116 protein-coding genes, 1 tRNA gene, 1 other RNA gene and 6 pseudogenes (2 of these 124 only partly in view) are annotated in these 109,625 nt (G+C 67.1%); 73 read left to right on the top strand and 51 right to left on the bottom strand.

From position 1 onward, the window contains the following. The 3 genes in view from LRS08_RS09525 to LRS08_RS09515 are tightly spaced (each overlapping or abutting the next) and all read left to right on the top strand, a layout consistent with a single transcriptional unit that may run on beyond the window. Window positions 1–359: the 3' portion of an SCO family protein gene (locus LRS08_RS09525; protein ID WP_308222982.1), read on the top strand. Its footprint begins 205 nt before the window's first position; the window shows 359 of its 564 coding nt (coding positions 206–564); the start codon falls outside the window, past its left edge; the stop codon is at window positions 357–359. After that, on the top strand, window positions 356–784 hold the full coding sequence (locus tag LRS08_RS09520; protein ID WP_374581263.1) for a YcgN family cysteine cluster protein: 429 nt from the start codon (window positions 356–358) through the stop codon (window positions 782–784). The genes LRS08_RS09525 and LRS08_RS09520 overlap by 4 nt, the downstream gene beginning before the upstream one ends. Continuing rightward, the gene (locus LRS08_RS09515) at window positions 781–1,455 is read left to right on the top strand and encodes a M48 family metallopeptidase (protein ID WP_257843896.1); all 675 of its coding nucleotides are present in this window, start codon (window positions 781–783) and stop codon (window positions 1,453–1,455) included. Before LRS08_RS09520 ends, LRS08_RS09515 begins: the two co-directional genes overlap by 4 nt. On the opposite strand, the gene LRS08_RS09510 is transcribed toward LRS08_RS09515, so the two are convergent. The 3 genes from LRS08_RS09510 to LRS08_RS09500 form a co-directional block, all read right to left on the bottom strand. Then, window positions 1,431–3,551, bottom strand: a complete 2,121-nt coding sequence (locus LRS08_RS09510; RefSeq protein WP_257843897.1) for a transglycosylase domain-containing protein — start codon at window positions 3,549–3,551, stop codon at window positions 1,431–1,433. The genes LRS08_RS09515 and LRS08_RS09510 overlap by 25 nt on opposite strands. Window positions 3,552–3,613: 62 nt before the next feature. Beyond that, window positions 3,614–4,024: a peptide-methionine (R)-S-oxide reductase MsrB gene (gene msrB, locus LRS08_RS09505; protein WP_257843898.1), complete on the bottom strand. Its 411-nt coding sequence runs from the start codon at window positions 4,022–4,024 to the stop codon at window positions 3,614–3,616. A gap of 32 nt (window positions 4,025–4,056) precedes the next feature. Beyond that, window positions 4,057–4,680: a class I SAM-dependent methyltransferase gene (locus tag LRS08_RS09500; RefSeq protein WP_257843899.1), complete on the bottom strand. Its 624-nt coding sequence runs from the start codon at window positions 4,678–4,680 to the stop codon at window positions 4,057–4,059. A 132-nt stretch (window positions 4,681–4,812) separates the two neighbouring features. On the opposite strand from LRS08_RS09500, the gene LRS08_RS09495 reads away from it, so the two are divergent. From LRS08_RS09495 to LRS08_RS20290, 3 genes and pseudogenes are all read left to right on the top strand, one after another. Next, window positions 4,813–5,133, top strand: a complete 321-nt coding sequence (locus LRS08_RS09495; RefSeq protein ID WP_260481598.1) for an antibiotic biosynthesis monooxygenase family protein — start codon at window positions 4,813–4,815, stop codon at window positions 5,131–5,133. An 11-nt stretch (window positions 5,134–5,144) separates the two neighbouring features. Then, window positions 5,145–5,975, top strand: a pseudogene (locus LRS08_RS20295) (MFS transporter); the annotation flags it as partial. A 109-nt stretch (window positions 5,976–6,084) separates the two neighbouring features. After that, entirely contained in the window at window positions 6,085–6,447 is a 363-nt protein-coding gene (locus LRS08_RS20290; protein ID WP_409456299.1) for a hypothetical protein, read from the top strand. On the opposite strand, the gene LRS08_RS09485 is transcribed toward LRS08_RS20290, so the two are convergent. Next, window positions 6,398–8,692 (bottom strand): CDC48 family AAA ATPase, encoded by a 2,295-nt coding sequence (locus tag LRS08_RS09485; protein ID WP_260481597.1) that lies wholly within the window; start codon window positions 8,690–8,692, stop codon window positions 6,398–6,400. The two genes, LRS08_RS20290 and LRS08_RS09485, sit on opposite strands and share 50 nt — an antisense overlap. A gap of 338 nt (window positions 8,693–9,030) precedes the next feature. Here LRS08_RS09485 and LRS08_RS09480 point away from each other — a divergent pair, with 338 nt between their 5' ends. Beyond that, entirely contained in the window at window positions 9,031–9,921 is an 891-nt protein-coding gene (locus LRS08_RS09480; RefSeq protein ID WP_257843901.1) for a LysR substrate-binding domain-containing protein, read from the top strand. A 61-nt stretch (window positions 9,922–9,982) separates the two neighbouring features. On the opposite strand, the gene LRS08_RS09475 is transcribed toward LRS08_RS09480, so the two are convergent. Continuing rightward, entirely contained in the window at window positions 9,983–12,283 is a 2,301-nt protein-coding gene (locus tag LRS08_RS09475; protein ID WP_257843902.1) for a DNA translocase FtsK, read from the bottom strand. An 85-nt stretch (window positions 12,284–12,368) separates the two neighbouring features. Here LRS08_RS09475 and LRS08_RS09470 point away from each other — a divergent pair, with 85 nt between their 5' ends. After that, the gene (locus LRS08_RS09470) at window positions 12,369–13,586 is read left to right on the top strand and encodes an FAD-dependent monooxygenase (protein ID WP_260481596.1); all 1,218 of its coding nucleotides are present in this window, start codon (window positions 12,369–12,371) and stop codon (window positions 13,584–13,586) included. 114 nt (window positions 13,587–13,700) lie between these two features. After that, on the top strand, window positions 13,701–14,135 hold the full coding sequence (locus tag LRS08_RS09465; RefSeq protein ID WP_257843903.1) for a hypothetical protein: 435 nt from the start codon (window positions 13,701–13,703) through the stop codon (window positions 14,133–14,135). A 7-nt stretch (window positions 14,136–14,142) separates the two neighbouring features. Here the strand turns inward: LRS08_RS09465 and LRS08_RS09460 are convergent, their stop codons facing one another. Together LRS08_RS09460 and LRS08_RS09455 are read right to left on the bottom strand one after the other, a co-directional pair. After that, complete coding sequence (locus LRS08_RS09460) at window positions 14,143–14,751, bottom strand: LON peptidase substrate-binding domain-containing protein (RefSeq protein WP_257843904.1); 609 nt, start codon at window positions 14,749–14,751, stop codon at window positions 14,143–14,145. Beyond that, complete coding sequence (locus tag LRS08_RS09455; protein WP_257843905.1) at window positions 14,748–15,659, bottom strand: tetratricopeptide repeat protein; 912 nt, start codon at window positions 15,657–15,659, stop codon at window positions 14,748–14,750. The genes LRS08_RS09460 and LRS08_RS09455 overlap by 4 nt, the downstream gene beginning before the upstream one ends. Window positions 15,660–15,848: 189 nt before the next feature. Between LRS08_RS09455 and LRS08_RS09450 the strand changes: the two genes are divergently transcribed. From LRS08_RS09450 to LRS08_RS09440, 3 genes are all read left to right on the top strand, one after another. After that, window positions 15,849–15,923, top strand: a tRNA-Gly gene (locus LRS08_RS09450). Window positions 15,924–16,105: 182 nt separating this feature from the next. Continuing rightward, the gene (locus tag LRS08_RS09445; RefSeq protein ID WP_260481595.1) at window positions 16,106–16,558 is read left to right on the top strand and encodes a DUF2147 domain-containing protein; all 453 of its coding nucleotides are present in this window, start codon (window positions 16,106–16,108) and stop codon (window positions 16,556–16,558) included. 35 nt (window positions 16,559–16,593) lie between these two features. After that, window positions 16,594–17,391 carry a DUF72 domain-containing protein gene (locus LRS08_RS09440; RefSeq protein ID WP_257843906.1) on the top strand — a complete coding sequence of 266 codons (798 nt, stop codon included), beginning with the start codon at window positions 16,594–16,596 and terminating at the stop codon, window positions 17,389–17,391. Here the strand turns inward: LRS08_RS09440 and LRS08_RS09435 are convergent. From LRS08_RS09435 to LRS08_RS09375, 13 genes are all read right to left on the bottom strand, one after another. Continuing rightward, window positions 17,381–18,532 (bottom strand): NAD(P)/FAD-dependent oxidoreductase, encoded by a 1,152-nt coding sequence (locus LRS08_RS09435; RefSeq protein WP_308222983.1) that lies wholly within the window; start codon window positions 18,530–18,532, stop codon window positions 17,381–17,383. The genes LRS08_RS09440 and LRS08_RS09435 overlap by 11 nt on opposite strands. Window positions 18,533–18,554: 22 nt before the next feature. Beyond that, complete coding sequence (locus tag LRS08_RS09430) at window positions 18,555–19,673, bottom strand: CaiB/BaiF CoA transferase family protein (RefSeq protein WP_257843907.1); 1,119 nt, start codon at window positions 19,671–19,673, stop codon at window positions 18,555–18,557. Continuing rightward, window positions 19,670–20,188 carry a GNAT family N-acetyltransferase gene (locus tag LRS08_RS09425; protein WP_257843908.1) on the bottom strand — a complete coding sequence of 173 codons (519 nt, stop codon included), beginning with the start codon at window positions 20,186–20,188 and terminating at the stop codon, window positions 19,670–19,672. The genes LRS08_RS09430 and LRS08_RS09425 overlap by 4 nt, the downstream gene beginning before the upstream one ends. Before the next feature lie 134 nt (window positions 20,189–20,322). Then, the gene (locus LRS08_RS09420) at window positions 20,323–21,507 is read right to left on the bottom strand and encodes an acyl-CoA dehydrogenase (protein WP_257843909.1); all 1,185 of its coding nucleotides are present in this window, start codon (window positions 21,505–21,507) and stop codon (window positions 20,323–20,325) included. After that, window positions 21,450–22,379, bottom strand: a complete 930-nt coding sequence (locus LRS08_RS09415; protein WP_260481594.1) for a hypothetical protein — start codon at window positions 22,377–22,379, stop codon at window positions 21,450–21,452. Before LRS08_RS09415 ends, LRS08_RS09420 begins: the two co-directional genes overlap by 58 nt. 24 nt (window positions 22,380–22,403) lie before the next feature. Then, the gene (locus tag LRS08_RS09410) at window positions 22,404–23,078 is read right to left on the bottom strand and encodes a uroporphyrinogen-III synthase (protein WP_257843912.1); all 675 of its coding nucleotides are present in this window, start codon (window positions 23,076–23,078) and stop codon (window positions 22,404–22,406) included. Continuing rightward, the gene (gene hemC / locus LRS08_RS09405) at window positions 23,075–23,986 is read right to left on the bottom strand and encodes a hydroxymethylbilane synthase (protein ID WP_257843913.1); all 912 of its coding nucleotides are present in this window, start codon (window positions 23,984–23,986) and stop codon (window positions 23,075–23,077) included. The genes LRS08_RS09410 and hemC overlap by 4 nt, the downstream gene beginning before the upstream one ends. 40 nt (window positions 23,987–24,026) lie before the next feature. Then, window positions 24,027–25,223 (bottom strand): acetyl-CoA C-acyltransferase, encoded by a 1,197-nt coding sequence (locus tag LRS08_RS09400; protein ID WP_257843914.1) that lies wholly within the window; start codon window positions 25,221–25,223, stop codon window positions 24,027–24,029. A gap of 67 nt (window positions 25,224–25,290) precedes the next feature. Continuing rightward, window positions 25,291–26,076, bottom strand: coding sequence for a crotonase/enoyl-CoA hydratase family protein (locus tag LRS08_RS09395; protein WP_257843915.1), 786 nt, complete (start codon window positions 26,074–26,076; stop codon window positions 25,291–25,293). A gap of 33 nt (window positions 26,077–26,109) precedes the next feature. Next, window positions 26,110–26,721 carry a winged helix-turn-helix domain-containing protein gene (locus LRS08_RS09390; RefSeq protein WP_257843916.1) on the bottom strand — a complete coding sequence of 204 codons (612 nt, stop codon included), beginning with the start codon at window positions 26,719–26,721 and terminating at the stop codon, window positions 26,110–26,112. Beyond that, window positions 26,687–27,616 carry a transposase gene (locus tag LRS08_RS09385; RefSeq protein WP_257843917.1) on the bottom strand — a complete coding sequence of 310 codons (930 nt, stop codon included), beginning with the start codon at window positions 27,614–27,616 and terminating at the stop codon, window positions 26,687–26,689. The genes LRS08_RS09390 and LRS08_RS09385 overlap by 35 nt, the downstream gene beginning before the upstream one ends. Further along, window positions 27,613–28,476 carry a hypothetical protein gene (locus LRS08_RS09380; protein ID WP_257843918.1) on the bottom strand — a complete coding sequence of 288 codons (864 nt, stop codon included), beginning with the start codon at window positions 28,474–28,476 and terminating at the stop codon, window positions 27,613–27,615. Before LRS08_RS09380 ends, LRS08_RS09385 begins: the two co-directional genes overlap by 4 nt. A gap of 10 nt (window positions 28,477–28,486) precedes the next feature. Then, window positions 28,487–28,627: a hypothetical protein gene (locus LRS08_RS09375; RefSeq protein ID WP_257843919.1), complete on the bottom strand. Its 141-nt coding sequence runs from the start codon at window positions 28,625–28,627 to the stop codon at window positions 28,487–28,489. Between the two features lie 126 nt (window positions 28,628–28,753). Here LRS08_RS09375 and LRS08_RS09370 point away from each other — a divergent pair, with 126 nt between their 5' ends. Continuing rightward, the gene (locus LRS08_RS09370) at window positions 28,754–29,188 is read left to right on the top strand and encodes a PaaI family thioesterase (protein WP_257843921.1); all 435 of its coding nucleotides are present in this window, start codon (window positions 28,754–28,756) and stop codon (window positions 29,186–29,188) included. Further along, the gene (locus LRS08_RS09365; protein WP_257843922.1) at window positions 29,185–29,583 is read left to right on the top strand and encodes a PaaI family thioesterase; all 399 of its coding nucleotides are present in this window, start codon (window positions 29,185–29,187) and stop codon (window positions 29,581–29,583) included. Before LRS08_RS09370 ends, LRS08_RS09365 begins: the two co-directional genes overlap by 4 nt. Here LRS08_RS09365 and LRS08_RS09360 read toward each other — a convergent pair. Together LRS08_RS09360 and LRS08_RS09355 are read right to left on the bottom strand one after the other, a co-directional pair. Then, entirely contained in the window at window positions 29,564–30,766 is a 1,203-nt protein-coding gene (locus LRS08_RS09360) for a PQQ-dependent sugar dehydrogenase (RefSeq protein WP_257843923.1), read from the bottom strand. The two genes, LRS08_RS09365 and LRS08_RS09360, sit on opposite strands and share 20 nt — an antisense overlap. Further along, a complete protein-coding gene (locus LRS08_RS09355; protein WP_257843924.1) occupies window positions 30,763–31,914 on the bottom strand; it encodes a PQQ-dependent sugar dehydrogenase in 1,152 nt (383 codons plus the stop codon). Before LRS08_RS09355 ends, LRS08_RS09360 begins: the two co-directional genes overlap by 4 nt. A gap of 131 nt (window positions 31,915–32,045) precedes the next feature. Between LRS08_RS09355 and LRS08_RS09350 the strand changes: the two genes are divergently transcribed. The 13 genes from LRS08_RS09350 to LRS08_RS09290 all read left to right on the top strand — a co-directional run bounded on the left by LRS08_RS09350 (window position 32,046) and on the right by LRS08_RS09290 (window position 48,218). Further along, a complete protein-coding gene (locus tag LRS08_RS09350) occupies window positions 32,046–33,749 on the top strand; it encodes a sulfatase-like hydrolase/transferase (protein ID WP_257843925.1) in 1,704 nt (567 codons plus the stop codon). A 130-nt stretch (window positions 33,750–33,879) separates the two neighbouring features. Beyond that, entirely contained in the window at window positions 33,880–34,425 is a 546-nt protein-coding gene (gene rimP, locus LRS08_RS09345) for a ribosome maturation protein RimP (RefSeq protein ID WP_257843926.1), read from the top strand. Beyond that, on the top strand, window positions 34,425–36,062 hold the full coding sequence (gene nusA, locus LRS08_RS09340; protein ID WP_257843927.1) for a transcription termination factor NusA: 1,638 nt from the start codon (window positions 34,425–34,427) through the stop codon (window positions 36,060–36,062). The genes rimP and nusA overlap by 1 nt, the downstream gene beginning before the upstream one ends. Continuing rightward, on the top strand, window positions 36,043–36,711 hold the full coding sequence (locus tag LRS08_RS09335) for a DUF448 domain-containing protein (RefSeq protein WP_260481593.1): 669 nt from the start codon (window positions 36,043–36,045) through the stop codon (window positions 36,709–36,711). The genes nusA and LRS08_RS09335 overlap by 20 nt, the downstream gene beginning before the upstream one ends. Window positions 36,712–36,789: 78 nt before the next feature. Beyond that, on the top strand, window positions 36,790–39,462 hold the full coding sequence (gene infB / locus LRS08_RS09330; protein WP_257843928.1) for a translation initiation factor IF-2: 2,673 nt from the start codon (window positions 36,790–36,792) through the stop codon (window positions 39,460–39,462). A gap of 122 nt (window positions 39,463–39,584) precedes the next feature. Next, complete coding sequence (rbfA, locus tag LRS08_RS09325) at window positions 39,585–39,992, top strand: 30S ribosome-binding factor RbfA (RefSeq protein WP_257843929.1); 408 nt, start codon at window positions 39,585–39,587, stop codon at window positions 39,990–39,992. Window positions 39,993–40,026: 34 nt separating this feature from the next. After that, the gene (locus LRS08_RS09320) at window positions 40,027–40,611 is read left to right on the top strand and encodes a thymidine kinase (RefSeq protein ID WP_257843930.1); all 585 of its coding nucleotides are present in this window, start codon (window positions 40,027–40,029) and stop codon (window positions 40,609–40,611) included. 88 nt (window positions 40,612–40,699) lie between these two features. Further along, window positions 40,700–41,395 carry a hypothetical protein gene (locus tag LRS08_RS09315; protein WP_260481592.1) on the top strand — a complete coding sequence of 232 codons (696 nt, stop codon included), beginning with the start codon at window positions 40,700–40,702 and terminating at the stop codon, window positions 41,393–41,395. Between the two features lie 12 nt (window positions 41,396–41,407). Beyond that, window positions 41,408–42,304: a tRNA pseudouridine(55) synthase TruB gene (truB, locus tag LRS08_RS09310; protein ID WP_260481591.1), complete on the top strand. Its 897-nt coding sequence runs from the start codon at window positions 41,408–41,410 to the stop codon at window positions 42,302–42,304. 21 nt (window positions 42,305–42,325) lie between these two features. Continuing rightward, a complete protein-coding gene (gene rpsO, locus LRS08_RS09305) occupies window positions 42,326–42,595 on the top strand; it encodes a 30S ribosomal protein S15 (protein ID WP_224921952.1) in 270 nt (89 codons plus the stop codon). Window positions 42,596–42,772: 177 nt separating this feature from the next. After that, window positions 42,773–45,112 carry a polyribonucleotide nucleotidyltransferase gene (gene pnp, locus LRS08_RS09300; protein WP_257843932.1) on the top strand — a complete coding sequence of 780 codons (2,340 nt, stop codon included), beginning with the start codon at window positions 42,773–42,775 and terminating at the stop codon, window positions 45,110–45,112. Window positions 45,113–45,243: 131 nt separating this feature from the next. Next, on the top strand, window positions 45,244–47,070 hold the full coding sequence (locus LRS08_RS09295) for a DUF885 family protein (RefSeq protein ID WP_257843933.1): 1,827 nt from the start codon (window positions 45,244–45,246) through the stop codon (window positions 47,068–47,070). 5 nt (window positions 47,071–47,075) lie between these two features. After that, window positions 47,076–48,218, top strand: coding sequence for a serine hydrolase domain-containing protein (locus tag LRS08_RS09290; protein ID WP_257843934.1), 1,143 nt, complete (start codon window positions 47,076–47,078; stop codon window positions 48,216–48,218). Here the strand turns inward: LRS08_RS09290 and ssrA are convergent. Then, window positions 48,217–48,601, bottom strand: a transfer-messenger RNA (tmRNA) gene (ssrA, locus tag LRS08_RS09285). The two genes, LRS08_RS09290 and ssrA, sit on opposite strands and share 2 nt — an antisense overlap. Window positions 48,602–48,690: 89 nt before the next feature. Between ssrA and LRS08_RS09280 the strand changes: the two genes are divergently transcribed. Further along, entirely contained in the window at window positions 48,691–49,122 is a 432-nt protein-coding gene (locus LRS08_RS09280; RefSeq protein ID WP_257843935.1) for an RrF2 family transcriptional regulator, read from the top strand. A 31-nt stretch (window positions 49,123–49,153) separates the two neighbouring features. On the opposite strand, the gene mscL is transcribed toward LRS08_RS09280, so the two are convergent. Beyond that, entirely contained in the window at window positions 49,154–49,588 is a 435-nt protein-coding gene (gene mscL, locus LRS08_RS09275; RefSeq protein ID WP_257843937.1) for a large conductance mechanosensitive channel protein MscL, read from the bottom strand. 143 nt (window positions 49,589–49,731) lie between these two features. On the opposite strand from mscL, the gene LRS08_RS09270 reads away from it, so the two are divergent. The 5 genes from LRS08_RS09270 to LRS08_RS09250 all read left to right on the top strand — a co-directional run bounded on the left by LRS08_RS09270 (window position 49,732) and on the right by LRS08_RS09250 (window position 52,835). Then, window positions 49,732–50,316, top strand: a complete 585-nt coding sequence (locus tag LRS08_RS09270; protein ID WP_257843938.1) for a LemA family protein — start codon at window positions 49,732–49,734, stop codon at window positions 50,314–50,316. Window positions 50,317–50,399: 83 nt separating this feature from the next. Next, entirely contained in the window at window positions 50,400–50,822 is a 423-nt protein-coding gene (locus LRS08_RS09265; RefSeq protein ID WP_257843939.1) for a TPM domain-containing protein, read from the top strand. Then, on the top strand, window positions 50,819–51,631 hold the full coding sequence (locus LRS08_RS09260; protein WP_257843941.1) for a YgcG family protein: 813 nt from the start codon (window positions 50,819–50,821) through the stop codon (window positions 51,629–51,631). Before LRS08_RS09265 ends, LRS08_RS09260 begins: the two co-directional genes overlap by 4 nt. Next, window positions 51,625–52,305: a TPM domain-containing protein gene (locus tag LRS08_RS09255; RefSeq protein ID WP_409456284.1), complete on the top strand. Its 681-nt coding sequence runs from the start codon at window positions 51,625–51,627 to the stop codon at window positions 52,303–52,305. Before LRS08_RS09260 ends, LRS08_RS09255 begins: the two co-directional genes overlap by 7 nt. Next, the gene (locus LRS08_RS09250) at window positions 52,302–52,835 is read left to right on the top strand and encodes an NUDIX hydrolase (protein ID WP_257843942.1); all 534 of its coding nucleotides are present in this window, start codon (window positions 52,302–52,304) and stop codon (window positions 52,833–52,835) included. Before LRS08_RS09255 ends, LRS08_RS09250 begins: the two co-directional genes overlap by 4 nt. A gap of 3 nt (window positions 52,836–52,838) precedes the next feature. Here LRS08_RS09250 and LRS08_RS09245 read toward each other — a convergent pair. The 3 genes and pseudogenes from LRS08_RS09245 to LRS08_RS20285 form a co-directional block, all read right to left on the bottom strand. Next, a pseudogene (locus LRS08_RS09245) lies at window positions 52,839–53,121 on the bottom strand (ETC complex I subunit). A gap of 10 nt (window positions 53,122–53,131) precedes the next feature. Then, window positions 53,132–55,447 (bottom strand): ATP-dependent helicase HrpB, encoded by a 2,316-nt coding sequence (gene hrpB, locus LRS08_RS09240; protein WP_409456283.1) that lies wholly within the window; start codon window positions 55,445–55,447, stop codon window positions 53,132–53,134. Next, complete coding sequence (locus tag LRS08_RS20285) at window positions 55,351–55,647, bottom strand: hypothetical protein (protein ID WP_409456282.1); 297 nt, start codon at window positions 55,645–55,647, stop codon at window positions 55,351–55,353. Before LRS08_RS20285 ends, hrpB begins: the two co-directional genes overlap by 97 nt. 94 nt (window positions 55,648–55,741) lie before the next feature. Here LRS08_RS20285 and LRS08_RS09235 point away from each other — a divergent pair, with 94 nt between their 5' ends. After that, entirely contained in the window at window positions 55,742–55,954 is a 213-nt protein-coding gene (locus tag LRS08_RS09235) for a hypothetical protein (protein WP_257843944.1), read from the top strand. A 142-nt stretch (window positions 55,955–56,096) separates the two neighbouring features. On the opposite strand, the gene LRS08_RS09230 is transcribed toward LRS08_RS09235, so the two are convergent. Next, on the bottom strand, window positions 56,097–57,110 hold the full coding sequence (locus LRS08_RS09230; RefSeq protein WP_257843945.1) for a polyprenyl synthetase family protein: 1,014 nt from the start codon (window positions 57,108–57,110) through the stop codon (window positions 56,097–56,099). Between the two features lie 105 nt (window positions 57,111–57,215). Between LRS08_RS09230 and LRS08_RS09225 the strand changes: the two genes are divergently transcribed. The 4 genes from LRS08_RS09225 (at window position 57,216) to LRS08_RS09210 (ending at window position 61,299) form a co-directional block, all read left to right on the top strand. Next, entirely contained in the window at window positions 57,216–57,509 is a 294-nt protein-coding gene (locus LRS08_RS09225) for a chorismate mutase (RefSeq protein WP_257845452.1), read from the top strand. 47 nt (window positions 57,510–57,556) lie between these two features. Next, window positions 57,557–58,672: a glycosidase gene (locus LRS08_RS09220; RefSeq protein WP_257843946.1), complete on the top strand. Its 1,116-nt coding sequence runs from the start codon at window positions 57,557–57,559 to the stop codon at window positions 58,670–58,672. Between the two features lie 96 nt (window positions 58,673–58,768). Continuing rightward, window positions 58,769–61,081 carry a TonB-dependent receptor gene (locus LRS08_RS09215; RefSeq protein ID WP_257843947.1) on the top strand — a complete coding sequence of 771 codons (2,313 nt, stop codon included), beginning with the start codon at window positions 58,769–58,771 and terminating at the stop codon, window positions 61,079–61,081. Then, window positions 61,078–61,299 (top strand): hypothetical protein, encoded by a 222-nt coding sequence (locus LRS08_RS09210; protein WP_257843948.1) that lies wholly within the window; start codon window positions 61,078–61,080, stop codon window positions 61,297–61,299. Before LRS08_RS09215 ends, LRS08_RS09210 begins: the two co-directional genes overlap by 4 nt. 118 nt (window positions 61,300–61,417) lie before the next feature. Here LRS08_RS09210 and LRS08_RS09205 read toward each other — a convergent pair whose 3' ends face one another. The 13 genes from LRS08_RS09205 to LRS08_RS09145 form a co-directional block, all read right to left on the bottom strand. Next, window positions 61,418–62,320 (bottom strand): flagellar motor protein MotB, encoded by a 903-nt coding sequence (locus tag LRS08_RS09205; protein WP_260481589.1) that lies wholly within the window; start codon window positions 62,318–62,320, stop codon window positions 61,418–61,420. Window positions 62,321–62,445: 125 nt separating this feature from the next. Then, the gene (motA, locus tag LRS08_RS09200) at window positions 62,446–63,309 is read right to left on the bottom strand and encodes a flagellar motor stator protein MotA (RefSeq protein WP_257843949.1); all 864 of its coding nucleotides are present in this window, start codon (window positions 63,307–63,309) and stop codon (window positions 62,446–62,448) included. 93 nt (window positions 63,310–63,402) lie between these two features. Next, window positions 63,403–64,311: a flagellin gene (locus tag LRS08_RS09195; RefSeq protein ID WP_257843950.1), complete on the bottom strand. Its 909-nt coding sequence runs from the start codon at window positions 64,309–64,311 to the stop codon at window positions 63,403–63,405. 4 nt (window positions 64,312–64,315) lie between these two features. Then, the gene (gene flgK / locus LRS08_RS09190) at window positions 64,316–65,647 is read right to left on the bottom strand and encodes a flagellar hook-associated protein FlgK (protein WP_257843951.1); all 1,332 of its coding nucleotides are present in this window, start codon (window positions 65,645–65,647) and stop codon (window positions 64,316–64,318) included. After that, window positions 65,644–65,994 (bottom strand): rod-binding protein, encoded by a 351-nt coding sequence (locus LRS08_RS09185; RefSeq protein WP_260481588.1) that lies wholly within the window; start codon window positions 65,992–65,994, stop codon window positions 65,644–65,646. The genes flgK and LRS08_RS09185 overlap by 4 nt, the downstream gene beginning before the upstream one ends. Further along, the gene (locus tag LRS08_RS09180) at window positions 65,991–67,085 is read right to left on the bottom strand and encodes a flagellar basal body P-ring protein FlgI (RefSeq protein ID WP_257843953.1); all 1,095 of its coding nucleotides are present in this window, start codon (window positions 67,083–67,085) and stop codon (window positions 65,991–65,993) included. The genes LRS08_RS09185 and LRS08_RS09180 overlap by 4 nt, the downstream gene beginning before the upstream one ends. 11 nt (window positions 67,086–67,096) lie before the next feature. Further along, window positions 67,097–67,792: a flagellar basal body L-ring protein FlgH gene (locus LRS08_RS09175; protein WP_374580503.1), complete on the bottom strand. Its 696-nt coding sequence runs from the start codon at window positions 67,790–67,792 to the stop codon at window positions 67,097–67,099. After that, complete coding sequence (flgG, locus tag LRS08_RS09170) at window positions 67,785–68,573, bottom strand: flagellar basal-body rod protein FlgG (RefSeq protein ID WP_257843954.1); 789 nt, start codon at window positions 68,571–68,573, stop codon at window positions 67,785–67,787. The genes LRS08_RS09175 and flgG overlap by 8 nt, the downstream gene beginning before the upstream one ends. Before the next feature lie 24 nt (window positions 68,574–68,597). Then, on the bottom strand, window positions 68,598–69,341 hold the full coding sequence (gene flgF / locus LRS08_RS09165; protein WP_260481587.1) for a flagellar basal-body rod protein FlgF: 744 nt from the start codon (window positions 69,339–69,341) through the stop codon (window positions 68,598–68,600). A 26-nt stretch (window positions 69,342–69,367) separates the two neighbouring features. After that, complete coding sequence (locus tag LRS08_RS09160) at window positions 69,368–70,657, bottom strand: flagellar hook protein FlgE (RefSeq protein WP_257843955.1); 1,290 nt, start codon at window positions 70,655–70,657, stop codon at window positions 69,368–69,370. 20 nt (window positions 70,658–70,677) lie between these two features. Continuing rightward, window positions 70,678–71,358 (bottom strand): flagellar hook assembly protein FlgD, encoded by a 681-nt coding sequence (locus tag LRS08_RS09155; RefSeq protein ID WP_257843956.1) that lies wholly within the window; start codon window positions 71,356–71,358, stop codon window positions 70,678–70,680. Beyond that, window positions 71,358–71,771 carry a flagellar basal body rod protein FlgC gene (flgC, locus tag LRS08_RS09150; protein ID WP_257843957.1) on the bottom strand — a complete coding sequence of 138 codons (414 nt, stop codon included), beginning with the start codon at window positions 71,769–71,771 and terminating at the stop codon, window positions 71,358–71,360. Before flgC ends, LRS08_RS09155 begins: the two co-directional genes overlap by 1 nt. A gap of 3 nt (window positions 71,772–71,774) precedes the next feature. Then, the gene (locus tag LRS08_RS09145) at window positions 71,775–72,128 is read right to left on the bottom strand and encodes a flagellar basal body protein (protein ID WP_257845454.1); all 354 of its coding nucleotides are present in this window, start codon (window positions 72,126–72,128) and stop codon (window positions 71,775–71,777) included. A 224-nt stretch (window positions 72,129–72,352) separates the two neighbouring features. Here LRS08_RS09145 and LRS08_RS09140 point away from each other — a divergent pair, with 224 nt between their 5' ends. The 10 genes and pseudogenes from LRS08_RS09140 to LRS08_RS09095 all read left to right on the top strand — a co-directional run bounded on the left by LRS08_RS09140 (window position 72,353) and on the right by LRS08_RS09095 (window position 80,468). Then, window positions 72,353–73,039, top strand: a complete 687-nt coding sequence (locus LRS08_RS09140; protein ID WP_257843959.1) for a motility protein A — start codon at window positions 72,353–72,355, stop codon at window positions 73,037–73,039. After that, the gene (locus LRS08_RS09135) at window positions 73,036–73,578 is read left to right on the top strand and encodes an OmpA family protein (protein ID WP_257843960.1); all 543 of its coding nucleotides are present in this window, start codon (window positions 73,036–73,038) and stop codon (window positions 73,576–73,578) included. Before LRS08_RS09140 ends, LRS08_RS09135 begins: the two co-directional genes overlap by 4 nt. Beyond that, entirely contained in the window at window positions 73,575–74,087 is a 513-nt protein-coding gene (locus tag LRS08_RS09130; RefSeq protein ID WP_257843961.1) for a flagella basal body P-ring formation protein FlgA, read from the top strand. The genes LRS08_RS09135 and LRS08_RS09130 overlap by 4 nt, the downstream gene beginning before the upstream one ends. A 101-nt stretch (window positions 74,088–74,188) precedes the next feature. Beyond that, window positions 74,189–74,473, top strand: coding sequence for a flagellar biosynthesis anti-sigma factor FlgM (flgM, locus tag LRS08_RS09125; RefSeq protein WP_257843962.1), 285 nt, complete (start codon window positions 74,189–74,191; stop codon window positions 74,471–74,473). Then, entirely contained in the window at window positions 74,460–74,774 is a 315-nt protein-coding gene (locus LRS08_RS09120) for a flagellar protein FlgN (RefSeq protein ID WP_257843963.1), read from the top strand. Before flgM ends, LRS08_RS09120 begins: the two co-directional genes overlap by 14 nt. Window positions 74,775–74,914: 140 nt before the next feature. Continuing rightward, the gene (locus tag LRS08_RS09115; protein WP_257843965.1) at window positions 74,915–75,790 is read left to right on the top strand and encodes a lytic transglycosylase domain-containing protein; all 876 of its coding nucleotides are present in this window, start codon (window positions 74,915–74,917) and stop codon (window positions 75,788–75,790) included. Window positions 75,791–75,796: 6 nt separating this feature from the next. Next, window positions 75,797–77,887 carry a flagellar biosynthesis protein FlhA gene (gene flhA / locus LRS08_RS09110; protein WP_260481586.1) on the top strand — a complete coding sequence of 697 codons (2,091 nt, stop codon included), beginning with the start codon at window positions 75,797–75,799 and terminating at the stop codon, window positions 77,885–77,887. Then, a pseudogene (locus LRS08_RS09105) lies at window positions 77,884–78,625 on the top strand (sigma-70 family RNA polymerase sigma factor). The gene flhA and the pseudogene LRS08_RS09105 overlap by 4 nt, the downstream one beginning before the upstream one ends. 46 nt (window positions 78,626–78,671) lie before the next feature. Next, window positions 78,672–79,025, top strand: coding sequence for a YbaN family protein (locus LRS08_RS09100; protein ID WP_257843968.1), 354 nt, complete (start codon window positions 78,672–78,674; stop codon window positions 79,023–79,025). A gap of 57 nt (window positions 79,026–79,082) precedes the next feature. Continuing rightward, window positions 79,083–80,468 (top strand): M28 family metallopeptidase, encoded by a 1,386-nt coding sequence (locus tag LRS08_RS09095; protein ID WP_257843969.1) that lies wholly within the window; start codon window positions 79,083–79,085, stop codon window positions 80,466–80,468. 170 nt (window positions 80,469–80,638) lie between these two features. On the opposite strand, the pseudogene LRS08_RS09090 reads toward LRS08_RS09095, so the two are convergent. Together LRS08_RS09090 and LRS08_RS09085 are read right to left on the bottom strand one after the other, a co-directional pair. Further along, window positions 80,639–80,896: pseudogene (locus LRS08_RS09090) on the bottom strand (flagellin); the annotation flags it as partial. A gap of 741 nt (window positions 80,897–81,637) precedes the next feature. Continuing rightward, window positions 81,638–82,042 (bottom strand): annotated as a pseudogene (locus LRS08_RS09085) (flagellin FliC); the annotation flags it as partial. 249 nt (window positions 82,043–82,291) lie between these two features. Between LRS08_RS09085 and LRS08_RS09080 the strand changes: the two are divergent. The 20 genes from LRS08_RS09080 (at window position 82,292) to fliS (ending at window position 97,637) form a co-directional block, all read left to right on the top strand. Beyond that, the gene (locus tag LRS08_RS09080) at window positions 82,292–83,545 is read left to right on the top strand and encodes a sigma-54 interaction domain-containing protein (protein ID WP_260481585.1); all 1,254 of its coding nucleotides are present in this window, start codon (window positions 82,292–82,294) and stop codon (window positions 83,543–83,545) included. Then, window positions 83,542–83,910 (top strand): flagellar hook-basal body complex protein FliE, encoded by a 369-nt coding sequence (fliE, locus tag LRS08_RS09075; RefSeq protein ID WP_257843972.1) that lies wholly within the window; start codon window positions 83,542–83,544, stop codon window positions 83,908–83,910. The genes LRS08_RS09080 and fliE overlap by 4 nt, the downstream gene beginning before the upstream one ends. Before the next feature lie 2 nt (window positions 83,911–83,912). Continuing rightward, window positions 83,913–85,556 (top strand): flagellar basal-body MS-ring/collar protein FliF, encoded by a 1,644-nt coding sequence (fliF, locus tag LRS08_RS09070; protein ID WP_257843973.1) that lies wholly within the window; start codon window positions 83,913–83,915, stop codon window positions 85,554–85,556. Between the two features lies 1 nt (window position 85,557). Further along, window positions 85,558–86,568 carry a flagellar motor switch protein FliG gene (gene fliG, locus LRS08_RS09065; RefSeq protein WP_257843974.1) on the top strand — a complete coding sequence of 337 codons (1,011 nt, stop codon included), beginning with the start codon at window positions 85,558–85,560 and terminating at the stop codon, window positions 86,566–86,568. After that, a complete protein-coding gene (locus LRS08_RS09060) occupies window positions 86,561–87,280 on the top strand; it encodes a flagellar assembly protein FliH (RefSeq protein ID WP_257843975.1) in 720 nt (239 codons plus the stop codon). Before fliG ends, LRS08_RS09060 begins: the two co-directional genes overlap by 8 nt. Window positions 87,281–87,289: 9 nt before the next feature. Then, window positions 87,290–88,618 carry a FliI/YscN family ATPase gene (locus LRS08_RS09055; protein ID WP_257843976.1) on the top strand — a complete coding sequence of 443 codons (1,329 nt, stop codon included), beginning with the start codon at window positions 87,290–87,292 and terminating at the stop codon, window positions 88,616–88,618. 99 nt (window positions 88,619–88,717) lie between these two features. Continuing rightward, complete coding sequence (locus tag LRS08_RS09050) at window positions 88,718–89,149, top strand: hypothetical protein (protein ID WP_260481584.1); 432 nt, start codon at window positions 88,718–88,720, stop codon at window positions 89,147–89,149. A gap of 27 nt (window positions 89,150–89,176) precedes the next feature. Continuing rightward, window positions 89,177–90,490: a flagellar hook-length control protein FliK gene (locus tag LRS08_RS09045; protein ID WP_260481583.1), complete on the top strand. Its 1,314-nt coding sequence runs from the start codon at window positions 89,177–89,179 to the stop codon at window positions 90,488–90,490. A 22-nt stretch (window positions 90,491–90,512) separates the two neighbouring features. Beyond that, window positions 90,513–91,118, top strand: coding sequence for a flagellar basal body-associated protein FliL (gene fliL, locus LRS08_RS09040; RefSeq protein WP_257843979.1), 606 nt, complete (start codon window positions 90,513–90,515; stop codon window positions 91,116–91,118). Window positions 91,119–91,124: 6 nt separating this feature from the next. Continuing rightward, entirely contained in the window at window positions 91,125–92,087 is a 963-nt protein-coding gene (locus LRS08_RS09035) for a flagellar motor switch protein FliM (protein ID WP_257843980.1), read from the top strand. After that, entirely contained in the window at window positions 92,084–92,374 is a 291-nt protein-coding gene (fliN, locus tag LRS08_RS09030; RefSeq protein WP_257843981.1) for a flagellar motor switch protein FliN, read from the top strand. Before LRS08_RS09035 ends, fliN begins: the two co-directional genes overlap by 4 nt. Before the next feature lie 6 nt (window positions 92,375–92,380). Continuing rightward, a complete protein-coding gene (locus LRS08_RS09025; RefSeq protein WP_260481582.1) occupies window positions 92,381–92,635 on the top strand; it encodes a flagellar biosynthetic protein FliO in 255 nt (84 codons plus the stop codon). Continuing rightward, window positions 92,632–93,438, top strand: a complete 807-nt coding sequence (fliP, locus tag LRS08_RS09020) for a flagellar type III secretion system pore protein FliP (protein ID WP_374580517.1) — start codon at window positions 92,632–92,634, stop codon at window positions 93,436–93,438. The genes LRS08_RS09025 and fliP overlap by 4 nt, the downstream gene beginning before the upstream one ends. 6 nt (window positions 93,439–93,444) lie before the next feature. Beyond that, on the top strand, window positions 93,445–93,714 hold the full coding sequence (fliQ, locus tag LRS08_RS09015) for a flagellar biosynthesis protein FliQ (RefSeq protein ID WP_257843985.1): 270 nt from the start codon (window positions 93,445–93,447) through the stop codon (window positions 93,712–93,714). Next, window positions 93,711–93,839: a hypothetical protein gene (locus tag LRS08_RS09010; RefSeq protein WP_257843986.1), complete on the top strand. Its 129-nt coding sequence runs from the start codon at window positions 93,711–93,713 to the stop codon at window positions 93,837–93,839. Before fliQ ends, LRS08_RS09010 begins: the two co-directional genes overlap by 4 nt. Before the next feature lies 1 nt (window position 93,840). Continuing rightward, a complete protein-coding gene (fliR, locus tag LRS08_RS09005) occupies window positions 93,841–94,623 on the top strand; it encodes a flagellar biosynthetic protein FliR (protein WP_260481581.1) in 783 nt (260 codons plus the stop codon). Then, window positions 94,623–95,366 (top strand): EscU/YscU/HrcU family type III secretion system export apparatus switch protein, encoded by a 744-nt coding sequence (locus tag LRS08_RS20065; protein ID WP_409456280.1) that lies wholly within the window; start codon window positions 94,623–94,625, stop codon window positions 95,364–95,366. Before fliR ends, LRS08_RS20065 begins: the two co-directional genes overlap by 1 nt. Further along, window positions 95,248–95,766 (top strand): flagellar biosynthesis protein FlhB, encoded by a 519-nt coding sequence (locus tag LRS08_RS20060; RefSeq protein ID WP_409456298.1) that lies wholly within the window; start codon window positions 95,248–95,250, stop codon window positions 95,764–95,766. The genes LRS08_RS20065 and LRS08_RS20060 overlap by 119 nt, the downstream gene beginning before the upstream one ends. Before the next feature lie 33 nt (window positions 95,767–95,799). After that, window positions 95,800–97,236, top strand: coding sequence for a flagellar filament capping protein FliD (gene fliD / locus LRS08_RS08995; RefSeq protein ID WP_257843989.1), 1,437 nt, complete (start codon window positions 95,800–95,802; stop codon window positions 97,234–97,236). After that, the gene (fliS, locus tag LRS08_RS08990; protein ID WP_260481580.1) at window positions 97,236–97,637 is read left to right on the top strand and encodes a flagellar export chaperone FliS; all 402 of its coding nucleotides are present in this window, start codon (window positions 97,236–97,238) and stop codon (window positions 97,635–97,637) included. Before fliD ends, fliS begins: the two co-directional genes overlap by 1 nt. Window positions 97,638–97,681: 44 nt before the next feature. Here the strand turns inward: fliS and LRS08_RS08985 are convergent, their stop codons facing one another. Further along, on the bottom strand, window positions 97,682–98,752 hold the full coding sequence (locus LRS08_RS08985; RefSeq protein WP_257843991.1) for a CaiB/BaiF CoA-transferase family protein: 1,071 nt from the start codon (window positions 98,750–98,752) through the stop codon (window positions 97,682–97,684). 70 nt (window positions 98,753–98,822) lie between these two features. Between LRS08_RS08985 and LRS08_RS08980 the strand changes: the two genes are divergently transcribed. Both LRS08_RS08980 and LRS08_RS08975 read left to right on the top strand, forming a co-directional pair. Continuing rightward, window positions 98,823–99,359, top strand: a complete 537-nt coding sequence (locus tag LRS08_RS08980; RefSeq protein WP_257843992.1) for an NADPH-dependent FMN reductase — start codon at window positions 98,823–98,825, stop codon at window positions 99,357–99,359. Window positions 99,360–99,507: 148 nt separating this feature from the next. Then, window positions 99,508–100,104, top strand: coding sequence for a two-component system response regulator (locus LRS08_RS08975; protein WP_260481579.1), 597 nt, complete (start codon window positions 99,508–99,510; stop codon window positions 100,102–100,104). Here the strand turns inward: LRS08_RS08975 and LRS08_RS08970 are convergent. From LRS08_RS08970 to argH, 5 genes and pseudogenes are all read right to left on the bottom strand, one after another. Next, window positions 100,082–101,032, bottom strand: coding sequence for a CorA family divalent cation transporter (locus LRS08_RS08970; protein WP_257843994.1), 951 nt, complete (start codon window positions 101,030–101,032; stop codon window positions 100,082–100,084). The two genes, LRS08_RS08975 and LRS08_RS08970, sit on opposite strands and share 23 nt — an antisense overlap. Next, window positions 101,029–101,784, bottom strand: a complete 756-nt coding sequence (locus tag LRS08_RS08965) for an NAD(P)-dependent oxidoreductase (protein ID WP_257843995.1) — start codon at window positions 101,782–101,784, stop codon at window positions 101,029–101,031. Before LRS08_RS08965 ends, LRS08_RS08970 begins: the two co-directional genes overlap by 4 nt. After that, window positions 101,781–103,041 (bottom strand): annotated as a pseudogene (gene lysA, locus LRS08_RS08960) (diaminopimelate decarboxylase). The gene LRS08_RS08965 and the pseudogene lysA overlap by 4 nt, the downstream one beginning before the upstream one ends. A gap of 13 nt (window positions 103,042–103,054) precedes the next feature. After that, a complete protein-coding gene (locus LRS08_RS08955; RefSeq protein WP_066682582.1) occupies window positions 103,055–103,288 on the bottom strand; it encodes a lipoprotein in 234 nt (77 codons plus the stop codon). Window positions 103,289–103,290: 2 nt separating this feature from the next. Beyond that, window positions 103,291–104,661 (bottom strand): argininosuccinate lyase, encoded by a 1,371-nt coding sequence (gene argH, locus LRS08_RS08950; protein WP_257843996.1) that lies wholly within the window; start codon window positions 104,659–104,661, stop codon window positions 103,291–103,293. 16 nt (window positions 104,662–104,677) lie between these two features. On the opposite strand from argH, the gene LRS08_RS08945 reads away from it, so the two are divergent. Further along, on the top strand, window positions 104,678–105,265 hold the full coding sequence (locus LRS08_RS08945; protein ID WP_308222986.1) for a TlpA disulfide reductase family protein: 588 nt from the start codon (window positions 104,678–104,680) through the stop codon (window positions 105,263–105,265). 284 nt (window positions 105,266–105,549) lie between these two features. Here LRS08_RS08945 and LRS08_RS08940 read toward each other — a convergent pair whose 3' ends face one another. Together LRS08_RS08940 and LRS08_RS08935 are read right to left on the bottom strand one after the other, a co-directional pair. Continuing rightward, the gene (locus LRS08_RS08940; RefSeq protein ID WP_260481578.1) at window positions 105,550–105,981 is read right to left on the bottom strand and encodes an endonuclease domain-containing protein; all 432 of its coding nucleotides are present in this window, start codon (window positions 105,979–105,981) and stop codon (window positions 105,550–105,552) included. A gap of 66 nt (window positions 105,982–106,047) precedes the next feature. Beyond that, window positions 106,048–106,704, bottom strand: a complete 657-nt coding sequence (locus tag LRS08_RS08935) for a TetR/AcrR family transcriptional regulator (protein WP_260481577.1) — start codon at window positions 106,702–106,704, stop codon at window positions 106,048–106,050. A 107-nt stretch (window positions 106,705–106,811) separates the two neighbouring features. Between LRS08_RS08935 and LRS08_RS08930 the strand changes: the two genes are divergently transcribed. Continuing rightward, window positions 106,812–109,037 carry a TonB-dependent receptor gene (locus LRS08_RS08930; protein WP_257844000.1) on the top strand — a complete coding sequence of 742 codons (2,226 nt, stop codon included), beginning with the start codon at window positions 106,812–106,814 and terminating at the stop codon, window positions 109,035–109,037. 92 nt (window positions 109,038–109,129) lie between these two features. After that, window positions 109,130–109,625, top strand: partial view of an MFS transporter gene (locus tag LRS08_RS08925; protein WP_260481576.1) — the 5' portion only. 785 nt of this gene lie beyond the right edge of the window; 496 of the gene's 1,281 nt are visible here — the first part of the coding sequence; its start codon is at window positions 109,130–109,132; the stop codon falls past the right edge of the window.

Here is a 109,625-nt window from a genome sequence, read left to right as displayed (position 1 = left end):
TCCAGAATATCGGCGGCGCGATGAAGCGGCTCGATCAGCAGAATCCCGAGCTGGCGGCGAAGATCGTGCCGGTCTTCGTGTCGATCGACCCGGCGCGCGACACGCCGGCGGTGGTCAAGGAGTTCACGGCCGCGTTCCACCCGCGCATGGTCGGGCTGACCGGGAGCGCGGCGCAGGTCGATGCGGCAGCCAAGGTCTATCGCGTCCCCTATGCCAAGCGCGAGACGCCGACCGGCTATCTGATGGACCATGGGCGTCAGGCCTATCTGATGGGCCCCAATGGCGAACCGATCGCGCTGCTGCCGCAGGAACAGAGCCCTGACGCGATCGTCGCGGAAATCACGCGGTGGATCGGCTGACCCGCTTCTGGGAAATGCCGCTCGCCCGGCTCGACCGCGCGCAGTGGGAGGCGCTGTGCGACGGGTGCGGCAAATGCTGTCTGCACAAGATCGAGGACGCCGATACCGGTGACCTCTATGCGACCAATGTCGCATGCCGCCTGCTTGATCGCGATCAGGGGCGGTGCAGCGATTATCGCCATCGCCACGCCTATGTCGCCGAATGCGTGCGGCTGAATGCGGGGAATGTCGACGACATTCCGTGGCTGCCGGTGACCTGTGCCTATCGGCTGCGCGCGGCGGGCGAACCGCTGCCCGACTGGCATTATCTGATCTCTGGCAGCCGCGAGAGCGTGCATGAGGCGGGTGAATCGACCCGTGGCTGGACGATTTCGGAGGATGTCGCCGGCGACCTCGAGCATCATATGGTCGACCGTATCCTGTGAGCGTGCCGATCCAGGTCGTGCGCCATCCGCGAGCGCGGACGATGCGGTTGTCGGTCGATCAGGCGACCGGTGCGGTGCGGCTGACGATTCCGCCGCGCGCGCCCGCCGGGCCGGCGCTGCGCTGGGCCGAGGGGCAGGGGGAGTGGATTGCGAAGGCACTCGCCAACCGCGCCGCGCCGACGCCATTCGAACCGGGGGCGACGATCCTGTATCTGGGCGAAGAGGTTGCGCTGGGCTGGGACAGCGGGTTTCCGCGCACCCCGGTGCTCGACGATGGGCAGATCATCGTGGGCGGGCCGCGGGAGGGCTGTGAGCGACGGATCGAACGCTGGTTGCGTAGACAGGCGCTCGACACGCTGAGCGCCGAGACCGCCGAATATGCGACCCTATCCGGGGTTACGGTCAGCAAGGTTGCAATCGGCGATCCCAAGGGGCGCTGGGGCAGCTGCGCGTCGTCGGGGGTGATCCGCTATAACTGGCGGCTGATCCTCGCCCCGCCTGCCGTGCGCCGCGCGACGGTGGCGCATGAGGTGGCACATCGCACGCACATGAACCACAGCCCGGCGTTCCATGACTTGGTCCGCACGCTCTATGGCCGCGACCCTGTGCCGGAACGGGCGTGGCTGCGCAGCAACGCGATGCGGCTTCATTCGTTCGGGCGGTCGTCCTGAGGCGCGCGTAGCGGCTCGCGCGGCGGCTGTTGCTGCTGCTGCGGCGGGCGGTCGGCGGGGTCGCGGCGCGGTGCCGGTTGCGGGTCGCGCGGGGCGTCGCGGCCGGTCATGCGGTCGAGCCAGTCCTGGCTGATGCCGCCCTCATCGCTCGCTGCGGGCTCGCCTTCGATCGCCTCGCCACCCTCGCCGCCGTCGCGCGCGACCGGATTGCCGTCTTCATCGACGAACACGCCATTATCGGCTTCACCCCACGCCTCTTCATCAGGCTCAAGCTGCCATTCGGGCAGCGTCACCTCGGTCTCGAAATTCTCGACCGGGCGATTGGCGACGGCGACGCGCATGAAATTGGCGAAGGCACGTGCGGGCGCGGTGCCGCCCTGAAGCCCGCCGACGCGCTTGGCATCGTCGCGGCCCATCCATACGCCGGTGGTGAGGCCGGAGGAGAAGCCGAGGAACCAGCCATCCTTGTTCGAGGACGTCGTGCCGGTCTTGCCCGCGACGGGGCGGCCGATCTGCGCCGCGCGACCGGTGCCGGTGTTGACCGCGGTCTGGAGCAGATCGGTCATCTGCGCCGCGACATAGGGCGCGACCAGCACGCGCGAGGTATCGACTTCATGCTGGTAGATCACCGCGCCGTTCGCGGTAACGCGGGTGATGGCATAGGGGGTGACCGCCACGCCCTTTTGCCCGACCGATGCGAACGCGCGGGCCATGTCGATCAGGCGGACGTTGGAAGTGCCGAGCACCATCGCCGGCTGAGTATTGATCGGCGTCGTGACGCCAAAGCGCCGCGCCATGTCGGCGACGGTCCCGAAGCCGGTCTCCTGTCCCAGCTTTGCCGCGACGGTGTTGATCGAATAGGCGAAGGCAGAGCGCAGCGTCATCTCGCCGCTGAATCGTCCGCTATTGTTGCGCGGGCTCCAGCCGTTGATCGTCACCGGTTCATCGACCACGCGGTCCTCGACCTTGCGCCCCGATTCCAGCGCGGCGAGATAGACGAACAGCTTGAACGCCGATCCCGGCTGGCGGGTCGCCTGGGTCGCGCGGTTGTAGATCGACGAGACATAGTCGCGCCCGCCGACCATCGCGCGTACCGCCCCGTCACGATCGAGGCTGACCAATGCACCCTGCGCCCCTGCCGGCGTGTTCGCCTGAATCGCCTGGGTCGCGGCATTCTGCATCTTGAGGTCGATCGTCGTCCACACGTCGAGCGGGGCAACGGTCTCGTCGATCAGCACTTCGAGCTGGGGCAGCGCCCAGTCGGTGAAGTAACGGACGCTGTTCTGCTTGGGCGCGGCGGCGAGCTTGACCTTGGCGGGGCTTGCGGTCGCGGCCTCTTCTGCGGTCAGCGCACCGGTTTCGACCATCACGTCGAGCACCACGCTGGCGCGCCCGACCGCTGCCTGCGCATCGGCGGTCGGCGAGTAGCGTGACGGTGCCTTGACCAGACCCGCGATCACCGCCGCTTCCGACAGGGTCAGATTGGTCGCCGGATGGCCGAAAAAGGTGCGCGACGCGGCGTCGATGCCATAGGCACCACCGCCGAAATAGACCTTGTTGAGGTAGAGTTCGAGGATCTGGTCCTTGGTGAACTTGCGCTCCAGGGCGAGCGCCAGGATCATCTCCCGGAACTTGCGCCCGACATCGTATTTGTTCGACAGGAAGATGGTGCGCGCGACCTGTTGCGTGATCGTCGACGCGCCCTGAAGCCGGCGGCCGGTGCCGCGATTGTCGATCGCGAATTTGGTGATGCGCATCAGCGCGACCGGATCGACGCCCCAGTGCGAGCGGAATCGGCGATCCTCGATCGCCACCATCGCGTCGCGCATTGGCTCCGGAATCTTGTCATATTCGATCCACTCGCCATAGCTCGGCCCGAGCGACACGATCACCGTGCCGTCGGCGGCATGAACGCGGATCATCTGGCCGTTGGGCGAGGATTTGAGCTCCTCATAGCTCGGCAGCGACGCCTTGGCCGTATAGACCGCGATCAGCAGCGCGATGAACGCCGCGAGCGCCGTGAGCGCGGCTCCGCCAGCCACCCAGATAAGGATGCGGCGCGCCTTGGGCGAGAGCGTTGGTTTGCGGATGGCCATTGGACGCTGTGTGACGATTTACGAGTGAACCGATGCTGTCACAAGCGTTTCGATCGCGTGAATCATTCGTCCGATAACGCTGCTCGGGCGCGGAACTCCAACGCGACCGAGTTGATGCAGTAGCGCAGGCCGGTGGGCGGCGGGCCGTCGGGGAAGACATGGCCCTGATGTCCGTCGCATCGGGCGCAACGGACCTCGACCCGGGTCATGCCGTGGCTGACATCGCGATGCTCGCTGACATGATCGGTCGCGACCGGTCGGGTGAAGCTGGGCCAGCCCGATCCCGAATCATATTTGTCGTCGCTGTCGAACAGTTCGAGCTGACACCCGGCGCAGCGATAGATGCCGTCGGCCTTGTTGTCCGAATAATGGCCCGAAAAGGCGCGCTCGGTCCCGGCTTCGCGCAGCACATGATATTGTTCGGGAGTAAGGCGCTGGCGCCACTCCGACTCAGGCAGGTTGAGCTGATCCATGCGCGCAGATGTGTGGTGCGCCGTGGCTCCCGTCAATCGGCGGGTGCATCCTTCCACGCCCACCACAGTTGTGCCGGGGGCATGTTCCACCATTCCATCGCATGATCGATGCGCGGGAAATGCGGGGTCAGGAAATTGCGCACGTTCGGATTGAACTGATAGACCAAGAACTGACCGCCAGGGCGCAGGACGCGATGCGTTGCCTCGGCGATTTCCTCGCCCACTCCGGCGGGCAGGGTCGAGAAGGGCAGGCCCGACAGGACATAGTCGGCATGCGTCTCGCCATGGTCGGCGACGATCGCGTTCACGTCAGCCGCCGATCCGTGAATCGCCGAAAAGCGCGGGTCGACGATCGTCGCACGCAGATAGGCGACGAAATCCGGGTTGGTGTCGATGACGATATATTTGGCGTTCGGGCCGAGCCGGTCAAGGATATGGCGGCAGAAGGTGCCGACGCCCGGGCCATATTCGACGAACAGGTTGCACCGGTCCCAATCCACCGGGCCGAGCATCTTGCGGATCAGCTTGCCCGAAGAAGGAATGATCGAACCGACCATCACCGGATGCTTGAAAAATCCCTGGAGAAACAGCGCCTGGGGCGAAAGCGGGCGCGAAGTCTTGCGCTTCGTGCGGGCAATCGTGGTCGAACCGGTCATCAACAATCCTCAAGTCGGTGTCGCGTAGCTGTAGGACAGTTGCAACGGTCCTGTCATCATCGACGTGGCGCATTAACGTTGTTCTCGCCGCGCCGGTTGCGCGGAAGGGAGAAACGTTTCATCCTGAAACGCATGGAGCACCCACGCACAGGCCAGGTCGCGGTGATCTTCGTGTCCGAATCCACCGGCGCGGATGAACCGGGTTACGCCGCCGCCGCAGAGGCGATGGCGATCCTAGTCGCAGAGCAGCCGGGCTTTCGCGGAGTCGACTGGGTCGGCAGCGCCGAGGGGGGCGAGATCACGATCAGCTATTGGGCCGACGATGCCAGCGCCGTCGCCTGGCGCGAACACCCCGAACATGCCCGCATCCAGCACGAGGGGCGCGGCAAATGGCTCCAGCGCTATGACCTGATGGTTGTCGATATCCGGCGCGGGCATCAGTGGGCGCGGTGAGCGCCGCGCGAATGGATCGCACATTTGTGATCCTGTTCGCGGTGATGTTCGTGATCGCGGCGGGCAATACCGCGCTGCAATCGGTGCTGCCCGCGCTGGGGCGGTCGCTGGGCGTCCCCGACAGCGCGGTGGCGGCGGCATTTTCGGTGTCGGCATTGCTGTGGACGCTGGTTGCCCCCTTCTGGGCCAACCGGTCCGACCGGCACGGGCGGCGCAACATGGTGCTGCTGGGGCAGGTTGGGCTGACCGCGTCCTTGTTCTTTTGCGGGCTGTTCCTCGCCGCCGGCATCAATGGCTGGATCGCGCCGGTCACCGCCTTCGCCTTCTTCGTCGCTGCGCGGATGCTCTATGGCGGGTTCGGATCGGCGGCACCGCCCGCGATCCAGGCGATCGTCGCGTCGCGCACCAGCCGGGATGAGCGGACCAAGGCGCTGACCCTGCTCGGTTCGGCATTCGGACTGGGCACGATCCTGGGTCCCGCCATCGCGCCCTATCTGGTGCTCGGCGATCTGTGGCGCGGCGGACCGACGATCGGACTGGCGGGGCCGGCGCTGATCTTCAGCATCGTCGCGCTGGCGATGCTGTTCGCGGTCGCCCGGCTGCTTCCGCGCGATGTCGACGAATCGGTCAGCCATGGTGCGGCGTCGAGCTATCCCTCGATCGGGGGGCAGGCGAGCGGGGCGAGCGTCACCGCGGCGACTGCGGACAAGGTCGAGCCGATCGGCTTTCTCGATCCGCGCGTGCGCGCCTGGATGATCTGTGGCCTGGTGCTCGGCCATGCACAGGCGATGGCGGGGCAGGTGATCGGATTCCTGATCATCGACCGGCTGGGCGTTGCGCCGCTGGAGGCGATCGAGGCGACGGGACTCGTGCTGATGATGGGCGCGGGGTCGGCGCTGCTGGTGCAATGGGGGGATCATTCCGCTGCTGGGGCTCAACCCGCGTCAGTTGATGCTGATCGGGCTGAGTTTGAGTGCGGTCGGGTGCCTGGCGACGGGCACCGCGACGTCGCTCTACGGCATCGCCACGGCTTACGCTCTGACGACGATGGGCTTCGGCTTTTCGCGCCCGGGGTTCACCGCCGGGTCGTCACTGGCGGTGGGGCAGGGGGCGCAGGGATCGGTGGCGGGGAAGGTGACGTCGATCAACGGCGCCGCCTTCATCCTCGGCCCGTCGATCGGCGTCGCGCTCTATGGTGGGTGGCGGCCGCTCCCCTATCTGGTCGCGGCCGCCGCCCTCGCGATCCTCGTCGCCTATGGCTGGTTCAGTCTTCGGACAAGCGAGTCCGGCCCTGAAGCATCCCCGGAGCGATAAAGCCGATCGGGTTGAGCGCCACCGCATCCTGCTTCATCTTGGCGACGATCTGCTCATATTCGCGCTCCATCTCCGGTGTGACGGTGGCGCGCGAATCGGCGAGTGCCGCTTCGAAATGCGCCATCGTCACCTGGCTTGCCGGCGGGCGTTCGCGCAGCGCGGCAAGGCCCGCGCGACGGGTGACGTCCTCCAGGTCCGCGCCGGTGAACCGCTCGGTGCGCGCGGCAACCTCGGCGAGATCGACATCGTCGGCGAGCGGCATCCTTTGCGTCTGGATCTTGAGGATGCGCTCGCGCCCCTCGGCATCGGGGACGCCGACATAAATCAGCTCGTCGAGTCGGCCCGGACGCATCAGCGCGGGGTCGATCAGGTTCGGCCGGTTGGTTGCGCCGATCACGACGACCGACTGAAGCTCCTCCAGCCCGTCCATCTCGGCGAGGATGGTGTTGACCACGCGCTCGGTCACCTGCGGCTCACCCATCCCCGACCCGCGTGCGGGAACAAGGCTGTCGAGCTCGTCGATGAAGATTACGCAGGGCGCGACCTGGCGTGCGCGGGCGAAGAGGCGGGCGATCTGCTGCTCGCTCTCGCCATACCATTTGGACAAGAGGTCGCTCGACTTGGTGGCGATGAAGTTCGCCTCCGCCTCACGCGCCACCGCCTTGGCCAGCAGGGTCTTGCCGGTGCCGGGGGGACCATAGAGCAGAAAGCCCTTGGCCGGGCGGATGCCGAGGCGGCGGAACGCGTCGGGATCGCGCATCGGCAGCTCGACGCCTTCCTTCAGCCGCATCTGGGCGTCATCGAGGCCGCCGACATCCTCCCATTTGATGTTCGGCTTTTGCACCATCACCTCGCGCATCGCGCTCGGCTGCACGCGCTTCAGTGCTTCGACGAAATCCTCGCGCGTGACCGCGAGCGTCTCGAGCACATCGGAAGGGACGGTCTTCTCGCTGAGGTTGAGCCGCGGCATGATTCGCCGCACCGCCTCGATCGCGGCCTCGCGCGCCAGCGCTGCGATGTCTGCACCGACAAAGCCGAAGGTGGTGCGGGCGAGCTCGTCGAGATCGACGCGTTCCTCGATCGGCATGCCGCGGGTGTGGATGCCGAGGATCTCGCGACGACCGCGTTCGTCGGGGACGCCGACGATGATCTCGCGGTCGAAGCGGCCGGGACGGCGCAGGGCTTCGTCGATCGCTTCGGGCCGGTTGGTCGCGGCGATGACGACGATGTTGGCGCGCGCCTCCAACCCGTCCATCAGCGTCAGCAGCTGGGCGACGAGGCGCTTTTCGGCCTCGCCCGACACCTGGCCGCGCTTGGGCGCGATCGAATCGATCTCGTCGATGAACACGATCGAGGGGGCGTTCTTCGCCGCCTCCTCGAACACGTCGCGCAGCCGCTTCTCCGATTCGCCATAGGCCGACCCCATGATCTCGGGACCGTTGATCAGGAAGAATTGCGCGTCGGATTCGTTGGCGACCGCGCGGGCGAGGCGGGTCTTGCCGGTGCCGGGCGGTCCATGGAGCAGCACGCCCTTGGGCGGATCGACGCCGAGCCGCTGGAACAGTTCGGGATAGCGCAACGGCAGCTCGACCATCTCGCGCAGCTGATCGATGGTCGCAGCCATGCCGCCGATGTCGTCATAGGTCACATCGGCGCGGCGCAACTCGCGCGCTTCCTCGAACTCGTTGCGCAGCTCGATCTCGGTCTCCGCGTCGATATGGACGATGCCGCGCGGGACGGCGGAGACGACGGCCAGGCGGATCTCCTGCAGCGCGTAGGCGGGCGCGCGCAGATGCTGGAGCACATTAGGGGGCATGTCCGACACGCGCTGTTGCCCGACGGTGGAGATGGTGTCGCCCTGACACAGCGGGCGGCCGAGGAAGGTGCGGCGGAGAGCGTCGCCCGATCCTTCGAGTCGCAGGTCGCGGCGGGCGGGGGCGAAGACGACGCGGGTCGCAGGTCGCGATTCGGCCTTGCGCACTTCGACGAAATCGCCCGAGCCGACGCCGGCATTGGCGCGCTGAAGCCCGTCGATGCGGAGAATCTCCAGCCCCTCATCCTCGGGATAGGGGAAGACGACGCGCGCGGGCGTGGTGCGTTTGCCGATGATTTCGACCACGTCGCCCTGTTGCAGGCCGAGTGACTCCATCATCGCGCGCGGGAGGTGCGCGAGGCCACGACCGCTATCCTCGGGCCGCGCATTGGCGACCTGAAGCTTGCGCGTGTCTGATTCCGTGTCGGCCATCGGCTCTCCTTCCCTTCGCCCGTCCGGGGGGTGACGCGCCAGATAGGCACGTAGTTCCGGATCAGCTAGGTCAGGGACCGTTTCGCACACGATCCAGGCAAAAAAAATGGGCCGGTCCGAAGACCAGCCCTTTGAAAGGTTTAGGAGAGGATGCCTGAAAGGCACGTCCTATGTGCAGTGCGGCGTGTTTTTGTGCAAGTGCGAAGAACTACCTATGCGATTGCAGATTCTGCAATCTGTAACATTCCCTGATTATAGCCGATGACAGGGGTGTCATCGTGATCGCCTCACCCGGAATGGGTTGCAATATGCTACGCTGCACCACAGAAATGTAACCGATGCGCAGGTTGCCGCCCCTTACCGCCATCGAGGCGTTCGTCCAGGTCGCGCGGCTGGGATCGGTCAAGGCCGCGTCGGAGGAACTGGCGCTGTCGTCGCCCGCGTTGAGTCGGCGGGTCCAGGCGCTGGAACGCTTCATCGGCAAGCAATTGTTCGAGCGGCGGCATCAGGCGATGAAGCTGAATGCGGAGGGCGAGCGGTTGCTGGGCCTGATCGCGCCGGCGCTCGACACGATGAGCGACGCGATCGAGAGCATGAACAGCGGGACCGAGGTGCTGCGGCTACGCCTGGGCACGCCGTCGCTGTTCGCGAGCCAGCGGCTCCTGCCCTATCTTACCGCGTTGCGCGCAGTGCATCCGCAGCTTCACCTGGACATCGATACCGGCGGGCACGGCATGTCGCGGCTGGGCGACGGGCTGGACGCCGCGATCGTGCTGGCGCGCGATATCGAACCAACGCTCTACGGTCGGCGACTCGACCGCAACCGCATCCGCCCGGTGGCGGCGCGGCGGCTGGTCTATGGCCCCGAAGCGATCGGGCGGCCCGAGGAGCTGGCCGGCTACTCGATCCTCGCGCATCGCGACATGGCTGACAGTTTCGAGATCTGGCGTTCGGCGCTGGGTCTGCCCGATCTGGAGCCGGTGTCGATCGATCTGTTCGATTCGGGATCGCTGCTGCTGGAGGCGGCGGCGCAGGGAGTCGGAATCGCGTTCATGCTCGATTCGCACCGCATCGACCCCGACGACCCGCGCATCGGCACGCTGTTCGGGGAGCCGAGCGTCAAGAGCCCGTACAGCTACTGGTTCGTGTGCCGCCCCCGCGCGTTGGAGCAGCGGCCGGTGAAGCTGTTCCACGACTGGCTGATCGGGTTGTTCGATATCGAGGGGTGAGAGGGGCAAGCGATCAGCGGCCGCTGAGCGGCGCGAGATGCTTGCCCGTTCCGGCCCGGATCTAGAGCGGCCGCCCGTCCTGATCCATCAGCACTTCGCGCCGGCCGACATGGTCGGGGCGGGAGACGAGGCCGTCCTTTTCCATCCGTTCGACGAGGCGCGCCGCGCTGTTGTAGCCGACGCGCAGCTGGCGTTGCAGCCATGACGTCGACGCCTTCTGGCTTTCCGCGACAAGCTGCACCGCGCGGCGGTAGAGTTGTTCCTCCGGAGAATCCTCTCCGGTCGGGGCACCGTCGAGTGCGAACTCGCCGCCCTCCGGCTCCTCGGTGACGGCGGAGATATAGTCCGGCGCGCCTTGCGAGCGCCAGTGATCGGCGACCGCCATCACCTCCTCATCCGACACGAACGGGCCGTGGACGCGGGCGATCTGCTTGCCGCCGGGCATGTAGAGCATGTCGCCCTTGCCCAGCAGCTGTTCGGCACCCTGTTCGCCCAGGATCGTGCGCGAATCGATCTTCGACGTGACGTGGAAGCTGATTCGGGTGGGCAAATTCGCCTTGATCACGCCGGTGATGACGTCGACCGAGGGGCGCTGCGTTGCCATGATCAGGTGGATGCCCGCCGCGCGCGCCTTCTGTGCGAGGCGCTGGATCAGGAATTCGACTTCCTTGCCCGCGGTCATCATCAGATCGGCGAGTTCGTCGACGATGATCACGATCTGCGGCAGCGGGGTGAGGTCGAGCGTTTCCTCTTCGTACAGCGGCTTGCGCGTTTCGGGGTCGTAGCCGACCTGGACCTTGCGGCCGAGCTTCTGTCCCTTGGCGAGCGCCTGACGCACCTTGTCGTTGAAGCTGCCGAGGCTGCGGACGTTGACCGACGCCATCATGCGATAGCGTTCCTCCATCTGCTCCACCGCCCATTTGAGCGCGCGCACCGCCTTGGGCGGATCGGTGACCACATCCGCCAGCAGATGGGGGATGTCCTTGTACATGCTGAGTTCCAGCATCTTGGGATCGATCATGATCATGCGGCACTGGTCCGGGGTCAGCCGGTAGAGCAGCGACAGGATCATGCAGTTGAGCCCGACCGACTTGCCCGAGCCGGTGGTGCCCGCGACGAGCAGATGCGGCATCGGCGCGAGATCGGCGATGACCGGATCGCCCGCGATATTCTTGCCCAGAACGATCGGGAGCTGTGCGCCCATATCCTCGAACGTCGCGCTGCCGATCAGTTCGTGGAGCGACACCGTCTCGCGCTTCACATTGGGCAGTTCGATGCCGATCACGCTGCGTCCGGGGATGGTCGCGACGCGGGCCGAGACGGCGGACATGTTGCGCGCGATATCGTCGGCGAGCTGGACCACGCGGCTCGCCTTGATGCCCGAGGCGGGTTCCAGCTCGTACATCGTCACCACCGGGCCGGGGCGGACTTCGACGATCTGGCCCTTCACATGGAAGTCGTCGAGGACGGATTCGAGCAGCCGGGCGTTGCGCTCCAGTGCCGCCTTGTCGATCGCCGTGCTGCCGCTCTTCGCCGGTTCCTTGAGCAGTTTGAGCGGGGGAAGCTGGTAGGTCCCCTTGAAGTCGAGGGTCGCCTGGACCGGCTTGGCCTTGGGCGGCTGGGGCGCGGGGGTGCGGTCGGCGATGACCGGGCCGGGACGGGCATCGGGCAGCGCCACCTTGCGCGGGCGCGGCGCGGCGGGGGTGAACACCTCGTCGGCGTCGTCGACATCGAACGGAAGCGCCGCGGCCGCGTCGCGCTGGGGCATCTTCGGAAGGCGGAGATGCTGGCGGAAATCGAACTGCACGCTGCGCGCCCACAGGATCACGCCGCCGATTCCGACGATCAGGCCGAGCACGCGGGTGCCCCACAGCGTCACCATCGGGTCGCCGATCAGGCCGAGCAGTCCGCGTATCGCCCCAGCGACGGCGAGACCGACAACGCCGCCCCAGCCGCCCGGAAGTTCCATCACCGCGCTGTTCGAGATCGAGGCGAGCGCCGCGCCCATCAGCGCAATGCCGCCGAGCGCGCCGAGCAGCATCCGCCGCCAGCGTCCCGCGCCCTCGCCCCGCCAGAGGCGCAGGCCGAGGATGATCCCGACGGGCGCGAGCAGCACGACCGGTAGCCCGCCGATCGCGAGCAGCAGGTCGGCAAGCCACGCCCCCGGTTCGCCGAGCAGATTGCGCGCGGGGCCGCCCGCGGCGGTATTCAGCGAGGGATCTTCGCCATTGTATGTCCCGACGGCGAGCACGGCGGCGAGGGTGAACAGGAACAAAGCGATCGCGCCGATCAGCGCCCCGCTTCGCCTTGCACCCGCCTTCATCGTGTCACGCCACAGCATCGGCTGCACCCGGCTCGCCATCGTCCCCACCCGTGTTCGATAATCGTTCCAATCATCCCCCCTGCGGAGTCTGGCGTCAAGGCGGGGGGTGGGATAACGGGATGGCATGAGTAATGCGGACCTCTTGATCCTTGGCGGCGGACTGGTCGGGAGCGCGCTTGCCGTGGCGCTCGACGCGCATGGCATCTCCAGCATCGTGATCGACCCGGCGGACCCGGACGCGATCCTGTCCGCCGGACATGACGGCCGCGCATCGGCCATCGCCGCCGCGCCGCTGCGGATGCTGGAGGCAATCGGGCTGGCCGAGGATCTGGCGGGCAAGGGCTGTCCGATCGAGAGCATCCGCGTGTCGGATGGGCTGAAGCCGGGCAAGCTCGACTTCGATCCGCAGGAGGGTGAGGGCGCGCTCGGCACGATGTTCGAGAATCGCGACCTGCGCCGCGCGTTGATGACGGCGGCGGCGCGCGCGAAGCTGGCCGATGTGCGGATGAACACGCGCGCGCTGTCGGTCGAACGCGACGCGCATGGCGTCACCGCGACGCTGAGCAGCGGCGAGAGCGTGCGCGCGCAATTGCTGATCGGGGCGGAGGGCCGCGCCTCGCCGACGCGGGATGCGGCGCTGTTGCGGGTGGCGCGCTGGACCTATGACCATGCGGCGATCGTGACCTCGCTCCATCACGAGCACAGCCACGAGAATACCGCGTTCGAGATCTTCTACCCGCAGGGGCCCTTCGCGATCCTGCCGCTGCGTGACGATGATCGCGGGCATCGCTCGGCGATCGTGTGGTCGGTGAAGCGGCACGAGGAAGCGGGGATGATGAAGCTGTCCGAACGCGGCTTCCTGGCCGAGGCGGACAAGAAGATGGGCGGGTTTCTGGGGAAGCTGGGGCCGCTCGGCCCGCGTTTCAGCCACCCGCTCGGCTTTCACCATGCCGCGAAGATCACCGCCGACCGGCTGGCGCTGGTCGGCGACGCGGCGCACGGCATCCACCCCATTGCGGGGCAGGGGGTCAATGTCGGATTCCGCGATGTCGCGGCTTTGGCCGAGGTGCTGGTCGAGGGGAAGCGGCTGGGGCTCGACATGGGCGATCCTGCGTTGCTGACCCGATACGAACGCTGGCGCAGCCTCGACACGATGATGGTCAGCATCGCCACCGACGCGCTGACGCATCTGTTCGGGATTCCGGGCGGTGCGGCGAATGCGGCGCGGCGGTTCGGCCTGTCGGCCGTGGACAAGGTGCCTAGCCTAAAGAACTGGTTCATGGCCGAAGCGCGCGGCGAATCGGGCAAGGTGCCGCGATTGCTGCATGGGGAGATGGTTTGAGCCGAGCGATCTGCCAGCCCTGCAAATCCGAGACCATGCTCAGCAAAAGCTCATGACACGCTCATGATCTGGAACAGATGTCCGGATACCCCCGGCTAATTGAAAAGGGGGAACATGGATATCAATTTGAGAAAGGTCGGTTGCGCGGTCGGCTGTCTGGGCATGGCCGGGCTTCTCATTTTGAGTCCCGGCCTTCTATTTGGCTTGGCGCTATGGGCTGCCGGCGAACGCACCGTTTATGCTCGCGCATTGTCGCCCGACGGGTCCAATGAGGCCCGCGTCCAGTTCGATGATTGCGGCGCGCCTTGTGGCTGGAGCAAAGCTGTCTTCATCAAGAAGGCGTGGTTCCCGCCCGACACGCCGGGCTGGAGCTGCCGCGCGTTTCTGGGTGATGGAACAGACCGCGTCCGGCTGGAATGGGACGGGCCATCAAATCTGATCGTCCACCACGGTTTTTTCGCGAACAATGTGGTGGATGCGGCCACGACTTGCGGCGCGGTGTCGATCGGAACCAAGTTTGATCCGCAATTGAAATCAGACGTGCTGTGAACGCCGCCTACTGCAACGTCCCCTCTTCCCCCTCGTGCCGACCGAAAAACTGCATCAGCTGGGTGATCAGCTCGGCACGGTCGCTGAGCGAGTCCGCTTCCAGCAGCGCCTGTTTGGCGGCGGGGTCGAAGGGGGCGATCTGGGCTATGCCGTTGACCAGATTCTGGTCGTCGAGCCGCGTCACCGCTTCCCAATCGACCGCATAGCCCTGCAACTCGGCGAAGCGGCGCGATTCGAGTTCGAGCGCGGCGCGTGCGCCCAGCGACAGTGTCTCGTCTGCCGGATCGGCGATCAGCTCGGCCTCGACCTGGCGGAACAATGTCGTCACCTCCAGCTCGCGCAGGATGCGGAAGCGCGACAGGCCCTCCAGCACCAGGTTGAAGCGGCCATCCTCCAGCGCCTCGACATCGGCGATGCGACCGACACAGCCGATCTCGAACAGCGGCGGCTTGTCGCCTCCGCCCTTGGGCTGAATCATGGCGATGCGCCGGTCGCGGGCAAGGCTGTCGTTGACCATCGCTCGGTAGCGCGGCTCGAAGATATGCAGCGGCAAATGCATGCCGGGGAACAGCAGCGCCCCGGGCAGCGGAAAGATCGAGAGCCGCGTCGCGCTCATCCGAACAGGATGGCGGAGAGCTTGCGGCGCTGTGCCGAGACCCAGGGGTCTTCCAGGCCGACCGCTTCGAACAGCTTGAGCAGGCGTGCGCGGGCGGCGCCCTCGTTCCACTCCTTGTCCTCCGCGATCATCGCCAGCAGCGTTTCCGCCGCGCCCTCGCGGTCGCTCGCCATCAGCGCGCCGGCGAGTTCGTAGCGGGCGTCCATGTCGCCGCCCGCGGCCTTGGCGCGCAGCGCGCCCAGTTCGCTGTCGTCTGACGTAGCGGGGGCCTCCTGCGCTATGCTCAGCGCGGCGCGGGCGCGCTCGACCTCCTGCGCCTTGGCGGGATCGGCGGGCAGCGCATCGAGCACGGCGGCGGCTTCATCGAGGCGCCCCAGCGCGGTCAGCGCGCGGGCGCGACCGGCGGCGGCCTGAGCGTTGTCGGGGGCGATTTCGGCGATCTGTTCGAAGATCGACAGCGCGCGCTCGGTTTCGCCGCCCGCCAGTACCTCCTCACCCATCGCCAGCAACGGTTCGAGCTCGGCGGCCTGCGCCGCGGCATCGCTCTGGATCGGCAGCTGGCCCAGAATCTGGTCGAGCATCGACTTCAATTGCGATTCGGTGCGCGCGTTGGTCAGGTCGGCAACGAGCTGGCCCTGGAACATCGCATAGACGGTGGGGATCGAGCGCACCTGGAACTGCGCGGCGATGAACTGATTGGCGTCGACGTCGATCTTGGCGAGCATCACGCCCTTGTCGGCATAGTCGGCGGCGACCTTGTCGAGCACCGGCCCCAGCGCCTTGCACGGCCCGCACCATTCCGCCCAGAAATCGAGGATGACGAGCTTCGTCATCGACGGTTCGGCGATGTCGCGGCGGAAAGCCTCGACGGCATCCTTGTCGGCGGCGGAAAGTCCAAGCGTGGCCACGGCGAATCCCTTGTCGTTCGAACGAGAATTAAAGCCCTATTTGGGCGCTCGCATCCTCAGGGCCAACCCCCTGCGCGCGAATCGCGAATCCCGCAACTTCCCCCTTGCAGACCCAGAAACCCGCTGCTAGAGGCCGCCACCTTGCCCCGCCCCCTCGGCGTTCCGAGTGGGCACATATGGCGCCAGAGAGCGGGCGTAGCTCAGGGGTAGAGCACAACCTTGCCAAGGTTGGGGTCGAGGGTTCGAATCCCTTCGCCCGCTCCAGTCGCCGCGCGATGATCGCGCACTCTCACCACATCTGGCGTGTAACGTTTTCGCGAACACGCCGTTTGGCAAATTGCCCCCTTCCCGCCCTTTTCGTGCCGGGTCTCGTACCTAATTATCTGTTCAAACAGGGTTTCGGTCGCGCGAAGCGTGGCCGTGAACAGATGACAGGAGATTCAACCATGATGATCGAAGGACCGGTGCGGCGCACGGCGCGTCCGCGCGCATGGATGATGGCGCTGGCAGGTCTGGCGATGCTGACCGCCCCGCTTGCGGCGTCGGCCGGGAGCAAGGGTGCGGCGTTGCCGGTGGCGAGCGTGTGGCGCAATCCAAAGAACACGGTGCATGTCCGGATCGCGCCCTGTGGCGAGGGTCAGGTTTGCGGCACCGTGATCTGGGCGAGCGAGAAGGCCAAGGCGGACGCGCGCAAGGGCGGGACCGAGAAGCTGATCGGTGCGAACCTCTTCCGCGAATTCCGTCAGGTGGGGCCGGGCGAATATAAGGGGCGCGTGTTCGTGCCCGACATGAACCGCACGTTCAGCGGGCAGATGCGGATCGAGGGCGATTCGATGATCGGGAAGGGCTGCGTGCTGGGGTTCATCTGCAAGTCGCAGACCTGGAAGCGTATTTCGTGATGCGCGGGGGTGCCGCGGCGCGCTAAGCACGCGGCATGACGCACGCACCCATTCGCACCGGCATCGGCGGCTGGACCTTCGAGCCCTGGCGCGGCACCTTCTACCCGGAGGGTCTGGCGCAGAAGAAGGAGCTGGAGTTCGCCAGTCGCCAGCTGAACGCGATCGAGATCAACGGCACTTACTATTCCGGCTTCAAGCCCGCGACCTTTTCCGGGTGGGCGGCGAGCGTGCCCGACGGGTTCGTTTTCGCGGTGAAGGCGTCGCGCTTCTGCACCAACCGCAAGGTGCTGGCGGAAGCGGGCGAATCGGTTGCGAAATTCGTGGGACAGGGGATTGTCGAGCTGGGCGACAAGCTTGGCCCGATCCTGTGGCAATTCATGGCGACCAAGAAGTTCGACGCGGCCGATTTCGGCGCGTTCCTGAAACTGCTCCCTGCCAGCCATGACGGAGTCACGCTACGTCATGCGGTGCAGGTACGGCATGAGAGCTTCGCGGTGCCCGAGTTCGTGGCGCTTTGCCGCGATGCGGGGGTGGCGATCGTCTATGCGCATTCGCCCGACTATCCCGCCATCGCCGATGTGACCGGCGACTTCGTCTATGCGCGGTTGGAGTCGGGTGCGGACGACAATCCGCTCTGTTATCCCGAGGGCGAGCTGGACCGCTGGGCCGATGTGGCAAAATGCTGGGCGTCGGGCGGTCGGCCTGCCGGATTGCCCTATGTCGAGGAGCGTGATCCGCCGGCAGTGCCGCGCGAGACGTTCGTATTCCTGATCCATGGCGGCAAGGTGCGCGCACCCGCCGGGGCACGCGCGCTGGCCAACCTCACGCGCTGAGTCCGAGGCGAGCGAGCGGGTGACCCACCGCACCACTGACCAATGCCGCCTGTGCTGCGGTAAACGGCCATAGCTTTGACACCGGACCCATCACCCGATCGCGCAGCCATGGGATCGCCGTACCGTCGGATTGATAGACCGGTGTCAACACGCGGCTGAGCAACTGATACAGGGCGATCTGGTCGCGCCGCAGCCGCACCGTTTCTGCGAGTGCGTCGGGCAGCGCGCGGCTCCGGCGCAGACCAAGCGCAAGGGCATAGGCGTCGAGCAACGCCATGTTCGCCCCCTGCCCCAGCTGCGGGCTGGTCGAATGCCACGCATCGCCGATATGGATCAGTCGGTCGGCGACCGGTTGGCGCAAGGTGCGGTGGGCGTAGCTGGCGAAGGTCAGTTGCTGCGGGTCGGCGATCTGGTCGAGCAACGGCGCGGTGGCGGGCCATAGTTCCAGCACCTGTTCTTTCCACATCGCGAGACCCGCTGCGCGCCAGTCCGCCAGCCGGTCGGCGCGCAGCGACCAGAACAAGGCCGCGCGGGGTCCGCTCGCGTGGCGCGGGGTGCCGATCGGCAGCACTCCGGCCATCACGCTGGCGCGGCGATAGTGTTGCTGGAGCGCATCGGGGATGAAGTCGCCCGCCCAGTCGAGATCGGCCCAGAGCGCGCCGAACGCAAGCGGCGGCGCCGCGGGGATGAGCGGCGAGCGGCTGCCCATCGCGTCGACGATCAGATCGAATGGCCCTGCGCTTGCGCGGACCGCGAACTGTAGTCGTCCATCGGCGCAACCCGTGATCGCTTGCCCTGCCTCGATCGCGATACCTTCTTCGAAAACGGCATCGTGGAGGATCGCGAAGAGTGTCGCACGGTGGACGCCGATCCCGATCCCGCCTCGCTTCAACGCGGCGTATCGCACGTCGAGAACGCAGCGATCGTCGGCATGGCCGATCAGCCGCTGGACGCGCGCTCCGCGCGCGAGCAGCTCGGCTTCGAGGCCCAACGCACGCAGGACGGCCTGCCCGGTTGGCTGGATCAGCAGGCCCGAGCCGAGCGGGCGCGGCGAATCAAATCGCTCGAACAAGGTGACGCGATGGCCGTCTCGATGGAGCAGCAGCGCAGCGGCAAGTCCGGCGGTGCCGCATCCTGCCACCGCGATGTCGAGCGGGGGCAGCTCAGTCCTCCACAGGGCGTGCGGGGCTGGCGCGGTCGCTGACCATGCGCTGGTCGTCGATCACGATCGGGCTGGCGACTCCCGGGAGCCCCTGCGCCATGATCGCCATGCCGCGCGCGATCACCTGCGGGTCGGCGAACACCTCGTCCACGGTGTTGATCGGCCCGGCGGGCACCCCCTGTGCCTCGAGCGCGTCGGACAGTGCCTGTTTGGTCCAGCCTGCCACCGCCGCCTGAAGCGGCGCGATCAGGCGGGCGCGGTTGCGCACGCGTGCCGGGTTGGTCGCGAAATCGGGGTCTTCGGCGAGGGTGAGGCCGAGAACGCTGCACAGCTTTCGGAATTGCCCGTCATTGCCGACCGCGATGATCAGGTCGCCGTCGCTGGCGGTGAACGCCTGATAGGGGGCGAGGTTGGCGTGGCCGTTGCCCATGCGGTGCGGCACCTTTGCCGGGTTGGCCATCCAGTTGAGCGCCTGATTGGCGAGCACCGCGACCTGGGTGTCGAGCAGCGCCATGTCGATATGCGCGCCAACTCCCGTCGCATCGCGCTGGCGCAAAGCAGCGAGGATCGCGACGGCGGAATAGACGCCGGTGAAGATGTCGGCATAGGCGATCCCCGCCTTTTGCGGTGCGCCGTCGGGCTCGCCGGTCAGCGACATGATCCCGCCCATTCCCTGAATGATGAAGTCATATCCGGCGCGGTGCGCATAGGGGCCGGTTTGGCCGAAGCCGGTAATCGAGCAGGTGATCAGGCGCGGGTTGATCGTGCTGAGGCTGGCATGATCGAGGCCGTATTTGACGAGGCCGCCGACCTTGTAGTTTTCGATCACGACATCGGATTCGGCCACTAGCGCGCGGACTTCAGCCTGACCTTCGGGCGTCGCGATGTCGATGAAGCGCGCGGTCTTTCCGCGATTGGCCGCGTGATAATAGGCGGCGTCGCGGCTGACCCCATCGGCGTCATGCAGGAAGGGCGGGCCCCAGTGGCGGGTGTCGTCGCCAGCACCCGGACGCTCGACCTTGATCACCTCAGCGCCGAGATCGGCGAGCAGCTGTCCGCACCACGGTCCGGCGAGAATCCGGGCGAGTTCGACAACCTTGATCCCGGCGAGCGGTTTCATGCGCGGCAAATCTCGTACACGACATGGTCGGGGAAGGATTTCCCGCCGCCGCGATGGGTGCGGCCCGGGATCAGACGTCCGCCGATCTTCTCCATCGCGCCGCGTGATCGGAGATTGTCCTGTCCGACGAGGAACACCACACGGTTCACGAAGCGGTGGATATGGTCGAGCATCAGCCGCTTGATTTCGCGGTTGTAGGTGCCGCCCCAATAGGCGCGAGATATGAAGGTCCAACCGATCTCGATCTCGTCGTCTTCAGGAACCCAATAATCGTAGCGACTGGAGCCGATCACCGCGCCGGTCGCCTTGTCGAGGATCGCAAGTCCCCCGCTGCACGCGAGTGCCTCGGCGAAGAATTTGCGGAACACCGGCTCCTGCCAGCGGTCGTTGGCAGGGTGGAGTTCCCAGATCAGCGGGTCGGAGGCGACGGCGAAGAGGGCGTCCCAATCCTCCGCAACAAGCGGGCGAATTGTGACCAACTCGCCGTGCAGTGTCGGCTGCCGATCCGGCGTCATTGCTTGGGTGTCCGGCTGCGCCGGACCGGCACCAGCCCGCTCCCCCCACCCGGCCTCCCATTCAGGATACGCTGTGGGAGGCCGGGTGGGGAGCGGGCTGAAAGCCGCCCAGTTCAGCGGAGCTGAACTGCACATCAGAACGCGGCGATCCCGGTGATCGCGCGGCCGAGGATCAGGCCGTGGACGTCGTGCGTGCCCTCATAGGTGTTGACGGTTTCGAGGTTGATCGCGTGGCGCATCACATGGAATTCGGCGGAGATGCCGTTGCCGCCATGCATGTCGCGCGCGACCCGGGCGATATCGAGCGCCTTCCCGCAATTGTTGCGCTTGATGATGCTGATCGCTTCCGGGGCGAGGCTGCCTTCGTCGAACATGCGGCCCGCGCGCAGCGCTGCCTGAAGGCCGAGCGCGATTTCGGTCTCCATATTGGCGAGCTTCAATTGCACCAGCTGGGTCGCGGCGAGCGGGCGGCCGAATTGGGCGCGGTCGAGCGTGTACTGGCGCGCCGCGTGGAAGCAGGCCTCCGCCGCGCCCATCGTGCCCCAGGCGATGCCGTAGCGCGCGCGGTTGAGGCAGCCGAACGGTCCCTTCAGCCCCTGAACCTCGGGGAGCAGCGCGTCCTCGCTCACCTCGACGCCGTCCATCACGATCTCGCCGGTGATCGATGCGCGCAAGGACAGCTTGCCCTCGATCTTCGGCGTGGACAGACCCTTCATGCCCTTTTCGAGGACAAAGCCCTTGATCCCGCCACCATGCGCCTCGCTCTTTGCCCAGACGACGAAGACATCGGCGATCGGCGAATTGGTGATCCACATCTTCGATCCGGTCAGGCGGTAGCCACCGTCGATCTTGGCCGCGCGGGTGCGCATTCCGCCGGGGTCGCTGCCGGCATCGGGCTCGGTCAGACCGAAGCATCCGACCCATTCGCCGCTGGCGAGCTTGGGCAGGTACTTCCGCTTCTGCTCCTCGGTGCCATAGGCGTGGATCGGGTGCATCACCAGGCTCGACTGCACGCTCATCGCGCTGCGATAGCCCGAATCGACCGCCTCGACCTCGCGCGCCACCAGGCCATAGGCGACATAGCCAAGGCCCGCGCCGCCATAGGTTTCGGGGATGGTCGGGCCGAGCAGGCCGAGCTGGCCCATCTCCGACATGATCTCGCGGTCGAAATTCTCGTCGAGGAATGCGCGGGTGACGCGCGGCAGCAGCTGCTCCTGCGCATAGGCGCGCGCCGCGTCGCGGACCATCCGCTCTTCGTCGGTCAGCTGCGCGTCGAGCGCGAACGGATCCTGCCAGTCGAACCGGCCCATGGCGGCCATCTTACTCTCCCTGAACGGTTTTTTGTACTGGCGAAGCGGGGCTGGCTGCGCCGGGGACGGGTTGGGCCTTCCCCTCGATCGCAGCAGTTTCGAGCGTGTCGAGCGCGCGTCGCGTCGCGATGTAGCGGCCCGCCGCCGCCATCCAGCTTTCCGCGCCCTGCGCGCCGGGCAAGCGCGAGACTTCGGCCAGAGCTGCCTCGACATGCCCCTGCCCCAGCAGGCGCCGTGCGCGCGCCAGCCGTTCGCGCGGGTGGGGGGCTGGGGGCGTCCTGCTTGCGGATGATCACCAGCGTGGCGAGTTCGCGCTGGATCGCGCTCAACCAGCCGTCATCGGGCTGAGAAGTGGAGAGGCGCGGCGCGATCTGGTCGAACGCGACGCGCAGATCCTCCAGCGTGATCGGCTCGCCCGAGGCGGCGATGACGGTCGCGACCGCTTCGGGCGCGGCCCCGCCCAGGCGGCGACGCAGCTCACCCGCGATGATTCCCAGCTCCTGTCCGCGTTCGAGCGCGCGGCGCGCGCCGAACACCAGCATCATCGCCTCGGCCCGCCCGGCATAGCTTGCCGCGACGCGCGCATCGGCGTCGGTCGCCTTCAGTCTGGCATCGAGCGATTCGAGCCGGGCGGCAAGAACCTGCTCGCGCGCGGCGAGCGTGGCGACATCCATTCCCGGAGCCGCAATGGGAGCGGCGGAGATCGGCGGCTGAACGACGGCAACGGGCGCGGTCGCGGCCTGGCCCCACCAGTCGCCGGCGCGGAACACCACGGCCATCACTGCGAGGCCGGTGACGAAGGCGACCAGCACCGCGCCCAGGATCATCATCATGGGATTGCCGCGCGTGGGGGCGGTGGGAACCGGGGCGTCGGGGGTCATGGGTTGCTTATTCTCCCGAAGCGATCAGGGGTCAATCGCCAGCCGGTGTGCGGCGGCGATCAATGCGGTGTCGTTGGGCTCGGCGGCGATTGCGACCCGGTCCCATCCGCGCCCGTCGGCGTCGGCGGCGCGGGCGCTGATCGCCGCGATCCGCACGCAATTGCGCGCGATGCCGTGTGCATCGAGCTGGGCCGCGAGCTGACGGGTTGCGCGCGCCGAATGGACAAGCGCGACGCTGCCCGGCAACCGCATCGCGGCGTCACGGGTCAGATCGACCCCCTCATTGGCATAGACCGGGATGACCGCGCGGATCGCCGGATGCTCGATCGTCATCCGGTCGCGCCCGGACAGCCACAATACCCGCTGGCACATCGGCTGGCGTGCCAACAAGGCGGCGACGCCCCGACTGCCGCATTCGACGACGCGAAGCCCGGCGTGCTCCGCAGCGCGCCCGGTCTGCGGCCCCACCGCCAGCACCGGCAGCCGAGCGAGCATGGTGAGTCCGTCACCGGCGTAACGCGCTGCATTGGCGCTGGTCAGCAACAGCGCGCCGAATTCGGCAGGGTCGGGCGGCGTCCAGTCAAGCGGGACCACCTTGAACAGCGGCACCAGCAACGGGTCGAGCCCGACGTCGCGCACCCGACTCGCGGTGGCGTCGCTGCCCGGCGCGGGGCGCAAGATGGCGATCGGTCGCGTCAATGCCCGAACATGCGGCGCAGTTGGGGCGAGGCGCGACCGAGCAGTGCCTGCGCGAGCGCGACGGCCTCCTGGGCCGTGCCGTGAAGGCTGCGGCGCTCGACCCCGACATGCTCGGACCCGTCCGCATTCAGGATTTCGGCGCGAAGACGCAGCCCGTCCTCCTCGAGTGTCGCAAGCGCGGCGATCGGCGAGTGGCAATCGCCGCCGAGCGCGGCGAGCAGGGCACGCTCGGCCCAGACACAGCGTTCGGTGGCGGCGTCGCCGATCGCCGCGACCTGGCTGCGGGTCGCGGCGTCCTCGGCGCGCACCTCGATCCCGACTGCGCCCTGCGACGGGGCGGGGAGCAGCAGATCGACGTCGATCGCCACACCGATATCGGCATAGCCCAGCCGTTCGAGGCCCGCTGCGGCGAGCAGCGTCGCGTCCGCCTCGCCCGCGGCGACCTTGGCACGGCGTGTGTCGACATTGCCGCGCAAGGGAACGATGGCGAGATCGGGGCGCAGGCGACGCAACTGCGCCGCGCGACGCGGCGAGCTCGTACCGATGCGCGCGCCATGCGGCAGCGCGTCGATCGATGCCGCGCCGATCAGCCGGTCGCGGACATCGGCGCGCGGGAGCATCGCCGCGACCGCGATCGTGTCGGGCCGGATCGTTTCGACATCCTTCATCGAATGCACCGCAAGGTCGATCGCGCGGTCGAGCAGCGCCCGGTCCAGTTCCTTGGTCCACAACGCCTTGCCGCCGATCTCGGCGAGCGGGCGGTCCTGCACTCTGTCGCCGGTGGTGCGGATCGGTACGATCTCGATCGCGTCGGGCGACCAGCCATGCGCTGCGAGCAGCGCGTCGCGGACCATATTGGCCTGAATGAGAGCGAGCGGCGACGCGCGGGTACCGAGACGGAGAAGCATGTGCGCCGTCTAGCGAAGCGTTTCGGCGATGTCGAAGGGGTCAGACGATCTCGAACAACCCTGCCGCGCCCATGCCGCCCGCGGTGCACATCGACACCACGACCCAGCGCACGCCGCGCTTGCGCCCTTCGATCAGCGCATGGCCGACCAGCCGCGCGCCGGTCATCCCGAACGGATGGCCGATCGCGATCGCGCCGCCGTTCACATTATACTTCTCGGGGTCGATGCCGAGAGTGTCGCGGCAATAGAGGCACTGGCTGGCGAACGCTTCGTTAAGCTCCCACAGCCCGATATCGGCGACCGACAGCCCCGCGCGGTCGAGCAGCTTCGGGATCGCGAACACCGGGCCGATGCCCATTTCGTCGGGGCCGCATCCCGCCGCCTGAAAGCCGCGATAGATGCCGAGGATCTCCTTGCCCTCGGCCTGGGCGGTGGCGCGATCCATCACGATCTGCGCCGCCGCGCCGTCCGACAGCTGGCTGGCATTGCCGGCGGTGATGTGGCGCCCCTCCTTGATGACCTGCCCGTCCTTCCACACGGTCTTGAGTCCGGCGAGCGCTTCGGCGGTGGTGCCGGGGCGGATACCCTCGTCCTGCGTCACCGTGACCGTCTCGGTCCCGGTGCGGTTGCCTTCCTTGTCGAACAGCGCTTTCTCGACCGTTACGGCAACGATCTCCTCGGCAAAGGCACCATTGGCGAGGCCCGCCTCGGCGCGCTGCTGGCTCTGTGCGGCATAGGCGTCCTGCGCCGCGCGGCTGATGCCATAGCGTTCGGCGACGATCTCGGCGGTCTCGATCATCGGCATATAGGCATGCGGCTCGTTGGCGAGGACCGACTTGTTCGCGAAGCGCGGCGCATCCTTGGTCACCGTCAAGCTGATCGATTCCATGCCGCCGGAGAGCGCGACGTCGATGTCCCCCGCGATGATCGAGCGCGCGGCGAGGGCGAGGGCAGTGAGGCCCGATCCGCATTTGCGGTCGAGCGTGAAGGCGGGAACGCTTTGCGGCAGCCCGGCGGCGAACACCGCCATGCGCCCGGCATTGCCGCCCTGGGTACCCCATTGGTTGCCGACGCCCCAAAAGATGTCATCGATCCGTGCCGGGTCGATCCCCGCGCGTTCGACCGCTGCGTTCATCACATGGCCGGCGAGGACCGGTGCTTCGGTCGCGTTGAACGCGCCGCGATAGGCCTTGCCGATGCCCGTCCGGGCGGTGGAGACGATCGCGGCTTCGCGCATGGACATCCTCTCATTCGTATATCGGGTATGGCGATCCTTTATCGTGAGGGGCGATCAATTGGAAGTATCAGTCGGTGAATTTCGGCGTGCGCTTCTGCATGTTTGCCATCACTGCCTCCATCTGGTTGGGCGAGCGGAGCAGCTTTGCCTGTTCGGCGCTCTCGGCGGCGAGGATCGGGCCAGCGCTGGCGTCAGCGGACAGGTTGGCGAGGCGTTTGGCGGCGCGGATCGCGTCAGGGTTGCGCGCGGCGATCGCGGCAGCGATGTCCATCGCTGCGGCATAGGGCGCGTCGGAGATGTGGGTGACGAAGCCCAGCGCCAGTGCCTCCTCGGCAAGGAATTCGCGCGCGGTATAGGTCAGCTCGCGCAGCACATCGTCGCGCACCGTCGTCCGCCACAGCGCGAATCCGGCCATGTCGGGGACGATCCCCCACTTCATCTCCATGATCGAGCAGCGCGTATCCGGTGCCATGACGCGGATATCGGCCCCGGACAGGATCTGAAATCCGCCGCCGAACGCGACGCCGTGCGCCGCCGCGATGACGGGGACGGGCAGGTTGCGCCAGCCCCAGGCGACCTGCTGGAACAGATTGGCCTCGCCATGGCTGCGCGCATGGATGTCGAGCCCGGTGCCACCGCCTGCCATGCTCGCCATGTCGAGCCCGGCGCAGAAGGCGTTGCCTTCGCCTGACAGCACTACCGCACGCAGCCCCGGCGTCGCGGCCAGCTGGTCGATTGCGCCCGCAATCCCGGCGAACATTGCCGGGTCGAGCGCGTTCATCTTGTCGGGCCGGGCCAGCCGGACGTCGGCGATGCCATTGGCGATGTCGATGGTCACGCGCTGTTCGGTCATATCCGCTCCATTCGGCTTTGCTTGACGCGGACGTTAACCAGCAACGAGGCGATAGCCTAGCCCCTTGCAGCTCTGGACCATTGCCGTCGGGAAGGGCCGGTCGAGCTTGGCGCGCAGGTTTGAGACGTGCACCGCGACGACATTGGTGCCGGGGTCGAAGTGCAGATTCCAGACGCCTTCGAGCAGCTCGGCGCGGGTGACGAAGCGGCCGGAGTGCTCGGCGAGGTAGCGGAGCAGTGCGAATTCGCGCGGGACCAGCCTGATGCGGCTGCCCGATCGGATGACGGTGCGCGTGACCGGATCGAGTGTCAGCGCACCGACACTGAGCGGGATGGCGGCATGTCGGCGCACGCGGAGGTCGACTCGCGCGGCCAGCTCGTCGGGATCGACCGGCACCGCGACGGCGTCGGACGCGCCCGCATCGAGTGCGGCGATCAGCGCCGCGCTGTTGCTGGCGAGTGCGATGCGCGGGACCGATCCTGCCGCGATCGCCTGTCCGGTCCGCCACCGGCACAGGATTGCTGCGACATGCGATGCCGGATCGGGCACCGGGTCGCCGACCTCCAGCGCCCCGATCTTTAGAACATAGCCACGTGCGTGCATCGCGCGCTCAAGCTGCGGTATCTCGACTTCGGACAGAATCACCGGGGCCACCCGATGTTATTGCGCGGGCCGGCAGCACCCTGTCTGCCGAAGATGCATCCAAAACGGGGTGGTCGGGGACGGCGCGCGCGATCAGCGTCAGCGCCTCCGGATCGCCGGGCCGCGCCGACGCCAGCGCCGCAACTGCGGTGGCGCGCATCCGGGGATGCGGGTGACGCCGGGCAAGATGGTCGATCAGGTCGAGCCCGTTGCCGCCGCCGAGATGCGCGGCGATCGTCGCCAGCCCTTCGGAGGGGGCGGTGGTGAGCACTTCGGCGATTCCGCCAGTCGTCGGGTCGAAGCGATACTGGTCGATCCAGCGGTGCGATGGGTGGCTGCCCAAGATGTTGAGCGTCACCGAGAAGGCGTCGGGCGGCAGCTGCGCATGGACGTCGCGGCGCATGCGATAGAGCGCCAGCTGCCCTGGCTCGATCCGCCGTCGTCCGGTGAAGCGCATCGGGTCCTCGGGGCGATCGGGGTCGCGCTCCCAATAATCGCTCCAATAGCCCGGGCCGAGATAGCCATAGGTCAGGAACGGGAAATTGTGATCGTGCGCCATCCCATAGACGAACGGCGCGGTCCCGCTCGCCTGGAGGATGCCATCGTCATGTGAGGGCCAAAAATTGGCGCGCAGCACGAAGCGGGCATTGGGCGGGCGCAGCAGGAAAACCTGCGCACCATAGCCATTGGCGGCGCTCTGCCCGGCGCAGCGCTGCTTGAGTTCGGCGATGGCGAGATCGGCGAGGAAGGCGCGATTGCGCCCCAGCCGGGCGAGCAGCGGGCCGAGCGCCGCGAAGCTTTCCTCGTCATGCGGATCGAAGGGTGTCGTCTCCAGCGCGTCGACCAGTTCGTCGAGTGTCATCGGGCCGCCCGGACCCGGATCGATGATCCTGGTCATGCCGCGATCCGTGCGTCCAGCCGCTGGAGCGTCTGGGCGGCGGCGCTGCGTACCCCGGGATCGGGGTCACTCGCCGCCATCTCCGCGAGCCGGGGCCGCGCCGCGCGTGCGTCGAGCATCAGCCATTCGCGCATCGCCGCCCAGCGCAGGTGAAACGCAGAGTCGCGGCTGATCGCGTCGAAACTGTCGGCCGCGTCGCTCCGCCCGCTGGCGCGCAGCAGCGCGAGCAGTAGTTCGGCGCGCGAGGCGCGGTCGTCGGCGGTGGCGCTGCGGACGTGGTGGCCATCGCTGGTCGAAAATTCGTGCATCAGCGCGTCGGCTCCCGGCTTGGCGGTTGCGGTGATCGCGACGACATCGCGCGGCGCGGCGACGATCAGCCGCCCCTCGCGCCCCCCGTCGAGTGCGATCAGTTCGCCATCGCGAAGGTGAAGTGGTGCGACCTCGACACAGCGGTGCGGCGCGTCGTCGGCCAGCCGCCATCGCCGCATTTGCGCCCCGTCGGCACGGACATAGCGGGTGAGCGCGCGACGGCCCGACAGCACTACCGTCGCGGGAAGCGCTAGCTGCGCCAACGCTGCGGCGGAGGTGACGCTGGCGGTCAGCGTCACTTCGGGCAGGTCGGCGAGGACAACCGCCGTGCGCAGGACATCGCGGGTGAAACGCAGCGCCGGATCAAACCACGGATCGGTGCGCAAGTGGTCGACCAATGGCGCGATCAGATCGGCGATCCACACATGGTCGGCGAGCAATGCACGCGCCGCCGCCAGCACCGCGTCGGCATCCGCAAGACCCGCAAAGCGCGGCGCGATTGCGAGTTGAACCGACTCTGCAAAGGCGGCGTTGGCGGCGGCGGTTGACACGTACGCGGCTTCAGCCTTCGTAAACGATGACGACGATGGCCACCATCATCTCGAAAATCTCGTCCCCGGCGACTTCGGAGGCGCGGATCGAGCCGTGCATCGCGACCTGGGTGCCAAGCGAAGCGATGTCGGACAGTGCGAGTGTCAGCATGGTCGGTCCCCCATTGTTGGTAGGCCCAAGCTAGGCCGGTGCGGGCCTTGGGCTGAGTTAATTCCACTTTATGTTGCGGCGTGCCCCGGGTTGCGGCGAAGGCGCGCGCCAGCTAGCGCGCTGCCCATGACGGCACCGACGCCCTTCGACCCTGCAATGTTCTTCGCGCGCCGCGTCGGCGGACATGGCGATGCGCTGGGCATCCGCTATCGCGCGCATGGCACGGACTGGTGCGAGCTGGCGCTGCCCTTCGATTCGCGGCTGATCGGCGATGTCGAGCGCGGGGTGCTGGCGTCGGGGCCGATCATCACGTTGCTCGACATGGCGACCAGCGTCGCGGTGTGGATGAAGCGGGGCGGGTTCCTGCCGCATGCGACGCTCGACCTGCGCGTCGACTATCTGCGCCCGGCAGCGGCTGGGCAGACGGTGATCGGGCGGGGCGAATGTTATCGGATCACCCGATCGGTCGGCTTCGTGCGCGGCATCGCGCATGATGGCGATCCCAACGATCCGGTCGCGCATGTCGCCGGCACCTTCATGTTCATGGAAGCGTCGGCATGAGCTTCACCCTCCCGCCCTATGCCGAGACGATCGGTATTGTGATCGAGCCTGGCGACGGCGCGCCGGTGCTGGCGATGCCGTTCGGCAGCGGCGTGCTGGGGCGCCCCGGCTTCGTCCATGGCGGCGCGCTGTCGGGATTGCTGGAGATGGCGGCGATCGCAGCGCTCAAACACGCGCTGGCGGCGGACGGGCGCGGGCAGTCCCGGATCAAGCCGGTCAACGTCACCGTCGATTTCATGCGCGGCGGGCGTGAGAAGGTGACGCGCGCACAGGGCAAGGTCAGCCGTCTCGGCAACCGGGTCGCCAATGTCGAGGCGTTCGCGTGGCAGGATGATCCCGAGCGTCCGGTCGCGGCGGCGCGGATGAATTTCCTGATTAGTTCGGCACCAGCCTGAGCAGCCGACCGCTGCTCGAATCCTCCAGCACCCAGATCGCGCCGTCCGGCCCCTGTTCGACCTCACGGATGCGCGCGCCGAGCGGGATGCGCTGCATTTCGCTCGCGCTGGTCGGGGTGAAGCGCACGCGGACCAGTCCCTGACTGACCAGCCCTGCGATGATCGCGTCGCCCTGCCACGCGGCGAACAGGGTGCCCGAATACAGAATCATTCCGCCCGGCGCGATCACCGGGGTCCAGGACAGCAGGGGCGCGACATAGCCGTCGCCGGGTGCATGGTCCGGGATATTGCCCCCGCCATAGTCCTGGCCGTTGGAGACGTTCGGCCATCCGTAATTGCCGCCGCGCGTGATGAGGTTGAACTCGTCGCCGCCCTCGGGTCCCATCTCATGCTCCCACAGCCGGCCTGAGGCATCGAAGGCGAGGCCATAGGGGTTGCGGTGGCCGAGCGACCAGATTTCGGTCAGCGCCCCTGTGGTCGCGACGAAGGGATTGTCACTGGGGATGCTCCCATCGGCATTGATCCGAATGATCTTGCCCAATGTCTGCGCCATGTCCTGCGCCGGGCTGCCGCGCTGGCGCTCGCCCGCAGTGACATAGAGCGTGCCGTCGGGGGCAAAGGCCATGCGCCCGCCGAAATGGCCGCTGCCCGATACCTTGGGGGTCTGGCGCCAGATCGTGCTGGCCCCGGTCAGGCGCGGACCGCCCGCATCCTCGACCAAAGTTCCGCGCGCGACCGCAAGGCCCGACCCGCCGGTGCCCGATTCGGAGAAGCTCAGATAGACGAGCGCGTTGCTCGCAAAATTCGGGTGCAAGGCGACGTCGAGCAGGCCACCCTGGCCGCCCGCCGCGACCGCGGGAACGCCGCCTAGGGCTGCGGACGTGACCCCGGTCTGCGTCACGATACGCAACGTCCCGCCCTTTTCGGTCACCAGGGCGCGACCATCGGGCAGGAAGACCATTGCCCAGGGCGACGCGAACGTCGCGACCGCAGTCGTCCGGACCCCGGTGATCGGGGCGGGGCTGGGGCTGGGGCTGGGGCTGGGCGAGGGAGACGGCGAAGGGGAGGGCGACGCGGTCGGGCTGGGCGCCGGTGTCGATACGCCGCCGCCAACCCCACCCGAATCGCACGCGGCGAGGGCGAGCAAGGCGGCGCCGAACGCGACCCGGCGCCTGACGGTCATTTTGCCCCGCTCACTTTCGCGGGCGTCAGCTTGAGCAGCCGCCCTTCCGAGCCGCGCCCACCATCCTCAAGCAGCCAGATCGCGCCATCCGGGCCTTCCTCAACCTCGCGGATGCGCGCGCCCATCGGCCATTGGTCGCCCTTGACCGCGTTGGTGCCGCGGACATCGACGCGGACCAGCGCCTGGCTCGACAGGCCGCCGATGAACAGATCGCCCTTCCATTGGGGGAACATCTTGCCCGAATAGACGATCAGGCCGCCGGGGGAGATTGCCGGGTTCCATGAAACCTTGGGTGCCTCGAACTCCGGCCGGGTCTTGTGGTCGGGAATGTCGCGCCCGTCATAATGATCGCCGTCGGACACGATCGGATAGCCGTAGTTGCGGCCGGGCAGGATCAGATTGACCTCATCCCCGCCCTTCGGCCCCATTTCCTGCTCCCACAAATTGCCCTCCGCGTCGAAGGCGATGCCGAGCAGGTTGCGATGGCCATAGGACCAGACCGCCGGGTGAAACCCGCGCGCGGCAAGCCCCGCGTCGCCCGCCGGCTTTCCGTCGAGGGTCAGCCGCAGCATTTTGCCGAGCGTGGACTTCGGATCCTGCGACGGCTCGAACTTCTGACGTTCGCCATTGGCGAAGAACAGATGCTTGCCGTCCGGAGCGAAGGCGATGCGGCCCGAATAATGGCCATTGCCCTCGACATAGGGGGTCGCCTGAAACAGCCGCTCGACATTGGTCAGCGCAGGACTGGCACCATCGGCCAGAATCGCGCGGGCGAGCACCACGCCCTTGCCACCCTGCCCGGCCTCGGAGAAGCTGAAATAGACGCGCTTGCTGGTGGTGAAATCGGGGGCGAGGACGATGTCCTTGAATGCGCCCTGGCCGACGCTGTCCACCGTCGGAACGCCGCTGACTTCGGTCTTTGTCTGCCCGTCGGCGCTCAGCAGGATCAGCTTGCCGACCTTCTCGGTCACCAGCATCCGGCCATCGGGCAGGAAGGTCATCGCCCAAGGCGCGTCGAAGTCGGCGACCGGGGTCACGGTGAAGGGAAGGCCGTCGGTCGCGGCTGCCGCTTCCTGGCTGTTCCCCGGCTGGGCGCTTGTGCAGGCGATCAGGGTCAGCGAGATGGCAGCGATCGGTAACAGGCGCATGAATTCCTCCGGTGGTGAACGCGCAACGCATTGAGCGGCTGCTTGTTGCACGCGCGCGCCCGCGCGGCGAGACCTTTACGGCATGGCAACGGGTAGCGTGTCATGGAGTGGGCGAGTCAACGGAGACAAGCATGCACCCGCTCCGCCGCTTCCCGATCAAGGAGGCGCTGATTCTCCTGTATCTGGTCGCGGACTGGGGTGCCCTGGTCGAGCGGGTAGAGTCGCTCGGCCTGTCACTGTCCCTCATCAGCTATGTGGCGCTCTATGCGATGGTCGCTGCTGCGTTGTGGGTTGCGTCGCGGCTCGATGCGAACTGGTTGCGCTGGCTGGTCGCCCTTGCACTGTTCGCGGGCGCGGCGTTCATCGGCGCGAGCGAGCGCGCACTGGGCGACCATTTGACCTATGACGCATTCCTCAACCTGGCCGGATCGACCGGGTTTGCGGGCGATGCATTGGGCGAACATGGTACGCGGATTTTGGTCGGTGCACTCGTGGCGCTGCCGTTGTTGCCGGGGATCGGGTTGAGGCCGCGCTCTCCCGGCGCGCTTCGGCTGCGCTGGGCAGGCGTTCCGGCTGGTGCCTTCGCGATCCTGGTCGCGATCCTGTTCGTGCGCGGCGGAGACGGAGCGCGGGGTCTGCCCGGGGCGTTCACGCCGATCGCCTATTTCGCGCTTGCGACCGGTGAGGGGCTTGTGAGCGGCGGCCCCCGCCGCGCAGTGACGATGGCGCATCGACCGGTGCCGGCACGCGGCGACGTGGTGCTGATCGTGGATGAGAGCGTTGCCGCGCGCTATCTCGATTTCGTCGACCCCGCCGGGGTGCGCTCCGGCCTGCTGACTCCGCCATCCGGGATCGCGGTACACAATTTCGGCGTCGCGGCATCGGTGACCAACTGCTCGCTCGGCACCAACCTCACCCTGCGTCACGGCGGCACGCGCGCGGCCTATATGAAGCTCAATGCAACCGGCCCGGCGATCTGGGACTATGCGCGCAAGGCCGGCTTCGCGCCGGTCTATATCGATGCGCAGCGCACCGGCGGGGGGCTGCAGAACGGAATGGACGCGGCCGAACAGGCGCGCATCGCGACCTTCATCCAGTTCGACGATGTGCCCGTCGAGCAGCGCGACATCGCCGCGGCCGATCGCATTGCCGCGTTGCTGGCCAACGGTCGGCGCGAGTTCATCCTGGTCAACAAGGTCGGCGCGCATTTCCCCGTGCACGACCGATATCCCGACAGTCACGCGGTGCATCGCCCCGCGCTGCCACGCGGCGGGTTCCTGGGCATTGCCGATACCGGCAAGCGCGACGGGTTCGACGGTAGCGACGACCAGTGGCAGCTCTATCGCAACGCCTATCGCAATGCGCTGTTGTGGAAGGTCGGCGGCTTCTTTGACCGGCTGCTGGCACCCGGCTCGCTGCAGGGCGCGACGGTGATCTATACCGCCGATCACGGCCAGGATTTGAACGAGCGTGGTGGATCGGGCGTGCACACCCATTGCAGCACCGACCCCGTGCCCGAAGAGGGCGCGGTGCCGCTGGCGGTGCTGACCGATGCGGACGCAACAGGCATGTGGCCCGCCGCTGCTGCGCTGAACCGCAATCGGGCGAGCCATTACCAGTTGTTTCCGACGCTGCTGCGCCTGATGGGCTATGCTCCCGATGCGGTGCGCGCGGCCTATGGCGAATCGCTCGATGCGAAGCTGATCGACGAGATGCGCTTCAACAGTCGCTTTCACGCCCGCCTCGGCCGCAAGCCCGAATGGCGACGGATCGACGTCGCGGCGCTCGCCCGACCGCCCAAGAGCGACGGCGCGCAAAGAGTCGCCTCCCGCTGACTCGAAATCCTTGCCGTTCGCACAGCATGGCTCTATAGAGGAACCGTTCTCGACATTGGAAACCTTGCCGAGGTCGGGCCCACAGGGTCCGGCGGCGATGGGGTGTTTCCGACGTATTTGGAGTTTTCGCGTGGCCGACCTGGCTGTCCTGACCGCAATCATCGAGCCCGAGGCGCGTGCGCTCGGCTTCGACCTGGTGCGCGTCAAGCTGTTCGGCGGCGAGGGCGATCGCACGCTGCAGGTGATGGCCGAGCGGCCCGACACCCGCCAGCTGAACATCGACGATTGCGCCGACCTGTCGCGCCGCATCTCCGACCAGCTCGACGCGCTTGAAGAGGCCGGCCGCGACCCGATCCCCGAAGCCTATCGGCTCGAGGTCAGCTCGCCCGGTATCGATCGGCCGCTGACCCGGCTCAAGGATTTCGCGGACTGGCAGGGGCATGAGGCGCGCATCACGCTCACCGAGAAGATCGACGGGCGCAAACAATATAAGGGCGACCTGGCCGGGGTGGAGGGCGAGTCGATCGCGATCACCGACGGGCACGGGCTGACCCACAACATCGCCTTCGCGACCATCGAGGACGCGAAGCTGATGATTACCGACCGGCTGATTGCCGCAACCAAGCCGCTCTCGACCGAGGGCGCGGACGAATTCGAAGCAGAGGAACAGGACTGATGGCCACCGCCATTTCCGCCAACAAGGCCGAGCTGATTGCCATCGCCAATTCGGTGGCGAGCGAGAAGATGATCGACAAGGCGATCGTCATCGAGGCGATGGAGGACGCGATCGAGCGCGCCGCCAAGAACCGCTATGGCGTCGAGAACGACATCCGCGCCAAGCTGGACCCGATGACCGGCGACCTGCGCCTGTGGCGCGTGGTCGAGGTGGTCGAGGCGGTCGATGACTATTTCAAGCAGGTCGACCTCAAGGGCGCACAGAAGCTGCAGAAGGACGCCAAGGTCGGCGACTTCATCGTCGATCCGCTGCCTCCGATCGAATTTGGCCGCATCCAGGCGCAGGCATCGAAGCAGATCATCTTCCAGAAGGTCCGCGACGCCGAGCGCGAGCGCCAGTATGAAGAGTTCAAGGACCGCCAGGGCGAAATCATCACCGGCGTCGTCAAGCGCGTCGAGTTCGGCCATGTCGTCGTCGATCTGGGCCGCGCCGAGGGCGTGATCCGCCGCGACGCGCAGATTCCGCGCGAAGTGGTGCGCGTCGGCGACCGCGTCCGCAGCCTGATCCTGAAGGTCGTGCGCGAGACGCGCGGCCCGCAGATCTTCCTCAGCCGCGCGCATCCCGACTTCATGAAGAAGCTGTTCGCGCAGGAAGTCCCCGAAATCTATGACGGGATCATCGAGATCAAGGCCGCCGCCCGCGACCCGGGTTCGCGCGCCAAGATCGGCGTGATCTCGCATGACTCCTCGATCGACCCGGTCGGCGCGTGCGTCGGCATGAAGGGCAGCCGCGTGCAGGCGGTCGTGCAGGAGATGCAGGGCGAGAAGATCGACATCATCCCCTGGTCGCCCGATACCGCGACCTTCGTCGTCAACGCGCTGCAGCCGGCCAATGTCGCGCGCGTCGTCATCGACGAAGAGGATGACCGCATCGAAGTGGTCGTCCCCGACGACATGCTCAGCCTTGCCATCGGCCGTCGCGGCCAGAATGTCCGCCTCGCCAGCCAGCTGACCGGCAAGGCCATCGACATCCTGACCGAGACCGATTCGAGCGAGAAGCGCCAGCAGGAATTCGTCGCGAACAGCGAGATGTTCCAGAACGAGCTGGACGTCGACGAGACGCTGGCACAGCTGCTGGTCGCCGAGGGCTTCAGCCAGCTCGAGGAAGTCGCCTATGTCGAGATCGACGAGCTGGCGAGCATCGAAGGGTTCGACGACGACCTCGCGCAGGAGCTGCAGAGTCGTGCGGCCGAGGCGCTGGAGCGGCGCGAGGAAGCCAATCGCGAAGCCCGCCGCGCGCTGGGCGTCGAGGACGATCTGGCGACCATGCCCTATCTGACCGAAGCGATGCTGGTCACGCTGGGCAAGGCCGGGATCAAGACGCTCGACGACCTCGCCGATCTCGCCACCGACGAGCTGGTCGCCAAGAAGCGCGCCGAACCCCGCCGCCGTGGCGACGGTCCCGCCGCCCCGCAGCGCGAAATGCGCGAGCAGGACAAGGGCGGCGTGCTCGGCGAGTACGGCTTGACCGACGAGCAGGGCAACGAGATCATCATGGCCGCCCGCGCACACTGGTTCGCGGATGAAGAACCGGCTTCGGCCGGCGAGGAGGACGCAATTGCGGACTCCGAGCAATGAGCGCCCGGCTGAACTGACGGACGGTCAGCGTGCGGATGGGGGTCCCATCCGCACCTGTATCCTCTCGCGCGAAGGGCAACCTCGCGACGGGCTGATCCGGCTTGCCGTGTCGCCCGATGGCGATGTGCTGCCCGATGTCCGCGCCAAGGCACCCGGTCGCGGTGCGTGGATAGGCGTGACCCGCGCCGAGCTTGACGCCAGCGGCAAGCAGCTGCGCGGTGCTCTGGCGCGGGCGTTCAAGACGAGCGACCTCAATATTCCCGACGATCTCGGCGCGCGCATTGTGGCGCAGCTCGAGCGCGCATTTCTCGATCGGCTGGGACTGGAAGCCAAGGCTGGTCACGTGGTGATCGGCGGCGAGCGGATCGAGAAAGCGGGCCGCATGGGCAAGCTTCATCTGCTGTTCCATGCGTCCGACGCGGGCGCGGACGGGTCGCGCAAGCTCGATCAGGCATTGCGGGTCGGCTCCGACCGCGAGGGTTCGGGCGACACGGGGTTCACATTGCCGTTTCCGCGCACCATATTGTCCTTGGCGCTTGGCCGCGAAAATGTGGTACATGCTGGCCTGACCGACCCCAGAGCGGCGGGGCGGGTGCGCGATGCACTCGACCGTCTGCTCCATTTTATCGGACCCGACCCGGCCCCATAGCCTTGCGAAACCCACTCGCAAGGCGCATCGGGCCTTGCGGCGATCCGACGAACGACGAAGAAAAGCAGGAACAGAAACTTGAGCGATACCGAAAACGAAAAGCCGAAACTCGGAATGCGCCAGCCGCTGGGGCTGAAGCGCACGGTCGAGACCGGCAAGGTGAAGCAGAGCTTCAGCCACGGACGCTCGAACACCGTTGTGGTCGAGGTCAAGCGCCGCCGCATGCTGGGTCCACAGACGGGTGCCCCGGTTGAAGAGGCTGCGCCGCCCCCGCCGCCGCCGGTTGCCGCCCCGCCGCCGCCGGCCCCTGCGCCGCGCTCCGCCGCGCCCGCAGGCGAGACCGCCCAGGAGCGTCAGGCTCGCCTTCTGCGCGAGGCTGAAGACCAGCGCATGCAGGCCAATGAGGAAGCGCGTCGCCGCGAAGAGCGCGAGCGTGCCGAAGCGGCTGAGGCAGAGCAGCGCCGGATCGAGGAAAAGGCGCGCGCCGAAGCCGAAGCGGCGGCGGCACCCAAGGTCGAGCCGCAGGCCGAGCCCGTCGTCGAGGCCCGTCCTGAGCCGGTTGCACCTGCTGCGCCGCCCACGCCAGCCGCACCGCCGGCCCCCGAGCCGGTCGCGCTGCAGCTCGACCCCAGCCGTCCCGCGCCCCGCCGGTTCACGCCGGTGCAGCGTCCAGAAATCCCGCGCCCCGCGCCGGCCAAGCCCGAACCGGCGGCGGCACCCGCTCCCGCAGCTGTCGCCCCGGCGAGCAGTGGTGGCGGTGCAGCGGCTCCGCGCAGCGCCAATCTAGGCCCGAACCGCGCACCGGCGCGTGCGCCCGAGCCACAGCGTCCGCAACAGCGTGACCGCAAGGGCGACGAGCGTCGCGGCGGCAAACTGACCGTCAACCGCGCACTGGGCGGCGACGATGGCGCGCGCGCGCGCAGCCTCGCCGCGCTCAAGCGGGCGCGTGACAAGGAACGTCGCCACTCCGGCCCGCGCGAGCCGCAGGCCAAGCAGGTCCGCGACGTCCAGGTGCCGGACGCGATCACCGTTTCCGAACTCGCCAACCGCATGGCCGAAAAGGGCGCGGACCTGGTCAAGGCGCTGTTCAAGATGGGCATGCCCGTCACGCTGACCCAGACGATCGACCAGGACACCGCCGAGCTGCTGGTGACCGAATTCGGCCACAACATCGTCCGCGTCTCCGATTCCGACATCGACCTTGCCGTCGACACGGTCGAGGATGCCGAGGAGTCGCTGAAGCCGCGTCCGCCGGTGGTGACGATCATGGGCCATGTCGATCACGGCAAGACCAGCCTGCTCGACGCGCTGCGCGGCACCGATGTGGTGCGCGGCGAGGCCGGTGGCATCACCCAGCATATCGGTGCGTATCAGGTGACGCTGAAGGACAAGTCGAAGATCACCTTCCTCGACACTCCGGGTCACGAGGCGTTTTCGGAGATGCGCGCGCGCGGCGCGAACGTCACCGACATCGTCGTGCTGGTGGTCGCCGCCGATGACGGGCTGATGCCGCAGACGATCGAGGCGATCAATCACACCAAGGCGGCGGGCGTTCCGATGATCGTCGCGATCAACAAGATCGACAAGCCCGAGGCCAATGCCCAGCGCGTGCGCGAGCGCCTGCTGGAGCATGACATCCAGGTCGAGGCGATGGGCGGCGAGACCCAGGATGTCGAGGTTTCGGCGAAGGAAAAGACCGGCCTGGACGAGCTAGTCGAGAAGATTCAGCTCCAGGCCGAACTGATGGAACTGAAGGCCAATCCCGATCGCGCTGCCGAGGGCAATGTGGTCGAGGCGAAGCTGGACAAGGGTCGCGGCCCGGTCGCGACGATCCTCGTCACCCGCGGCACGCTCAAGGTCGGCGACGTGTTCGTCGTCGGCGCGGAGAGCGGCAAGGTTCGTGCGCTGATCGACGACAAGGGTCGCCAGATCAAGGAAGCGGGCCCGTCGATGCCGGTCGAGATCCTCGGCCTGTCGGGCGTGCCGATGGCGGGCGACCTGCTCCAGGTGGTCGAGAACGAAGCGCGCGCCCGTGAGGTCGCCGCCTATCGCGCCAGCGTCATCCAGAACAAGCGCACCACCAACACCCCCGCCAGCCTCGAGAGCATGTTCAGCGCGCTCAAGGAAAAGCAGGCGATGGAATATCCGCTGGTCGTCAAGGCGGATACCCAGGGCACGGTCGAGGCGATCGTCGCGGCGATCAACAAGATCAGCACCGACGACATCAAGGCGCGCGTGCTGCACGCCGGGGTGGGCGGCATCACCGAGAGCGACGTCAACGCGGCTGCGGCCTCGGGCGCGCCGATCATCGGCTTCAACGTCCGTCCGAACGCCAAGGCGCGCGAGATCGCCGACCGCCACAAGGTCGCGTTCAAATATTATGACGTGATCTACGAACTCACCGACGAGATCCGCGCCGGCATGGCCGGGCAGCTCGGCCCGGAAGCGTTCGAAACCGTGGTCGGCCGTGCCGAAATCCGCGAGGTCTTCTCGGCGGGCAAGCATGGCAAGGCGGCCGGTCTGCTGGTCACCGACGGCGCGATCCGCAAGGCGCTCAAGGCCCGCATCACGCGCGACGACGTCATCATCTATCAGGGCGAGATCGCGTCACTGCGCCGCTTCAAGGACGATGTCGCCGAAGTCCGCGCGGGTCTGGAATGCGGTGTGACGTTCACGCAGAACTTCACCGACATCAAGCCGGGCGACTATCTCGAAACGTTCGAGGTCGAGCTGCGCGAACGGACGCTGTAATCAAATTGCCCTCTCCCCTTCAGGGGAGAGGGTTGGGAGAGGGGCCTGTCCCTTAGCCGGACGGCGGCAGTCTCGCACTGCCCCTCTCCCCGGCCCTCTCCCCTGAAGGGGAGAGGGAGTTCATGAAGCACAACGACACGCCCGAGACCCGCTCCGTCCGCCTGCTGCGCGTGGGCGAGCAGGTGCGCCATATCCTCTCGGACATCCTCGCGCGCGGGGAGGTGCATGACGATGTGCTGACCAGCCATGTGGTGAGCGTGACCGAAGTGCGCATGTCGCCCGACCTGCGCCACGCCACCGTCTTCGTGAAGCCGCTGCTGGGCAAGGACGAGGAAGCGGTGATCAAGGCGCTGCGCACCAACACCGCCTATCTCCAGCGCGAGGTCGCCGGGCGGATGAAGATGAAATACGCCGCGAAACTCAAATTTCTGGCCGACGAGAGCTTCGACGAGGGCAGCCATATCGACCAGCTGCTGCGCGACCCCAAGGTGGCGCGGGATCTGGGAGATGAAGGCGATGCGGAAAGCTGATCGCGTTTTGCTGGAGCCGCGCTAGGGTCGCGCCATGGCCAAGCTCTATTTCTACTATGCCAGCATGAATGCGGGTAAATCGACCACGCTGTTGCAGGCCGATTTCAACTATCGCGAGCGCGGCATGCGCACCCTCCTGTTCACCGCGGCGCTCGACGATCGATCGGGCGCGGGGCGGATCGCGTCGCGGATCGGCCTGGATACCGAGGCGGTAGGATTTGCCGCCGACACCGATCTGCGCCTCCACGTCGAGCGCGAGATGGATCACGGCCCGGTGCATTGCGTGCTGGTCGATGAGGCGCAGTTTCTGAGCGGGGCGCAGGTGGATCAGCTGGCGGCGGTAGCCGATGTCCTGGGGATACCGGTGCTCGCCTATGGATTGCGCACCGATTTCCGTGGCGCGCTGTTCCCCGGATCGGCGCGGCTGCTCGCGCTGTCCGACGCGCTGGTCGAGATCAAGTCGGTGTGCCGCTGCGGGCGCAAGGCGACGATGAACCTGCGCGTCGATGCGGAGGGCCGCGCCGTGGCCGACGGCGCGCAGACCGAGATTGGCGGCAACGACCGCTATGTCGCGCTGTGTCGACGGCATTTCACCGAGGCGCTGGCAGCCGCGGATTAGGGTTCAATACGTCCCGTTACGCGACTGCCGCCCGCAAGGAATCAGGTGGAGACGCGCGCGCCCTTCGGCCACGGTGTGTGACGGGGGGATGATGCAGCCGATCGTCGATTCGCTGGCCGTGTGGACGTTACCCGCGATTGCGGCGGTACTGCTCCATGATGCTGCGCAGCGGCTGGTGGCGAGCTGGTTGCCCGCCGAAGCCGATGCACCCGAGCCAATGCCCAGCCGATTGCCCCGTTTCTTGCGCGCGGTCGATCCGGTGGGGACTGTGATCGTCCCGATCGCGCTGGCGCTGTCCGGCGCACCGGTGTTCGGCTGGCCGCGTCACCGTCCGTTCGCGCTGGGCGAGGATGCGCTGGCGCGGCGGCGGCGGCTGATCAGCGCGCTGGCTGGTCCGGTGGCGAGCTTTGCCGCGGCGCTGGTTGCGGCGATGGCGCTGGGCGCGGTGGTCGCAGCTTCGGACGGAACGATGTCCGAGCGAGGCATGGGCTGGCTCGTCACGAGCAATCTGTTCAACTTCATCCTTGCGAATGCGTGCATGACGAGTTTTCACCTGCTGCCGGTCCCGCCATTCGACATGGGCCGGGCATTGAGCGCGCTGTTGCCTGTCCCCGCGCGGCAGCGGCTGCGGCTCGCCGGACGGCTGGTCGTGCTCGCCGTGATCGCCACGGTGGTGGCGATCCCGCTGCTCGACCCGCACGCGCGAGTCGGGGAGTGGATCGCCGCACCAATGATCAATGCGATCACACGATTCGTGCTGGGACTCGTGAACCTCACCGTCTAGGCGCGTACCCCGATGCATGGCTGGATCATTCTCGACAAGCCGCTGGGGCTCGGCTCGACCCAGGGGGTCAGCGCGGTCAAGCGCGCCCTGCGCGACAGCGGCTATGGGCCAAAGCTGCGCGACCTGCCCAAGGTTGGGCATGGCGGCACGCTCGACCCGCTGGCGACCGGCGTCCTGCCGATCGCGGTGGGGGAGGCGACCAAGCTTGCCGGGCGGATGCTCGACAGTGATAAGGTGTACGACTTCACGATCCGGTTCGGGGTGGAGACCGACACGCTCGATCTGGAGGGCAAGGCCGTCGCCGAATCGGACGTGCGCCCGACTCGCGAACAGATCGCGGCGGTCCTGCCACGCTTTACCGGGCCGATCGATCAGGTGCCGCCCGCTTATTCCGCGCTCAAGGTCGAAGGCGAACGCGCCTATGACCTTGCGCGAAAGGGAGAGGTGGTGACGCTGGCGACCCGCGCGGTGACGATTCATGCGCTCACGCTGGGCGAAACCGATGCCGATTCGGCGACACTGACTGCCCATGTGTCAAAGGGCACCTATATCCGCAGCCTCGCCCGCGATATCGCACTGGCGCTGGGCAGCGTCGGCCATGTCACGATGCTCCGGCGCGTAAAGGCCGGGCCATTCACGCTCGATTCGGCGATATCGCTGGACAAACTGGCCGAATCCGCTAAGGGCCGCACCCTTGAACATTGCCTCCTGCCGCTGAGGGCGGGGCTGGACGACATCCCGGCTCTATTCCTCGAACCCGGTCAGGCAGGGGCTCTCCGCCAGGGGAAAGTTCTGACCGGGATTGCCGCGAATGATGGCCAACACTTTGCGCTGGACGGCGAAACGCCGGTCGCGCTGGTCGAGGTTTCGGACAGAAGCGTCCGCGTCGTGCGCGGCTTCAACCTGTAGAATGATGTCGAAGGAAAACACATGACGATCACGACCGAGCGCAAGGCTGAACTGACCAAGGAACATGGCCGCGCCGAAGGCGATACCGGCAGCCCCGAAGTCCAGATCGCGATCCTGACCGAGCGCATCGTCAACCTGACCAGCCACTTCAAGGGCCATGCGAAGGACAACCATTCGCGCCGCGGCCTGCTGATGATGGTCAACAAGCGCCGCAGCCTCCTCGACTATCTCCGCAAGACGGACGGGGATCGCTACACCGCCCTCATCGCGAAGCTCGGGCTTCGCAAGTAACCGGAAAGGCGGCCTTCGGGTCGCCTTTTTGCCATTTCGGGCATCCGCCCGAATCCAGGGTCACCGGCAATTCGGCCATGAACCCGCAACAGGGGTGACGTCACCCCGCACCGCGCAAGCCGGACAGCTTGCACACAGGCCCCGGACGCATTGGGCGTCCGGTCCAAAGGAAAATACATGTTCGACAAGAAAACCGTATCGATCGAGTGGGGCGGACAAACCCTGACACTCGAAACCGGGCAGGTTGCCCGTCAGGCCGATGGCGCCGTGATGGCGACGCTCGGCGAAACCGTGGTGCTGTGCGCCGTCACCGCCGCCAAGTCGGTGAAGGAAGGGCAGGATTTCTTCCCGCTCACCGTGCACTATCAGGAAAAATTCTCGGCCGCCGGCCGCATTCCGGGTGGCTTCTTCAAGCGTGAGCGCGGCGCGACCGAAAAGGAAACGCTGACCAGCCGCCTGATCGACCGCCCGATCCGCCCGTTGTTCCCCGAAGGGTTCTACAACGAAATCAACGTCATCTGTCAGGTGCTGTCCTATGACGGCGAGAATGAGCCGGACATTCTGGCGATGGTCGCGGCATCGGCTGCTCTGACGATCTCGGGTGTGCCGTTCATGGGCCCGATCGGTGCGGCGCGCGTCGGCTATGTCGATGGCGACTACGTGCTGAACCCGACCAATGAGCAGGTTGCAGAGGGCGATCTCGACCTGGTCGTCGCCGCCACCGGCAATGCCGTGATGATGGTCGAATCCGAAGCCAAGGAGCTGTCGGAAGAGGTCATGCTGGGCGCCGTCCAGTTCGCGCACAAGGCGTGCAAGCAGGTCGTCAACGCGATCATCGACCTGGCCGAGCAGGCCGCGAAGGATCCGTGGGAAATGGCCGAGCAGGCCGACCTCTCGGCCGCCAAGGACAAGCTCAAGAAGCTGATCGGCAAGGACATCGCCGCCGCCTATAAGGTGACCGACAAGTCCAAGCGTTCGGACCTGCTGAACGCCGCACGCGCCAAGGCGAAGGAGGCGTTCTCCGACGCCACCCCGCAGGATCAGATGGCCGCGATGAAGCTGGTCAAGAAGCTGGAGGCGGAAATCGTCCGCGGCGCCATCCTCAAGGACGGCACCCGCATCGACGGTCGCTCGACCACCCAGATCCGTCCGATCGAGGCGGCGGTCCACTTCCTGCCCCGTGCGCATGGTTCGGCGCTGTTCACGCGTGGCGAGACGCAGTCGATCTGCACCACCACGCTGGGCACCAAGGACGCCGAGCAGATGATCGACGGGCTGGACGGCCTGTCCTACTCGAACTTCATGCTCCACTATAACTTCCCGCCCTATTCGGTCGGCGAAGTCGGCCGCTTCGGCGCGCCGGGCCGTCGCGAAGTCGGTCATGGCAAGCTGGCATGGCGCGCGCTGCACCCGGTGCTGCCGAGCAAGGACGAGTTCCCCTACACGATCCGCGTCCTGTCGGACATCACCGAGTCGAACGGCTCGTCGTCGATGGCGACGGTGTGCGGCGGTTCGCTGTCGATGATGGACGCGGGCGTTCCGCTCAAGCGTCCGGTGTCGGGCATCGCCATGGGCCTGATCCTGGAAGGTAAGGATTTCGCGATCCTGTCCGACATCCTTGGTGACGAGGATCACCTGGGCGACATGGACTTCAAGGTCGCCGGCACGTCCGAAGGCATCACCACGATGCAGATGGACATCAAGGTTGCCGGCATCACCGACGAGATCATGCGCGTTGCACTGGCGCAGGCCAAGGAAGGCCGCGCGCACATCCTGGGCGAAATGGCCAAGGCGCTGGGCGAAACCCGCACCGAGCTGTCGGCCCATGCGCCGCGCATCGAGACGATGCAGATCGACAAGTCGAAGATCCGCGACGTCATCGGCACCGGCGGCAAGGTGATCCGCGAGATCGTCGCCACCACCGGCGCGAAGGTCGACATCGACGACGAGGGCGTGATCAAGGTCAGCTCGTCCGACGTCAGCCAGATCGAAGCTGCGATGAACTGGATTAAGGGCATCGTCGAAGAGGCCGAGGTCGGCAAGATCTACAACGGCAAGGTCGTCAACCTGGTCGATTTCGGCGCGTTCGTGAATTTCATGGGCGGCAAGGACGGCCTGGTTCACGTGTCGGAAATCAAGAACGAGCGCGTCGAGAAGGTCAGCGACGTCCTGTCCGAAGGTCAGGAGGTCAAGGTCAAGGTGCTCGAGATCGACCAGCGCGGCAAGGTTCGCCTGTCGATGCGTGTCGTCGATCAGGAAACCGGTGCCGAGCTGGAAGATACCCGTCCCGCCCGTGAACCGCGCGAGCGTGGTGATCGCGAAGGCGCCCGTGGCGGCGATCGCCGTCGCGAAGGCGGACGCGGCGATGGTGGCCGTGGTGGCGACCGCGACCGTGGCCCGCGCCGCGACCGTGGCGACCGCAACGACCGCCCGCGCAGCGAGCGTTCGGAGTCGAAGGACGAGGGCGGCGAGAATATCGGCCTCCCGGCATTCCTGACCGGTGGCAGCGACGACTGATCGCCTGACGGTCGCAAGAACGAAGAGGGCTCCGGGAAACCGGGGCCCTTTTTCGTTTCTGCGCCATTTGCTCGACCCGGAAACTGGCGGTAGCGTGGGCTATCTCGCTCCTCCCGCACAGGAAACCGCCCGTGACGCTTCGCCTTGCCCTTCCATTGCTGCTCGCCGGCGTCGCCGCCCCCGCGCTCGTCTCGAACGCCGCGCCGCAGGCCGCGCCCGCCGCCGCCGATACCCGGGCCGAGGATGCGCGGCTCAATGCGTTTCTCGACACTGCGTTCGACGCCAATGTCGCGCTGAGCCCCGAATCGCAAACCGCGCTCGGCCTCAAGACCAATTACGACAAGCTCGACGACTATAGCCGCGCCAGCGGCGAGAAACGCATGGCGATGGCCGAGGCGACGCTGAAACAGATGCGCGCGCAGTTCGATCCTGCGAAACTCGGCCCGCAGGCGCGGCTGAGCTATCGCCTGTTCGAGACCCAAGTCGAACGGTCGCGCGCGTCATACATGTTCCGCGACTATGGCTTTCCGGTGTCGACCAACGGCAGCCCGGCGGGTCAGATCCCGGTATTTCTGATCAACAATCACCGCATCGCGACGGTCGCGGATGCGCGCGCTTACATTGCCCGGATCGCCGAGGTCGAGCGGGTGATGGGCGAGGTCGCCACGACGATGCGCGATCAGGCGAAGAAGGGCATCGTGCCCCCCAAGATGGTATTCAAGCCTGCGCGCGAGGACGCGCGCAAGGTCATCACCGGCGCGCCATTCGGGCCGGGCGAGGACAGCACATTGCTCGCTGATTTTCGCAAGAAGGTGACCGCGCTCGAAATCCCCGATGCCGAGAAGGCGGCGCTGATCGCGGACGCGGAAAAGGCGCTGACCGGCCCGTTCAAGCGCGGCTTCGACACGCTGTTCGCAGTCCTCGACGAGATCGAGCCCAAGTCGAAAGGAAATGACGGGGCGTGGAGTCTGCCCAATGGCGCGGCCTTCTATGCCAACCGGCTGGCGCAGAATACGACGACCGACATGACCGCCGACCAGATCCACCAGATCGGTCTCGATCAGGTCGCCGCGATCCGCGCGGAGATGGAAGCGGTCAAGGCGCGGATCGGCTATACCGGTAGTCTCGAATCCTTCTTCGAGGTCGTCCGGACCGATCCCAAGCTGAAATTCCCCAACACCGATGCCGGTCGCGAAGCCTATCTGACCGAAGCGCGTGCCGTGGTCGCCAAAATGATGGAGGCAGCGCCGCGCTGGTTCCACCGCCTGCCCAAGGCGAAGCTGGAGGTGCGTGCGGTCGAGAAATGGCGTGAGGGGACCGCGTCGGTCGCTTTCTACAACCGCCCCGCGCCCGACGGATCTCGACCCGGCATCTACTATACCAACCTTGCCAATATGGATCAGGTGCAGAAGATCCAGCTGGAGGGGATTGCGGTGCATGAAGGCGCGCCGGGGCATCATTTCCAGATTGCGCGCGCGATGGAGCTGGAGGGGCTGCCCAAGTTCCGCCGTTTCGGCGGATACAGCGTCTATAGCGAGGGTTGGGGCCTCTATACCGAGCGGCTGGCCAAGGAGATGGGCGGATATGCCGACCCCTATTCGGAATTCGGGATGCTCTCGCTCCAGATGTGGCGGGCGATCCGGCTGGTGACCGATACCGGGCTGCACGCCAAGAAGTGGAGCCGCGAACAGGCGATCGACTATTTCAAGGCGAACTCGTCGATCTCGCCCGCCGATATCGAGCGGGAGGTCAATCGCTACATCAACAATCCGGGCCAGGCGACGAGCTACATGATCGGCCAGCTCAAGATCGCCGAATTGCGCAAGAAGGCGGAAGCCGCGCTGGGCGCGAAGTTCGACATCCGCGATTTCCATGAGGTGGTGCTGGCCAATGGCGCGGTGCCGCTCAACGTGCTGAGCGAGGAAGTCGACCGCTACATCGCCGCGAAGAAGGGCTGAGCGCGATGCGGTCGGTCGTGCTGGTCGCCGGGCTGCTGCTCGCGGGCTGCGCGACCACCGGCCCGGCCGAGGTGCGGGTCGCCTTTGACGCGAAGGGCGTGACGGGGGCGCGGGCGAACGGTGTGTCGGATCGCACCACCGGACGCCGCGTCACCGCCGACGATCCGGTGCGGATCGCCAGCATCTCCAAGCTGGTGGTCGCGCTCGGGGTGATGCGGATGGTCGAGGCGGAGCAGCTCGCCCTGGATCGCGACGTGTCGGAAGTGCTGGGCTGGCGGATGCGCAACCCGGCCTTTCCCGACGCGCCGGTGACCCTGCGCCATCTGTTGTCGCATCGTTCGGGGCTGATCGACCCGGAGGAGTATCGCGTGCCGCTCGGCGACCGGCTTGCCGATGTGATTGCGCGACCGACGTTATGGGACGCACAGCACGGTCCGGGCAGCTATTTCCGCTATTCCAACGTTGCATTCCCGGTGATCGCGAGCGTGATGGAGAAGGCCGGTGGCGAGCGGTTCGACCGGCTGATGCAGCGGTTGGTCCTGACGCCGTTGAAGCTCGATGCCTGTTTCAACTGGTCGACTTGTTCGGACGCGAAGATTGCGCGGCATGTCGTACTGTACCGTGCGAGCGGGGAGACCGCGCTCGACGACCTCAAGGGCAAGCGGCCCGAGTGCGCGGTGATCGCCAAAGATGGCTGCGACCTTGGCGAATACCGGCTGGGGGAAAATGGCGCGCTGTTCTCGCCACAGGGCGGGCTGCGTGCGTCGATGCGCGACCTGGCGGTGATTGGGGCGATGCTGCTGCGCAATGACGGCAGGTTCCTCAGGAAGGAGTCGATCGCCGAGCTGGAGCGCGTAGCGTGGCGCTTCGACGGCGCCAATGGTGACACGACGGGTGGCTTCTACTGCCAGTATGGGCTGGCAGTTACCACATTGCCGACTGCGCGGGCCGGATGCGACGACGACCTGTTCGGCGATGGCCGCACGCGGATCGGCCATGCCGGAGAGGCCTATGGGTTACGCTCGGGGCTGTGGATCGACCGCGCGGCGGGGAAGGGCGTGGCCTTCTTCGCCACCGCAACTCCGCCCACAAGCAAGGGGCGGTCGGCGTTCAGCGTCGAGGAAGAGAAGCTGGCAAAGGGCAGATAGTGGGGAGCTTCTGTTGCCCGGTGCTCCCCGTACCGCTGGAATCCGCTTCTGTTGCCCGGTGCGGTCCAACCGCGCATTTTAGTCTAACCTTAGTCCGTTAGGACTTGGGGTTAGGCCGCAATAGCGAGTGCTTCGTTATCGTTGGCACTTGTGTGTATGGGCCGTCGCGGTGGTCCCATTCCGAACGAAAGAAACGCTTTTCAACACACGTCGATCCTGGTTCGGCCCCGTCAGAAACGGTCTCCAGAAAGCCACCATTTCTGGTGGAGCCGCCGGGTACTGCCCCCGGGTCCGCTGCGTCTATTGCACGCCACAATTTATCGTCATAGCCGGGCGAACCCGGCCTCACCGATATAGGGACGCCAAATCCGATTGAAAAGAGCGGGTTCTGGCGCGGGTCGGTGCCGAAATCTAACAAGAACGATGGGATTTGGCCTTCCCATCGCCATAAACCGCGCGCAAAGAGCATGCCATGCTGACTCAGCGCTCTCGCTATGCCCTGCGCGCCATGCTGTTTCTGGCGAAGCAGCCGCGGGATGGCGCGCCGACGCCGATGACGCGGATCGCCGCCGAAGCGAATGTGCCGCGCAAGTTTCTCGAACTGATCCTGGCCGATCTGCGTGAAGCAGGGTTCATCCTGTCGACGCGCGGCAAGATGGGCGGCTACCGGCTCGCGCGTGCCAACCACCTGATCTCGCTGGGCGAGATCATCCGGGTGATCGAAGGGCCGCTGGCGCTGGTGCCATGCGTCAGCCGCACCGCCTATCGCCCTTGCCTCGACTGCAAGGACGAGGCGGCGTGCGCGATCCGTCATGCCATGGCGCGGGTACGCGACGAAACCGCACGCATCCTCGACGGGACCAGTCTGGCGGATGCCACCGCCGAGGATCTAGCGGCGGCCTAATTTTCTTGGCGCCTGACGGTGCCTCCTCAACTCAAGCGCTTTCGTTCCGCTTGCGCAGTTCGTCCCTGATCTCACGCAGCAGCACCACGTCGGCCGGATCGCTCGGCGCCGCCGCTTCGGGCTTCGGCACGATGCGGTTCACCGCGCGGATCAGCAGGAAGATGATGAAGGCGATGATGAGAAAATTCACCGCCTGGGTCACGAACTCGCCATAGCCGAACAGCGGGACGCCTGCCTTCTTCAGTGCGGCATAGTCGGTCGATCCCTGAAGGTTCTCGGGGACGTCGCCCAGCACCAGAAAGTAGCTGGAGAAATCGAGGCCGCCAAAAATCCTGCCGATTACCGGCATGATGATGTCCTCGGTCAACGACGTCACGATCTTGCCGAACGCGGCACCGATGATCACTGCGACGGCGAGGTCGAGCACATTGCCGCGCGCAATGAAGGCCTTGAATTCGTTGAGCATGGGCGATCCCCCTTTGAGTGCGTGGTGAGGCTAGCCAACGCCTCGCTCCGCTGCAAATTTCCGGTTTCCATTGCGCACTACCCGAGCGCCCCCTAAATGTGCGGTGTCGTATGGATGCGACACACTATGAGGGATTCACCGCGATGAAGCTTCGTCTGGTTGCCGCGCTGGTTGCCGCGGCCATGCTGTCCGCCTGCGGGCTCAACAGCGTTCCGACCGCCGAAGAAACTGCCAAGGCAAAATGGGCCGAGGTGCAGAATCAATATCAGCGGCGCGCTGACCTGATCCCCAATCTCGTCTCCACCGTCCGCGCGGCGGGCGCACAGGAAAAGGCGATCCTGACCGAGGTGACGCAGGCGCGCGCCGCCGCGACTCAGGTGCGCGTCAGCGACGCCGACCTGACCGATCCCGCCAAGCTCGCCGCCTATGACCGCGTGCAGGCCGGCGTGACCCTGTCGCTTCAGCGGCTGCAGGAGGCCTATCCCGAGCTCAAGAGCCAGGCCAATTACGCGACGCTGATGAGCCAACTGGAGGGGACGGAGAACCGCATCGGCATCGCCCGCCGCGATTATAACGAGGCGGTGCAGAGCTATAACACCACCATCCGCACCTTCCCCGACGCGATCGGCGCCAAGATCTTCTACGGTGCCAAGCCGATGGCCCCGTTCCAGGCGACCACGCCGGGCGCCGACACCGCGCCCAAGGTGGACTTCGGGAACAGCAACTGATCGCGCACCGCCTTCTGCCGCTCCTGCTCCTCGCCGGGTGCGGGACGGCAGGGTCGGGGTCGACGCCGGATGCGTCGCCGACATTGCCCGCGCTGACGGGGCGGGTTGTCGATGCGGCGGACCTGCTGTCGCCGGACAAGGAGGCGCTGCTCGACCGTGCGTTGCAGACCACCGAGCGCGCAACGCGCGGCCAGTTCGTCGTCGTAACCTTGCCGACGCTGCACGGCCGCAAGATCGAGGACGTCGGTGTGGAGCTGGGTCGCAAATGGGGTATCGGTAGGGTGGATGTCGATGACGGCGTCATGCTGATCGTCGCGCCCAATGAACGTCAGGTGCGGATCGAGGTCGGCTATGGCCTCGAAGGCGTGCTACGCGACGAAGAGGCAAAGGCGATTATCACCCGCACGATCATTCCGCGCATCCGATCGGGCAACATGTCCGGGGCCATTCTAGCCGGAAGCGCCGCGATCATCCGTGAAATCAATGTACCCGGAGCAACGCCATGAGGCTGATGCACCTTCTTCTCGCCCTGTTGCTCGCCGCCTTTGCGGGGCAGGCGGCATCGGCGCAGAATTTTCCCAAGCTGACCGGGCGGGTCGTAGATGCGGCGAATCTGCTGAGCCCCGCACAGGAGGCTGAGCTGACCGCGATGTCGGACGCGACCGAGAAGGCGACCGGGCGTCAGCTGGTGGTCGCCACGGTGCCGGACCTTCAAGGCTATCCGATCGAGGATTTCGGCTACAAGCTCGGGCGCACGTGGCAGATCGGGCAGAAGGATGCCGACAACGGCATCATCCTGCTGGTCGCGCCCAATGAGCGCAAGGTGCGGATCGAGGTCGGCTATGGCCTTGAGCCGATCATGACCGACGCGCTGTCGGGGATGATCGTCCGCGACACGATCATCCCACGCTTCAGGGATGGGGACATGCCCGGCGGGATCATGGCGGGCGCAACCGCGATCAACGAACAACTCAAGCTCCCGCTCGAAGCCGCTGAGGCGCGCGCCAAGCAGCTAATCGACAGCGGCAAGTCGCGCAAGAAAGACGGCGCGGGCCTGATCGTGCTGATCTTCTGGCTCGCGATCCTGATCTTCGTCGTGCTGCCGATCATCATCGGCGCGGCGCGCGGCAAGAAATATCGCCGTGGCCGCGCGCCGGTGGTGATCTGGGGACCCGGCTGGGGTAGCGGCGGCGGATCGTCCTGGGGCGGAGGCGGTGGCTCCTCCTGGGGTGGTGGAGGCGGCTTTGGCGGCGGGGGAGGTTTTTCCGGCGGCGGTGGCGGTTTCGGTGGCGGCGGCGCATCGGGGGGATGGTGATGGCACGGCGTTTTACAGCTGAAGAACATGCCCGCGTCACCGCTGCGGTGGCGGAGGCTGAGCGCGGTACCGATGGCGAGATCGTGACAATTGTCACCGACTGGTCGGATCATTATCACGATGTCTCGCTTTACTATGCCGGCGCGGCGATGCTGGCGGCCTTGGGTCTGTTCGCCTTCTTCCCCGACCTGCTCGACGCCAAGCTCGCGTTGTTCACCGGCGGTTGGGGGGAGGCGGAGCGGCATCTTCAGCTGGCGCTGCTGGTGGTGGTTCAGGCGCTGGTCTTCCTAGGCGTGCGCTTCGGCTTCGAGGCGTTGCCGATGCGCGGGGTGCTGATCCCCGGAGCGGTGCGCGGACGGCGGGTGCGGCGGCGCGCGGTGCAGTTCTTCAAGGCGAGCGCCGAAAAGCGCACTGCCGCGCGTGTCGGCGTGCTGCTCTATGTCAGCCTTGCCGAACACCGCGCCGAGATCGTCGCGGATGAAGCGATCCTGGCCAAGGTCGAGGAAGGCGTGTGGGGCGAGGCGATGGTCGCGCTGGTCGACAAGGTGCGCGCCGGCGACCCGGCGGGCGGCATGGCCGATGCGGTGACGCGGATCGGCGCGGTGCTGACCACGCACTTCCCCAAAACCGCGACTGACCAGAACGAGCTGCCCGACCGGCTGATCGAGCTGTGAGCTTTCCCGACAGCGACGCGCCGGTCGAGACGGTCTGGCAGGGCAAGTTCATCACGGCGAAACGCCAGGGCCGCTGGGAATATGTCGCCCGCGCCCGCGGGATTCGCGCGGCGGTGATCGTCGCGGTGGATGACGACGGGCATCTGCTGCTGGTCGAGCAATATCGCGTGCCGCTCGGCCGCAACTGCCTCGAGCTGCCCGCCGGGCTGATCGGCGATGGCGGCGACGATGAGGCGGTCGAGATCGCCGCCGCCCGCGAACTGGAGGAAGAGACCGGCTATCGCGCGGCGCGGGTCGAATCGCTGGGGGAGTTCTTCTCGTCGCCCGGCATGGTCAGCGAGAGTTTCACTTTGGTCCGCGCGCATGGCCTGACGCGGGTGAGCGACGGCGGTGGGGTGGAAGGCGAGAATATCATCGTCCACCGCGTCAAGCTGGCGGACGTCCCGGCTTATGTCGCGGGTTGCCGCGCACGCGGCGTGGCGATCGACGTGAAGCTGTTACTGGCGTTGGGAAGCAGCCTGCTTCCCTGAGCCTCAGCGAAAATTGTCGGCGTAGGCCTGGAGCTTGAGCGTCTTTACCGGCGCCGGGACGACATGCGCGTCGATTCCTTCGCGCTTCGCATAATCCTGCGCCGCCTCCAGCGTCGGGAAGTTCAGCCGCAGCTGCGCGCGCGTGTCGCCCGATCCGGCCCAGCCGGTCAGCGGGTCGGGGCGCTGCTTGTCGGTCGATTCTGAATTCGAGCACCCAGCGGTCGGTGCGGGCGCGACCCGACTGCATCGCGTTCTTGGGGCGTTGATAGATGCGTGCGCTTGCCATGACGCGCTCTTTATCGCGAACCGCTGCGCCGTGCATCTGCATTTTTGGTGCGCAGCGTCGCATTGGCGGCGGCGGGATCGTCGGGCCAGGGGTGGCGGGGGTAGCGGCCTCGCATCTCCTTGGCGACGTCGGCCCAGCTGCCCTTCCAGAAACCGGGCAGGTCGCGGGTCGTCTGGATCGGGCGACCGGCGGGGGAGGTGAGCGACAGGACCAGCGGCGTGCCGTCGCCGAGCATCGGGTGCGTCGCAAGGCCGAACAGCGCCTGCACCCGCACCTCGACCGTCGGGCCGCCCTCCGCCGCATAATCGATCGCATGGCTCGACCCGGCGGGGGTTTCGAGCCGCGCGGGGGCGAGGCGGTCGAGCGTCTTTTGCCCGTCCCAGCCGATGCGGTTCTGTAACGCTTGGGTCAGCCCCTCTGCCGACACGGCGTCGAGGCGGCGTTTGCCCGTCAGCAGCCGGGGGAGCCAGTCATCGAGATCGGCGATCAGCGCGGCGTCCGAGAGCGGCTCCAACCCGGCATAGGCGGCGCGGGTGCGCAGCGCCCGCGCGGTGTCGGACCAGGGGAGCAGCGCCAGGCCATGCGCGCGCACTCCTTCAAGCAGGGCGGCGGCGACCTCGTCCGGGTCGGCGCTAGTGTCGAGGCCACTGGACAGGCGGATCGCGCCCAGCCGCCGTTCGCGCATGGCCTCGACCCGCCCGGTGGCGGGGTCGAAGCGGACATGGCGGCGCGTTTCGATGCGATCGGCGAACAGGGTCTCGATCTGCGCGGGGTCGAGCGGGGCGGCGGACAGGATGCGCGCGCCCGCTGCCATCCCCTGGGTTTCGGCGACCGCAAGCCATTCGTGGCGGGCGAGCGACGATGCGGGGTCGAGCTTGAACCCGCGTCCGCCGGCCGAGGCCCAGGTCTCGCCCGATGCGTCGCGCCGCCGCGCGATCCGGTCGGGGAAGGCGAGGGCGATGCACAGGGCGACGTCATCAAAGCCCTCTCCCCTCCGGGGAGAGGGTTGGGAGAGGGGCAGTAGTGGAGAGGGCATGGCACCGCCCCTATCCCCGGCCCTCTCCCCGGAGGGGAGAGGGAGGAGTTTCGCCCAGCGCTCGGCCAGCTTCCACGCCGCCTCGGCGCGCTGGCCGCGTTCGCTCCGCCAGCGCCGCATCCGGGTTTCGAGGTCGGCGTCGGGGCCGCCCAGCCCGCGCTCGCCGAGCAGCACCGCGACCTGCGCGGCGATGGTCGCCAACCCCAATTCCCCTGCCCGCACCAGCATATGGCCGAGCCGGGGCGGGAGCGGGAGCGCGGCGATCGCCTTGCCATGCGCGGTGGGGCGGCCAGCGGCGTCGAGCGCGTCGAGCGTGGTCAGCCGCGCGCGTGCCTCGGCCACGGCGGCGGCCGGCGGCGGGTCGAGCCAGTTGAGGTCACGCGGATCGGCGACACCCCAAAGCGCGCAATCGAGCGTCAGCGCCGACAGATCGGCCTCCAGGATCTCGGGCGGGTCGTATGGCGGCATCCCCGCTGTCGCGGCGGCTTCCCAGAGCCGATAGGCAACCCCCGGCCCCTGTCGCGCCGCACGACCGGCGCGCTGGGTCGCCGATGCCTGGCTCGCGCGTTCGGTCACCAGCCGCGTCATCCCCGCCGCGCGGTCATAGCGCGGGCGACGCGCCAGTCCCGAATCGACGACGACGCGGATGCCGTCGAGGGTCAGCGAGGTTTCGGCGACCGACGTCGCCAGCACGATCTTGCGCCGCCCCTGCGGATCGGGGGCAATCGCGGCGCGCTGGGCACCGGGGTCGAGGCTGCCATGGAGCTTGTAGACCACCGCACCGGGGACATCGCCCAACCGCTCGGCGGTGCGCTCGATCTCGGCAACGCCGGGCAGGAAGGCGAGGATGCCGCCCTCAGCCTCGCGCAAAGCCTGGCGGATCGCGGCGGCAACCGGCTCGTCGATCCGCGCCTCGGCCGGGCGGCCAAGATGGCGCAGCTCCAGCGGATAGCTGCGACCCTCGCTCTCGATCACCGGCGCGCCGTCCATCAGCGCGGAGAAGCGTCCGCCGTCGAGCGTCGCCGACATCGCCACGATGCGCAGGTCGGGCCGCAACGCACCCTGAGCATCCAGCGCCAGCGCCAGCCCGAAATCGCTGTCGAGGCTGCGTTCATGGACCTCGTCGAACAATACCGCGCTGATTCCGGCCAGCTCGGGGTCGACCTGGATGCGGTTGACGAAAATCCCTTCGGTCACGACCGTGACCCGCGTCGCAGCCGACCGCCGCGTGTCCATCCGCGTCGCGTATCCGAAGGTCGCGCCCACCTTCTCCCCGGCCAGCGCCGCCATGCGTTCCGCCGCAGCGCGCGCGGCGAGGCGGCGGGGGAGAGGAGCAGGATCTCACCGTCGCACCATGGCTCGGCCAACAGCGCGGGTGCCACCGCCGTCGTCTTGCCCGCCCCCGGCGGCGCGACCAGCACCGCGTTGCTCGCACCGCGCAGGCGGGCAAGCAGATCGGGCAGGACGGCATGGATCGGAAGGTCGCTCACCCGCTCGCCCTACGCAATTCGGCGCGATGCTTGAAGCCGCGATGGCACCGGATCGCGCGGCATGCGTTGCGCCCAATCGGAAAGGAGACGGCGTATGGCACGGACGGTTTCAAGCTTCACGGTCGCGGCGGACGGCAGCGGCGACTATCTGCTCAATTTCGAGGATGAGGATGGCGAGACGATCGAGCTGACCGCCAGCTACGAACAGCTCGACCTGATCGCCGACGCGATCGGCGAAGCGCTCGACGTGGACGAGGAAGACGTGCTCGGCGTCGATGAGGACGCGGACGAGCCGGTCGAGGAATAGGTCGCGCACTTCGCGATGCCCCGGTCGTCACCCCCGCGAAAGCGGGGCCCCATCTCTACGCTATCGGCGCACCGAGCCGGCAAGTGGTTGGACAGTCCGGGAAATGGGTCCCCGCTTTCGCGGGGATGACGGATGCTGTCCTTCAATACGCCCGCGCCACCGCGAATTCGACCGCTTCGATCATTGCATCCTTTGCCGCGCTCGCCGGGAATCCGCCGATGGCATCGATCGCGCGCTGGCCATAGTGACGCGCGCGGGCAAGCGTGTCGTCGACCGCGCGGCTCGATCGGACCAGTTCGACCGCATGCGCGAAATCCGCGTCGTCGTTGCGGCGGCCCAACACCGCCTCACGCCAAAAGGCGCGCTCTTCGTCATTGCCGCGCGCATAGGCGAGGATGACGGGCAGGGTCATCTTGCCCTCGCGGAAATCGTCGCCGGCATCCTTGCCCATCGTTCCGGCGTCGGAAACATAGTCGATCGCGTCGTCGACCAGCTGGAACGCGATGCCGAGGTTGCGGCCATAGGCGTCGAGCGCGGCTTCGTCCGCCTCGCTGCGTTCCGCCACGACCGCGGCGATGCGGCAGGCGGCGGCGAACAAGGCGGCGGTCTTTGCGCCGATAATGTCGAGATAGCGGCCTTCGTCGAGGTCGATGCGGCGCGCGGCGGTCAACTGGTTGACCTCGCCCTCCGCGATCACCGCGCTGGCGTTGGACAGGATCTTGAGCACCTTGAGGCTGCCATCCTCGACCATCAGCTCGAAGCTGCGGCTGAACAGGAAATCGCCGACCAGCACGCTCGCCGGATTGCCCCAGATCAGATTGGCGGTGCGCTTGCCCCGGCGCATGTCGCTGCCGTCGACGACATCGTCGTGGAGCAGCGTCGCGGTGTGGATGAACTCGACCGCGGCGGCGAGCCGGTGGTGGCGGTTGCCCGGATAATCCAGCAGCCGTGCGCTGGCCAGCGTCAGCATCGGACGCATCCTTTTGCCGCCGCCCGCGATCAGGTGACCCGCAAGTTCGGGGATCAGCGGGATCTGCGACTGCATCCGGTCAAGGATCACGGCGTTGACATGGTTCATGTCGCCAGTGACCAGCGCGATCATCGGTTCGAGTGAGGGTTCGGCGCCACGGCCGATGCGATGAATGGTCGCGCTCATGCCGCACGCGATGGCGGCAAGTTGACGCAAAGGCAAGCGTTGAGGGTTGCGCAGGCACCAAAGCGCGGCGAGAAGGCGCGCGGCGGCAAATGCGAAGGGCATGAGATGAGCGAAGAGACTTTACAGCGCTATCGCCAGAGCATCGATCGGATCGACGCGGCGCTGGTGTTTCTCCTCGCCGAGCGTTTCCAGATCACCCAGGCAGTCGGGCGGTTCAAGGCGGAAACGAACCTGCCCCCCGCCGATCCCGCGCGCGAGGAGCGCCAGATCGCCCGCTTGCGCGACCTAGCAGCGGAGGCCGATCTCGACCCCGAATTCTCCGAGAAATTCCTGCGTTTCATCATCGACGAGGTGATCCGCCACCACGCCGGAATGCAGGATTCGTCGGGAACCGAGTAAGTGGTGGTGCGGTTGGCGCAGATAGTGGCAGCAGGGGCGCAGATGCCGTGATCGACGACACGCTGATCTTCACGCCCGACGATGTCGATCTGACACGCTCGCCGCTGCGCCGATCGCTTGGGGCCGACACCTATGTGCTCGGCGCGTTCAACCCCGGCCTGACCCGGCTGCCCGGCGGCAATCTGCTGCTGATGGTCCGCGTGGCCGAGGCGCTGACCGAGCCGGTAGTCGGAGACCATGCCCGCGCGATCCGCTGGACCCCCGATGGCTATGTGCTCGACCGCTATCCGCTGTGCGATATCGAAATGGACGATCCGCGCACCTTTCGGCTGCGTGGAGACGGGCCGCGCCTGTCGGGACTGACCTCGCTCTCCTGGCTGTTGCCAGTCGAGATTTCGGGCGACGGGCGCAGCGTGGTGAAGGTCCATTACGACAAGGCGATCGAGCCCTCGGCCTCGTATATGGGGCTGGGGATCGAGGACGCGCGGATCAGCCTGATCGGCGGCGCATGGTACATGACCGTGTGCGCGGTGTCGGACGAGCGGCAGTGCACCGCGCTCTACCGATCGGTGAACGGGCTCGATTATCGCTGCGAAGGGATCGTGCTCGACCACCAGAACAAGGACATGTGCCTGTTCGAGGGGAAGGTTGCGGGCAAGTTCATGGCGCTGACCCGCCCACTGGGCGAGGCGTGGTTCGCGCCGCCGCCCGACAGCCCGTTCGCCGGCGGCCCGGCGATCCAGCTCGCCCACTCCCCCGACGGGCTGCACTGGAAGCCGCTCGACGCGCCTGGGCTGCGCGCACGGCGCGGGACCGCGACCAATTTGCGGATGGGCGGGGGCACGCCGCCGGTGCTGACCCCGCAGGGCTGGCTGACCCTGTATCATGGGGTGGAGCGGAGCGACACGATCGGCGTCTATCGCACCTATTGGGCGTTGCTCGACCGCGACGATCCGTCGCTGGTCGTGCGGCAGCAGGATGATGCTCCGCTGCTGGAGGAGCGGCCCGCGCTGACTCAGGGGATCGCCGATCGTCGCTATTTGCCCGCCCCGGTCGTGTTCACCACCGGCATTGTCGATGCCGGCGACGGCTGGATCGTTGCGAGCGGCGAGGCGGACCTTGCCTGCCGCATTTCGCATATCCCCAAAACGCTGTTCGCCTGACCGCGTCTTCGCAGCGGCACAATTTTGCGACAAAGCGCGGCTAATGCGCCGATGCCGAGTTTTTCGGCGCGTGTTCATGCGTTCTGGAGTGATGTGATGCGGCAAGCGGCCTGGATGATGGCGGTATTGATGACGACGGCTTCGCCCGCGGCGATGGCGAGTGCCCAGTCCGGGTCTGTCGCACCGTCTGCGGCACCGCAGCAACGCGGGCAGGATCCAGACCCGGGCGCGCCCGGCGGCGGCGACATGGCGGAGGATGTCGAGGAAGTCGTCGTCACCGGTTCCGCCCCGCGCGGATCGGTACCCGGTGACGTCAAGCCCGAACTGGTGCTCAACCCTGCCGACATCCGCGCTTACGGCGTCGGATCGCTCGCCGAACTGCTGACCGAACTGGAACCCCAGACGCGCAGCGGTCGCGGGCGCGGCGGCGGTGCACCGGTGTTGCTGCTCAGCGGCCGGCGCATTTCGGGATTCGGCGAAATCCGCGATATTCCGCCCGAGGCGATCGAGCGGATCGACATCCTGCCCGAGGAGGCTGCACTCAAGCTCGGCTATCGCGCCGATCAGCGGGTCGTGAACATCGTGCTCCGCCGCCGTTTCCGTTCGTTCACGGTCGAGCTGGACGGAAGCGCCGCGACCGATGGTGGCACGGCGGGACAGGATGTGGAGCTGAGCATGCTCCGCCTCAATCCCAATGGCCGGATCAACCTCGACCTTGAATATGAGCGCGATTCGATGCTGCTGGAGAGTGAGCGCGACATCGTTCAGGATCCCGCGTCGCCGCGTTCGGATATCGACTTCCGCTCGCTGCGCCCCGCAACGCAGAGCCTGACGATGAACGGCGTGTTGAGCCGCAATATCGGCAAGACCGTCGCGACCGCCAATCTCCGGATGGAGCAGAATTGGAGCGACTCGCTGCTCGGCCTGCCGACTGGTGGCACCGATCCGCTCGAGCGCAGCAGCAGCACCAACACGCTGCAGGGCGGCGTTTCGTTCAACGGTGACATCTCGACCAAATGGCGTTGGTCGCTGACCGGAAACTGGGACCGCGCCGAAACCCGCACGCTCACCGATCGCAACACCGGCCTGACCGACTGGGCGCAATCAGTGTCGAACGTCGGGTCGGTCGATGGCCTCGTCAACGGTCCGCTCGCCGACCTGCCCGCCGGCGCAATCAATAGCAGCCTGCGTTTGGCGGCGCGGACCAGCGATTTCGACGCGCAGTCACGCCGCGCAGGGGTTTATACCGTCACCGATATCGGTCGGACGAGTGGCAGCGCGCGCGCCAATATCGACCTGCCGATCGCCAGTCGGAGCAAGGCGGTGCTCGGGCCGCTCGGCAATCTGTCGCTCAATGCCAATGCCGAGGTTGAGCAGCTGTCGGACTTCGGGACGCTGCTGACCTATGGATATGGCGTCAACTGGTCACCGATTGACGGGCTGCGCATGCTCGCGTCGTTCACCGAGGAGGAGGGCGCGCCCAGCGCTCAGCAGCTGGGCAATCCGGTGGTCGCGACGCCCAATGTCCGCGTGTTCGACTTCGTGCGGGGCGAGACCGTCGACATCATCCGCACCGATGGCGGCAACCCGGGCCTGTCCGCCGACAATCGCAGCGTGATGAAACTGGGCCTCAACTATCAGCCGATCCAGAAGCTCGATCTGAGCTTCAACCTGGACTACACCAAAATCACGATCCGCAATCCGATCTCGTCCTTTCCTACCGCGACGGCGGAGATCGAAGCCGCGTTCCCGGACCGGTTCGAACGCGACGGTGCCGGCCAGCTGATCCGCATCGACAATCGCCCGGTCAACTTTGCGCGCAGCGAACGAGAACAGCTGCGTTGGGGAATCAACTTCTCCGCGCCGATCAGCTCGCCGCTGGCGCGCAAGGCGGCGGAGGAGTTCCGTGCGCGGCGTGAGGCGATGATTGCCGCACGCCAACGCCAGCAGCAACAGGGCCAGCCGCAGCCGGGCCAAGCGGGCGAAAATGCGCCGCCGCCACCCGAAGGCGCAGGTCCGCGACGCGGCGAGGGAGCTCCGGGCGCAGGACCGGGCGGTGGTCCGCGCTTTGGCGGCGGTGGCGGGCGTGGCCCGGGTGGCGGCGGCTTCGGTGGCTTTGGCGGTCCCGGTGGTGGGGGCGGCGGCGGGCGGTTGCAATTCGGCGTATTTCACACCGTCGCGCTCACCGACCGGATCACGATTCGGGATGGCCTGCCCGAACTCGACCTGCTCGGCGGATCGGCGACCGGGAGTCGCGGCGGATCGCCGCGCCATCAGGTCGAGGTGCGCGCGGGTGTGGTGCGCGACGGTATCGGCCTGCGCCTCAACGCCGACTGGCAGAGCGCGACGCGCGTCGCCGGGGGGCGACTGGCACCGGTCAGCTTCGCTTCGACGATTTCGCGACTGTGAATTTGCGCCTGTTCGCGAACCTGGGCCCGCAGTTCAAATTCGTCCGTGACAATCGCTGGCTAGCGGGGACGCGCATCGTACTGTCGGTCGACAATGTCTTCGACAACCGCCTGAAGGTGACCGACGCGACCGGTGGGACGCCGTACAGCTATCAGCCGACCTTGCTCGATCCGGTCGGGCGGACCGTCCGGATCAGCGTGCGAAAGCTGTTCTTCTGAGGGATACCTGGCGTCGCTTATGCGACGCGTGCGGCGGCGCAAGCCAGGCTCCGACGATGCGAAGCATCGGCGGAAGGCTGCGAAGGACGGTGCCGCACCCTCTGCGAAGCTGAAGCAATCAACGCCCCAGCTTGCTTTTGCGATAGAGCAGGGTGATCGCGACGCGGCGATTGCGCGGGTCGGCGGGGTTGTCGGCAATCATCGGCTCGCGGTCGGCGACCCCCTCGATCCGCTCGAAGCGCGTTTCGGGGACCCCTGCCGCCACCAGCCGACGACGCGTCTCTTCGGATCGCGCGCTCGACAGCATCCAGTTGTTCATGTTGGTCGGGTCGCCATAGCGCAGGCTGTCGGTATGGCCGCGGATCATCAGCGGGTTCTCCGAATCCGCGATTGATTGCGCGACCAGCTTTACCAGCGCGGCCGCATCAGGGACGAAGCTGGTCGTGCCCAGCGCGAACATCGAATAGTCGGCATCGTCCATCAGGTCGATCCGCATCCCCTCGCGCGTCGGCACGAACCGCACCTGCTTGCCGAGTCGGGTCAGGCCATTGGCCTTCATCTTCCGCTCGATTTCGCTCTTCATCTTGGCAAAGCTCTTGCGGTCGGCGGCGTCCATCGCCTCCTTGTTCTTGAGGCTGCCCTGCTCGCCGGTACCGACCCGGTCGCCGCCGACCGCCCCGGCAGGAATGGTCATCGACCGCGTGCCCGTCTGCTTGGCGTTGGTGGGGTAGTTGTCCTTGCCCTGAATCGCGTCGCCGCCGAACAGGCCGTTGGAGCCGGCGCTGTTCTGCTTGAACTCGATCAGCGTCGGCGCGAAATAGTCGGCGAGTGCCTTGCGCTGCTTTTCATTGGTCGCGCCGAGCAGCCACATCAGCAGGAAGAACGCCATCATCGCTGTCACGAAATCGGCATAGGCGACCTTCCACGCGCCGCCATGATGACCGCCTTCGCCGCCGATGTAGATCTTTTTGACGACGATCTTGGGCGGCTGCTTCGCCGCGTGAGGTGCACGCGCGGTCATGGCTTGCGCGCCTCACGGCGCGAGGCGGCACCAGCCCGCTCCCCCAAGCGGCCACCCACGAGAGTAACCGGATCGGGTGGCCGGGTGGAGGAGCGGTCCGGTGCAGGAACGACAAACATCACGAATTACCGCCCGCGCAGACCATCGAACACTTCGGCGAAGCCGGGCTGATTGTGATGCGCGATCCCGGACCGTGCGGCCTCGATCACCAGTGGCTGCGGGTGGCCGTGGAGCGAGGCGATGATGATCTGCTTGACCGTGTGATAGATCGCGGCGTCCGCGTCGATGATCTGCTTCAGGCGTCCGGCGAGCGGCCCCACCAGACCGTAGGCGAGCAACACGCCAAGAAAGGTTCCGACCAGCGCAGACCCGATCATCGCGCCCAGGATGCTGGGCGGCTTGTCGATCGATCCCATCGTCTTGACCACGCCGAGCACCGCAGCGACGATGCCGAGCGCCGGCAGTGCGTCGGCAAGATTCTGGAGCGCGTGCTGCGGTTCGGCGACCTCGTGGTGGTGAGTCTTGATGGCGTTGTCCATCACTTCCTCCACCGCATGCACGTCGAGCGTACCCGAGGAGACGACCACCAGCCGCAGCGTGTCGGCGATCAGGTTGGTCAGCGAATGGTCGGCGAGCAGGCGCGGATATTCCGCGAAGATCGCCGAAGATTTGGGATCCTCGACATGCGGTTCCAGCGCGATCGGGCCGTCGATCCGCAACAGCTTCATCAGCTTGCTGACCAGAAAGATGACGTCGAGATAGTCCTGCTTCTTGTACTTCGGCCCCTTCATCACCTTCATGAAGCCGCCGCCCAGCGCCTTCAGCTCGCGTCCCGAATTGCCGATGATCAGCGCGCCGACCGCAGCGCCGCCGATGATCATCATCTCGTGCGGAACGGCTGCCATCACGGGGCCGAGCGCGCCGCCGGTCAGCGCAAAGCCGCCGAACACCATCGCGATCAGGACAACGAAGCCGATTGCTGGAAACATGAGCGCGATCTTCCCCCGAAGTCACCGGAGCCTCCCGAGCGGGCGGCCTATTCAAACTGTCTAAACGACCGATTCACTGTGAACTTGAGGGCGTCAGCGCAGATAATCGAACAGCGACAGGCTGGTCAGCTTGGTGAAGCTTGCCTGGGTCGCCTGAAGAATGGTCAGCGTCTTCTGCAGCTCGGCGATTGAGGTTGCGGTGTCGGCATCCTCGATGCCGGTCCGCGCAGCCTCGCGCGTGATCTCCGCCTCGCCCAGCCGTTCGGCCTCGAGGTCGAGGCGAAAGGCGCGCGCGCCCACCGAGGCGCGGGTCGCGCCGAGATGATCGAGAGCGGCGTCGAGGTCGCTCATCGCGACCCCGACGCCGTCCTCCGCTCCGTCCGGCCCGAGAGCCGCGGCGAAGGCGGAAAGGATCTGGAACATGTCGGTGGTCCCGCTGGACCCCGTGATGCCGCCGAACGCACGAGCCCCGCTAGTGGTTGCGGCGATCGATTCATTGTCGCCGATCGGAATCGCCGCGGGATCGCCACCTCCGGTCCAGGCAACGCTGCCATCCTCCTGCACGCTGTAAGCCGCGCTGCCCGAGGTGCCTCCGAACAGCGGATGGCCGCGTGTGTCCTTGCTGTTGGCGACGCCGATCAGGTCGGTGAGGATCGCCTCGATCTCGACCTTGATCGCCGCGCGTCCCTCGGCGTTCACCGTCTCGCTGCCCGCCTGTACCGCGAGCGTGCGGGCGCGCTGGAGCTGGGTCTCGACCTGATCGAGCGCGGTGTCGGTAGCGCCAAGCAGCGCCTGTGCCGCCTTGATATTGGCACCATAGGCACCGTCGTCCGCGCCGGCGCGCTTGAGGCCGGCCAGTTGTTGCCAGCCCGATGCGCCGTCGGACGGAGCGAGGATCTTCTTTCCCGTCGCCACCTGCGTCTGCAGCCGGTCGGCCTGGCTGCTCAGGCTCGCCATCAGCAGCGAGGGGCGGTCGAAGCTCTGGCTGGTCGTCACGCGCATGGCATCACCGGATGTCGAAGAGGGTCTGGAGTGTTTCGCGGGCGACCTGGATCACCCGGCTCGACGCCTGATAGGCTTGCTGGAAGCGGATCAGGTCGACCGCTTCCTCGTCCACATTGACGCCGGTCACGGAGTCGCGCGCCGCGACCGCGTTGCTGCGGATCGTCGACTGAACCTCGGCGATGGCGCGACGGCCCGCGAGGGCGCTGGCATTGCCGGTGGTCAGCGTCGTGACCTGGCTCTCAAACCCCTCGTCGCGGCGCAGCGTTGCGAGCGCGCCGAGGTTGCCATTGTCGCGCTCGCCCCCGCCCGGAGCCGCCGCAGCAATCCCGCGCGGATCGGTCAGGACGAGTCGAAAATCGCACGCGCCAGTCGCGGCGAACATCGGTTCGCCGGCATTGCCGCCCAAATTCTCGCCGCCCGCCTGCACCGCGTTCACGCCGTCGGCGAAATCGGTCGCGAGCGGGTCGAGCGCGCTTTTCGCATCGGCGAGCCGCGCCGCGCCCTCGGCAAGGCCCGCGAGCGCACCGCCGCCGGGGGTCAGCGCCTGCGAACCCTCGATGCCATAGACGGCGAAGGATACGGCGCCTTCGCTGCGCGCATAGGTTGCGATCGCCGCCTGGTCGCCTTGGACCAGCAACGGCCCACCGCTTCCGACGCGCACCGTGGCGCGACCTGCGGCGTCGAAGCTGGCCGAGACATCGGTGAGCGCCGCCATCGAATCGAGCAGCCGGTCGCGCTCGTCGAGCAACGCGGCCTGCGCGCTGCTGCCCTGTGCGGTGCGACCCAGCGACCCGTTGACCTTGGCGAGGCCGGCGGTGAGCGCGTTGAGATCGTTGACGGCGGCATCGGCGGTGCCGTCGAGATCGGCGGCCGCGCCGTCGATCGCAGACGCGGTCGCGGTGAAGCTGTGCGCGAGCGTCGCCGCCGCTTGCAGGAAGGTTGCGCGCGGCGCGCTGGCCGACGGATCGGCGGCGAGCGCGGTCGCGGCGTTGAAGAAGGCGGTCATCCGCTCGTCGAGCTTGTTGCCGGTCAGCGCGCTCTCGATCCGGTCGAGCCACACGATCCCCGCCTCGCTGCGTGCCAGATCGGACCCGGCGGCACGCACTTCGGCATTGCGCAGGTCGCTGCCCGCACGCGTGATGCCGGTGACGGTGACGCCCAGGCCGTTGAGCATGCGGTTCGACGGATCGCTCGGTGCGGCCACCTCGCGGGTCGACGCGATGCGGCGCGAATAGCCGGCGGTTCCGGCATTCGCGATATTCTCCGACGTCGTGGTCAGCGCGGTCTGGTATGCGCGCACCCCGCTTGCGCCGATCGAGAGCATGTCGGTCATGGCATATTACCCTTGTCGACGTCGGCGACCGGAGTCGCCTCCACGCTGCCTGCCTTGGCGAGGAATTCGGTCATCGCCTTGCCGATGCCCATCGGCGTGTGTGCCGCCATATTCTCGGCGAGCTTCTGGTCCTGCATGTCGCGGAACTGGTCGAGTGCCTGGCTTTCGAACAGGCTGTCGGCCAGCTTCGCCTTGCGCATCGACGACAGCATCATCTTGGTGAAGATCGCCTCGAACTTCTCGCCCGCCGCGTCCAGATTGTCGCGCGTGCCAAGGCGCGCGGTATCCGTGGATACGCTGCCGGTCAGCTTGAGCGCTGCGGGTGCGGGGGCGCGAAGGTCGGTCACAGGACGATCAGCTCCGCCTTGAGCGCGCCGGCCTGCTTCAGGGCTTCGAGGATGGCGACCAGATCGGCCGGCGACGCGCCGATCGCGTTCACCGCCTTGACCACATCGGCAAGCTTGGGACCCGGATCCATCAGGAACATCGGCCGCTTCTCCTCCTCGACGCCGACGCCGCTCTGCTGCTCGACCCGGGTCTCGCCCTGGCTGAACGGCATTGGCTGGCTGACGCGCTGGGATTCATCAATACGAACGGTAAGTTTACCATGTGTTACCGCAGCGGGGCTGACCCGGACGGCCGAGTTGATGACCACGGTGCCGGTGCGTGCGTTAACGATTACCTTGGCTGCCGCTTCGGCGGATTCGACGTTGAGATTCTCGATCTCGCTCATGATCTGGGCACGGACATCGGCACCCTGCGGCGCGGTGACCGCGACCGATACGGCGTCGATCGCGCGCGCGGTGCCGAAGCCATAGCGGCCATTGATCGCATCGGCGACGCGCTGCGCGGTGGTGAAGTCGGCGCGGGCGAGATTGTAGGTCAGCGTCGGCGCGGTGGCGAAGCCGGTCTCGACTGCGCGTTCGACCGTCGCGCCCTCGGGGATGCGGCCCGACGAGGGGATGTTGACGACGATCTTCGATCCGTCGGCACCCTCTGCACCCAGCCCGCCCACGGCGAGATTGCCCTGTGCCATCGCGTAGATCTGCCCGTCCGCACCCATCATCGGTGTCAGCACCAAGGTGCCGCCGCGCAACGACTTGGCCTTGCCCATCGACGAGACGGTGATGTCGAGCCTTTGCCCCGGCTTGGCGAAGGCGGGCAGCTCGGCGGTGACCAGAACCACGGCGGCATTCTTGAGCGCCGGGTTGACCCCCGGCGGCAGCGCCAGGCCGAAGCGCGCGGTGACGCCCTTCATCGACTGGACGGTATATTCGAGGTTATCGTCGCCCGTGCCCGGCAGGCCGACGACGATGCCGTAGCCGGTCAGCTGGTTGGTACGGATGCCCTGAAAATTGCCGAGATCCTTGATCCGCTCCGCCGCGACGGGCTGGGCAAGGATCAGGGTGGCGAGCAGGGCGATGAGGAAGCGGATCATGGTCTAATTCCTCAGAACGGGCTGATCGACTGGAAGAAGCGGCTGAACCACCCCTGGCGGGCGGCGCGGGCGACATCGCCCTTGCCGGTATAGGCGATGCGGGCATCGGCGACCCGGGTCGACGCGATCCGGTTGTTCGCATCGATATCGGTCGGGCGGATGATCCCCTTGATCTGGATGAACTCGTCACCGCGGTTGAGCGTGACGCGCTTCTGTCCCTGAACCAGCATCGTGCCGTTGGGCAGCACGGCGGCGACCGTCACGCTGATTTCGCCTGACAGCGCGTTCGACTGATCGGCGGCGCCGGTGCCCTTGAACCCGCGCTTGCCGCTGATGCTGGCATCGCTTTCCTTGAACAGCGACAACGCACCGGTGCTCGGCGGAGTCAGCGAGAAGCCGCCGCCGCTGTCGAGGTTGGTGCCCGCCGATTTGGACGCGCTGGTCCGCTCGACCAGCACGATCGTGACGGGATCGCCGACCCGGCGCGCGCGCGTGCCTTCGTGGAGCGCGGCATAGCCTTCGCTCGCCTGAAAGATCGACCCATTGGCAGCAGGCGGCGGCGCGACCGGCGCGGGCAGCGTGACCGTGAAATCCTCCGCCGGCTGCTTCTTGCCGAACAGCTTCGCATCGACCGGCTGCGCGACGAACGCGCAGGCGGTGAGGGCGGCGAGGGCGGAGACGGTGCGCATCATATGGCCCTCAGACATTCTGGTTGATGTACTGGAGCATCTCGTCCGACGCCGAGATCATCTTGGAATTGACCTCATAGGCGCGCTGGGTCTCGATCATGTCGACCAGCTCTTCCACGACATTGACGTTCGACCCTTCGAGCATGCCCTGGCGGATGTTGCCGCGCCCGTCCTGCCCGGCGATCCCGAGATTGACCGCACCGCTCGCGGCGGTTTCGACGAGGTAGTTGTCGCCGATCGCCTGCAGTCCTGCGCTGTTCGGGAAGGCGGCGATCTGGATCTGGCCGACCTGGCTTGCCTCGGTCTGGCCCGCGATGGTCGCGCTGACCGTGCCGTCGCTGCCGACGGTGATCGACGTTGCGCCTTCGGGGATCGTGATGCCGGGCATCACCTGATAGCCCTCGCTGGTCACCAGCATGCCCTCGGGCGAGCGCGCGAAGTTGCCGGCGCGGGTATAGCCGAGCTGGCCGCCCGGCATCTGCACCTGGAAATAGCCATTGCCGTCGAGCGCCATGTCGAGCGCGTTGCCGGTGGTCTGCATCGCGCCCTGGGTGTCGATCCGCGCCGTGCCCTGAATGCGCACGCCGGTGCCGAGATTGGTGCCGGTGGCGTAGCGCGTCTCGGCGGTGCTCGCCGCGCCGGGCGCGGTGACGACCTGATAGGCCAAAGCCTCGAAGCTCGCCCGGTCGCGCTTGTACCCGGTGGTGTTCACGTTCGCGAGGTTGTTCGAGATCACCCGCATGCGCATGTCCTGGGCATCAAGCCCGGTGCGCGCGATGTGCATTGCTGCGGAACCCATGGGTCTAATCCTTCTCTGAAATTCTTAGCTGACGCGCATCAGCGATGCGGCGCTCTCGTCCATCGACTTGGCTTCGCGGAGCAGGTTCGCCTGCACCTCGTAGCTGCGCTGGTTCTCGATCATGTCGACCAGCGCCTGGGTGAGGTTGACGTTCGATCCTTCGAGCGCGCCGGACATCAATGTCGCGTCCATATCCTGTGGCAGCGCGCCGCCGCCGCGGACGTGGAGCAGATTGTCCAGTCCCTTGACGGTACGGCTGCCAGCATCGCTGACCAGCTTGATCTGGTCGATCACTTGCGGCGGCTGCGCGGGATCGGCCCCCGGCGGGACGATCGACAGCGATCCGTCGGCGGCGATCATGATCTTGTCGTGCGGCGGCACGGTGATGGGGCCCCCCGACCCCATCACCGGGAAACCGTCGCCGGTTTCCAAGACGCCACTCGGTGCGACGCGCAAATCGCCGCGCCGGGTGTATGCTTCGCTTCCATCGGCGGCCTGGACCGCGAGCCAGCCCTCGTCGGTGATCGCGACGTCCAGCCCGCGCCCGGTCTGGGTGATCGCGCCGGCTCGGCGGTCCATGTCGACCACCGTCTCGACGCTGGGCTGGCGGCTGTCATGGCCGTCGCCCTGCACCAGCAGGCGTTCGAAATTGACCCGGTCGGCGCGGTATCCGATGGTCGAGGCGTTCGCGATATTGTTCGCGATCGTCGCCTGCGCCTGCATCTGGCCCTTGAGACCGGACAGGGCGGTATAGACGAGTCTATCCATCGCGAATGCCTCCTAAATCGCTGAAATCAGCTGCGGATGTTGAAGATGGTCTGCGAGATCTGGCTCGCGGTATCGAGCGCCTTGGCGTTCGCCTGGAAGTTGCGCTGCGCCGCGATCAGTCCCACCAGCTCCTCGGTGATGTCGACGTTGGACCGCTCGATCGCGCCGGACATCAGCCCGCCAAAGCCGTTGACCCCCGGCTCGCCCAACCGCGGTTCGCCCGACAGGCCGGTCGCGGCCCAGGTCGAATTGCCGAGCTGGCGCAGCCCCGACGGGTTGGAGAAGTTGGCGAGCGCCATCTTGCCCAGCGCCAGACTGTCGCCGTTGGAGAAGCTGGCCCGGACAATGCCGTCCTCGCCCACGGTCACGCCGTCGAGCTGGCCGACCGCCTTGCCATCCTGGCTGCGGCTGTTGATGCTGAACGGCGCGCCGAGCAGCGTGGTGCTCGTCCCAAAGTCGAGCGCGATGCTCTGCTCGGCCGTGCTCGATCCGACGGTGAAGGGCGCGAATTGGGTCGGCTCGGTCGGACTTGTCAGCGCGCCACTGGCGTCGAACGTCAACGTCACCGGCTGCGGATTGGCGGCATCGGTGCCAAGCTGCTTGTCGCCGACAAAGCTGTAAACCGACCAGGTCGATGGCGCGTCAGTCGTCTCGCGCACGAAATAGCTGGTCATCGTAAGCGGGTTGCCGCTGGCATCGTAGATCGTCGTCTGGGTCGAGTTGTTGTAGGTGCCCGGATCGAAACGATCGAACGCATAGGGTGTATCTTCGGTGAAGCGCGATGCTTCCGAGGGGACGGCCGAATAGGCGGACAGGTTGAGCGAGAGCGCGACATTTTCGGTCGCCTCCGGCACGCCGCTGGTCTGCGGCAGGCGCAGGTTTACGGTGGAGCCAAGGCCCGTCGCCACCACTGCGCCCGATCCATCAACCGGATAAACCTGCAGATAACCACCCTGCGAGTCGGTGACGTAGCGGTCGCTGTTGACCAGGAAGCTGCCGTTGCGGGTGAAATTGACCCCGGCGGCCTCCAGGCTCGGCTTGACCGCGAAAAAGCCGTCGCCGGCAATCGCGATGTCGAGGCTGGAGGAAGACTGTTGCATTCCGCCCTGGCCGAACTGCTGACGGATCGCCTTCACCACCGTGCCCGAACCGATCATCTGGTTGGGGTTGAGCGACACGCTCGACGCGATCACGTCGGCGAACTCGGTGCGGCTCTTCTTGAAGCCGTTCGTCGAGACGTTCGACAGATTGTGGCTGATGGTCGACATGTCGGTCTGCGCCGCCTGAAGACCGGAGAGCGAGGTGAAGAAAGACATCGAATTGCTCCTGTTTGAACTCAGCCGATCTGGCGGATCGCGGTGGTGGACACCTGGCCGATGCCAGGCAGGGTAAGGACCGGGTTGCCGTCGCTGCCCATCGCGACCGCAGTCACGGGAGCCCAGACGAGCGGCTTGGCGGTGACGACGTCGCCATCGGCATCGCGCGCGGCGACGCGGAGGGTGAAGGGGCCATTGCCGGCCGGCTCACCGGTATCGGTGGTTCCGTCCCATTCGAATTCGGTGCGGCCTGAAGGCGCGGCGCCGAGCGAGACATTCTTGAGGATCTCGCCGTTCGGCCCCTCGATCACGACATTGACCTCGGCGGCGTCTGCGCCCAGCTCGATCATCCCGCCGAGCGACCCATCGGTGCGTGGATAGGCCACTGCGCCTTCGGTCAGCACGGTGCGCCCGACCCATGAGACAAGATCGGTGGTCGAGGTCGCGTTGAGCTTTGCCGCGATCGCCTGCAGCGTCGTGTTCATCTCGCTGATTCCCGCGAGCGACGAAAACTGCGCCATCTGGGCGACCATCTGGGTGTTGTCGACCGGATCGAACGGATCCTGATTCTTCATCTGCGCGGTCATCAGCGTCAGAAAGTCGGACTGATCCATCGCGGAAGTGCCGAGCGAATTGGTGTTCGCCTGCGCCGTGCCGGTGCGGCCGATGCCCAGATTGGCCATGGTCGTGTCGAAGCTCATCAGCTGCGTCCCAGGTTCAGCGTCTGGGTGATCAGCGTCTTTGCCGTCTGCATCACTTCGACATTGTTCTGATAGGTGCGGGCGGTCTCCATCATGTCGACCAGCTCGCGGGTCTCATCGACTGCGCTTTCCCAGACATTGCCGTCCTTGTCGGCCATCGGGTTGCCGGGGTCATAGCGCTTGGTGGGCGCTTCGCCGGCGACGACGACGTTTTCGACATCGACCGTCGCCATGCCGCTCGCCGCATCGAAATGCGTGCGGAAGACGGGTTTCATCGAGCGATAGGCTTCGCCCGGATTGGACGCGACCTGGCCGACATTGGCGAGGTTGGAGGCGGTGGTGTTCATCCGCACGAGCTGCGCCGACATGGCGCGGCCCGCGACCTGGAAGATGGAAAGCGGCTGCTCGGACATGGGTTACTCTCCCTTCAGCGCGCGCTTGAGCGTGTCGATGCGCCCGTTGAGGAATGCGAGCGTCGTCTGATAGGCGACGGCATTCTCTGCAAAGGCGGTCTGTTCGGTGGCCAGCTCGACGGTGTTTCCGTCGAGGCTGGACTGAAGCGGAGTGCGATATTTGGTCGCGCCGCCGATCGGATCGGCGCCGGCCATTCCGGGCGTCTCGATCGCGCTCAGCGCCTCGCGAAAATCGATATCCTTCGCCTTGAAGCCGGGCGTCGATGCGTTCGCGATGTTCGACGCGAGCACGCCCATGCGCTGCGAACGCACTTCGAGCGCCGCGCCGTGCACCCCGAAGAGACTGTTGCTGCCCATATTGACGGTCCTCATGCCAATGTTCGCAGGGTTCCTAGCAATGGGCGTGCCAGTTTGCGGGAAGCGGGCTGAAATCGCCGCGATTGCTGCATTTGACACTGTGGGCGGCAAGAGTTTGCCGCGCGGACGGCAGCGGATTTGCCGGTTTTGCCGGTTCCCTGTCATCTTGCCGGTCATTCCTTGGTGGCGGGCGATTTGGCCCGGCGCTTGCAAAGACTACGCGCATGAACAGTGCCGCATCCGCCGATCTCGCCGCGTTCGCCCCGCTCGACTCCTCCGTGCTGCTCGATCCGCTGGCGCTTGCCATCGTGCTGGGCGGCACGGCGGTCAGCGTCGTGCTGCGGCACCGGCTGGCCGACGTCGGACGCGGGCTGGTCGCGCTCAAGACGCTGCTGCGTCGTCCGTTCGACGCCGAGCCGCTGATTGCGCAGGCCGGGTCGCTCGAACGCATTGCCAAGCGCCACGGCCTGATCGCGCTCGACCGCTCGGTCATCGACGATCCCGACATGGCGGCGGCGGTCGCGGCGGCGGTCGATGGCGCGACCCCGTCGGACATCGAGGCGGCCATCCGCGACCGCGCAGCGATCCGTGCCGAGCGGCATCGCGCGGCGATCGAACTGTGGAGCGGGGTGGCCGAGGTCGCGCCCGCAATGGGGCTGATCGGCACGATCCTGGGGCTGGTCCGCATGTTCGCGGCGATGGAAGATCCCGACCGGGTTGGCGCGGCGATGGCGGTGGCACTGCTTGCCACGCTGTACGGAGCACTGCTCGCCAACCTCGTCGCCATGCCGATCGTTGCCCGGCTCAAGCGCCTCGCCCGTGTCGAGGCGGCTGAACGGCTGCGGCTCGCAGCCCCACTGGCAAGACTTGCTACTCTAGAGCGTGCGCGCAAGCGTGAGATGGCGGCATGACCGGCGCGCTCAGCCCCGACAGCTGGGACGACATCGCGCCGGCGCGATCGGTCTGGCTGATCACGCTCGCCGATCTGGCGTTGCTGCTGATCGGCTTCTTCGTGCTGCTTCAGGCGCATCGCGAAGCGGATCGCACCCGCCTGCTCGCGGGCCTGCGCAGCGGATTCGGCGTCGAAGCGCCCGCGCCGGTCGACCCGATGGCGGTCGCCCGGGCGCGCGTCGATGGCTATGCGCCGGGGAGCGCCTATGCCGATCTGACCGCCACGATCAGCTGGGCGCGCGATGTCGCGCGCGACAAGCGGACCGTCATCACCATCACCGGATCGACCGCGCCCGAGGGCGATACCGATCCGCGCACCGGCAGCGCCGCCATCCTCGCCGCTGACCGTGCGCGCGCAGCTGCTGCCGCGCTTGTGGCAGAAGGTGCTGTGTCGCCCGAACGCCTCATCCTTCGCGTCGCGCCCGGCAACCGCCGCGCCGTGACCCTGTCCGTCGGCTTTGCCGGCGATCCTGAATCAGAAGCTGGAGACCAACAATGATCGCACTCCTGATCGCTCTGTCCGGCCCGACCGCGGCCTTTCAATCGACCGACGCGCTCGACCTGCTCGTCGAACGCTTTGCCGGTGCACCGATTGGAGCCGAGGGCGGTGCGCGCGCTGCGGTAGACAAGCGCCTCAAGCTTGCAGCGTGCGATGCGCCGCAGCTCAGCTGGCGCTCGCCCGCCGAGGACGCGGTGGTGATCCGGTGCCAGGGGCCGCAGCAATGGCGCGTCTTTGTCGCGATCAACGCGCTGCCCAAGGCCGCACCGACCACGGTGGCCGCCGCGCCGACACCGGCTGCGGCCAAGCCCGAACTGGTGATCCGTCGCGGCGATCCCGTGATGCTGGAGGCGGGTGCCGCCGGCTTCTCGATCACGCGCGAGGGGCTGGCGATGGCCGATGCGGCCGTGGGCGGCCGCGTGCTGGTCAAGACCGACGACAAACGTCCGCCCGTCGCGGCAATCGCGCTCGCGCCGGGTCGCGCGAAACTGCCCGGCTTCGGCGACTGATCCGCTGGGCGGCAGAAAAAATCGCCGCCCGTGCATTTTTTCCTAAAGCTCCCCGTCAAAGCGTCGTTTTCGCGTATGTCCGCAGAAAAAGGGTCGCAGACATGGTGGATCCAGTCGGCTTCAAGCCTGCATCACTCGCTTCCCGGCTCACGCCGGTGTCTCCAGCCGCGCCCGTGCGGTCGGTGGAGGGCGCGAGCCAGGCTGCCAATACCAGCGCCGCCGCGTCGCTGACCCAGTCGGCCGCTGCCAGCGCACCGGTCGATGCCGAGCGCGTGGCGCGGATCAAGAAGGCGATTGCCGACGGCAATTTCCCGCTGGTCCCCTCGACCATCGCCGACCGGCTGCTCGCGCTCAAGCTTCAGTGGAACCCGAATGACCCGGCATGACGCCCTGGTCCGCGTGATCGAGGCGCTGCATGCCGAGATCGCCGCGCTGAAGGCGAACGACGTCGCCGCGCTCGAACGTGCGACGCGCGAGAAGTTGATCGGGATCGAGGCGGTGGGGGCCGCCAATGACGACGATCCCGCGTTGTCCAGCGAGCTCAGGGCGCTCGCCGAGGAAGCGCACCGGCTCAATGAGAGCTGTCGCATCTATGTCAACCTGATGGCCGCGAATGTGCGGCGGCGGCTGACGGCACTGACCGGCAATGATTTGCCGTCCTACCGGCCCGGATTTGCCGCCGGCTGATTGCATGCCCGTCACCCCGGCGAAAGCTGGGGTCTTTTGAGGCGAAAGACCCCAGCTTTCGCTGGGGTGACGCCTATTTCGCAATATTGGCACGCCTCTTGCTGATCTCCCTGGACCCAAGGGGATGAGAAGCAAGGCCTATGACCGTACCTTCGATCGGAGCCCGGACGACCGTCACCACGGCGATCGCGACGGCGAGCCAGAAGACCGGCATCGACTTCAACTATCTGCTCGGCCAGGCACAGGTCGAAAGCGGGCTGCGCGCCGATGCGCGCGCGCGCACCTCCAGCGCGACCGGCCTCTATCAGTTCATCGAGCAGAGCTGGCTCGGCGTCGTCAAGGAGCATGGGCAGAAGCACGGCCTTGGCTGGGCGGCCGACAGCATCCGCCAGACCGCCAATGGCCGGTTCACCGTCGCCGATGCAGCGACCCGACAGGCGATCCTGTCGCTGCGCAACGATCCACAGGCTGCGTCGCTCATGGCCGCGGAGCACGCCAGCGACAACAAGGCGTCGCTGGAAGCATCGCTGGGTCGCGAGACGACCGGCACCGACCTCTATATGGCGCATTTCCTGGGTCTGGGCGGCGCGCGCAAATTCCTGCGCGCGATGGACGCCGATCCGACGCGCGGCGCTGCGAGCATGTTCCCCGCAGCAGCGCGCGCCAACCGCAACATCTTCTACACCTCGGACGGGTCGCAGCGCACGCTCGGGCAAATCTATGAGCGCTTCGCCGGCAAGCTCGATCGCGGCGCAGCTGCGGTCGGTGCCACCGGCCTCGCCTCCGGCAATCTCGACGCGAAGTTCCAGACGCTCGTCGCCTCGCTCGGCGACGATGTCGAAGTGGTGCTCGGCAATGAAGCGGTCGGGCAGGATCGCGGCTGGCTGACCACGCTCGACCGGCTGCAAAGCGCGGGACGGCTCAAGGCGTCGACGATGCCGACGGCCAACCCGCTGCGCCCGACGCCGGAGACCGCCAAGCTCGCTTACCTGATGCTCGCCCGGCTGGGAGCCTGATCCGCAATGAACGCAGCGACCTTTCAGGGGGGCATCGTCCCCGCGCTCCGCAGCTTCGCATTGCCCGCCGCCATCCTGGTGCTGGTCGGCATGATGGTCGTGCCGGTGCCGACCTTCCTGCTCGACGCCTTTTTCATCATGAACATCATCATCAGCCTCGCGGTGCTGATGGTGGCGCTCAACGCGCAAAAGCCGCTCGACTTCTCCGCCTTCCCGACCGTGCTGCTGTTCGCGACCTTGTTCCGCCTCGGCCTCAACGTCGCCTCGACCCGCGTTGTGCTGGGCCATGGGCATGAGGGCGAAGCGGCGGCCGGCCATGTGATCGAGGCGTTCGGGACGTTCATGATCGGCGGCGATTATGTCGTCGGCCTGTTCGTCTTCGCGATCCTCATCATCATCAACATGATTGTGGTGACCAAGGGTGCGGGGCGCGTGTCGGAAGTGTCGGCGCGTTTCACCCTCGACGCCTTGCCCGGCAAGCAGATGGCGATCGACGCCGACCTCAATGCCGGCCTGATCACCCCCGACGAAGCCAAGGCGCGCCGGATCGAGGTGTCGACCGAGGCCGATTTCTACGGCGCGATGGACGGTTCGTCCAAGTTCGTGAAGGGCGACGCGGTCGCCGGCCTGCTGATCCTGTTCATCAACATCATCGGCGGCCTGATCCTGGGTCCGGTCAGCCATGGCATGTCGCTGGGCGAGGCGGCGCAGACCTATGTGCTGCTCGCGATCGGCGACGCGCTGGTCGCGCAGATCCCGGCGCTGCTGCTGTCGATCGCCGCCGCCGCGATCGTCACCCGTGTCAGCGCGAACAAGGATCAGGACCTGACCGGCCAGATCGGCAGCCAGTTCGGCAGCCACCGCACCTGGACGCCGGTCGCCGTCATCACCGGCCTGCTCGCCTTCCTCCCCGGCATGCCCGCCTTCATTATCCTTCCCGCCGCCGCCGCATCGGGTTTCATGGCGTGGAAGATGTGGCGCGCGAGCAAGCTGCCGCCCCCGCCCGAGATGGTCGAGGCCGCCGAACCCGTCGATCCTTCGCGGATCGGCTGGGAAGAGGTCACCGACAATATGCAGGTGATGATCGACATCGGCTACGGCCTGGTGCCGCTGGTCGACGAGCGTCGCGGCGGCGCGCTGATGGGCCGGATCACCGGTGTGCGGCGCCAGCTGTCGAAGGAACTGGGCTTCGTCGTGCCGCAGGTGCGGGTGCGCGACGACATCAACATGGCCCCCTATGCCTATCGTATCGTCGTCGGCGGCGTGGTGATCGGTGAGGACAGTGTCTCGCCCGACGAGATGCTGGCGCTCGACACCGGCCAGGCGGTCGGCACGCTGCCGGGCAAGCCCGCCAAGGACCCGACCTTCGGGCTCGACGCGATGTGGATTTCGCCCGCCGATGCCGATGCGGCGACCGGCCAGGGCTGGCTGGTGGTCGATCCCGGCACGGTGATGGCGACACACCTCAACCAGGCGCTGATCCAGAACGCGTCCGACTTGCTCGGCCCGGACGAGGTTCAGGCGCTGCTCGACGGCCTGCGTGAACGCGCGGCGCAGCTGGTCGCCTCGCTCTCGCCCAACCCGCTGCCGATCACGACGCTGACCCAGGTGCTGCGCGGGCTGCTCGCCGAGAATATCCCGCTCAAGGAATTCCGTCGCATCGCCGCCGCGATCGCGCTCGCCGCGCAGAAGACCGCGGACGCCGACGAGATCGTCGAGCTGATCCGCCCCGAACTTGGGCCTTTGATCATCCAGCGGCTGTGCGGGGTGCGCGAACCGCTGCGCGTGATGACGCTGGAGGGCCAGCTCGAAGCGCTGCTCGGCCAGGCGATCCGCTCCGACCCGGCCAAGCGCCACACGATCGAGCCCGATCTTGGCCGCCGCATCGTCGATGCGCTCCAGCGCGCCGCCCAGCCGCTGGTCGCCGAGGCCAAGCCGTTCGCGCTCGTCGTCCAGCCGACGATCCGCATCGCGATCCGCAAACTCGTCCGCACCGTCCTGCCCGACACCCCGGTGATGAGCTTCTTTGAAGTGCCCGAGGACAAGTCGGTCGAGGTGGTCGCCGTGATCGGCGCACCGGAGGCACTTGCCGCATGACCTATCAGCCCGCCCCGAATGAATTTGCACTCACCTATGCGCGCAGCGGCGAGACGCGACGCGACATGGACGCGCTGGTGCGCAAGCATATGCCGCTGGTCCGGCGGCTCGCCTGGCATGTCCATGGGTCGATGAGCACGCTGATCGATGTCGAGGATCTGGTCCAGATCGGGCTGGTCGCGCTGGTCGAGGCGGCGGGCAGCTTCGAGGATCGCGGCCTCGTCAGCTTCGACCAATATCTCCACACGCGCGTGCGCGGCGCGATGATCGACGAGCTGCGCCGGCAAGCGACGATCACGCGCGGCGCGATGAAGCGCCGCCGCGCCTATCAGGACGCGGTGAGCGCGCTCGCCGCCGATGGCGCGCGACCGGACGAGGCGGCGGTCGCGTCGAAGCTGGGCGTGACGGTGGAGAAGCTGCGCAGCGACTATGCCAGCGCCGAGGCGGTGCGGTTCGATTCTGATCGACGATGTCTATTCGGACGAAGGCCCGTGGTTCATGTCCGATGAGCCGAACGCATTCGACCAGCTCGCCGAGGCCGACCAGCGCGAGGCGCTGATCGAAGCGATTTCCGAACTGCCCGAAAAGGAGCAGCTGGTGGTGCAGCTCTATTATGTCGAGGAACTCAACCTCGAAGAGATCGGCCAGGTGCTCGGCGTCGGCGCCGCGCGCGTCTGCCAGATCAAGAAGAGTGCGCATGACCGGCTGAAAAAGGGGCTGATGCGGCGGTTGGGGTAGTTCGCTTTTTGCGAGACAGTCGCGATAACCCTGCTACGCAGTTAGGGTGCGTCGCCATCTCTATCTGATCGCCGGATTTCTCTGCCTCGGCCTCGCGGTGATCGGCGCGCTCCTGCCGGTGATGCCGACGACAGTGTTCGTCATCATGGCGGCCTATTGCTTCGCGCGCAGCTCGCCGCGACTGGAGGCAAGACTCCTCAACCATCCGCGCTTCGGCCCGCATATCGTCCGCTGGCGCGAACGGGGCGCGGTGAGCCGCAGCGGCAAGGTCGCGGCGACCATCGCCTTTGCTGTCAGCATCGCACTGACCCTGTTCCTCACCGCAATGCCCTGGCCGCTCGTCACGATCGGCGCTGCCGCCGTGATCGGCGGCTGGTTGTGGACCCGGCCCGAAGCCTGACGCCTTGCCCTGTGCGCAGGCCCCGCTAGGGTCGCGCGATCAGTTTGAGGGGTTTTCATGAAGCGTATCTTCGCCGCCGCATTGCTCTGCACCGCGCTCGCCGCGCCTGCCTTTGCCCAGACCGCAGCGCCTGCGCCGGTCACCACCGCCGCCCCGGCGACCGACTGGACGGTGAAGCCCGAATGGATCGCGGCGCATGTCCGCTTCCTTGCCGGGCCGGAGTTGCAGGGGCGCGGTAGCGCGACGCGCGACGAGGCGATTGCCGCCGCTTATGTCGCCGCGCGCTTTCAGGGCTATGGGCTTCAGCATGCGCCGGGCGCGGATTCCTATCTCCAGAAGGTGAAGGTGATCCGTCCGCGCCTCGACGGCGAACCGGCGGTGACCGTCGCGGGCAAGGCGGTGAAGGGTGCGACCCTGATCCTGGGCGGCGCGGATCGCGCGACGGGCGATGCGGTGGTCTATGCCGGTGACGATGCCGCAGCGATTCCAGGGGGCGACATCCTGTTCGTATCGAGCGCGAAGATATCGCCGTCCGCCGCGATGCGCGCAGTGCGCGGCAAGGGGACCAAGCTGCTGGTGCTGCGCGCGAGCGAGGCGACCGCGAAATTGTGGGACATGATCGGCAAGCAGCCGCGCCTCACCTCCTATCTCGCCGGTCAGCCCCCCAAAGACGGGCTGTCGGTGATCGTCCTTCCGGCAGAGGCGTTCGACAAGGCGGCGAAGTCGGCGGGCAAGCCGGTCGAGATGAGCCTGAACCTGGTGCGCGATGAGGTCGAGACGACCAATGCGGTCGGCTACCTTCCCGGCACCGATCCCAAGGCCGGGGTGATCCTGCTCGCCGCGCATGTCGATCATCTTGGCGTCCAGCCTGACGGGACGGTGATGCATGGGGCGAACGACGATGCGTCGGGCGTCGCCGCCGTGCTCGAACTCGCCCATGCGCTGAGCAGCGGCAAGCGGCACAAGCGCGGCATCTTGTTCGCCGCGTTCGGGGCGGAGGAGATGGGCGGCTTCGGATCGCGCGCCTTCGCCGCCAATCCGCCGGTGCCGCTCACCGACATTGTGGCGAACCTCGCCTTTGAGATGATCGGTGCGCAGGACCCCAAGCTGCCCAAGGGCACGATGATGATGACCGGGTTCGAGCGTTCGAACCTGGGTCCGACGCTTGCCGAACGCGGGGCGCTGGTCACCAGGGACCCGTACCCGGAGCAGAACTTCTTCGAGCGTTCGGATAATTTCGCGCTCGCGCGGCGTGGGGTGGTGGCGCACACCATTTCGGGCTGGGCGATGACGCCGACCTATCATTCGGCGCAGGATACCGTCGCCAATCTCGACATTCTGTTCATGGCGCGCGCGGTCCAGTCGCTGATCGGCCCCGCGCGCTGGCTCGCCGATACCGACTTCCGCCCCGACTGGACCCCCGGCGGGAAGCCGGCGGAGTAGGGGATCTCTTCATTCCTCCCCTGCACCGCAGGGGAGGTGGACCGCCACCAAATAAAGAAAAACCCCGGCGGTCTCGCGACCACCGGGGCTTCCTCGCATGCCCTTCCAACAGGGAAGGGTGACCGGCCGTGGCGCCTGTCAGGGGGGTGACACCCCGACCGGGCACACGCTTAGCGAAGCAGCGTCAGAACATTCTGCTGCGACTGGTTGGCCTGGGCGAGCATCGCGGTCGATGCCTGGCTCAGGATCTGGGCCTTGGCGAGCGCCGTCGTTTCGGCCGAGAAGTCGGCGTCCTCGATGCGGCTGCGCGCTTCGGTCAGGTTGGTCACGTTGCTGGTCAGGTTGTTGACCACCGATTCCAGGCGGCTCTGGCTGGCGCCAAGGCCGGCGCGGACCGTGTTCACCGTGGTGAGCAGCGCGTCGATCGTGGCGAGCGAGCTGGTCGCCGCGGCCGAGGTCGCAACCGACAGGCCCGTCGTTTCGATATCGTCACCGACCGAAACCACGATGTCGTCACCCACTTCCGCCGCGATCATGTCACCGACTTCTGCCGCGATCAGGTCGCCTTCTTCGGCAGCAACCTGGTCACCGACCGAAACGGTGATCTCGTCGCCTTCGCTCACGACGATCATATCGCCTTCTTCGGCCAGAACTTCGTCGCCAACTGCAGCCGCAATGTCGTCACCGATATTGCCGCCAAAGCCGTTGTCGATGTCTTCCTGAGTCGCCGGGCGCATCAGGCCGTTGTCGACATCGTCCTGCGTGGCGAGGCGGGTAGCCCCGGCCGTTACGTCATCCGCAGTTGCCGCACGGGTCACACCGGCGGTCACATCCGCAGCCGTCGCCTCACGGGTCACGCCCGCATCGACGTCGTCCTGCGTCGCAGCGCGGGTCGCGCCTGCCGTCACGTCGTCGGCGGTCGCTTCGCGGGTCGCACCGGCGGTCACATCTGCGGCGGTCGCAGCGCGGGTCGCGCCTGCCGTCACGTCGTCCGCAGTCGCTTCACGGGTCGTGCCCGCATCGACATCTGCCTGAGTCGCGGCGCGGGTGCCGGCCGACATGCTGCTGAGGTCGATATTGCCGATCGTGATCGCAACCGTGTCGCCGGAGTTGTAGCCGGTCTGGATGCTGGTCGTCGTTCCCGCGCCGCCCGAGGTGGTGGTGAACAGCGACACGCCGTTGAACTTGGTGGTCGAGAGCGCCGACGAGATCTGCGAGGTCAGCGCGGTCACTTCCGACTGAAGGTTCGCACGGTCGCTATCCGAATAGGTGCCCGAAGCCGACTGAACCGACAGTTCGCGGATGCGCTGCAGCATGTTGGTGACTTCGCTCAGCGCGCCTTCGGCGGTCTGGGCAAGGCTGACGCCGTCATTGGCGTTGCGGATCGCCTGGCTCATGCCGCGGATCGACGAGGTCATCGTCGATGCGATGGCGAGGCCGGCGGCGTCGTCCTTCGAAGTGTTGATGCGCTTGCCAGTCGACAGACGCTCCATGGCGGTCTGCAGCGAGGCCGACGCCGTCTTCGAAGCGTTCGCGGCGCGAAGGCTCGCGATGTTCGTTCCGATAACAGTCATGTCTTGTCTCCGTTCAATCCGGCGTCTCTCCGTTCCCCCCTGAATGCGAGAGAGCCCGAGCCGCCAATGGGGTAGAACGGCAGGGTGGCCGGCGGATTAAGCAGTTTTCTGCGCGGTTTTTCGCAGGTCTCGCGCGCGCGTAGAGGCGTGCGCGGCTAACTGGAGCCGAAAAATGCTGTTTTTTTTGAATTGGTTTACCGGTCGTTTACCATCAATCCCGCATTCCCCCCATCAACAGGGGGTTCTCGAATGCAGACCATCTTTCCGTCGGCAGCAGTCCTTCGCCAGAATTATGCGCTGGTTTCGGCGCTTCGCTCGCAGGGATTCACGATCGGCGCGGCCGACAAGGTGAAGCCGATGCCCGGCGATCTGTTCATGATCGTCGAGGGCGAAGCGCCCCCGGTCTCTGCCCGCACCCTGGTGCTGGCCGACGGCCCGGTCGCGGCGATCCCGTTCCATGACGGTAATCCCGCGCGCCTGTCCTATGGCGCCGATGACACCGCCGTCGCGACCGGCTTTGCCAGCGCGATGCTGCGCGGCGCGCATGCTCCGGTCGCGGCCGACCCCGAAAGCCTGGCGCTCTACGCGCTGGCCGAACGCGTCGCCGCCGCCGACATCACCGTGCTGATCAACGGCCCGACCGGCACCGGCAAGGAAGTGCTGGCCAAGGCGATCCATATGGGTAGCACTCGCCGCGACGGCCCGTTCATCGCGGTCAATTGCGCGGCCTTGCCCGAAACCATGCTCGAAGCCTTGCTGTTCGGGCATCAGAAGGGCGCGTTCACCGGTGCGAATGCGGCGGGCGAAGGCTTTTTCCGCGCGGCCAATGGCGGCACATTGCTGCTCGACGAAGTCGCCGAAATGCCGCTGGCGCTGCAGGCCAAATTGCTCCGCGCATTGCAGGAGCGCGAAGTCGTTCCGATCGGGGCGACCGCAGCCGAGAAGATCGACGTCCGCGTCATCGCTTGCGCCAACCGCGATCTCCAGACCGAGGTGATGGAAGGCCGCTTCCGTGCCGATCTTTACTACCGCCTGTCGGTCTTCCCGCTGTCGACCAAGCCGCTGGCCGAGCGTCCGGGCGATGTCGCCGCGCTCGCCGCCGCGATGGTGCTGCGCCACGCTGGCCCGCGCGGTCAACTCCCGTGGGTGACGCGCGAGGCGCTGGCGGTGCTCCAGGCGCATGACTGGCCGGGCAATGTCCGCGAGCTGGAGAACGTGATCCAGCGTGCGCTGCTGCTGTGCATGGGCGACGCGATCACGCCCGATCACCTGATCTTCGACCGCGCGCCGACGCTGGCCGCGCCGGTGCAGGCCGAACCCGGCCAGCTCAGCAACATCGTCCAGCTCAGCGAATTCGCGGCGATCCGCGAGACGCTGGCAGCATGCGGCGGAAGCCGGACCGAGACCGCCAAGCGGCTCGGCATCTCGGAACGCACGCTGCGCTACCGCCTCGCCAAGGCGCGCGAGCAAGGCGAGGATCTTGTCCGGAGGATTAGCGCATGAGCGTCGGCGGAATTGGCGGCGCCGGGGGCGTCGACCGGGTGATGCAACTGCGCGCCCAGATCCTCGAACGCAACGAGGCGCTTCAGCGCGCGACCAGCGGTGCTGCCGCCCCGGTCGGTACGCCGGGCGTCCAGCCTGCTGGGCCGTCGAGCTTCATCGACACGATGGAGCAGGCGGTCGGCAAGGTGAATGGCGCGCAGAACCGCGCCAGCGAGCTTTCCGCCGCCTATGAGCGCGGCGAAACGGTCGACATCGCCAAGGTGATGCTCGCCCGCCAGGAGGCGTCGGTCGGGTTCGAAGCGACGCTTCAGGTCAGGAACAAGCTGCTGACCGCCTATCGTGACATCATGAGCATGCCGGTCTGACCATGAGCAACGCCATCGCCACCGCCGACGCCGCCCCCGCCAATGCCGGGATGGCAAATCCGATGAAGCAGCTGGGCGGCATCCTGTCCCAGCCAGCGGTCAAGCGCAGCCTTCCGCTGATCTTCATGCTCGGGCTGATCGCCGCTGCGGCGCTCGCCTGGATAAGCCTGTCGACCCCGCCGCAGCGTGTGCTGTTCGCCAACCTGCCCGAAAGCGACAAGGCGGCGGTGGCGCAGGCGCTCGACGCCGCCAGCATCGCGAACGGCATCGACGGGTCGGGGTCGATCACTGTCGGTGAGGACGATTATCACAAGGCGCGGATGCTGCTGGCCGGTCAGGATTTGCCCAAGGCGGCACCCGGCGGCTATGCCTTGCTCGACAATTTGCCCATGGGCGCGAGCCGCGCGGTCGAGGGTGAACGGCTGCGCCAGGCGCGCGAGACCGAACTCGCCCGCTCGATCGGCGCGATCGACACGGTGGCTGAGGCGCGGGTGCATCTCGCCACCCCCGAAGCCAGTGTGTTCGTCCGCGACAAGGCGGAACCCAGTGCATCGGTGATCGTCAAGCTTCAGCCGGGCCGCGCCCTCAGCGACGCGCAGGTCCGCTCGATCGTCAACCTCGTCGCCTCGTCGGTGCCGGGGATGAAGCCCGATTCGGTGACCATCGTCGACCAGATGGGCGCGTTGCTCAGCAAGTCCGGCCAGGAATCGAGCGCCGGCGACGCGCGCATCGATTTCCAGAACCGGGTCGAGGACAAGGTGCGCCAGCAGCTGGTTCAGTTGCTCACCCCCTTGCTCGGTGCGGGCAATTTCAGCGCCGAGGTGCAGGCCGAAGTCGATCTGGACGAAAGCCAGGCGACCCGCGAAAGCTATGACAAGGAAGGCACCGTCGTCCGCGCCGAACAGGGCAACTGGACCGGCGCGCCGCGCGATGCGGCGGCTGCCCCCGGTGGCATCCCCGGCGCGCTGTCCAACGTCCCGCCGCCGCCCAGCACGGTCGCTACGCCGACCCCCGATGCTCCGGCCCAGCCCGGCCAGCTCGCGACACCCGTCGCCGCGCCGGGCATGAAGCAGAGCGACAGCTTCACCCGCAGCTACAGCAACGGGCGTGAGGTATCGGTGACGCGCAACATGCCGGGCAGCATCAAGCGGCTGTCGGTCGCCGTGCTGCTGCGCGAAGAGCCGGGCAAGCCCCGCGGTCAGGTCGAGATTCGCCAGATCGATGAGCTGGTCAAGGCGACGGTCGGCTATAAGGCGGATCGCCAGGACCAGGTCACGGTGGTCAGCCGCAAGTTCAGCACCAACGCCGCCGCCGAGGCGGAGGGCATTCCCTTCTACGAAACCACATGGTTCGCGATGATCGCGCGCAACGTTACCGCTCTGGTGATCGCGCTGCTCGTCCTTCTGCTCGGCGTCCGCCCGCTCGCCCGCTCGCTGATGCGCCGCCGCGACGATGCGCGCGGCTCGGGCGTGCCGATGGGTGCCGCTGACGGCGTGCAGCTGCCGACGCCGGTCAGCCCGCAGATGCTGTCCGGATCGGGCCTGTCGCTCGGCGACCGCGTGGGACTCGTGCGTGACTTCACCCGCGACAATCCTGCCCGCGCCGCACTGGCGGTGCGCGACATGATCCGCACGGAGGGTCAGTGAGATGAACGCCCCCCGCCGCTTCACCGGCGTCGAACGTGCCGCCGTTCTGATGATGGTCGTCGGCGACGAAGAGGCTGCCGCGATCCTGCAGAAACTCGATCCCGACGAGGTGCGTCAGCTCGGTTCGGCGATGATGGCCGTTGCGGACGTCAGCGAATGGGAAATGGCGCAGGTCCTGGACGACTTCACCGGCCGTGCGCAGGAGCGCAGCGCGATCCAGTTCGATCCGCGCCCCAAGCTCGAAACGGTGGTCACCAAGGCGCTGGGGCCGGAACGCGCGGGGACGGTGCTCGCCAGCATCCTGCCGCCTGAGCCCGCCGAATCGATCAGCGCGCTCGCCTGGATGGACGCGACCGAGATCGCCGGGATGCTGGAAGACGAGCATCCGCAGATCGCCGCCGTGCTGCTTGCGCATCTCGATCCGGCGGTCGCCGCGCAGGTGCTCGAGATGTTGCCCGAGGCGATCCAGCCGCAGGTGCTGCGCCGCGTCGCGCGGCTGGGTCCGGTCACGCCCGACGCCATTGCGACGCTGACCCAGTTGCTCGAACGTCATGCGGGGCAGCCCAAACGGGTTGTCGGTCTGCAGATGGGCGGTACGCGCGAGGCGGCGAAGATCATGTCGTCGGCGCGCAAGATCACCGAACAGAAGGTGATGCCCAAGCTCGCCAAGATCGACCGTGAGATTGCCCGCGCGATCGAGGAGGCGATGTTCGTCTTCGACAATCTGCTCGAACTCGACGACAAGAATATGGGCACGCTGCTGCGCAACATCGACAGCGACGTGCTGGTCCGCAGCCTCAAGGGCGTGGACGAGGCAGCGCGCACCCGATTCCTGTCCTGCATGTCGAGCCGCGCGGCCGACACGATCCGCGACGAGATGGAAGCACGCGGCCCGATGAAGATGGCCGAAGTGCTCGACGCGCAAAAGGCGATGATCGCCATCGCGCGTCAGCTGGTAAAGGACGGCACGATCACGATGCCGGGCGGCGGCGGGGATGACGATTATGTCTAACTTTGTCCCCGGTCTGGCCGCACGCAGCGAAGGGATCGCCGACGCGCTCAAGCGCGCCTTCGCTCCGCCCGGCGCCTTCGCCGCGCGCCCCATCGCCCCGCGCGAAGCAGTTGCGACGCCGCGCCATTTCGCGCCCGAAGCACCAGGCCACAAGCCGACTCAGGGCTGGGATATGTTCGACGCCGACAAGGCGGTGGAGCCCAAGGCCCCGCCTGCGCAGTTCGTCGACCCGGTCGCCGCTGCGCGGGCGGCAGGCTATGCCGAGGGGCTGGCCGCCGGTCGCGCCGAGGCGGACGCCGCGTCGGCGCAACAGGCGGCCCTGCTCGCCCAGGTCAGCGATGCGTTGTCGCGGGGCGCCCATTTCGACCGGACGCGCATGGCCGGTCATCTGCGCCAGACCGTACTCCACCTCGTCTCGCGGATGATCGGCGATGCCGGGGTAGCTCCCGATGTCCTCGCGCACCGCATCGAGGCGGCGACCGATCTGCTGGCGGACAGCGCCGAATCGGCGATCCTGCGGCTGCATCCGGACGATGTCGCACTGGTACAGGACCATCTGCCCAAGAATGTCTTCCCGGTCGGCGACGCGCAGCTCAAGCGCGGTGCCTTTGTTATCGAAAGCGCCTCGACGATCGTCGAGGACGGCCCCGAACTCTGGCTCGAACAGCTCGCCCAGGCGATCGACCGCATTCCGATTCCACCCGAAATTTGAAGGGGCGTCATGCTCAACCGCTTTACCGCCGAGTATCTCGACGGCCTTGCCTGTGGCGATATCCGGCCCCGGCCCAAGGTGTCGGGGCGACTCGCCTCCTATGACGGGCTGCTGATGGAGGCGGTCGGCCTCTCGCTTCCGGTGGGCACGGTCTGCGCGATCGGCACCGGCGACAGCCGGGTCGAGGCGGAGGTGATCGGGTTTCGCGGCGGCCGGACATTGCTGATGAACCTGGGCGGTCCCGCTGCCCTGCTCCCCAACGCTCCGGTGCGCCCGATCGGCCCGCCGGGCGAGGCGGAGGTCGGCGCTGCCCTGCTCGGTCGCGTGGTCGATGGCGCGGGCAAGCCGATCGACGGGCTCGGCCCGATCCGCGGGGCGGGAAAATGGCCGCTGGCGGGCAAGATCCAGTCGCCGCTCGACCGGGGCCGCGTGCTTCAGCCGATGGATGTCGGCGTGCGCGCGATCAACGGCCTGCTGACGATCGGCCAGGGCCAGCGCGTCGGCATCATGGCGGGATCGGGCGTCGGCAAGTCGGTGCTGCTCGGCATGATGGTTCGCGCCGCCAAGGCCGATGTCATCGTCATCGGCCTGATCGGCGAGCGTTCGCGCGAAGTGTCCGACTTTCTGGAGACCAAGGTCGCGGGCGCGGCGCGGGCGCGCTCGGTCGTCGTCGCGGTCCCGGCCAACCACTCGCCCGTCCTGCGCATCCGCGGCGCATTGCGCGCCACCGCCATCGCCGAAGCCTTTCGCAACGAGGGCAAGAAGGTCCTCCTTATCATGGATTCGCTGACCCGCGTCGCGCATGCGGGGCGCGAGATCGGGCTGGCGCTTGGCGAACCGGCGAGCGCGCGCGGCTATCCGCCCTCGGCAATCGCGATGCTGCCCAGCCTGATCGAGCGCGCCGGGACCGATGTCCATACCGGCGGGTCGATCACCGCGATCTATACCGTGCTCGCCGATGGCGACGACGGCAATGACCCCGTCGTGGACAGCGCGCGATCGATCCTCGACGGCCATATCGTGCTCAGCCGCGCGCTGGCCGAACGCGGCGTCTATCCTGCGATCGACCTCGGGCCATCGGTCAGCCGCGTAATGACCGACATCGCGACCAAGGAGCATGTTGGTGCCGCGCGCGTGCTGCGCCGCCACCTCGCCACCTATGAGGAGAATCGCGATCTCGTCCTGATGGGCGCCTATCGCGCCGGGGCAGATGCGCAGATCGACGCGGCGATCGCCTGCCACGACACCGTGCTCGACTATATCCGCCAGGCTTATGACGAGACGGTCAGCCTCGACGAAGCGGTGACCGAACTGGTCGGCGTGTTCGGCGATGCGTAGTTTGATGGCGGCACCGGCCCGCTCCCCCACCCGGCCACCCACTAAGTGTACCGTCTGGGTGGCCGGGTGGGGGGAGCGGGCTGGAGCCGGAGCCCCAATATGGCTGATAAGCACGCGAAAAAGCTCGACCGACTGCTCCGCGTCCGCACGCTCCAGCTCGACATGGTCCGTGCGGGCGAGGTCGCTGCCCGCGAGAAGGTCGCCGCCGAACAGGCGTTGCGCGCGCGCATCGAATCGCTGGCGCAGGGCGTCGCGCCGGCCCTGGCACCGCGCCCGGGCAGCGCCACCAGCCTGATCGCTGCGGCCCATTATCGCGAGCGGCTGCACCAGTCGGCCTTTGCCGCCGAGCGTCGCGTCGTCGATGCACAGCGCGGCCTCGATCATGCCCGTTCGGCCACGCAGGAGGCCAAGCGCGACCAGAGCGCGATCGAGAAGCTGATCGAGCGCGCCGAGGCCAATGCCGCTCGCCGCGCAATGCGCGCGCTGGAGGATATGCCGGCCACTTCGAGAAAACGGCACGATCCTTGCTGATCTGCGGGCGAAGGAGTTTCGCCCGACGTGACCGACCTGCTCGCCTCGACCGCCCTTACCCTGTCCCCGCCCGGATTCACGCCGCGTGCGGTGCCCGCCGCCGTGGCGGCAGGCTTCGATCTCACGCTCGCGCTCGACTGCGCGGTGCCGGGTGTCGCGCCGCCGACCGGCAAACCGGTTGCCGGATACGGCAAGGATTTGCCGGTCTCCGCTGACGAGGTGACAGACGGCGACATCGACGACGACGAAGCGCTGCTGGCATGGATGCCCGAAGGATTGATGCCGCTGCCGCTCGATGCGCCGTTGCCCGGGCGGGTCGCGGTCGGGACGCCCAGCGCGCACATTGACGGCCCGATTGCCGATACGGTCGGTACCCCTGCGCAGCCGGTCGAGATCGTCGAGATCGTCGAGACCGCTCCGCTCCCCGCCGATGTCGCTGGCGTGGCGGAGGGGAATGCGCCCCTATTCCCGCCTGCACCTGCGAACACCGCGCTGGCGGCATCACCAGCTTCCACCCCGCTTCGCACCTGGCGCGATCCGGTTCCGGCCCAGGCCGAGCCGAGCGCCCGGGGCGGGGCCGTCGCGGCGGAGGTGCGGTTCGACCGTGCCACCGCCGCGACGCCCGAGCTTGTCGCGCGCGCCGGTGCGGTCCGCGGGTCGCAGGAAACGGGAATCGCGCCCGCTCCCGCTGCTGCGCAGATCGCGGTCGCGCCCACCCGCGCTTCCGTGTCTGCCGTCGCCCCCGCGCCAATCGCACCGCCTGCGCCGCCGCTGCCATGGACATCACAGCCCGCGCCCGCCGCTCAGGTCTTTGCGGCCGCTCTTGCCGTTCCCCTGGGCGATGCGCTTGATCCCGTCACCCCTGCCGACCCGGTGAGCCCGGAGGTCCAGATGCTGCGTGCCGTCGAACTCCAGCGCACCACCGTTCAGGCACCCGCCCAGGCGGATCAGACCCCGCTCGACCTCAGCCGCGACGACTGGACCGGCAAGATGATCGAGCGGATCGCCGCGCTGCGCGACGGGGTCGAGGCGGCGGACACCCGCATCCGCCTCGCGCCGGAAAATCTCGGCACGGTCGATGTCTCGATCCGTCGCGACGGCGATCGCATCCAGATTCATTTTACTGCCGAAAACCCCGTGACCCGGCAGCTGCTCGTCGAAGCCGCCCCGCGCCTTGCCGAACTCGCCGAAGCGCGCGGGCTGAAGATGGGCCAGTCGAGCGTCGATGGCGGCGGCAGCGAATCGCGCCGCGAACAGCAACCGAATCACCAATCCACACCCGCCCGCCCGGCGACGGCGCGCGCGGACACCGGCAGCGCGTCCGACGCGCGGATCGCCTGAACCATTCTGAGGGGGAACATCCATGAGTGACACCGAAACCGCCGCCGCGCCCGTGAAGAAGAAGGGCGGGATGATGAAATGGCTGATGATCGGAACCGGACTGGTCGTGCTGATCGGCGGCGGCGTCGGCGGCGGACTGTACGCAGCCAATTCCGGGTTGATCGGCGGCGGCGCACAGGCCGAGAGCGCCGATGCCGACACGCCGCGCCTCGTTCCCAAGAGCGAAGAGGTCCGCGCTGCAGCCAAGGAAGGCGAGGAAGGCGGCGAGGGCAAGGGCAAGCCCACCCCCAAGGGCCAGGGCGGCGACAAATTCGCCTCCACCTATTACCAGATGGAGAAGGAATTCACGTCGAACCTGCGCGACAGCGTGCATTTCGTGCAGGTCGGGGTCGCGATCTCGACCCCCTATGACAATCGCGTGATCGAGAATCTGAAGACGCACGAGCTCGCGGTGCGCTCGGCGATCCTGCTCGCGCTCGGCGAAACCAATGAGGACGAGGTCTTCACCGCCGACGGGAAGACCAAGCTGCAAAAGCGCCTGTCCGCCGCAATCAACGCGGTCCTCAAGGAAAAAGAGGGATTTGGGGGGATTGCTAACGTCTATTTTACCAATTTCATCGTTCAGTGAACGGGCATGGTTAACGGCCCTTCAGATCTGACCCCGGATGGGGAAGCGCCCGAGCGGCGCGAGCGTTCACGCGCTGGTGCCGAACACGCGCCTGCCCTGGGGGCCGCGAACCTCAATCCGTTCGGCGACCTGCACGGCGTCCAGCATCTGACCGCGCGGCTGGCCAAGGCATTGAAGCCGGTGTTCGAACCGCTGGTCGGCGAAGGACTGCGCCTGTGGGCCGAGCCGCTGTCGGTGCAGCGCCATGCCGATTACCGCGCCGAGCGGCCCGATGGCCTGACCGCCTGGCTGCCTCTCGCGATGACGCCGGGTCGCGGTCGCGCGCTGATCGCGATTGACGGCAAGCTGAGCTACGAAATGCTCGACCGCTTCTTTGGCGGCGATGGCGAGGCACCGCACCCGATGCCCGCCGATTTCACCGGATCGGCCGAAACCTTGCTCCGCCGCATTGCCGAGAGCATCGCCGCACAGCTGCGCCCGGCCTGGGAACTGCTCGCGGATATCGACTTCGCTTTTGCCCCTGCACACACGCCATTGTCCGTCGCGCCCGAAATCGACGGCGGCGACGCGATGGTCGTCACCCGCATCGGTGTCGCGCACGGCAATGCCAAGCCGCACTGGATCGACATCCTCTACCCGGTCAGCGCGCTCAAGCCGTGGAGCCCGGCGCTTACCGCCAAGGTGATCGGCGGCGAGCCCGAGGTCGAGCCGCACTGGCGCAATGCGCTGACCCGCGCCGCGCTGGGCGTGCGCCTGCCCGTCCGCTCGGTGCTGGCCGAGCCTGTGGTGCCCGCCGCGATGCTGATGTCGCTCAAGCCCGGCGACGTCATTCCGATCAGCTTCGGCCCCGATGTGCCGGTGATGGTCGGTCCGCGCCGCATCGGCAGCGGCACCGTCGGCACCGCCAATGGCCGCGCTGCCATCCGCCTGACCCGTTTCGACACCCCTGAGCTCGAGGACGCACGATGAACGACATGACCGGCAGTTTCGCCGCCGAAACCGCGGCCGCCGCCAATTTCCATCTGCTCCAGGATGTCGGGGTCAAGCTGACCGTCGAGATCGGATCGACCACGTTGACGCTGCGCGAACTGCTCGCTCTCGCCGAAACCAGCGTGATCGAACTCGATCGCGAGGCCGACGAGCTGCTCGACGTGTTCGTCAACGGCACGCTGATCGGGCGGGGCGAGGTGGTGACGGTCGGCGACAAGTTCGGCGTGCGCATGACCGAGCTGGTCGCGCCCGAAAAGCGGGGCTGATCGACCATGATGTGGTCCTACATCCTCAAGCTGGTCGTGCTGTTGCCGCTCGTCTGCGGTCTGCTGATCGGCTGCCTCTATCTCTGGCGCAAGCTCGAGGCGCGGCTGCCCGGCAATCAGGGCGACCGCATGCTGAAGGTCAAGGAGACGATGATGGTCTCGACCGGCACGCGCATCGCGGTGCTTGAGGTCGAGGGCAAGCGTCTGCTCGTCTCGGTCAGCCGCAATGGCGTCACGCTGATCGACCGGATCGACGGATGAGCCCGATGCTGCGTCACCTCGCGCTGCTGCTCGGCGCGCTTGCGCTCGCGCTGTTCGCGGTCGCCCCGGCGTTCGCGCAGGAGGCTGCCGCCGCAGCGCCCACTGCCGCCGCGACTCCCGGAGCGGGCGACGCGATCGACCGCGCGCTCGGCGACCTGGGCGGCGGCGACGCGCCGCTCAGCCTGTCGCTGCAAGTGCTCATCATCATGGGCCTGCTCACGGTGCTGCCGGGCATCCTGCTGATGATGACCAGCTTCACCCGGATCATCATCGTGCTCGCGATCCTGCGTCAGGCGCTGGGGCTGCAGCAGACCCCGCCCAACCAGGTGCTGATCGGCCTGTCGCTGTTCCTGTCCTTCTTCATCATGGCCCCGACGATCGAGGTGATGAACCGCACCGCGATCCAGCCCTATGCCGAGGGACGCATCGGCGCGACGCAGATGATCGAGGAAGCGGGCAAGCCGCTCCACGCCTTCATGCTCAAGCAGACGCGGGTGAAGGACATCACCATGTTCGCCGGCATCGCCAAGACCGGCCCGATCGCCAACCCGCAGGACACGCCTTTCTCGATCCTGCTGCCGGCCTTCGTCACCAGCGAGCTCAAGACCGCGTTTCAGATCGGCTTCCTGATCTTCCTGCCCTTCATCGTCATCGACCTGATCGTCGCCACCGTGCTGATGAGCCTGGGCATGATGATGATGTCGCCGACGATCATCTCGATGCCGTTCAAATTGCTGCTGTTCGTGCTGGTCGATGGCTGGGCGCTGACGATGGGCAGCCTTGCCTCAAGCTTCTCGGGATAGGGACCCATGGACGCAGATTATTTCCTGTCGGTGGCGCGCGAAGCCATGTGGATCCTTGCGCTCGCTTCCGCCCCGATCCTGATCCCGGCGCTGCTGTCGGGCCTGATCCTCGGCATGATCCAGGCGGCGACGTCGATCCAGGAACAGACGCTGACCTTCGTGCCCAAGCTCGCGATCGTCGGGGTCAGCCTCGTCATCTTCGGTGGCATGATCCTGACCCTGCTCGGCGACTTCACCACCACTATTTTCGAACGCATTCCGGACCTTGTGAAATGACCTTCAGCACTCCCGTTCCCGCCGCCCCGCCCCAGCCGCCGCGCCCGTTGCTGCGTCGCCCCGATGTGCGGCGCGACGATCTGTTCCGCACGCGCTGGGCGCCGACCTCGGCCAGCATCCACTGACATGCTCGGCTTCGGCCTCGCGATCGAACCGCAGCTCTGGGCGCTGCTGTTCACGATGGTGCGGGTCGGTGCCGCCTTCCTCGCCGCGCCGGTGTTCGGCGCGGTCGCGGTGCCATTGAACGTTCGCATCCTGCTGACCGCCGCCGTCGCGATCCTGTCGATGCACGCCGCACCGATCACGGTGCCGGGCGAGGTGTTCGTGCTCGAAACCATCCTCGCCGTAATGGCCGAAGCGCTGGTCGGCCTCGCACTGGGCTTCATCCTTCAGATCGCCTTTGCCGCGCCGCTGGTGGCGAGCGAGGTGATCGGCGTGTCGATGGGCCTTAGCTTCGCCACCGCGATCAACCCGCAGACCGGCCAGTCCACCCCGGCGCTCGGCCAGTTTCTGACGGTGCTGCTCACCTTGCTGTTCCTCGCGGTCGACGGCCATCTCGTGCTGGTCGAGTTGATCGTGCGTTCCTACGAATTGCTGCCCCCGGGCGGCGCCTGGCTCGCGCCGGGCAAGCTGATGAACATCGTGCTGTTCGGCGGCTATGCCTTCCTCGCCGGGCTGCTGCTCGCGCTGCCGGTCGGCTTCCTGCTGCTGTGCCTCAACATCGTCGTGGGCATGCTCTCGCGCTCTGCCCCCGCGCTCAACCTGTTCGCGATCGGCATTCCCGCCAGCCTCGCCATGGGCGTCCTCGCGCTGCTCGCCGGCATGCCGGCGATGGGCGATTACATGCTCGTCATCGTGCGTGAGGCGCTCGACGCCGCGCAGGCGCTGGTGCTCGGGGGGCTCGGCTGATGTCGGAGAGCGCGGGCGAAAAGACCCAAGCACCAACACCCAAGCGCAAGCAAAAAGCGCGCGACGATGGCGACCTGCTCAAGTCGCGCGAGTTTGGTGCCGCGCTGATCATCCTGCTCGGCTGCGGCTGGATGATCCTGATGGGGCCGCAACTTCTGGGTGCGATCCGCGAGGTGATGGCGGCGAGCTTCAGTTTCGGTCGTGCCGATATCGAAAGCTTCCAGCCCTGGAAGCCGCTGGCCACCGCCGGGTGGAAGCTTGCCCCGTCGCTCGGGGCACTGCTCGCCATTGCGCTTGGCGGTGCGGTGCTCAGCCAGGCCGCGCTGGGATCGCTGCGCTTCAACGGCAAGCTGATGGCGCCCAAGGGCAATCGCATCAATCCCGGCTCCGGGCTCAAGCGCATCTTCGGCCCGACCGGCTGGATCGAGCTTGGCAAGTCGCTACTCAAGGTGGTGCTGCTCGGCGGGATGGGCGCGTGGATGCTGTGGGGGGCGGCGCGTCCGACGATGGGTCTGGTGTCGTCCGATCTCGGCACTGCGGTGGGGGGTGCTGGGCGACACGTTTGCGACTTTGGTCCTCGTCATGGCGGGCGGGCTGTTGCTGATCGCGGGAGTCGATCTGCCGATCCAGATCTTCCGCCACATGCAGCGGCTCAAGATGAGCCATCAGGAAGTGAAGGACGAATACAAGGAAACCGAAGGCTCGCCCGAGGCCAAGGGCGCGCGTCGCCAGCGCCAGCGTGAGATCGCCAAGGGCGGGATGCGCAAGAGCGTCGCGACGGCGCATGTCGTGCTCACCAACCCGACCCACTTCTCGGTCGCGCTGCGCTACGATCAGGGCAAGGATCAGGTGCCGGTGGTGGTTGCCAAGGGACGCGGCGAGATTGCCCTCGCGATCCGCGAACTGGCCGACGAATTTGCGGTGCCGCGGATCGAACTGCCCCCGCTCGCCCGCGCGCTCTACTTCACCAGCCGCGAGAATCAGGAGATCCGCGACGACCTGTATCTGGCGGTTGCGACGGTACTGGCCTTCGTGTTCGGCCTCGACAAGCGCGCGGGTGGCGCGATGCCGTCGGTCAAGGTGCCGGAAACCGCGCTGTTCGACGAAAATGGCGTGCAGACGGGGCTTAAGGGCGCGCGATGACCGCCGTTTATCGAGGCATGGGGGATCACGGCCATGGCCATTGAATCGATTGCGAAAACGATCGGGACCGGGTCGGGCATCGACACGACCGCGCTCGTCCAGAGCCTGGTCGATGCGCAGTTCGAGCTCAAGAACGCCGCGCTCACCAAGCGCGAGGAGACGCTCACCGCGCAGATCACGGCAGCATCGACCCACAAGAGCAACATCACCGGCTTCGCCACCGCGCTCGCCAGCCTGACGCGCGGCGGCACGCTGGCGACCCAGCCGACCAGCTCGCATCCCAGCATCCTCGGCGTTACCCGCCTCGCGGGCGCTAACCTCGCCAGCCTCAACGCCAAGGTCGAGATACGCCAGCTCGCTGCGCCGCAAAGCGCCGCCAGCGCGCCGGTCGTGAACCGCACCGCCGCGATCGGGCAGGGGACGCTGACCCTCACATTCGGCACCGCGACCGTGGCGGATGGCGCGATGACCGGCTTCACCGCCGGCGCTGCCGCGCCGGTTGCAATCACCATCGGTCCGGAAAATAGCAGCCTCGACGGCATCGCCGCCGCGATCAATGCGGCCAAGGCGGGGATCTCCGCATCGGTCGTCACCGACAGCGGCGGCGCCCGGCTGGTGGTCAAGGGCGCGAGCGGGGAGGCGCGCGCCTTCACCCTCACCGCGACCGAAACGCCGGGTCACACTGGCCTCGCCGCGCTCAATATCGGCATCGGCGCGACCGGCACCACGATCGGCAGCGCGGCGTCCGACGCGATCGTCGCGGTCGACGGCATCGCGTTGCGCCGCGACGGCAACAGTATTTCCGATCTGGTTCCGGGCGTGCGGCTCGATCTGTCCTCCGCCCAGCCGGGGACGATCGTTTCGATCGGGCGGACCACGCCGACCAACGCGCTGCTCCAGGCCGCGCAGGATCTCGTCGCGACCTATAACGAGGTCTTCTCGGCGCTGAACAAGGATCTCGACCCGCTCGACGGCGCATTGCGCGGCGATGCGGCGGCCAAGGCGGTCAAGCGCCAGCTCCAGCAGATTACGATCGCGCAGGTCGCGACCGGCGCTGCGGGCGAGCCGACCACGCTGGCGCAGATCGGCATCCGCACCGAACGCGACGGGACGCTCAGCGTCGACACCGCCGCGCTCAGCCGTGCGCTGGTCGATTATCCGCAGGCGGTCGAGCGGCTGTTCGCCGAACCGGTCGGCACCAACGCCACCGGCAACGGCGTGGCGGGCGCGCTCAACGCCATCGCGACGGCGGCGGCGAGCACGACGCGCGGGCTGGGGGCAAGCGAAGCGGGCTATACCCGCGCCAAGGCCGATCTCGACGAGGACAAGGCGGCGGTGCTCGCCAAGGTCGAAGACACGCGCACCCGCATGACCCGCCAGTTCGCCAGCATGGACGCCAAGGTCGCTGTCTATAAATCGACGATGAGCTTCCTCGAATCGCAGGTCGATGCTTGGAACCGGCAGGATTGATGATGACCCGCCCGATCCGCCTCACCACCAATGCCGCCGCGACCTATCGCAATATCGACGCGGTCGGGCGCACCGCCGCCGCAGACCCGCACCAGTTGGTCGAACTGATGTACAAGGAATGCATCGCTGCGCTCCGCTCCGCGGCTTTCGCAGCCGAAAAGGGCCAGTACCCGGTCAAGAGCGAGCGCATCGCCCGCGCGACCGCGATCCTGTTTGCGCTGGAGGGCGGGCTGGATTTCGAGCGCGGGGGAGAGGTTTCGCGGACGCTCGCGACGCTTTATCACGGGCTGCGCACCCAGATCGTTCAGTCCAGTATTGGCAACGATCCCACCCCCTTCCGGGCGGTTGCCGACGACCTTGAGGAAATCGCGGGCGCATGGAGCGCCGCGCGCGCGGCGTAGCTCACGCCTTAAACCTTCCCCTGGCGGGGGAGGATTTGGGTGGCTCAATCCACCCAGCGCCCCAGCATTTCCCCCACGCTCGTCACCACCGCCGGACCCGTTGCCGGAGCGCGCGGGGTGAATTGCGGCGCGGTCGGCCCACCGGCCGGACCGCTCGCCAGCGGGCGGCGGGCGAGGGCATGCGGATGGCGCGCAGCTTCGGTCAGGCTCAGCACCGGCGTCACGCACGCCGCCCCGTCGGGGAATTGCGCGACCCATTCGTCGCGCGTCCGGCTGGCGAAGCGGCGGGCGAATTCGCGGGCCATGTGCGGCCATCCCGCGCGGTCGAATTGCGGGATCTTCGATGCCTCCAGCCCCAGCACCGCACAGAGTTCGGCAAAGGCGGACGGCTCGATCGCGCCGACCGCAATATGCCGCTCATCGGCACAGCGATAGGTGCGGTAAAAGGGTGCTCCGCCATCGACCAGGTTCGCCTCGCGCCGGTCGAGCCAGCGCCCGCTTGCCATCAGGCTCTGGGTCAGCCCCATCAGCGTGCCGACCCCGTCCGACGCGGCGGCATCGACGATCCGCCCCTCTCCGCTCGCCTGCGCGCCCAGGATCGCGCTCACCATCCCCAGCGCCAGAAACATGCCGCACCCGGCGTGGTCGCCGATCAGCGTCAGCGGCACCACCGGCTGCTCGGGCGTGCCGATCGCATGGAGGGCACCGGTGAGCGCGAGCACGTTGATATCGCTGCCCGGCCGCTCGGCCATCGGCCCGTCCTGCCCCCATATGCTCGCTCGTCCATAAACCAGTCGCGGGTTACGCATGCGGCATGCATCGGGACCGATTCCAAGCGCCTCGATCGAGCGCGGCGGCATCCCTTCGATCAACCCGTCGGCGCGGTCGATCAGCTCGCGCAGTTCCATCAGCGACGCGGGGTGACGGAAATCCAGCTCCAGCTCGCGTCGCCCGCGATACAGGCCGGGGACGACATGGCTCGCGCTCGCATCTGGCTGGACCACGCGCACCACATCCGCGCCCAGATCGGCGAGCAGCATCGCGGCGAACGGAACCGGCCCGATCGCGTCGATCTCGACGATGCGCACTCCCGCAAGCGGCCCCTTGGTCTGCACCCCACGCTCTCCATTGCTGACCTGCCCGATCAGGGTGGCCCATCGCTCCGGTTTCGGCTAGCCCCACGCCATGAGCAAGCCGCATATCGTCGCCCTTGGTGGAACTTCGCGACCCGAATCCGCCACCGGGCGGGCGCTGGCGCGGTGTCTTGCGATCGCCGAGGAAGCAGGTGCGCGCACGACGCTGCTCACCGGTGAGGCGATAAACTTCCCGCCCTATGAGCTGTGCGATCCGGTGCCCGAGGGCAATGTCGCGCATTTCGTCGATGTGCTGCGCAGCGCCGATGCGCTGATCGTCGGCTCGCCCGGCTATCACGGCACGCTGTCCGGGCTGGTCAAGAACGCGCTCGACCATGTCGAGCTGCTGCGCGGGGATGACCGCGTCTATTTCGACCGGATGCCGGTCGGTATGGTCGCGACCGCGGGCGGCTGGCAAGCAGCGGTGTCGACCATGTCGGCGTTGCGCACCATCGTCCACGCACTGCGCGGCTGGCCGACCCCCTTGGGTGTCGCGATCAACATGGGCGCGCCGGGCGACCCGCTGGGCGAGGCCGATGCGCAGCTGCGCATGATGGTCGATCAGATCCTGTGGTTTTTGAAACGCTGAAGTTTTCGATTGAACGGTACCGGCCCGCTCCCCACCCGGCCACCCAACGCCAGTGTATTCTATGGGTGGCCGGGTGGGGGGGGGAGCCGGTACCGCAGCCCAGCGCAGCGTTAACAAGATCGTGACGCTCCCGGCATAAGATTGTCGGATGGTGAGCACCACCTATCAGAGAGGCGATTCGCGCCGGCGCGGCACACGCACGATCCTGGTCGTCGATGACAGCCGGACCAATCTGCACGTCATTGGCGGTCGGCTCGGCGCGATGGGCTATATGGTCGTGCTCGCCGATAGCGGGCGTGAAGCGCTCGACCTGATTTCCGGGCGCGGCTTCGACCTTGTCCTGCTGGATATGGTGATGCCCGGCATGTCCGGGCTCGACGTATTGACCGAGATTCGTACCGCCCCTGACACCGCCGATTTGCCGGTCATCATGATCACAGCGCTCAGCGATTCGCGCGGGGCCGTCGAGGCGCTGGCGGCGGGAGCCGACGACCATCTTGCCAAGCCGTTCGACTTTGGCGTGCTTCAGGCACGGATCGAGCGCACGCTGGAGCGCGCCGGCCGGATCGTGGAACTCAAGCGCACCGTTGCCTCGCTCGATGCGCGGATCGCGGCGCGGGCGATCGAACTGGGCGAGACGCGCAGCGAACTCGCTGTTTCTCGTGCCGATCGCGCGCGGCTGCTGGGCTCGATCGACGCGCTCAGTGCCAAAGTGGAATCGCTCAGCGGAACCAGTGCCGCCTGACGAAATACAGGCCGACCCCCGCGGCGATCACCAGACTGAACCCGGTAATGATCCAGAATGATCCCGCATGGTGGGCATAGGGGATGCCGTCCACGTTCATCCCGAACAGACCGGTGATAAAGGTCAGCGGCAGAAAGATCATCGCGACCACGGCAATCAACAGCGATCGCTGGTCGATCACCTCGGCGCGCAGGTCGGTCAGCGCCTCGTGGATCAGCGCCGCGCGCTCGCGGATGCTTTCCAGCTCCTCGGCCATGCGCGCCGCGCGGTCCGCAGCGGCACTGACGTGCAGTCGATCCTCGTCGCTCAACCACGTCACAGGCAACCCCGCCAGCTTCTCCAACGCCGCGCGCTGGGGATAGAGAAAGCGGCGATAGCCGATCGCCCGGCGCCGCACCCGGCTGACGTTGCGGCGCAGGTCGAACGCTGCGCGCGGATCAAGCTGTTCCTCGCACTCGTCGAGCGAATCGCCGAGCTGCGCGACCTCGGGGTCGAGTTGTTCGGTGATTGCCGACGCCAGCGTCGCGATCAGGTCGCCTGCGTCGCTGATCCGCCCCGCCTCCATCGCCGCGCGTGCCGTGTCGAGGACGTCCAGTGGCAGTCGGGTGACCGAAATCACGCGCGCACCGTCAGCGCGCAGCCGAATCGAAGCGAGCGGATCGCTGCTCGCCATCTCTTCATGGGTCATCCCGCGCAAATTGAGCACCGCCGCCCCGTCAATCTGTTCGCAGCGCGGGCGGGTCTCCAGCGCGGTGAGCGCGTCGATCGTGAAATGGTCGAGCGCCGCATGATCGCGCAGCCAAGCCTGCACCTCCTCATCGCGCGAGGTCAGGTGGATCCAGACAAACTCCGCCGCGCACTCGAGCGCGTTGCGCGGGGTGATCTCCTCCACGGCGTCGGCCGTCACGCGATAGGCAAATCCGCTCATCGCGCGGTTGAAACATCGACGGTGAGGCCGGGCAAGCCCCTTGGCGGGACATCGCACGCGATCCGCTCGGCATCGGCGCGCGCGCGGTCGAGGATCGCGGCGGGCACATCGGGTCGATGCGTGACGCGATCGGCCTGCGCCAGCCAGCGCGCCTGACGCAGCGTGAGGTCGTCGGGGTCGGGGGAGGTGAGCACGATGCGCTCGATCCGGTCGCCGGGCGTATAAGGTGACGCCAGCCAGCGCGCGACGGCATCACCATTCTGAGCCTGCAACGGATCGAGCGGCCCGGCCAGCGCCGCGCCCAATGCCCGCCGCCGCGCCCCGCCATCGGGCCAGCGCGCGCGCATCGCGTCGCGCGCTGCCGCCAACGCATCTGCCAGCGCGCCCAGCGACGCCGGGATCAACGGCTCGATCCGCTGGCGCAACGCTGCGGCCAGCCCCGCCGACGCGCCGCCGGTGCCGATCGCGATCGTCACCGGATCGCGCTCGATGATCGCGGGCAAAGTGAAGTCGCACAGATCCGGCCGGTCCGCGACATTGACCAGCAGCCCACGCGCCTTCAAGCGCGCCACCACCGGCTCGGGATCGTCGCACGCGACCAGCGCGACCTGCGCCGCACCGTCCTCGCCGACCATCACCGCGCCCGCGCGTTCGAGCAACCGGCGCTTGGCCTCCGCCGTCGCGCCGTCGCCCACAAGAATCACCGGCCGCCCGTCCAGCCGCAGAAAGACGGGCAGGCCGGAGCGTTTCACCGCACCCACTCGGGGACGCGCTCGGCCCCCATGATCGTTTCGGGCTGGATGCGGTCGGCCACGATTGCAAACTTGTCCCCCGACACCAGCACCTCGGGCACCAGCGCGCGGCTGTTGTACGTCGACGCCATCGTCGCACCATAGGCACCGGCGGTGCGGAACACGCCGAGGTCGCCCGACTTCACCAGATCGATCTCACGCCCCATCGCGAACGTGTCGCCGGTCTCGCACACCGGCCCCGCGATATTGGCGACGAACTTTTCGCCCGTCGGTTCGACCGCCTCGAACGCATGATAGGCGTCGTAGAGGGCGGGGCGCGCCAGATCGTTCATCGCCGCATCGACGATGACATAGGGGTTGATGCTCGCCGGCTTGACCCAGATGACCTCGGTCACCAGCACCCCGGCATTGCCGCAGATGAAGCGGCCCGGTTCGAACATTAGCGTCACGTCCCAGTCGGCGGTGACGCGCTTGACCATCGCGCCGAATTCCTCGGCCGACGACACCTTGTCGCCTGGCTCATAGGGGACGCCCAGCCCGCCGCCGAGGTCGACATGGGTGATCATGTGCCCGGCCGCGCGCAATTCCGCGACCAGCTCGCCGACGCGCTTATACGCGGCTTCCAGCGGCGCGAGCGTCTTGAGCTGGCTGCCGATATGGATCGCCACGCCGCGCAGGTTCATGCCCGGACGCTTGGCCAGCCGGTCGAAGATCGCAAGCGCGCGGTCGATCGCAACGCCGAACTTGTTCTCCGCCTTGCCGGTCGAGATCTTGGCGTGCGTCCCCGCATCGACATCGGGGTTCACGCGCAGCACTGCCGGCGCGGTCTTGCCCTGTGCGTGCGCGAGGTCGGCGAGCACCTCGCCCCTCCTCTTCCAGCTCCAGGTTGAACTGGCCGATCCCTTCGTCCAGCCCCAGTTGCAGCTCGGCGCGGGTCTTGCCGACGCCCGAAAATACGATGTCCTCGGGCTTCATCCCGGCCGCCAGCGCGCGCTTGAGCTCGCCGCCCGACACCACGTCGGCACCATAGCCCTGCTTCGCCAGCACGCCGAGCACGGCGAGGTTCGGGTTGGCCTTGATCGCGAATGCGATATGCACGCGCGGCAGATCGGACAGCGCAGCCTTCAGAACCTGCGCATGCCGCTCCAGCGTCGCGGTCGAATAGACGTAAAAGGGCGTGCCGACCTGCGCCGCGATGGCGGGAATGGCGACGTCCTCGGCGTGCAGCACGCCGTTCTTGCGGTTGAAATGGTCCATGAAATCGATCTTCTTACTGCGGCGGCAGGTCGAACTCGTCGCTGCGCCGTTCCTCTGAGCTGCGCAGCACTTCGTCGCTGCGCGTCGGTCGCGTCTGGGGCGGCGCCTTCGTCAGGTCTGCCGGTGCCGGCGTGGCCACCGCCCCATAGGGTTTGGGGGGCAGCGTCTCCCCGGCGGCCGGTTTCAGGTCGCCCCGATTGCCGCATGCGGCCAGCAGAAGCGCCGTGAAGACCACCAGGGTTCGCATATTCATTCTCCTCTTGCAGCCCGGGCGGCTGCAATCGCCGCACGCACCCGCGCCGGGGCCGTGCCACCAAAACTCGTCCGGCTCGCGACCGAAGCATCGACCGTCAATACGTCAAACACGCGCCCGTCGATACGACCGTCAATCGCCTGCAGCTCCGCCAGTTCCAGCTGGTCGAGCCGCACGCCCTTCGCCTCCGCCGCCGCGACCGCGCGCCCGGTGATGTGGTGCGCCTCGCGGAACGGGATGCCGCCCTCGCGCACCAGCCAGTCGGCCAGGTCGGTGGCGGTGGCAAAGCCGCTTTCGGCAAGGCCGCGCATTCGATCGGTGCGGAAGTCCGCGCTCTCGACCATTCCGGTCATCGCCGCGATCGACAGCGCGAGCAGGTCGTGCGCCTCGAACACCGGCGGCTTGTCGTCCTGCATGTCCTTGGAATAGGCGAGTGGGAGGCCCTTCATCGTGATCATCAGCGCGGTCAGGCACCCGACGATCCGCCCGCTATGCCCGCGCACCAGCTCGGCCGCATCGGGATTGCGCTTCTGCGGCATGATCGAGCTGCCGGTCGACCATTGGTCGCTCAGCTTGACGAAGCCGAACGGCTGGCTCGCCCAGATCACGAACTCTTCGGCGAGCCGCGACAGGTGCAGCGAGCACTGCGCCGCCGCCATCAGATAATCGAGCGCGAAGTCGCGGTCGCTGACGGCATCGAGCGAATTGCGCGTCGGCCCGTCAAAGCCGAGCGCCGCCGCCGTCATCTCCCGGTCGAGCGGAAACCCCGTCCCCGCCAGCGCCGCCGACCCCAGCGGGCAGAGATTCCCGCGCGCGCGATTGTCGCTGAACCGCGAAACGTCCCGCGCGATCATCTCGAAATAGGCCATCAGATGATGCCCCAGCGTCACCGGCTGCGCGCTCTGCAGGTGCGTGAAGCCCGGCATCACGCTGTCGGCATGCTCCTCCGCCCGCGTCAGCAGCGCGCCCTGCAGCGCGTCGAGCGCGGCCAGCACCTGATCGGTCGCGTCACGCACCCACAGGCGGAAATCGGTCGCGACCTGATCGTTGCGGCTGCGCGCGGTATGCAGCCGCCCGGCGACCGGCCCGATCTTCTCCGCCAGCCGCGATTCGGTCAGCATATGAATGTCTTCGAGCGCCAGATCCTCCGGCACCCCGTCGCGCGCGTAATCTTCGGCGACCTGATCCAGCCCGGCCGAGATCGTCGCAGCGTCCTCCGCCGACACGATGCCCTGCTGTCCCAGCATCGCGACATGCGCTTTCGACCCGGCGATATCCTGGCGCCACATCCGCTTGTCGAACGGGATGGATGCGTTAATCTCGCGCATCACCGACGACGGGCCTTCGGCGAAGCGCCCGCCCCACATGGAATTGGAGCTTCCCTTGCGCTCGACGATCGCGCTTCTCCTTATACTGGGCCTTGGAACCGCCGGCTGCGATAGTGGCAAGCAACCGCAGCCGCAAGCAACCGCAACTGTCGCCGATGAAAGCGCGGCTGGGGCCGCCAACGCGACCGACGAGCCCGAGCGGGTCGGCACGGTCGACCGCAGCAAGAAGGGCGAGGCCGCACCCGACCACGGCTTTCTCGACCCCGCAGGCAAGCCGGTGACGCTGGCGGCGTTCCGCGGCAAGCCGCTGCTGGTCAACCTCTGGGCGACCTGGTGCGCGCCGTGCGTCCGTGAAATGCCGACGCTCGACCGGCTCGCGGTGCGCGAAAAGGACAGGCTCCAGGTGCTGGTGATCAGTCAGGACCTGGACGGCGCGGCCAAGGTCACGCCCTTCTTCGAAAAGGCGAAGTTCGCCGCGCTCCAGCCCTATCTCGACCCCGACGTCAAATTTTCGACCGGATACGGCGTCAACCTGCCGACAACGATCCTCTACGACGCGCAGGGCAAGGAAGTGTGGCGCGTCTCGGGCGACATGGACTGGGACGGCGAGACAGCGGCGGCGTGGATCGCGGAGGCGGGGTGAGCGAGGTGACGAACCGTCAGGAGCTACTCGCGGCTCTGGCTAAGCATGGAGTTAGCCCGAGCTCGTTCGATGTCAGCGACGAAGGCAAGAACACGAGCGAGGTCTATGTTCTCCGGAGGCGACCGTCCGGAATCGTTGGAAAGCCAGACTTCTGGACAACATTCTACAGTGAGCGTGGCTTGGAGCAGGGGCTACGCGAGTTCGCCAGTGAAGGCGAAGCGTGTCGGTACTTCCTTCAACTGATTTGTGAAGACCCGACCACGCGCTCGGCATGACCAGACAATCTATCCTCCCCCGCCAGGGGGAGGTGGCGCCGAAGGCGACGGAGGGGGAGGGCGGCGACGCACTTTGTTACTTGCGACCCGTTCGACTGCGACCGTGATGATCTGCTGCACCACGCCATCCAGATCCCCTAAAGCCTCGGCGGCGGGATAGCGAAGGGTGCGAACACCCTGCTCCGCCAACCAAGTATCGCGCGCTGCGTCACGCTCGGGTCGGTCGCCGCGCTCATGCGCTTCACCATCGACTTCGATCGCCAACCGGGCCGGCGCGCAATAGAAGTCGAGAACATACGGTCCGGCTGCATGCTGCTTGCGAAACCGCAACCCTGCGGCGTTCACGCGAAGTGCAAGCCAGAGGGCGATCTCCGGCGGCGTCATGGTCCAGCGCAGTCGTTTTGCATTGCGGCGGGCCTGCTCCGATCCCTTAAGCCGCATCGCCGTCCTCCCCCTCCGTCGCCTTCGGCGCCACCTCCCCCTGGCGGGGGAGGATAGATTGGGAAGCTACCGAACCCCCAACCCCCGCGCCAGCATCTCCGCCACCGTATCCGCGACCTCGCCCGGCTCGGCATCCTCGCTCCACACGCCGTAGCGCAGGCCCAGGAACACGTTCATCCCCATGATCGCCCAGGCGTGGACGTCGGACACGTCGGCGCGCACCTCGCCGCGTTCGGCCGCTGCCTTCAGCCGCTTTTCGATGCGCTCGGCGGTGGTCTGGTAATGTAGCCGGAAGCTCTCGGGATCGACGAACTCGGCCTCGTCGATGATGCGGTAGATTTCCTTGTGCTTGCGCACGAAGCCGATGAAGGTTTCAAGGCCCGCACGCTCCGCCGCGATCTGCTCCGGCGCGGCGCGGATCGCGGGGGCGACATGTTCGCGCACCTGATCGCTCATGTCGCGGACCAAAGCGCGGAACACCGCGTCCTTCGAATCGAAATAGGTGTAGAAACTGCCCAGCGCCACGCCCGCGCGGCGGGTGATGCCGCTCACCGACCCTTCATGGAATCCCTTCTCGCCAAACTCGGCGGCAGCAGCGTCGAGGATCGCGCGCAGCGTGCGGCGGCCGCGTGCGGTGCGTGGCTCCTTGCCCTCGCTCGCCGCACTGTCGCCCAGATGCAGGGCGGGGGGCAGTGTGGCGGTCTTGCCACGATCGCTCGTCATTTCTCCCCTCCTTCATCCGGAAGTTGAAACCCGGTTCAGGTTTCACTATAGGCATCTTCAACCACTGACAAGGCCGGGGGTCGCCGGCCGATTTTGGGGAGGAAAGCATGAAGCGTCTCTATCCGTCTGTCCGCACCTTTTTGACCGCCAGCGCCGCGCTAACCGCGCTCGCGTCCGTTCCGGCAATCGCGCAGGATGCTCCTGCCGACGAAGCCGCCGAAACCCAGGACGGCGGCGAGATCGTCGTCACCGCGCGTCGGCGTGAGGAAAGCCTGATCGACGTGCCGATCTCGATGTCGGTCGTCACCGGCGATTCGCTGGTCAAGAGCGGTGCGGCGGACATCACCGCGCTGCAGGACAAGACCCCGAACCTGACGCTGCAGATCGCGCGCGGCTCTAACTCCACCCTGATCGCATTCAGCCGCGGCGTGGGTCAGCAGGACCCGCTGTGGGGCTTCGAACCCGGCGTCGCGCTGTACATCGACGATGTCTATGTCGCCCGGCCCCAGGGCGCGGTGCTCGACATTTTCGACGTCGAGCGGGTCGAAGTGCTGCGCGGACCGCAGGGCACGCTCTATGGCCGCAACACCATCGGCGGCGCGGTGAAATATGTCACCCGCCGCCTGGGCAATGACTTCAAGGCGTCGTTCCGCGGTGCCTATGGCTCGTACAACCAGATCGATCTGGTCGGTCAGGTGGTGATCCCGGTTGGTGACACGCTGTCGCTGGGCGCTGCGGTCGCGCAATATTGGCGCGACGGATACGGCACCAACCTCACCACCGGGGCGGAGCATTACAACAAGGACGTGCTCGCCGCGCGCGTGTCGGCGGAATTCTCCCCGACCGACAATATCTTCGTGCGCGTCGCGGGCGACCGCGTGCTCGACCGGTCGAACCCGCGTCACGGCACCCGCTTGCTGCCCAACGGCACCGACCCGATCTATGCCCCGACCGCCAGCGTCTATGACACGCGCGCCGGCATCGGCGACGAGAACCGCGTCGAAACGCGCGGCCTGTCGGTCACCGGCGAAATCGGCCTGTCCGACATGCTGACCTTCAAGACCATCACCGCCTGGCGCGACGGCAGCACCGACACGGTGATCGATTTCGACAACACGATCCTGCCGACGCTCGACATCCCGGCGGACTATTCGGACCGTCAGTTCACCCAGGAACTCCAGCTGCTCTATGAGGGCGACCGGCTTCAGGGCGTGTTCGGCGTCTATTACCTCAACGGCCGCGCCAGCGGTGCGTTCGACACGGTGATCGGCCTCGCCAACCTCACCACGCTGACCTCGGGCACGGTGTTCACCAAGAGCTATGCCGCGTTCGGTGATTTCAGCTTCGACGTGAGCGACCAGTTCAAGATCTCGGCCGGCCTGCGCTACACCCGCGATGAGAAGACCGGCACGGTGTTCCGCCGCAACTATACCGGCCTGCGCAGCCCGCGCTTCGGCAACGCCGCCGCGGTCCCCGGCCTGATCCGCTCGGACTACACCAATAGCCGCGAGTTCGAGAAGCTGACCCCGCGCATCAGCCTCAGCTATCAGCCCAACGCCGACCTCAATTTCTACGCCAGCTATGGCAAGGGCTACAAGTCGGGCGGGTTCGACATGCGCGGCGACGCGATCCTGACCCCGACCACGGTCAATGGCTACGAGCCGGAGACGATCGACAGCTACGAACTGGGCATGAAGGGCGCGTTCCTCGACCGCACGTTGTTCGTCAACGCCGCCGGCTTCTACTCCAACTACAAGGACCAGCAGGTCACGATCCAGGTGCCGGCGCTGCCCAGCGGCATCGCCAGCTTCGTCGACAATGCGGGCAAGGGCGTGATCTACGGCTTCGAGCTCGAAACCCGCATGGTCCCGTCGCGCCATTTCCAAGCCAGCGTCGTGGTCGGCTACACCAATGCCGATTATAAGGAGTTCTTCACCTTCATCGGCGGCGGCACCACCCCGGTCGATGTGTCGAACCAGCGCGCCTTCCAGAACACGCCGGAATGGACTGCCAACGCATCCTTCACCTGGTCGAACGATGTCGCGGGCGGCGTTCTCGCCTTCACTCCGGCGGTCTCGCTGCGCAGCGACATCCAGATGTTCGAGCTGGCGACCCCGGCGCTGGATCAGGACGGCTACGCACTGGTCGATGCCTCGCTCAACTGGACCTCGGGCGACGGGCGCTATCGCCTCGGCATTGCGGCGCGCAACCTCACCGACGCACGCTATCGCGTCGGCGGCTACAACTTCCCGGGCGCGCTCACCGGCAACTCGATCATCGGCTATTACGGCCCGCCGCGCACCGTGACCGGCACGTTCGAAGTGAAGTTCTGATCGCTTTGCGACCTTGAGTTTGCCAGACTGATCCGGCCGGGCGTCTAAGGATGGGCGCCCGGCCGATTTTTTCGAAGGGGAGGAATGCCAGGATGAACGCAACCGCCGCCACGGCCGCGCCTAGCGGAGGCTATGGCACGCCGCGCTATCGGGCGCAGGTGCTCGCGATGCTCCTCCTCGTCTATACCTTCAACTTCCTCGACCGGCAGATTCTCGGCATCCTCGCCGTGCCGATCAAGGCCGATCTCGGCCTCACCGATACCCAGCTCGGCGCGCTCGGCGGCATCGCCTTCGCCTTTCTCTACTCGACCCTCGGCGTCCCGCTCGCTTTGCTCGCCGATCGCACCAGCCGCACCTGGGTTGTCACGATCTCGCTCACCGTGTGGAGCGGCTTCACCGCATTGTGCGGCCTCGCCAACGGCTTCTGGACCCTGTTCCTCTATCGCCTCGGTGTCGGGGTGGGCGAGGCGGGGGGCGTCGCGCCCTCCTATGCGATCATCGCCGATTATTTCCCCCAGCATCAGCGTGCCCGCGCGCTCGCCATCTACTCGCTCGGCATCCCGATCGGACTGGCGTCGGGCACCTTGC

Origin of the sequence: Sphingomonas sp. J315, from assembly GCF_024666595.1 — a bacterium.
Lineage (GTDB): Bacteria > Pseudomonadota > Alphaproteobacteria > Sphingomonadales > Sphingomonadaceae > Sphingomonas.
The sequence above is the reverse complement of the archived record's forward strand: the minus strand, read 5'-3'. Positions and strand labels throughout refer to the sequence as shown.

Excerpts from the sequence above, each read along its gene's own strand:
- LRS08_RS09510 (WP_257843897.1), bottom strand. The coding sequence starts at position 3,551 with ATGGCCATCCGCAAACCAACGCTCTCGCCCAAGGCGCGCCGCATCCTT.
- msrB (WP_257843898.1), bottom strand. The coding sequence starts at position 4,024 with ATGGATCAGCTCAACCTGCCTGAGTCGGAGTGGCGCCAGCGCCTTACT.
- LRS08_RS09500 (WP_257843899.1), bottom strand. The coding sequence starts at position 4,680 with ATGACCGGTTCGACCACGATTGCCCGCACGAAGCGCAAGACTTCGCGC.
- LRS08_RS09495 (WP_260481598.1), top strand. The coding sequence starts at position 4,813 with ATGGAGCACCCACGCACAGGCCAGGTCGCGGTGATCTTCGTGTCCGAA.
- LRS08_RS20290 (WP_409456299.1), top strand. The coding sequence starts at position 6,085 with ATGCTGATCGGGCTGAGTTTGAGTGCGGTCGGGTGCCTGGCGACGGGC.
- LRS08_RS09485 (WP_260481597.1), bottom strand. The coding sequence starts at position 8,692 with ATGGCCGACACGGAATCAGACACGCGCAAGCTTCAGGTCGCCAATGCG.
- LRS08_RS09480 (WP_257843901.1), top strand. The coding sequence starts at position 9,031 with ATGCGCAGGTTGCCGCCCCTTACCGCCATCGAGGCGTTCGTCCAGGTC.
- LRS08_RS09475 (WP_257843902.1), bottom strand. The coding sequence starts at position 12,283 with ATGGCGAGCCGGGTGCAGCCGATGCTGTGGCGTGACACGATGAAGGCG.
- LRS08_RS09470 (WP_260481596.1), top strand. The coding sequence starts at position 12,369 with ATGAGTAATGCGGACCTCTTGATCCTTGGCGGCGGACTGGTCGGGAGC.
- LRS08_RS09465 (WP_257843903.1), top strand. The coding sequence starts at position 13,701 with ATGGATATCAATTTGAGAAAGGTCGGTTGCGCGGTCGGCTGTCTGGGC.
- LRS08_RS09460 (WP_257843904.1), bottom strand. The coding sequence starts at position 14,751 with ATGAGCGCGACGCGGCTCTCGATCTTTCCGCTGCCCGGGGCGCTGCTG.
- LRS08_RS09445 (WP_260481595.1), top strand. The coding sequence starts at position 16,106 with ATGATGATCGAAGGACCGGTGCGGCGCACGGCGCGTCCGCGCGCATGG.
- LRS08_RS09440 (WP_257843906.1), top strand. The coding sequence starts at position 16,594 with ATGACGCACGCACCCATTCGCACCGGCATCGGCGGCTGGACCTTCGAG.
- LRS08_RS09430 (WP_257843907.1), bottom strand. The coding sequence starts at position 19,673 with ATGAAACCGCTCGCCGGGATCAAGGTTGTCGAACTCGCCCGGATTCTC.
- LRS08_RS09425 (WP_257843908.1), bottom strand. The coding sequence starts at position 20,188 with ATGACGCCGGATCGGCAGCCGACACTGCACGGCGAGTTGGTCACAATT.
- LRS08_RS09420 (WP_257843909.1), bottom strand. The coding sequence starts at position 21,507 with ATGGCCGCCATGGGCCGGTTCGACTGGCAGGATCCGTTCGCGCTCGAC.
- LRS08_RS09415 (WP_260481594.1), bottom strand. The coding sequence starts at position 22,379 with ATGACCCCCGACGCCCCGGTTCCCACCGCCCCCACGCGCGGCAATCCC.
- hemC (WP_257843913.1), bottom strand. The coding sequence starts at position 23,986 with ATGCTTCTCCGTCTCGGTACCCGCGCGTCGCCGCTCGCTCTCATTCAG.
- LRS08_RS09400 (WP_257843914.1), bottom strand. The coding sequence starts at position 25,223 with ATGCGCGAAGCCGCGATCGTCTCCACCGCCCGGACGGGCATCGGCAAG.
- LRS08_RS09395 (WP_257843915.1), bottom strand. The coding sequence starts at position 26,076 with ATGACCGAACAGCGCGTGACCATCGACATCGCCAATGGCATCGCCGAC.
- LRS08_RS09385 (WP_257843917.1), bottom strand. The coding sequence starts at position 27,616 with ATGACCAGGATCATCGATCCGGGTCCGGGCGGCCCGATGACACTCGAC.
- LRS08_RS09375 (WP_257843919.1), bottom strand. The coding sequence starts at position 28,627 with ATGCTGACACTCGCACTGTCCGACATCGCTTCGCTTGGCACCCAGGTC.
- LRS08_RS09370 (WP_257843921.1), top strand. The coding sequence starts at position 28,754 with ATGACGGCACCGACGCCCTTCGACCCTGCAATGTTCTTCGCGCGCCGC.
- LRS08_RS09365 (WP_257843922.1), top strand. The coding sequence starts at position 29,185 with ATGAGCTTCACCCTCCCGCCCTATGCCGAGACGATCGGTATTGTGATC.
- LRS08_RS09360 (WP_257843923.1), bottom strand. The coding sequence starts at position 30,766 with ATGACCGTCAGGCGCCGGGTCGCGTTCGGCGCCGCCTTGCTCGCCCTC.
- LRS08_RS09355 (WP_257843924.1), bottom strand. The coding sequence starts at position 31,914 with ATGCGCCTGTTACCGATCGCTGCCATCTCGCTGACCCTGATCGCCTGC.
- LRS08_RS09350 (WP_257843925.1), top strand. The coding sequence starts at position 32,046 with ATGCACCCGCTCCGCCGCTTCCCGATCAAGGAGGCGCTGATTCTCCTG.
- nusA (WP_257843927.1), top strand. The coding sequence starts at position 34,425 with ATGGCCACCGCCATTTCCGCCAACAAGGCCGAGCTGATTGCCATCGCC.
- rbfA (WP_257843929.1), top strand. The coding sequence starts at position 39,585 with ATGAAGCACAACGACACGCCCGAGACCCGCTCCGTCCGCCTGCTGCGC.
- LRS08_RS09320 (WP_257843930.1), top strand. The coding sequence starts at position 40,027 with ATGGCCAAGCTCTATTTCTACTATGCCAGCATGAATGCGGGTAAATCG.
- LRS08_RS09315 (WP_260481592.1), top strand. The coding sequence starts at position 40,700 with ATGATGCAGCCGATCGTCGATTCGCTGGCCGTGTGGACGTTACCCGCG.
- truB (WP_260481591.1), top strand. The coding sequence starts at position 41,408 with ATGCATGGCTGGATCATTCTCGACAAGCCGCTGGGGCTCGGCTCGACC.
- rpsO (WP_224921952.1), top strand. The coding sequence starts at position 42,326 with ATGACGATCACGACCGAGCGCAAGGCTGAACTGACCAAGGAACATGGC.
- pnp (WP_257843932.1), top strand. The coding sequence starts at position 42,773 with ATGTTCGACAAGAAAACCGTATCGATCGAGTGGGGCGGACAAACCCTG.
- LRS08_RS09290 (WP_257843934.1), top strand. The coding sequence starts at position 47,076 with ATGCGGTCGGTCGTGCTGGTCGCCGGGCTGCTGCTCGCGGGCTGCGCG.
- LRS08_RS09280 (WP_257843935.1), top strand. The coding sequence starts at position 48,691 with ATGCTGACTCAGCGCTCTCGCTATGCCCTGCGCGCCATGCTGTTTCTG.
- mscL (WP_257843937.1), bottom strand. The coding sequence starts at position 49,588 with ATGCTCAACGAATTCAAGGCCTTCATTGCGCGCGGCAATGTGCTCGAC.
- LRS08_RS09270 (WP_257843938.1), top strand. The coding sequence starts at position 49,732 with ATGAAGCTTCGTCTGGTTGCCGCGCTGGTTGCCGCGGCCATGCTGTCC.
- LRS08_RS09260 (WP_257843941.1), top strand. The coding sequence starts at position 50,819 with ATGAGGCTGATGCACCTTCTTCTCGCCCTGTTGCTCGCCGCCTTTGCG.
- LRS08_RS09255 (WP_409456284.1), top strand. The coding sequence starts at position 51,625 with ATGGTGATGGCACGGCGTTTTACAGCTGAAGAACATGCCCGCGTCACC.
- hrpB (WP_409456283.1), bottom strand. The coding sequence starts at position 55,447 with ATGGCGGCGCTGGCCGGGGAGAAGGTGGGCGCGACCTTCGGATACGCG.
- LRS08_RS09235 (WP_257843944.1), top strand. The coding sequence starts at position 55,742 with ATGGCACGGACGGTTTCAAGCTTCACGGTCGCGGCGGACGGCAGCGGC.
- LRS08_RS09230 (WP_257843945.1), bottom strand. The coding sequence starts at position 57,110 with ATGAGCGCGACCATTCATCGCATCGGCCGTGGCGCCGAACCCTCACTC.
- LRS08_RS09225 (WP_257845452.1), top strand. The coding sequence starts at position 57,216 with ATGAGCGAAGAGACTTTACAGCGCTATCGCCAGAGCATCGATCGGATC.
- LRS08_RS09215 (WP_257843947.1), top strand. The coding sequence starts at position 58,769 with ATGCGGCAAGCGGCCTGGATGATGGCGGTATTGATGACGACGGCTTCG.
- LRS08_RS09205 (WP_260481589.1), bottom strand. The coding sequence starts at position 62,320 with ATGACCGCGCGTGCACCTCACGCGGCGAAGCAGCCGCCCAAGATCGTC.
- motA (WP_257843949.1), bottom strand. The coding sequence starts at position 63,309 with ATGTTTCCAGCAATCGGCTTCGTTGTCCTGATCGCGATGGTGTTCGGC.
- LRS08_RS09195 (WP_257843950.1), bottom strand. The coding sequence starts at position 64,311 with ATGCGCGTGACGACCAGCCAGAGCTTCGACCGCCCCTCGCTGCTGATG.
- flgK (WP_257843951.1), bottom strand. The coding sequence starts at position 65,647 with ATGACCGACATGCTCTCGATCGGCGCAAGCGGGGTGCGCGCATACCAG.
- LRS08_RS09180 (WP_257843953.1), bottom strand. The coding sequence starts at position 67,085 with ATGATCCGCTTCCTCATCGCCCTGCTCGCCACCCTGATCCTTGCCCAG.
- LRS08_RS09175 (WP_374580503.1), bottom strand. The coding sequence starts at position 67,792 with ATGTCTGAGGGCCATATGATGCGCACCGTCTCCGCCCTCGCCGCCCTC.
- flgG (WP_257843954.1), bottom strand. The coding sequence starts at position 68,573 with ATGGGTTCCGCAGCAATGCACATCGCGCGCACCGGGCTTGATGCCCAG.
- flgF (WP_260481587.1), bottom strand. The coding sequence starts at position 69,341 with ATGGATAGACTCGTCTATACCGCCCTGTCCGGTCTCAAGGGCCAGATG.
- LRS08_RS09160 (WP_257843955.1), bottom strand. The coding sequence starts at position 70,657 with ATGTCTTTCTTCACCTCGCTCTCCGGTCTTCAGGCGGCGCAGACCGAC.
- LRS08_RS09155 (WP_257843956.1), bottom strand. The coding sequence starts at position 71,358 with ATGAGCTTCGACACGACCATGGCCAATCTGGGCATCGGCCGCACCGGC.
- flgC (WP_257843957.1), bottom strand. The coding sequence starts at position 71,771 with ATGTCCGAGCAGCCGCTTTCCATCTTCCAGGTCGCGGGCCGCGCCATG.
- LRS08_RS09145 (WP_257845454.1), bottom strand. The coding sequence starts at position 72,128 with ATGGGCAGCAACAGTCTCTTCGGGGTGCACGGCGCGGCGCTCGAAGTG.
- LRS08_RS09140 (WP_257843959.1), top strand. The coding sequence starts at position 72,353 with ATGAACAGTGCCGCATCCGCCGATCTCGCCGCGTTCGCCCCGCTCGAC.
- LRS08_RS09135 (WP_257843960.1), top strand. The coding sequence starts at position 73,036 with ATGACCGGCGCGCTCAGCCCCGACAGCTGGGACGACATCGCGCCGGCG.
- LRS08_RS09130 (WP_257843961.1), top strand. The coding sequence starts at position 73,575 with ATGATCGCACTCCTGATCGCTCTGTCCGGCCCGACCGCGGCCTTTCAA.
- flgM (WP_257843962.1), top strand. The coding sequence starts at position 74,189 with ATGGTGGATCCAGTCGGCTTCAAGCCTGCATCACTCGCTTCCCGGCTC.
- LRS08_RS09120 (WP_257843963.1), top strand. The coding sequence starts at position 74,460 with ATGACCCGGCATGACGCCCTGGTCCGCGTGATCGAGGCGCTGCATGCC.
- LRS08_RS09115 (WP_257843965.1), top strand. The coding sequence starts at position 74,915 with ATGACCGTACCTTCGATCGGAGCCCGGACGACCGTCACCACGGCGATC.
- flhA (WP_260481586.1), top strand. The coding sequence starts at position 75,797 with ATGAACGCAGCGACCTTTCAGGGGGGCATCGTCCCCGCGCTCCGCAGC.
- LRS08_RS09095 (WP_257843969.1), top strand. The coding sequence starts at position 79,083 with ATGAAGCGTATCTTCGCCGCCGCATTGCTCTGCACCGCGCTCGCCGCG.
- LRS08_RS09080 (WP_260481585.1), top strand. The coding sequence starts at position 82,292 with ATGCAGACCATCTTTCCGTCGGCAGCAGTCCTTCGCCAGAATTATGCG.
- fliE (WP_257843972.1), top strand. The coding sequence starts at position 83,542 with ATGAGCGTCGGCGGAATTGGCGGCGCCGGGGGCGTCGACCGGGTGATG.
- fliF (WP_257843973.1), top strand. The coding sequence starts at position 83,913 with ATGAGCAACGCCATCGCCACCGCCGACGCCGCCCCCGCCAATGCCGGG.
- fliG (WP_257843974.1), top strand. The coding sequence starts at position 85,558 with ATGAACGCCCCCCGCCGCTTCACCGGCGTCGAACGTGCCGCCGTTCTG.
- LRS08_RS09060 (WP_257843975.1), top strand. The coding sequence starts at position 86,561 with ATGTCTAACTTTGTCCCCGGTCTGGCCGCACGCAGCGAAGGGATCGCC.
- LRS08_RS09055 (WP_257843976.1), top strand. The coding sequence starts at position 87,290 with ATGCTCAACCGCTTTACCGCCGAGTATCTCGACGGCCTTGCCTGTGGC.
- LRS08_RS09050 (WP_260481584.1), top strand. The coding sequence starts at position 88,718 with ATGGCTGATAAGCACGCGAAAAAGCTCGACCGACTGCTCCGCGTCCGC.
- fliL (WP_257843979.1), top strand. The coding sequence starts at position 90,513 with ATGAGTGACACCGAAACCGCCGCCGCGCCCGTGAAGAAGAAGGGCGGG.
- LRS08_RS09035 (WP_257843980.1), top strand. The coding sequence starts at position 91,125 with ATGGTTAACGGCCCTTCAGATCTGACCCCGGATGGGGAAGCGCCCGAG.
- fliN (WP_257843981.1), top strand. The coding sequence starts at position 92,084 with ATGAACGACATGACCGGCAGTTTCGCCGCCGAAACCGCGGCCGCCGCC.
- LRS08_RS09025 (WP_260481582.1), top strand. The coding sequence starts at position 92,381 with ATGATGTGGTCCTACATCCTCAAGCTGGTCGTGCTGTTGCCGCTCGTC.
- fliP (WP_374580517.1), top strand. The coding sequence starts at position 92,632 with ATGAGCCCGATGCTGCGTCACCTCGCGCTGCTGCTCGGCGCGCTTGCG.
- fliQ (WP_257843985.1), top strand. The coding sequence starts at position 93,445 with ATGGACGCAGATTATTTCCTGTCGGTGGCGCGCGAAGCCATGTGGATC.
- LRS08_RS09010 (WP_257843986.1), top strand. The coding sequence starts at position 93,711 with ATGACCTTCAGCACTCCCGTTCCCGCCGCCCCGCCCCAGCCGCCGCGC.
- fliR (WP_260481581.1), top strand. The coding sequence starts at position 93,841 with ATGCTCGGCTTCGGCCTCGCGATCGAACCGCAGCTCTGGGCGCTGCTG.
- LRS08_RS20065 (WP_409456280.1), top strand. The coding sequence starts at position 94,623 with ATGTCGGAGAGCGCGGGCGAAAAGACCCAAGCACCAACACCCAAGCGC.
- fliD (WP_257843989.1), top strand. The coding sequence starts at position 95,800 with ATGGCCATTGAATCGATTGCGAAAACGATCGGGACCGGGTCGGGCATC.
- fliS (WP_260481580.1), top strand. The coding sequence starts at position 97,236 with ATGATGACCCGCCCGATCCGCCTCACCACCAATGCCGCCGCGACCTAT.
- LRS08_RS08980 (WP_257843992.1), top strand. The coding sequence starts at position 98,823 with ATGAGCAAGCCGCATATCGTCGCCCTTGGTGGAACTTCGCGACCCGAA.
- LRS08_RS08975 (WP_260481579.1), top strand. The coding sequence starts at position 99,508 with ATGGTGAGCACCACCTATCAGAGAGGCGATTCGCGCCGGCGCGGCACA.
- LRS08_RS08970 (WP_257843994.1), bottom strand. The coding sequence starts at position 101,032 with ATGAGCGGATTTGCCTATCGCGTGACGGCCGACGCCGTGGAGGAGATC.
- LRS08_RS08955 (WP_066682582.1), bottom strand. The coding sequence starts at position 103,288 with ATGCGAACCCTGGTGGTCTTCACGGCGCTTCTGCTGGCCGCATGCGGC.
- argH (WP_257843996.1), bottom strand. The coding sequence starts at position 104,661 with ATGTGGGGCGGGCGCTTCGCCGAAGGCCCGTCGTCGGTGATGCGCGAG.
- LRS08_RS08940 (WP_260481578.1), bottom strand. The coding sequence starts at position 105,981 with ATGCGGCTTAAGGGATCGGAGCAGGCCCGCCGCAATGCAAAACGACTG.
- LRS08_RS08935 (WP_260481577.1), bottom strand. The coding sequence starts at position 106,704 with ATGACGAGCGATCGTGGCAAGACCGCCACACTGCCCCCCGCCCTGCAT.
- LRS08_RS08930 (WP_257844000.1), top strand. The coding sequence starts at position 106,812 with ATGAAGCGTCTCTATCCGTCTGTCCGCACCTTTTTGACCGCCAGCGCC.